The sequence below is a fragment of the Streptomyces sp. NPDC042371 genome, from assembly GCF_056437465.1.
In genome coordinates this window covers 1-112,686 of record NZ_JBWKAP010000021.1, presented here as the reverse complement: position 1 = coordinate 112,686, position 112,686 = coordinate 1, and the positions used below count along the sequence as shown (strand labels likewise).

General features: G+C 69.8%; 87 protein-coding genes and 4 pseudogenes. 44 read left to right on the top strand and 47 right to left on the bottom strand.

All coding sequences use genetic code 11. From position 1 onward, the window contains the following. The 4 genes from AC068B_RS38805 to AC068B_RS38790 all read left to right on the top strand — a co-directional run. A partial coding sequence (locus AC068B_RS38805; protein ID WP_478676170.1) for a PhzA/PhzB family protein occupies window positions 1–299 on the top strand: 299 nt, incomplete at its 5' end. Between the two features lie 70 nt (window positions 300–369). Beyond that, window positions 370–1,395: a methyltransferase gene (locus AC068B_RS38800; protein WP_478676169.1), complete on the top strand. Its 1,026-nt coding sequence runs from the start codon at window positions 370–372 to the stop codon at window positions 1,393–1,395. 70 nt (window positions 1,396–1,465) lie between these two features. Next, entirely contained in the window at window positions 1,466–2,695 is a 1,230-nt protein-coding gene (locus AC068B_RS38795) for a phage tail sheath family protein (protein ID WP_478676168.1), read from the top strand. 47 nt (window positions 2,696–2,742) lie between these two features. Then, window positions 2,743–3,372, top strand: a complete 630-nt coding sequence (locus tag AC068B_RS38790) for a hypothetical protein (protein WP_478676167.1) — start codon at window positions 2,743–2,745, stop codon at window positions 3,370–3,372. 217 nt (window positions 3,373–3,589) lie between these two features. Here AC068B_RS38790 and aroC read toward each other — a convergent pair whose 3' ends face one another. From aroC to AC068B_RS38715, 15 genes are all read right to left on the bottom strand, one after another. Continuing rightward, window positions 3,590–4,774, bottom strand: coding sequence for a chorismate synthase (aroC, locus tag AC068B_RS38785; protein WP_478676166.1), 1,185 nt, complete (start codon window positions 4,772–4,774; stop codon window positions 3,590–3,592). Window positions 4,775–4,803: 29 nt separating this feature from the next. Next, window positions 4,804–6,078, bottom strand: a complete 1,275-nt coding sequence (gene aroA / locus AC068B_RS38780) for a 3-phosphoshikimate 1-carboxyvinyltransferase (RefSeq protein ID WP_478676165.1) — start codon at window positions 6,076–6,078, stop codon at window positions 4,804–4,806. A gap of 132 nt (window positions 6,079–6,210) precedes the next feature. Continuing rightward, entirely contained in the window at window positions 6,211–7,206 is a 996-nt protein-coding gene (locus AC068B_RS38775) for a 3-oxoacyl-ACP synthase III family protein (RefSeq protein ID WP_478676164.1), read from the bottom strand. A 4-nt stretch (window positions 7,207–7,210) separates the two neighbouring features. Beyond that, a complete protein-coding gene (locus tag AC068B_RS38770; RefSeq protein WP_478676163.1) occupies window positions 7,211–8,386 on the bottom strand; it encodes a hydroxymethylglutaryl-CoA synthase in 1,176 nt (391 codons plus the stop codon). Between the two features lie 3 nt (window positions 8,387–8,389). Continuing rightward, a complete protein-coding gene (locus AC068B_RS38765; RefSeq protein WP_468557829.1) occupies window positions 8,390–9,448 on the bottom strand; it encodes a hydroxymethylglutaryl-CoA reductase in 1,059 nt (352 codons plus the stop codon). After that, window positions 9,445–10,536 (bottom strand): type 2 isopentenyl-diphosphate Delta-isomerase, encoded by a 1,092-nt coding sequence (fni, locus tag AC068B_RS38760; protein WP_478676162.1) that lies wholly within the window; start codon window positions 10,534–10,536, stop codon window positions 9,445–9,447. The genes AC068B_RS38765 and fni overlap by 4 nt, the downstream gene beginning before the upstream one ends. Beyond that, the gene (locus AC068B_RS38755) at window positions 10,533–11,648 is read right to left on the bottom strand and encodes a phosphomevalonate kinase (RefSeq protein WP_478676161.1); all 1,116 of its coding nucleotides are present in this window, start codon (window positions 11,646–11,648) and stop codon (window positions 10,533–10,535) included. The genes fni and AC068B_RS38755 overlap by 4 nt, the downstream gene beginning before the upstream one ends. After that, a complete protein-coding gene (gene mvaD, locus AC068B_RS38750) occupies window positions 11,645–12,700 on the bottom strand; it encodes a diphosphomevalonate decarboxylase (protein ID WP_478676160.1) in 1,056 nt (351 codons plus the stop codon). Before mvaD ends, AC068B_RS38755 begins: the two co-directional genes overlap by 4 nt. Then, window positions 12,690–13,727 (bottom strand): mevalonate kinase, encoded by a 1,038-nt coding sequence (gene mvk, locus AC068B_RS38745; RefSeq protein WP_478676159.1) that lies wholly within the window; start codon window positions 13,725–13,727, stop codon window positions 12,690–12,692. Before mvk ends, mvaD begins: the two co-directional genes overlap by 11 nt. Window positions 13,728–13,879: 152 nt before the next feature. Next, a complete protein-coding gene (locus AC068B_RS38740; protein WP_478676158.1) occupies window positions 13,880–14,788 on the bottom strand; it encodes an aromatic prenyltransferase in 909 nt (302 codons plus the stop codon). A gap of 463 nt (window positions 14,789–15,251) precedes the next feature. After that, window positions 15,252–16,643, bottom strand: a complete 1,392-nt coding sequence (gene hydA, locus AC068B_RS38735; RefSeq protein WP_478676157.1) for a dihydropyrimidinase — start codon at window positions 16,641–16,643, stop codon at window positions 15,252–15,254. A 57-nt stretch (window positions 16,644–16,700) separates the two neighbouring features. Next, window positions 16,701–17,984 (bottom strand): aspartate aminotransferase family protein, encoded by a 1,284-nt coding sequence (locus tag AC068B_RS38730; RefSeq protein WP_478676156.1) that lies wholly within the window; start codon window positions 17,982–17,984, stop codon window positions 16,701–16,703. Beyond that, entirely contained in the window at window positions 17,981–18,823 is an 843-nt protein-coding gene (locus tag AC068B_RS38725) for a nitrilase-related carbon-nitrogen hydrolase (protein WP_478676155.1), read from the bottom strand. The genes AC068B_RS38730 and AC068B_RS38725 overlap by 4 nt, the downstream gene beginning before the upstream one ends. 216 nt (window positions 18,824–19,039) lie before the next feature. Next, window positions 19,040–20,320 (bottom strand): hypothetical protein, encoded by a 1,281-nt coding sequence (locus AC068B_RS38720; RefSeq protein ID WP_478676154.1) that lies wholly within the window; start codon window positions 20,318–20,320, stop codon window positions 19,040–19,042. A 233-nt stretch (window positions 20,321–20,553) separates the two neighbouring features. Further along, complete coding sequence (locus AC068B_RS38715; protein ID WP_478676153.1) at window positions 20,554–20,805, bottom strand: helix-turn-helix domain-containing protein; 252 nt, start codon at window positions 20,803–20,805, stop codon at window positions 20,554–20,556. Between the two features lie 62 nt (window positions 20,806–20,867). On the opposite strand from AC068B_RS38715, the gene map reads away from it, so the two are divergent. Then, the gene (gene map, locus AC068B_RS38710) at window positions 20,868–21,635 is read left to right on the top strand and encodes a type I methionyl aminopeptidase (RefSeq protein WP_478676152.1); all 768 of its coding nucleotides are present in this window, start codon (window positions 20,868–20,870) and stop codon (window positions 21,633–21,635) included. Between the two features lie 46 nt (window positions 21,636–21,681). Next, a complete protein-coding gene (locus tag AC068B_RS38705) occupies window positions 21,682–23,556 on the top strand; it encodes a WD40 repeat domain-containing protein (RefSeq protein ID WP_478676151.1) in 1,875 nt (624 codons plus the stop codon). A 56-nt stretch (window positions 23,557–23,612) separates the two neighbouring features. Here the strand turns inward: AC068B_RS38705 and ggt are convergent, their stop codons facing one another. After that, the gene (gene ggt / locus AC068B_RS38700; RefSeq protein ID WP_478676150.1) at window positions 23,613–25,442 is read right to left on the bottom strand and encodes a gamma-glutamyltransferase; all 1,830 of its coding nucleotides are present in this window, start codon (window positions 25,440–25,442) and stop codon (window positions 23,613–23,615) included. A gap of 104 nt (window positions 25,443–25,546) precedes the next feature. Here ggt and AC068B_RS38695 point away from each other — a divergent pair, with 104 nt between their 5' ends. The 3 genes from AC068B_RS38695 (at window position 25,547) to AC068B_RS38685 (ending at window position 29,363) form a co-directional block, all read left to right on the top strand. Next, window positions 25,547–26,302 (top strand): hypothetical protein, encoded by a 756-nt coding sequence (locus AC068B_RS38695; RefSeq protein ID WP_478676149.1) that lies wholly within the window; start codon window positions 25,547–25,549, stop codon window positions 26,300–26,302. A gap of 134 nt (window positions 26,303–26,436) precedes the next feature. Then, window positions 26,437–27,624 carry a L,D-transpeptidase gene (locus AC068B_RS38690; protein WP_478676148.1) on the top strand — a complete coding sequence of 396 codons (1,188 nt, stop codon included), beginning with the start codon at window positions 26,437–26,439 and terminating at the stop codon, window positions 27,622–27,624. 116 nt (window positions 27,625–27,740) lie between these two features. Continuing rightward, window positions 27,741–29,363 carry a CocE/NonD family hydrolase gene (locus AC068B_RS38685; RefSeq protein WP_478676147.1) on the top strand — a complete coding sequence of 541 codons (1,623 nt, stop codon included), beginning with the start codon at window positions 27,741–27,743 and terminating at the stop codon, window positions 29,361–29,363. A gap of 37 nt (window positions 29,364–29,400) precedes the next feature. Here the strand turns inward: AC068B_RS38685 and AC068B_RS38680 are convergent, their stop codons facing one another. The 11 genes from AC068B_RS38680 to AC068B_RS38630 all read right to left on the bottom strand — a co-directional run bounded on the left by AC068B_RS38680 (window position 29,401) and on the right by AC068B_RS38630 (window position 37,945). Continuing rightward, the gene (locus AC068B_RS38680) at window positions 29,401–30,270 is read right to left on the bottom strand and encodes an amino acid ABC transporter permease (protein ID WP_478676146.1); all 870 of its coding nucleotides are present in this window, start codon (window positions 30,268–30,270) and stop codon (window positions 29,401–29,403) included. After that, a complete protein-coding gene (locus tag AC068B_RS38675; RefSeq protein WP_478676145.1) occupies window positions 30,267–30,911 on the bottom strand; it encodes an amino acid ABC transporter permease in 645 nt (214 codons plus the stop codon). The genes AC068B_RS38680 and AC068B_RS38675 overlap by 4 nt, the downstream gene beginning before the upstream one ends. A 9-nt stretch (window positions 30,912–30,920) precedes the next feature. Continuing rightward, complete coding sequence (locus AC068B_RS38670) at window positions 30,921–31,832, bottom strand: glutamate ABC transporter substrate-binding protein (protein ID WP_478676144.1); 912 nt, start codon at window positions 31,830–31,832, stop codon at window positions 30,921–30,923. 15 nt (window positions 31,833–31,847) lie between these two features. Continuing rightward, a complete protein-coding gene (locus tag AC068B_RS38665; protein ID WP_478676143.1) occupies window positions 31,848–32,591 on the bottom strand; it encodes an amino acid ABC transporter ATP-binding protein in 744 nt (247 codons plus the stop codon). A 114-nt stretch (window positions 32,592–32,705) separates the two neighbouring features. After that, window positions 32,706–33,149 carry a DUF6278 family protein gene (locus AC068B_RS38660; RefSeq protein ID WP_478676142.1) on the bottom strand — a complete coding sequence of 148 codons (444 nt, stop codon included), beginning with the start codon at window positions 33,147–33,149 and terminating at the stop codon, window positions 32,706–32,708. A gap of 72 nt (window positions 33,150–33,221) precedes the next feature. After that, the gene (locus AC068B_RS38655) at window positions 33,222–34,508 is read right to left on the bottom strand and encodes a PP2C family protein-serine/threonine phosphatase (protein WP_478676141.1); all 1,287 of its coding nucleotides are present in this window, start codon (window positions 34,506–34,508) and stop codon (window positions 33,222–33,224) included. Beyond that, a complete protein-coding gene (locus AC068B_RS38650) occupies window positions 34,505–35,515 on the bottom strand; it encodes a SpoIIE family protein phosphatase (protein ID WP_478676140.1) in 1,011 nt (336 codons plus the stop codon). The genes AC068B_RS38655 and AC068B_RS38650 overlap by 4 nt, the downstream gene beginning before the upstream one ends. Further along, window positions 35,512–35,991: an anti-sigma regulatory factor gene (locus AC068B_RS38645; protein WP_478676139.1), complete on the bottom strand. Its 480-nt coding sequence runs from the start codon at window positions 35,989–35,991 to the stop codon at window positions 35,512–35,514. Before AC068B_RS38645 ends, AC068B_RS38650 begins: the two co-directional genes overlap by 4 nt. Further along, on the bottom strand, window positions 35,975–36,370 hold the full coding sequence (locus tag AC068B_RS38640) for an STAS domain-containing protein (RefSeq protein WP_466145966.1): 396 nt from the start codon (window positions 36,368–36,370) through the stop codon (window positions 35,975–35,977). Before AC068B_RS38640 ends, AC068B_RS38645 begins: the two co-directional genes overlap by 17 nt. Window positions 36,371–36,378: 8 nt before the next feature. Then, window positions 36,379–37,260, bottom strand: coding sequence for an STAS domain-containing protein (locus AC068B_RS38635; RefSeq protein ID WP_478676138.1), 882 nt, complete (start codon window positions 37,258–37,260; stop codon window positions 36,379–36,381). A 184-nt stretch (window positions 37,261–37,444) separates the two neighbouring features. Next, on the bottom strand, window positions 37,445–37,945 hold the full coding sequence (locus tag AC068B_RS38630) for a MarR family winged helix-turn-helix transcriptional regulator (RefSeq protein WP_478676137.1): 501 nt from the start codon (window positions 37,943–37,945) through the stop codon (window positions 37,445–37,447). A gap of 109 nt (window positions 37,946–38,054) precedes the next feature. Between AC068B_RS38630 and AC068B_RS38625 the strand changes: the two genes are divergently transcribed. From AC068B_RS38625 to AC068B_RS38590, 8 genes are all read left to right on the top strand, one after another. Next, on the top strand, window positions 38,055–39,221 hold the full coding sequence (locus AC068B_RS38625) for a PP2C family protein-serine/threonine phosphatase (protein ID WP_478676136.1): 1,167 nt from the start codon (window positions 38,055–38,057) through the stop codon (window positions 39,219–39,221). A 205-nt stretch (window positions 39,222–39,426) separates the two neighbouring features. After that, window positions 39,427–39,837 carry an ATP-binding protein gene (locus AC068B_RS38620; RefSeq protein WP_478676135.1) on the top strand — a complete coding sequence of 137 codons (411 nt, stop codon included), beginning with the start codon at window positions 39,427–39,429 and terminating at the stop codon, window positions 39,835–39,837. Between the two features lie 111 nt (window positions 39,838–39,948). Then, window positions 39,949–40,095, top strand: a complete 147-nt coding sequence (locus AC068B_RS38615) for a hypothetical protein (protein ID WP_478676134.1) — start codon at window positions 39,949–39,951, stop codon at window positions 40,093–40,095. Then, window positions 40,092–40,703 (top strand): PRC-barrel domain-containing protein, encoded by a 612-nt coding sequence (locus AC068B_RS38610; RefSeq protein WP_478676133.1) that lies wholly within the window; start codon window positions 40,092–40,094, stop codon window positions 40,701–40,703. The genes AC068B_RS38615 and AC068B_RS38610 overlap by 4 nt, the downstream gene beginning before the upstream one ends. Next, window positions 40,700–41,125 (top strand): PRC-barrel domain-containing protein, encoded by a 426-nt coding sequence (locus AC068B_RS38605; protein ID WP_478676132.1) that lies wholly within the window; start codon window positions 40,700–40,702, stop codon window positions 41,123–41,125. The genes AC068B_RS38610 and AC068B_RS38605 overlap by 4 nt, the downstream gene beginning before the upstream one ends. 267 nt (window positions 41,126–41,392) lie before the next feature. Further along, window positions 41,393–42,625: a sensor histidine kinase gene (locus AC068B_RS38600; RefSeq protein ID WP_478676131.1), complete on the top strand. Its 1,233-nt coding sequence runs from the start codon at window positions 41,393–41,395 to the stop codon at window positions 42,623–42,625. Then, window positions 42,622–43,281, top strand: a complete 660-nt coding sequence (locus AC068B_RS38595) for a response regulator transcription factor (RefSeq protein WP_478676130.1) — start codon at window positions 42,622–42,624, stop codon at window positions 43,279–43,281. The genes AC068B_RS38600 and AC068B_RS38595 overlap by 4 nt, the downstream gene beginning before the upstream one ends. A gap of 128 nt (window positions 43,282–43,409) precedes the next feature. Next, the gene (locus tag AC068B_RS38590; protein WP_478676129.1) at window positions 43,410–45,182 is read left to right on the top strand and encodes an SGNH/GDSL hydrolase family protein; all 1,773 of its coding nucleotides are present in this window, start codon (window positions 43,410–43,412) and stop codon (window positions 45,180–45,182) included. 20 nt (window positions 45,183–45,202) lie between these two features. On the opposite strand, the gene AC068B_RS38585 is transcribed toward AC068B_RS38590, so the two are convergent. Genes AC068B_RS38585 through AC068B_RS38570 form a run of 4 tightly spaced genes read right to left on the bottom strand, consistent with a single transcriptional unit; the run spans window position 45,203 to window position 48,351 of the window. Continuing rightward, window positions 45,203–45,982, bottom strand: a complete 780-nt coding sequence (locus AC068B_RS38585; protein WP_478676128.1) for an exodeoxyribonuclease III — start codon at window positions 45,980–45,982, stop codon at window positions 45,203–45,205. A gap of 30 nt (window positions 45,983–46,012) precedes the next feature. After that, window positions 46,013–46,645 carry an MBL fold metallo-hydrolase gene (locus AC068B_RS38580; protein ID WP_478676174.1) on the bottom strand — a complete coding sequence of 211 codons (633 nt, stop codon included), beginning with the start codon at window positions 46,643–46,645 and terminating at the stop codon, window positions 46,013–46,015. Between the two features lie 55 nt (window positions 46,646–46,700). After that, the gene (gene pcaDC, locus AC068B_RS38575; RefSeq protein ID WP_356248676.1) at window positions 46,701–48,008 is read right to left on the bottom strand and encodes a bifunctional 3-oxoadipate enol-lactonase/4-carboxymuconolactone decarboxylase PcaDC; all 1,308 of its coding nucleotides are present in this window, start codon (window positions 48,006–48,008) and stop codon (window positions 46,701–46,703) included. Window positions 48,009–48,024: 16 nt separating this feature from the next. After that, window positions 48,025–48,351, bottom strand: coding sequence for a hypothetical protein (locus AC068B_RS38570; RefSeq protein ID WP_478676173.1), 327 nt, complete (start codon window positions 48,349–48,351; stop codon window positions 48,025–48,027). Here AC068B_RS38570 and AC068B_RS38565 point away from each other — a divergent pair. Then, window positions 48,325–48,567 carry a hypothetical protein gene (locus AC068B_RS38565; protein ID WP_478676175.1) on the top strand — a complete coding sequence of 81 codons (243 nt, stop codon included), beginning with the start codon at window positions 48,325–48,327 and terminating at the stop codon, window positions 48,565–48,567. The two genes, AC068B_RS38570 and AC068B_RS38565, sit on opposite strands and share 27 nt — an antisense overlap. Before the next feature lie 16 nt (window positions 48,568–48,583). Here AC068B_RS38565 and AC068B_RS38560 read toward each other — a convergent pair whose 3' ends face one another. Next, a complete protein-coding gene (locus tag AC068B_RS38560; RefSeq protein ID WP_478676127.1) occupies window positions 48,584–50,287 on the bottom strand; it encodes a lytic transglycosylase domain-containing protein in 1,704 nt (567 codons plus the stop codon). Window positions 50,288–50,463: 176 nt separating this feature from the next. Beyond that, window positions 50,464–53,490, bottom strand: coding sequence for an FG-GAP-like repeat-containing protein (locus AC068B_RS38555; RefSeq protein ID WP_478676126.1), 3,027 nt, complete (start codon window positions 53,488–53,490; stop codon window positions 50,464–50,466). Between the two features lie 884 nt (window positions 53,491–54,374). On the opposite strand from AC068B_RS38555, the gene AC068B_RS38550 reads away from it, so the two are divergent. From AC068B_RS38550 to AC068B_RS38510, 9 genes and pseudogenes are all read left to right on the top strand, one after another. Next, window positions 54,375–60,323, top strand: a complete 5,949-nt coding sequence (locus AC068B_RS38550) for an RHS repeat domain-containing protein (protein WP_478676125.1) — start codon at window positions 54,375–54,377, stop codon at window positions 60,321–60,323. Next, complete coding sequence (locus AC068B_RS38545) at window positions 60,320–60,895, top strand: hypothetical protein (RefSeq protein ID WP_478676124.1); 576 nt, start codon at window positions 60,320–60,322, stop codon at window positions 60,893–60,895. Before AC068B_RS38550 ends, AC068B_RS38545 begins: the two co-directional genes overlap by 4 nt. Before the next feature lie 2,729 nt (window positions 60,896–63,624). Continuing rightward, window positions 63,625–64,173, top strand: coding sequence for an EF-hand domain-containing protein (locus AC068B_RS38540; RefSeq protein WP_478676123.1), 549 nt, complete (start codon window positions 63,625–63,627; stop codon window positions 64,171–64,173). 397 nt (window positions 64,174–64,570) lie between these two features. Continuing rightward, window positions 64,571–68,962, top strand: coding sequence for an amino acid adenylation domain-containing protein (locus tag AC068B_RS38535; protein ID WP_478676122.1), 4,392 nt, complete (start codon window positions 64,571–64,573; stop codon window positions 68,960–68,962). Between the two features lie 78 nt (window positions 68,963–69,040). Continuing rightward, window positions 69,041–69,787: a hypothetical protein gene (locus AC068B_RS38530; RefSeq protein WP_478676121.1), complete on the top strand. Its 747-nt coding sequence runs from the start codon at window positions 69,041–69,043 to the stop codon at window positions 69,785–69,787. 68 nt (window positions 69,788–69,855) lie between these two features. Continuing rightward, window positions 69,856–70,953 (top strand): terpene synthase family protein, encoded by a 1,098-nt coding sequence (locus AC068B_RS38525; protein ID WP_478676120.1) that lies wholly within the window; start codon window positions 69,856–69,858, stop codon window positions 70,951–70,953. A gap of 50 nt (window positions 70,954–71,003) precedes the next feature. Further along, a complete protein-coding gene (locus AC068B_RS38520; protein WP_478676119.1) occupies window positions 71,004–72,374 on the top strand; it encodes a cytochrome P450 in 1,371 nt (456 codons plus the stop codon). A gap of 67 nt (window positions 72,375–72,441) precedes the next feature. Beyond that, on the top strand, window positions 72,442–73,845 hold the full coding sequence (locus tag AC068B_RS38515) for an FAD-dependent oxidoreductase (protein ID WP_478676118.1): 1,404 nt from the start codon (window positions 72,442–72,444) through the stop codon (window positions 73,843–73,845). Beyond that, window positions 73,842–74,387: pseudogene (locus tag AC068B_RS38510) on the top strand (cytochrome P450); the annotation flags it as partial. The gene AC068B_RS38515 and the pseudogene AC068B_RS38510, both read left to right, overlap by 4 nt. A gap of 180 nt (window positions 74,388–74,567) precedes the next feature. On the opposite strand, the gene AC068B_RS38505 reads toward AC068B_RS38510, so the two are convergent. After that, window positions 74,568–75,005: a hypothetical protein gene (locus AC068B_RS38505; protein ID WP_478676172.1), complete on the bottom strand. Its 438-nt coding sequence runs from the start codon at window positions 75,003–75,005 to the stop codon at window positions 74,568–74,570. 264 nt (window positions 75,006–75,269) lie between these two features. Between AC068B_RS38505 and AC068B_RS38500 the strand changes: the two genes are divergently transcribed. Continuing rightward, complete coding sequence (locus AC068B_RS38500; protein ID WP_478676117.1) at window positions 75,270–76,625, top strand: vanadium-dependent haloperoxidase; 1,356 nt, start codon at window positions 75,270–75,272, stop codon at window positions 76,623–76,625. Window positions 76,626–76,725: 100 nt separating this feature from the next. On the opposite strand, the gene AC068B_RS38495 is transcribed toward AC068B_RS38500, so the two are convergent. Both AC068B_RS38495 and AC068B_RS38490 read right to left on the bottom strand, forming a co-directional pair. Then, window positions 76,726–77,640: a hypothetical protein gene (locus AC068B_RS38495; protein WP_478676116.1), complete on the bottom strand. Its 915-nt coding sequence runs from the start codon at window positions 77,638–77,640 to the stop codon at window positions 76,726–76,728. Between the two features lie 105 nt (window positions 77,641–77,745). Continuing rightward, window positions 77,746–78,180 (bottom strand): hypothetical protein, encoded by a 435-nt coding sequence (locus tag AC068B_RS38490; RefSeq protein ID WP_478676115.1) that lies wholly within the window; start codon window positions 78,178–78,180, stop codon window positions 77,746–77,748. A 259-nt stretch (window positions 78,181–78,439) separates the two neighbouring features. On the opposite strand from AC068B_RS38490, the gene AC068B_RS38485 reads away from it, so the two are divergent. After that, a complete protein-coding gene (locus tag AC068B_RS38485) occupies window positions 78,440–82,132 on the top strand; it encodes an nSTAND1 domain-containing NTPase (RefSeq protein ID WP_478676114.1) in 3,693 nt (1,230 codons plus the stop codon). Window positions 82,133–82,374: 242 nt separating this feature from the next. On the opposite strand, the pseudogene AC068B_RS38480 reads toward AC068B_RS38485, so the two are convergent. From AC068B_RS38480 to AC068B_RS38470, 3 genes and pseudogenes are all read right to left on the bottom strand, one after another. Then, window positions 82,375–82,675, bottom strand: a pseudogene (locus AC068B_RS38480) (hypothetical protein); the annotation flags it as partial. Between the two features lie 171 nt (window positions 82,676–82,846). Continuing rightward, window positions 82,847–83,569 (bottom strand): cysteine hydrolase family protein, encoded by a 723-nt coding sequence (locus AC068B_RS38475; RefSeq protein ID WP_478676113.1) that lies wholly within the window; start codon window positions 83,567–83,569, stop codon window positions 82,847–82,849. Continuing rightward, window positions 83,569–84,153 carry an isochorismatase family protein gene (locus AC068B_RS38470; RefSeq protein ID WP_478676112.1) on the bottom strand — a complete coding sequence of 195 codons (585 nt, stop codon included), beginning with the start codon at window positions 84,151–84,153 and terminating at the stop codon, window positions 83,569–83,571. Before AC068B_RS38470 ends, AC068B_RS38475 begins: the two co-directional genes overlap by 1 nt. 122 nt (window positions 84,154–84,275) lie before the next feature. Between AC068B_RS38470 and AC068B_RS38465 the strand changes: the two genes are divergently transcribed. Then, a complete protein-coding gene (locus AC068B_RS38465; RefSeq protein ID WP_478676111.1) occupies window positions 84,276–85,310 on the top strand; it encodes a GlxA family transcriptional regulator in 1,035 nt (344 codons plus the stop codon). 50 nt (window positions 85,311–85,360) lie between these two features. On the opposite strand, the gene AC068B_RS38460 is transcribed toward AC068B_RS38465, so the two are convergent. Further along, window positions 85,361–86,077 carry an MIP family channel protein gene (locus tag AC068B_RS38460; RefSeq protein ID WP_478676110.1) on the bottom strand — a complete coding sequence of 239 codons (717 nt, stop codon included), beginning with the start codon at window positions 86,075–86,077 and terminating at the stop codon, window positions 85,361–85,363. 336 nt (window positions 86,078–86,413) lie between these two features. Between AC068B_RS38460 and AC068B_RS38455 the strand changes: the two genes are divergently transcribed. After that, window positions 86,414–87,661 (top strand): polysaccharide deacetylase family protein, encoded by a 1,248-nt coding sequence (locus tag AC068B_RS38455; protein WP_478676171.1) that lies wholly within the window; start codon window positions 86,414–86,416, stop codon window positions 87,659–87,661. 20 nt (window positions 87,662–87,681) lie between these two features. Here AC068B_RS38455 and AC068B_RS38450 read toward each other — a convergent pair whose 3' ends face one another. After that, window positions 87,682–89,769 (bottom strand): transglycosylase domain-containing protein, encoded by a 2,088-nt coding sequence (locus AC068B_RS38450; RefSeq protein WP_478676109.1) that lies wholly within the window; start codon window positions 89,767–89,769, stop codon window positions 87,682–87,684. Window positions 89,770–89,985: 216 nt separating this feature from the next. Between AC068B_RS38450 and AC068B_RS38445 the strand changes: the two genes are divergently transcribed. The 7 genes from AC068B_RS38445 (at window position 89,986) to AC068B_RS38415 (ending at window position 98,780) form a co-directional block, all read left to right on the top strand. Next, a complete protein-coding gene (locus AC068B_RS38445; protein WP_478676108.1) occupies window positions 89,986–91,143 on the top strand; it encodes an amidase domain-containing protein in 1,158 nt (385 codons plus the stop codon). A gap of 715 nt (window positions 91,144–91,858) precedes the next feature. Then, on the top strand, window positions 91,859–93,418 hold the full coding sequence (locus tag AC068B_RS38440; RefSeq protein ID WP_478676107.1) for an FAD-dependent oxidoreductase: 1,560 nt from the start codon (window positions 91,859–91,861) through the stop codon (window positions 93,416–93,418). A gap of 58 nt (window positions 93,419–93,476) precedes the next feature. After that, complete coding sequence (locus AC068B_RS38435; protein WP_478676106.1) at window positions 93,477–95,936, top strand: molybdopterin oxidoreductase family protein; 2,460 nt, start codon at window positions 93,477–93,479, stop codon at window positions 95,934–95,936. A gap of 178 nt (window positions 95,937–96,114) precedes the next feature. Beyond that, the gene (locus AC068B_RS38430) at window positions 96,115–96,579 is read left to right on the top strand and encodes an SRPBCC family protein (protein ID WP_478676105.1); all 465 of its coding nucleotides are present in this window, start codon (window positions 96,115–96,117) and stop codon (window positions 96,577–96,579) included. A gap of 292 nt (window positions 96,580–96,871) precedes the next feature. Further along, the gene (locus AC068B_RS38425) at window positions 96,872–97,198 is read left to right on the top strand and encodes a plasmid stabilization protein (protein WP_478676104.1); all 327 of its coding nucleotides are present in this window, start codon (window positions 96,872–96,874) and stop codon (window positions 97,196–97,198) included. Window positions 97,199–97,262: 64 nt separating this feature from the next. Continuing rightward, on the top strand, window positions 97,263–97,466 hold the full coding sequence (locus AC068B_RS38420) for a hypothetical protein (protein WP_478676103.1): 204 nt from the start codon (window positions 97,263–97,265) through the stop codon (window positions 97,464–97,466). Between the two features lie 90 nt (window positions 97,467–97,556). Continuing rightward, complete coding sequence (locus tag AC068B_RS38415; RefSeq protein WP_478676102.1) at window positions 97,557–98,780, top strand: cytochrome P450; 1,224 nt, start codon at window positions 97,557–97,559, stop codon at window positions 98,778–98,780. A 165-nt stretch (window positions 98,781–98,945) separates the two neighbouring features. On the opposite strand, the pseudogene AC068B_RS38410 reads toward AC068B_RS38415, so the two are convergent. Beyond that, window positions 98,946–99,233, bottom strand: a pseudogene (locus AC068B_RS38410) (nSTAND1 domain-containing NTPase); the annotation flags it as partial. Window positions 99,234–99,558: 325 nt separating this feature from the next. Between AC068B_RS38410 and AC068B_RS38405 the strand changes: the two are divergent. Both AC068B_RS38405 and AC068B_RS38400 read left to right on the top strand, forming a co-directional pair. Further along, window positions 99,559–99,708, top strand: a complete 150-nt coding sequence (locus tag AC068B_RS38405; RefSeq protein ID WP_478676101.1) for a hypothetical protein — start codon at window positions 99,559–99,561, stop codon at window positions 99,706–99,708. Window positions 99,709–99,778: 70 nt separating this feature from the next. Continuing rightward, window positions 99,779–100,213, top strand: a complete 435-nt coding sequence (locus AC068B_RS38400; protein ID WP_478676100.1) for a peptidoglycan-binding domain-containing protein — start codon at window positions 99,779–99,781, stop codon at window positions 100,211–100,213. A gap of 111 nt (window positions 100,214–100,324) precedes the next feature. Here AC068B_RS38400 and AC068B_RS38395 read toward each other — a convergent pair whose 3' ends face one another. Next, window positions 100,325–101,206: an SDR family oxidoreductase gene (locus AC068B_RS38395; protein WP_478676099.1), complete on the bottom strand. Its 882-nt coding sequence runs from the start codon at window positions 101,204–101,206 to the stop codon at window positions 100,325–100,327. A 256-nt stretch (window positions 101,207–101,462) separates the two neighbouring features. Here AC068B_RS38395 and AC068B_RS38390 point away from each other — a divergent pair, with 256 nt between their 5' ends. Further along, a complete protein-coding gene (locus AC068B_RS38390; RefSeq protein WP_478676098.1) occupies window positions 101,463–101,837 on the top strand; it encodes a VOC family protein in 375 nt (124 codons plus the stop codon). 160 nt (window positions 101,838–101,997) lie between these two features. Continuing rightward, window positions 101,998–103,236 carry a metallophosphoesterase gene (locus AC068B_RS38385; RefSeq protein ID WP_478676097.1) on the top strand — a complete coding sequence of 413 codons (1,239 nt, stop codon included), beginning with the start codon at window positions 101,998–102,000 and terminating at the stop codon, window positions 103,234–103,236. 94 nt (window positions 103,237–103,330) lie between these two features. On the opposite strand, the gene AC068B_RS38380 is transcribed toward AC068B_RS38385, so the two are convergent. The 4 genes and pseudogenes from AC068B_RS38380 to AC068B_RS38365 form a co-directional block, all read right to left on the bottom strand. Then, window positions 103,331–103,543 carry a DUF6243 family protein gene (locus AC068B_RS38380; protein WP_478676096.1) on the bottom strand — a complete coding sequence of 71 codons (213 nt, stop codon included), beginning with the start codon at window positions 103,541–103,543 and terminating at the stop codon, window positions 103,331–103,333. A 266-nt stretch (window positions 103,544–103,809) separates the two neighbouring features. After that, window positions 103,810–104,758: pseudogene (locus AC068B_RS38375) on the bottom strand (beta-ketoacyl-ACP synthase 3). Between the two features lie 7 nt (window positions 104,759–104,765). After that, a complete protein-coding gene (locus AC068B_RS38370; protein ID WP_478676095.1) occupies window positions 104,766–105,743 on the bottom strand; it encodes a GHMP family kinase ATP-binding protein in 978 nt (325 codons plus the stop codon). A gap of 207 nt (window positions 105,744–105,950) precedes the next feature. Then, on the bottom strand, window positions 105,951–106,169 hold the full coding sequence (locus AC068B_RS38365) for an MbtH family protein (protein WP_478676094.1): 219 nt from the start codon (window positions 106,167–106,169) through the stop codon (window positions 105,951–105,953). A gap of 435 nt (window positions 106,170–106,604) precedes the next feature. On the opposite strand from AC068B_RS38365, the gene AC068B_RS38360 reads away from it, so the two are divergent. After that, complete coding sequence (locus AC068B_RS38360) at window positions 106,605–111,296, top strand: amino acid adenylation domain-containing protein (protein ID WP_478676093.1); 4,692 nt, start codon at window positions 106,605–106,607, stop codon at window positions 111,294–111,296. Further along, window positions 111,293–112,686: condensation domain-containing protein (locus AC068B_RS38355; RefSeq protein ID WP_478676092.1), on the top strand; the 1,394-nt coding region annotated here is incomplete at its 3' end. The genes AC068B_RS38360 and AC068B_RS38355, both read left to right, overlap by 4 nt.

Below are 112,686 nucleotides of genomic sequence, written 5' to 3'. Positions count from 1 at the left end.
GCGCCAAGCTGCAAAAACACGGCGAGCTGTCACTCAAGGTGCTGCCCGACTGGGAATGGTCCGACGTCCAGATCTACGAGACCCAGGACCCGGCCGTCATCTGGGTGGAGTGCGACGGCGAGGGCACCATCCGCTTCCCCGGCTATCCCGAGGGCCGCTACCGCAACCACTTCATCCACGGCTTCACCCTGGACGACGGACAGATCGCCGCCAGCCGCGAATACACCAACCCCATCGAGCACATGCGCGCCCTCAGCATCGACACCCCCCACATCCAACGCGACTGGATCCCCTCCTGACCCCGGCACCCCACTCCCCCACTCCCCCACTCCCCCCACTCCCCTACATCAGTCCGAGGAGAGACAGGTCATGAGCACGGAAAGCACCCCCCGACCGGCAGCCCGCGCCACCATCGACCTCATCACCGCCGCCTGGCACACCCAGGCGGTCTACGCGGCGGCCAAACTGGGCCTGCCCGATCTCATAGCGGCCGGGCACACCGGCCCGGCCGAGCTCGCCGAGGCCGCGGGCGCGAACCAGGACGCCGTCCGGCGGCTGCTGCGCCTGCTGCTGCGTCTCGGCGTGGTGGACGGCGACGAGAACGACGGCTACCGCAACACCGACATCGGCGACCTGCTGCGCGACAGGCCGGGCTCGCTGCGCGATGTGTCCCTGCTCTACGGCGAGGAGTTCTACCAGGCCTGGGGGGACTCGATCGAGACCTTCCGCACGGGCGGGACCGGCTTCGAGAAGGCGTACGGCCGCTCCCTCCTCGGCTATCTGGGCGAGGACCCCGATGCCGCGGAGCGCTTCCAGCGGGCCATGCAGGCCCAGGCGAAGAACTTCTCCTTCGACGCCGTCCCCCAGCACATCGACTTCAGTGCCGACCGGCACATCGTCGACATCGCGGGCGGCAGCGGCCAGTTGCTGGCCACCGTCCTCGGCGCCGCGCCCGAGGCCCGCGGCACCCTGATCGACCTGGAACACAACATCCCCATCGCCCACGCGCACCTGGAAAGGACCGTGGGAACCGACCGCGCCGAGCTCGTCGCCGGGGACATGTTCACCACCCCGGTCCCGCAGAAGGCCGACACGTACCTCCTGTCCCGGGTGCTCGGCGACTGGCAGGAGGACGACTGCGTACGCCTCCTGCGGTCCATACGCGAGGCCATGGCCCCGAACTCCCGGCTCCTGGTCATCGAAATGGTCGTCCAGGACGGCAAGGACGGCCTGCTGGCCCCGCTGTGGGACCTCCATCTGATGGTCGTCAACGGCGGTCATCAGCGTTCCATCGGCGAGTACCGCAATCTGACGGCACGCTCCGGTCTGTCCATCGAGCGATGTGTCCAACTGCCCATGGAAACCTCCGCCTTGGTGCTCACTCCGGCAGGCTGAAGTCCGGCCGCACCGTCCGCGCGCCGGCCCGGTCGCGGATCTGCCTTCCCGTCGTGACCGAGGAGTCTGCATGGCCCGACAGCAGCCGAATCAACCGCGCACAGCAAGCACGTCCGGGGCGCTCGGCCCGGACATCGACCTCCGGGACCCCCTCAGGGATCTCCGGGAACCGGACATCGTGCGGGGTGCGGGCCACGGCGCACCCTTCATCCACGGCGTGCACACCTCGGTGGCGGCGTTCATCGGGGACGCCCCCGGCCTGCCGGGCAAGCCCGCCTTCGTCCGGCACCCGCTGGAGTTCATCGAGGCGTTCTCGCCACGCACGGCCGACGGGGAGGCGCCGTCCTTCGTCCACGACGCCGTGCTCGGCCACTTCCGCAACGGCGGTGGCGGGGCGTGGATCCTCGGAACTGGGGACGGAGGGGCGCGCGGCGCCGGGGACGTGGACCGCGTCGCCGCCTATCGGGCCGCTCTCGCCAGGCTGGAACGCCTGCCGGAGATCAGTCTCGTGGTGGCTCCGGATCTGTGGCGGGTGGCGGAGGAGGCCGACGGCATCGCGCAGGCGATCGCCGGGCACTGTGCCCGCGTGGGGCACCGGGTCGCGCTGCTGCACACCCGGCAGGGCCTCGCCCCCGCCGACGTGTGCAGCAGGCCGTTCGGGCTGGCGGAGCCGGACGCCCAGTTCGTCGCCGTCCACTATCCGTGGATCACCGTGACCGAGGTCGGCGGGCACGAACGTCTGGTGCCGCCTTCGGGACATGTGTCGGGGATGTGCTGCCGCGCTGACACGGAGCAGGGCGTCCATACGACGCCGGTGGGTTCGCTGGTGGGAGTGGTGAAGCAGGAGCGTGAACTCACCGATGTGGAGCGGGAGTCGGTCACGGGCCTGGGGGTGAACTGCCTGCGGTTCGTGCAGGGACAGGGCGTCCGGGCGCTGAGCGCGCAGACGCTGTCGACCGAGGCCGACTGGTCGGACCTCGGCGTGCGCCGCCTGGTGAACTACACCCGCGCCTCGCTCGAACAGGGCACCCGCTGGGCGGCATTCGACACGAACACGGCTCAACTGCGGGCACTGATACGTCAGTCCACGACGACGTTCCTGAAGGGGTTGTGGCGGCACGGGGCGCTGCCCGGCGGGTCGGCGGCCGAGGCGTTCGAGGTCATCTGCGACGACACCAACAACACCGCCGAGGACGTGGCGCGGGGCCGGGTGAACCTCGACGTCGGCCTTGCCGCCGTACGACCGGCCGAGTTCGTCACGTTCCGCGTTCAGCACGACATCGGCAACAGAACCATCTGACCGGGGCGGTCCAGCCGGGCCGTCCAGCCACAACAAGGAGACACTTTATGGAGATTCACTCATGCTCGCGGGACCACGGGCCGGAGGTGCGTGACGCCACGGAATCACTGCTCTGCGACGCCTGCGTCGGAAAGCTGGCGCGTCAGCTGCGCGCGCTCCCCGGCCTCCATCAGGAGGGCCTTCACCACGTCATGGCCACGTCCCGGCGGCGCAATCCGACCAAGGTGTCAGGGAGCCGCAGGCGGGACCATCTGAACGTCTCCGCGCTCGACGCCCGGAGCAACATCGTCGCGATTCTGGAATCGTGGGCGGGCTATGTCGCGGATGAACTCGAGACCACGGTCCCGAGCCGCTCCGTCCCCCACCTGGCCTGCTTCCTCCTGGCCCATCTGGAGTGGCTCACGGCCCAGCCTCCGGCCGAGGATTTCGCGGCCGAGATCGAGGGACTCCACGTCGAGCTGCTCCGTCTCATCGACCCCGACCGGGGCGACCGTAATCCGCTCACCAGACGGTGTGTGGTGGACAGTTGCCCCGGCACGATCAACGCGTCACCGCAGAGTTCCGGTGCCGCGGCCAAGAACAGCAGCATCCGCTGCTCGTCGGGGCATTCGTGGGAGATACGGGAGTGGCTCGTCCTGCGCCACCTCATGGACCGGCAGCGCAAGGAAGCCGCCTGAGCCCGGACAGCGCCGTCCGGCGGCGGTAGTGGAAATGGCTTCGCGGGACGCTCGGCCTGCTCAGCGGGAGAGAGCAGGGTAGGGCGCGACGGAGCCACTGGTGGAGGTGTTCACCGCACGCGGGGTACTCACGCGTGCGGTGACCGCCTCCACCTGCCGTTTCCGGTGACGGCCGAGGCGGCACCGGTCTGCCGCCCGGTCTGCCGCCTCGTCGTTGTCACCGGATCTGCAGGTTGTCGAGGTAGGACTGCACATTGCGGCGCGTCTCGGGAACACTGTCCCCACCGAACTTCTCCGCCACCGCATCCGCCAGCACCAACGCCACCATCGCCTCCGCGACGATCCCCGCCGCCGGAACCGCACACACATCGGAGCGCTGGTGATGCGCCTTGGTCGCCTCACCCGTGACCACGTCAACCGTGGCCAACGCCCGCGGCACCGTCGCGATCGGCTTCATCGCCGCCCGCACCCGCAGCAGCTCACCCGTACTCAGCCCACCCTCCGTACCACCCGAACGGCCAGAAGTGCGCCGGATACCCTCATCGGTGGTCACGATCTCATCGTGCGCCTGCGACCCCGGCACCCGCGCCAGATCAAAACCGTCGCCGACCTCGACCCCCTTGATCGCCTGAATACCCATCAACGCCGCCGCCAGCCGCGCATCCAACCGCCGGTCCCAGTGCACATGCGAGCCCAACCCCACCGGCACCCCATACGCCAACACCTCGACCACACCACCCAGCGTGTCGCCGTCCTTGTGCGCCTGATCGATCTCCGCGACCATCGCCTTCGAGGCATCCGCATCCAGACACCGCACCGGATCCGCATCCAGCTTCTCGACATCCGCGGGCGTCGGGTACACCCCATACGGAGCCTTGGCCGCCGCCAGCTCAGTCACATGGGAGACGATCTCGATCCCGGCCGTCTCCTTCAAAAACGACCGGGCCACCGCACCCAGCGCCACCCGCGCCGCGGTCTCCCGCGCAGAGGCCCGCTCCAGCACCGGCCGCGCCTCGTCGAACCCGTACTTCTGCATCCCCGCCAGATCCGCATGACCCGGCCGCGGCCGCGTCAGCGGAGCATTACGGGCCAGATCGGCAAGCACCTGCGGATCCACCGGATCCGCCGCCATCACCTGCTCCCACTTGGGCCACTCCGTATTGCCCACCATCACCGCAATCGGCGAACCCATGCTCAGCCCGTGCCGGACCCCGCCCAAAAACGTGACCTCATCACGCTCGAACTTCATCCGCGCCCCACGGCCATACCCCAACCGCCGCCGCGCCAGATGATCCGCCACCATCTCCGTCGTGATCGGCACGCCGGCGGGAAGACCCTCCAACGTCGCGACAAGCGCGGGTCCGTGCGACTCCCCCGCGGTCAGCCAACGCAACCTGCTCAACGGTGCTCCTCTGTCTGCCTGTTCGGTGCTCAACGGAGTGCGTGGCCGGTGAACAGGCGCCGCATCTCGTCGTGGAACTCTGGGAACGTCTTGGCCACGCACTCCGGGTCGTCGAGCGAGATCGTGTCCGGTACGGCGAGGCCGAGGACCGAGAACGACATCGCGATCCGGTGGTCGCGGTGGCATGCGATGCGGGTGGGGCGCGGCACCCCGGGGTGGACGGTGATCCGGTCCGGGCCCTCGGCGATCTCGATGCCGCAGGCGCGCAGGTTCTCCGCCATGGCGGAGACGCGGTCGGACTCCTTGAGCCGTGCGTGCGCGACACCGGTGATGGTGATGGGCTCGTCGGCGAGCGGCGCGATGGCCGCGAGGGTCATGAAGGTGTCCGAGATCTCGCCCATGTCGACGGTGAAGCCGCCCCGCAGCGGGCCGTTGCCCGTCACGGTGGTGGCGGTCGGGCCGACGTGCACGTCGGCGCCCGTGTGCCGGAGGACCTCGACGAAGCACAGGTCGCCCTGGAGGCTGTCGGTGCCCAGGCCGGGCACGGTGACGGTGCGTCCGGTGACGGCCGCTGCCGCGAAGACGTACGAGGCGGAGGACGCGTCGGGTTCGACCACGATGTCCGTGGCGTCGTACGGCCGCGGTTCGACGTCGAGGGTGCCGTCGGCGCCCTCGTCGACGCGGGCTCCGAAGCGTCGCATCAACGCCAGGGTCATGTCGATGTAGGGGCGGCTGACCAGGCTTCCGGTCCGGATCCGCAGGCCGCGGCGCATCAGCGGGGCCGCCATCAGGAGGCCGCTGAGGTACTGGCTGCTCAGGGAGGAGTCCACCGTGAGTTCGCCGCCCTCGATGCCCTGGGCGCGGATCAGCAGGGGAAGTCCGTTGCCGGGGCCCGGCTCCAGGTCGACGCCGAGGGCGCGGAGCGCGTCGAGCAGGGGGCCCTGCGGGCGGGCGCGCAGTTGGGACGAGCCGTCGAAGAGGAAGCTGCCGTGCCCGGTGGCGGCGAACGGGGGCAGGAAGCGGGCCGCGGTTCCGGCGTCCGCACACCACGGGCGGGCGGAGCCCGCCGGGCCGCGCCCGGTGCCCGTCACTTCCCAGAACGCGTCTCCCGGGCCGGTCTTCACGGGGATGCCGCACACGTCGAGCGCCTCGCGGAACGCGACCGTGTCATCGCTCACGAGCGGAGCGCGGACCGTGCTCGTGCCGTCGGCAGCGGCGGCCAGCAGCAGCAGCCGGTTGGTCAGACTCTTGGATCCCGGTATGCGGGCGGCCAGGCCGGTGCCTGGCTCCTTCTCCGTGATCACGCGGGGTGCCTCCTGCGGCGCGGGGACGGTAAGTGCGGGGGTTCAGGCCGGGGAGCTCCCTTGGGGGAAGTGGGCTCCCCGGCCCGGTTGGGGGTGACGGCCGGGTGGGCGGCCGTCAGAAGCGGGGGCCGCTCACCATTCGAGCAGGGCGAGTCCCGCGGCCATGCCGCCGCCGAAGCCCGCCATCAGGATCAGGTCGCCGGGGCTGAAGGCGCCCTCGCGGGCCGCCGCGTCCAGCGTGATCGGGATGGATGCCGCCCCGGTGTTGCCGTACTGCTCCAGCGTCAGGTGCGTCGTGGCGCGCGACAGCGAGAGATCCTCGATCACCGTGTCGAGCATGACGCCGTTGGCCTGGTGCGGCACGAAGTGCGCGATGTCGTCGGGCGCCACTCCCGCCTCGTGCAGGAACTGCTTGGTCAGCTGCGGCAGTTGCTCCACCACGAACCGGCGCACCTCGCGCCCGTCCATCGCGAAGTACTGCAGCCCCGCGTCGAGGACGGCCTGGTCGGGCGGGGTCCTGCTGCCGCCCGCGGGCACCTGGATGAGGTCCGCGAGCTCGCCGAAGGTGTGCAGCGCGACATGCCGCACCCGCGCCCCGGAGCCGCCGGTTCCGGCGCCGAGGACCATCGCCCCTGCCCCGTCGCCGAACAGCACGACCGTCTTGCGGTCGGCCGGGTTCAGGATCCGCGAGTACACGTCCGCGCCGATCACCAGAGCGTGTCCGCCCCGCCGTGCCAGCATGCCCTCGACCACCGAGAGGGCGTACATGCTGCCCGAGCAGACCGCGTTCACGTCGAACGCGGCCGCGCCCAGCGCGCCGAGCTTCTGCTGCACGTACACCGCGGTCGGCGGCTGCGGCCGGTCCGGGGTGGACGTGGCCACCACGATCACCGACAGCTGACCGGCGGTGATGCCCGCCGACTCCAGGGCGGACCGCGCGGCCTCGACGGCGAGGTCCGAGGTGGCCTGGCCCGGCGCGGCCCAGCGACGTTCCCGGATCGCGGTCTTGCGGACGATCCACTCGCCCTCGACGCCCGCCGGAGCCCCGACCTCGTCGTTGGAGACGATGCGGTCCGGCACGTAGTGACCGGTACCGAGAACTGCGATATCGGTAGCGATGTCCGTCATTCGCCTACCGCCGTTCGTAGATCCGCTTGTGGCCGCGCAGGGCGGCGAGACGGAACTGCCCGCCGGTCTGCACCGGTGTGGGGTAGTCCCCGCCGTCGGTCGGGAAGGACCGCTCGTGCAGCTCCTTGTAGCCCGCGTAGTCGAGCTCCGTGCGGCGCGCGATGGCCTCCCGGTGCTCGGCGGTGCGCAGCTGGTCGCGGTAGCCGGGGACGACCTGGCCCGCGAAGAACTCCGCGACGCTGCCCGAGCCGTAGCTCAGGAAGCCGATCGAGCGGCCGGTGAGGTCCTCGGCCTGGTCGAGCAGCGCGGCCAGGCCCAGGTAGACCGACGCCGTGTAGCTGTTGCCGATGACCCGGTTGTACGCCGTGGTCTGGCCGAGCCCCTGCTCGATGACGTCCTTGTCGGTGTCGTATCCGCAGTAGTTCAGCAGGTGGCGGTGGGCCTTGTAGGCCATCTTGGTGAAGGGCTGGTGGTAGCAGAACGCGGCGAACTCGTCGAGCGAGTGCCCGCCCTGCTCCGTGTAGTCCTTCCAGCAGCCCTCGACGGCCTGGAGGTAGGCGGAGATGGACTCCTGCCCGTCGACCAGCGCGGCGTCCCGGTAGTTGGGCCGCCAGAAGTCCATCACGTCCGCGGTGAACAGTCCGGACGGGCCGTCGAGCCTGATGAGCGCGGGGTCCGCGCCGACCAGCATCGCGACCGCGGCCGCGCCCTGCGTGGCCTCGCCGGGGCTGTCCAGTTCGTACTTGGACACGTCGCTGGCGATCACGAGGACCTGCTGCGAGGGGTCCCTCGCGACCAGGCCCAGTGCGAACTGGAGGCCCGCGGTCGCCCCGTAACAGGCCTGCTTCAGCTCGACCACACGCGCCGCGGAGGGCAGCCCGAGCAGCGAATGAACGTACACACCACCGGACTTGGCCTGGTCGATGGAGGACTCGGTGGCGAAGACGACGGTGCGGATCCGCTCGCTGCCGTGCCGCTCGACGATGGGCGCGGCCGCGGCGGCGGCCAGCGTCACGATGTCCTCGTCGGCCGCCGGAACGCTCATCGACTCCTGGCCGATGCCGATGTGGTACTTGCCGATCTCCGTGCCGTTGTACTCGGCGAGCGCCGTGTGCGGCAGCACGAACTCGGTGGTCGCGAACGACAGATCGTGGATACCTATGCCTGAGTCACTGGACATGCCCTACACACCGACCTTTTCCTGGTTGCCGCGCTCCAACTGGACATGTGCACGCATCAGTTCGCCGGGGTTCGTCTGTGCCGCGAGGAGCGAGAGCTCTCCGCACAGGACCGTCGCCGCACCGATCACCGCGAGGCGGCGGGCGTTCTCGCCGGGCTCGCGGTCGACCCGGCAGCCGAGCCGGGCGAGGTTGGTCTCGACGAACTCGAGGCCCTTGCCGTTGCCCACCGTGCCGACGATCAGGTTCGGCAGGGTGCAGGCGAAGTAGAGGTCGCCGTCGCGGTCCTCGGCCATGGTGACGCCCTGCGAGCCCTCGACGATGTTGGCCGCGTCCTGGCCGGTCGCGAGGTAGAAGCCGAGCAGCATGTTGGCGTAGTGGGCGTTCGCCGAGCGGATGCCGCCCGCGAGCAGGGTGCCGAGCATGTTCTTGCGGATGTTCAGCTGGACGACCTTCGCGGCCGTCGTGTGCAGGACATCGGTGACGATGTCCCGCGGGATCAGCAGCTCCGTGACCACGTTCTTGCCGCGGCCGAGGATGCCGTTGATCGCGGTGGCCTTCTTGTCCGTGCAGTAGTTGCCCGAGATCGACCCGTAGGAGATGCCGGGGATCGTCTCCAGCAGGTGCTTCAGGAGCGCGTCGGACGCGAGCGTCGCCATGTTGTGGCCGGAGGCGTCGCCGGTGGTGAACTCGAACCGGATGAAGAGCAGGTTGGCGTTGATCTCGTGCCGGATGTTGATCAGCTGGGCGAACCGGCTGCAGCCACGCACCACGTCGCGCAGCTCGTCGATCCGCGCGTCGATGGCCCGCGCGGCGACGTAGGCGGTCTGCGCGTCCGTCGCCTCGACCAGCACCGAGCGGGTCATCCGCTCGTCGACGAGCGTGGCGACGATGCCTTCCTCGACCAGCCGGGAGACCTTCGCGCCGCGGCCCACGGAGGGCCACAGCGGCGTCTCGTAGGTGGCGAGCGGGACCTGGGTCTCGGTGGTGGCGACGTTGCCGGAGATGCGCAGGGGGCCCACCCACCGCATCGGGACGCCGGCTATTGCGTGTGTCTCGGTCATCGGGTGCTTCCCGTCAGCTGGTGGGCGGCCTCGACGGAACGGGAGCGCTGCGCGAACGTCCCGGTCTCGATGCCTCGGTCGGCGCAGAAGTCACGGAGTTCACCGTGGATCAGCAGGTCGCAGCGCGTCAGTTCGGCGGGGGTGCGCGCGCCGAGCATGGTCTGCAGGGCGGCGAGCTGGTCGAGCCACGTCGAGATCTGCGCGATCAGCGCGGAGACGCCCTCGTCCTTCAGGGTGCGGAGGAATCCGCCGGAGGCTCCGACGCCGGACGCGCCGAGCGCCAGCGCGCGGGCCACGTCGAGCGCGTTGCGCACGCCGCCGGAGGCGAGGACGGGGATGCCGACGTCCTGCGCGTCCAGGAGACAGGCCGCGGTGGACTGTCCCCAGCCGTGCATGAACGCGTACTCGCCGAGCTCGCGCCGCCCGTTCTCGATGCGGGCGAAGTCCGTGCCGCCGCGGCCGCCGAGGTCGGCGACCTGGACGCCGAGGCTCTCGATGAGCAGGACGGTCTCACGGCTGAGGCCGTTGCCGACCTCCTTGACGATCACGGGCACCTCGACGGCCGCCGCGATCTTCTCGATCTGCGGGACCCAGGCGGAGAACGACCGGTCGCCCTCGGGCATCGGCGTTTCCTGCGCGGTGTTGATGTGGATCTGCAGGGCGTTGGCCTGCACCAGGTCGATGGCGCGCTGCACCTTGTCGACCGAGGCCGTCGCGTTGACGTTGGCAAGCACGAACCCGTCCGGGTTCTCCTTGCGCAGCACGCTGAACGTGTCGGCGCACGACGGGTCCTTGAAGTACGCGCTCATGGAGCCGGAGGCGACGGCCACGCCGGTCTCGCGGGCGGCGATGGCCAGGTCGCGGTTGATGATGCCGGTGCTGACGCTGCCGCCGGTCATCGCGTTGATGTAGAGGGGCACCGGCCAGGAGATCCCGGCGAAGTTCGTGGCCAGGGACACGTCCGGCCGGTCGATGCCGGCCAGGGCGTGGTGGACGAACGACACCTCGTCGAACTGGTTGTGTCCGCTGTGCTGACGCGCGTGCTCGACAGCGAGCCGGACGTGGTCGTCCTTGCGTTGAGAGATCATTCTGCGTTCCCTTCCATGGCGGGACGGATCGGCAGGGGCCGCACGCCCGCCGTGGTCCACCGTTTCCGTACTTGAGCGATGTCCAGTGCCGCTTCGGCGTCGAGCAGTGCGATGCCGCAGTCGCCGCCGCCCGCCCCTGAGGGCTTGGCCGCGCCGCCGACTGCTTCGGCGGCCTCGCACAGCGCGGTCAGCCGCTGCGTGAAGATTCCGAGCCCCACCTCTTCGTCGAGGCGGGACAGTTCCTGCCGGGCGCGCCGGATCTGCCGCAGCAGGCCCTCGCGGTCGCCGCCCTCCAGTGCGTCGACCGAGGCACGCACGAAGTCGTTGCTCGTCTCCACGAACCTCCGGTGGGAGGCGCTGCCCCGCCAGGTCCGCCGGTCGAGGCCGGAGACCAGGGACGAGGTGGAGGCGGGCGTTCCGGTCCAGCCGACCTCCAGTGAGAGGCCCTCGGGCCCGGGCAGTGCGCGTACTTCGTGGCCCGGCCAGGGCACGCGCAGGGCCTCATCGACGCCCGTTCTTCGGGCCAGGTCCAGGACGGCGGCCCGGTCGGGTGCCCGATAGGTGAGCCAGCCGCCCCAGGTGCCTGCGGCGAGGTCGCCGCCGGACGCCTTGGGTTCGAGGCCCGCCGTGGCGAGCATCGCGAGGCGGTAGCAGGCGTCGCGCGTCAGGTCGAGGCCGCAGTGGGCCGCCATGGCGGCGACGGTCGCCACGACGACCGCGCCGCTTGACCCGAACCCGAACTTGGTGCCGTTGTCGTGCAGTTCGCTGCTGACCGATACATCCAGCGCGGGCGCGGGAAGGCCCCGTTCGGCGAGCAGGCGGCCGACGATCTCGATGGCCGCCGCCACATGGGCGAAGCTCTCCCGGAGCAGTTCCTCGTCCCGCGGTCCCGATCCGGCGAGCCGCCCGTCCCGCCACCGGCAGTGCGCCGTGCGCGCGGCGAGGTCGGAGGAGAGTACGACGCCGGGTTCGCCGGGGTCGGACACGGTGACGGTGACATACCGGTCGACGGCGATCAGGATCGCCGGGTTGCCCGGCTCCACCACCGCGTACTCACCGGCGACGTACAGCTTGCCCGGCGCGCGCCGGACGACCGTCGGCCGACCGGTCACCGCCCGTCCCCGGACAGCAACCGGGCGCCCGGTCCCGGGCGGGCGATGTGGATGGCGCCGCCCTGCGCGGCACTGCGCACGACACCCGCCACCCGGTCGGCGTCCGCGTTGCGGCAGAGCACCTTCACGTTGGGCCCGGCGTCCATGGTCGCGTAGGCGGGCACGCCGTCGCGCCTGAGCTGCAGCACGCTGTCGAGCACGGTGAGCGAGGCGGGCGACATGTAGCGCACCGCGGGGCGGGCCGCCAGCATCGTGGCGTGCATGCCGAGCGCGTTGCGTTCCGCGATCTCGCCGACCGCTTCGAGGTCGCCCCGGCCGAGGGCCTTGCGCATGTCGACCAGGTCGTCCTTGCTGGATTCGGCCCACGGCTCGAAGAGCGGCGAGGTGTCGACGGTGCGTCGCATGGCCGCCCTGCTGGACACGTCCTTGGGTCCGGCGTTGACGACGGCGACGACCAGTGCGGGGTCGAGCGGCCCGGCGGGCACCGGCTCGGCGTACGAGCTGAGGTCCGCCTCCTCTTCCGTGCCGGTGTCGCGCCCCGCGTGCCAGACCACGAAGTCCCCGAAGAGGGAGCGGGAGGCCGACCCGGATCCGCGGCGGGCCAGGCGGGACAGCGCGGTGGCGTCGAGGTCGAGGCCGTAGGCGGCGGCCGCGGCGACGGCCAGGGCGGCGAATCCGCTGGCGGAGGAGGCGAGGCCCGCCCCGGTGGGGACGGTGTTCTCGGTCTCCACAACGGCGCGGTCGGCGACTCCGGCGCGCTCGCGCACCAGGTCGAGGAAGGTGACGATGCGCCGCTGGGCCTCGCCCTGCGCGGGAGCGCCGCCGAGCGTCACGTCGTCGTGATCCGCTCCGGGGGCCAGTCGCACGCGGGTGGTGGTCGGGAAGATGTCCAGGGTCATCGAGAGGCTGTCGGTGCGCGGCAGGATGAGCCGCTCGTCGCGCTTGCCCCAGTACTTGATCAGTGCGATGTTCGGGTGCGCCACGGCGGTCGCGTTGCCCGCCGTGGCCGCCGGGGCGGTGCGCACCGCCGTGGCCTGTTGTTCAGCGACCATGTCCGGCAAACCCCCTCAGCGGTACGACCCATGTCTGTTCGGCACCGGCTTCGTGCAGCTGCCGGGTCACCGCGCTCGCCCGCTCGGGCTGGGTCAGCGCGAGCACGCAGCCGCCCATGCCACCGCCGGTGATCTTGGCGCCGAGGCTGCCCGCGGAGAGCGCCCCTTCGACCAGTGCGTCGATCCGGTCGGTGCTCAATCCGGCGGCGCGCAGCAGTTCGTGATACTCCGTCATGCGCGTGCCGAGCTCCTCGGGCTTGCCGTCCGCGAGCGCGTGCCGGGCCTCGTCGGTGAGGTCCGTCGCGCGGCGTACGAAGTGTTCCTGCGCTCCGGCGTGCCGCTCGAAGCCGTCGCGGAGCATGCTGACCGCGTCCTTGGTCCTGCCCACCTCGCCGCTGTCGGCGATGATGAACAACTCCTCGCAGCCGACGGGCAGTTCCTCGGAGCGGCCCTGCTGGAACAGCAGGGGTCCCGGCGCGCCCACGGCGGTGGCGTCGACGCCGCTGGCGCGGCCGTGGGCCACGTTCTCGGCGGTCTGCACCAGGTCGAAGGCGGTCTGCGGGGTGACCTCGCGGTCGAAGAGGTCGGCCAGCGCGAAGACCACGGCGCGCGCGCAGGCGGCGCTGGAGCCGAGGCCGCGGCCGGGCGGGATGGCGCAGTCCAGGATGACGTCGAGGTGCACGTCGTCGGCCACGTTCATGGTCGTCCGGAACTCGGCACTGAGTCGCCGGAGCCAGTCGGAGGCCTGCGTCGCCACCGGGCGGGAGGCAGATCCGGTCATTGTCAGAGACACATCGCCGGCGTCACCCGGCGACTGGGCGGACCATCCGGCGCTCGCCGTGACCGCCAGCTGGGGCACCGGGAGCGCAAGGGCGGGAGCGCCGTAAACGACCGCGTGCTCCCCCAGCAAAATGGCCTTCGCGTGGGCGCGGCCGATTCCGACGGAGCGAGCGCGACGGATTTCTGACACCCCTTCCGCTGAGCTCGGTGACGTCAACGCACTCAGCTCCCTTTCTCTTTTCTGCATGGAGATCGCATCATCCAGAGTTCTAGGAATGAATGAGGCTGGCCGGACGCCGTCAGAACCCCGGCCGTTCCAGAGAAAAGGGCTTGCGGAGAGGGGTGGAATTTCCCTCTCCGCAAGCCCTTGTACTACCGGCCCCGACGGGCGCGGTGTCGTCAGGAGTCGGAGCGCAGCAGGTTCTCGACGCGCTTCTGCCACTGGTAGTACGACGCGATCTTGTGGTATTCACCCTTGGGCGTCGACGCGATGCCGTAGATGTAGTTGCGGCCCGAGGTGTCGTACGGAGCTTCCTTGATGAGGCGCTCGAAGGTCGGGGCGAACGTGATCGGCAGGCCCAGCGGCTCCGGCGTCATGACGGAGTAGGTGAACCTGTTGATCTCCGGGGAGTCCCAGCTCAGCGTCACGTAGATGACGAACGAGCGCTCGCAGAACCGCAGCAGCTCCTCGCTCGGCTCGGAGAGACCGAGCTCGCCGAGGATCGCCCTGACACCCTTCTCCTCGAAGACCTCGGCCGGGACGCGGTCGCCCACGCCGCCGCCGAAGTACAGGTTCATCGTGCGCTTCGAGTAGTCGATGCCCACGGTGCTGACCATGTCGGCCAGGCCCCACTTCTCGAAGAAGTCGCGGTTGGCGGCGACACCGGCCGGGATCGACGGCAGCTCGGCGAGGTCGGAGATCTTCACGAGGTTCTCGGCACTCGGGAAGGACCAGGTCTTCGTGAAGCCCCCCGCGACTCCGAAGTCGACGCCGCAGCTGGTGATGGGGAGGTTCGTGTGAACCTCCTTCAGCAGGCTGCCGACGGCGTGGTCCGTCTTCGGCGTGAGGCCGTGCTCCAGGGCGCGGGCGTACGGGTCGAAGTCCTTCGGGAGCATCGTGAAGCGGGCGTCGAGGTCGTCGGCGCTGCTGCCGGTCGACGCACGGAACGAGATGACGGACTGCCCGACCACGTCCTTGTAGGCATTGAGGATGGGCCAGACCTTGTCACGCGATGCGGTGACGTCCACCAGCTGAGCCGTCTTGTCGACGATCGAGTACAGCTCTTCCAAATCGGTGAACTCTGACATTTTTCCTCCACTTATCGATCTTGGCGTCTCTTTGAACGCGAGCACATCATCGGCAGCACACCAGAAGCTGATTTCGGCAAGCAGTTCGGCTTAGGATCGTCAATCCCCTGCGCCCCGTCTCAAGGCAGACTCAGGGCACACTCAGGGCATGCCTCACGACGAGCAAGATGAGAGGCATGCATGGAATGCGAAGGGGTATCGGTACTGCACCGAGCAGAGGCTCGGTCTCGCCTGTACCTACCGGCGGCTACGGCACTCAACCCACGGCCTCACGGCGGTTTTTGGGCAGAGTCGGCGTGCAGAAATAGTGACACGGGTGGCGCCTTCGAGCCAAGTGCCACCCGAAGTGACCCGGGTCACATCGAATGAAGTCGCCCCAAGGTCACGGACGTTGTAAAGGGCGAGGCCCGCACACCGCGGTCCTCGCCCCTGAACTCCTGCCGTTCGGCAGGAACATCGCAGCTCACACGTACTGGCAGATCCCCCGCCGCAGGAACGACCCGTGGCCCGCACGCCCTGCGTACACGCGGTTGTCGACCACCGGGACACCGCGGGACAGCACCGTCTCCACGCGCCCCGTCACCCGCTTTCCTTCGTAGGCCGAGTAGTCCACGTTCATGTGGTGCGTCTGCGCCGACATGATCTGCTCGGCGTGCGGGTCGTAGATGACGATGTCGGCGTCGGCCCCAGGCGCGATCGTGCCCTTCCTCGGATACAGGCCGAACATCCGGGCCGGTGTCGCGCAGGCGACCTCGATCCAGCGGCGACGGCTGATGTGCCCGTCGACGACGGCCTGGTGGAGCAGGTCCATGCGGTTCTCGACGCCCGGCATGCCGTTCGGGATCTTCGAGAAGTCCTCGCGGCCCATCTCCTTCTGCCCCTTGAAGCAGAACGGGCAGTGGTCCGTGGAGACCACCTGGAGGTCGTTCGTGCGCAGCCCGCGCCACAGCACCGCCTGGTGCTCCTTCGGGCGCAGCGGGGTCGAGCAGACGTACTTCGCGCCCTCGAAGTCCGGCTCCGCCAGGTTGTCGGTCGACAGGAAGAGGTACTGCGGACACGTCTCGCCGAAGACCGGGAGGCCGTCGTCCCGCGCCCGGGTCAGTTCGGCGACGGCCTCCTGGGCCGACACGTGCACCACGTACAGCGGGGCGCCCGCCACCTGGCTGAGCCGGATCACCCGGTGCGTCGCCTCCGCCTCAAGGAGCGCCTTGCGGACCTCGCCGTGGTAGCGCGGATCCCGCTCGCCGCGCGCCAGCGCCTGCTCCACCAGGACGTCGATGGCGAGGCCGTTCTCCGCGTGCGCCATCACCAGGCCGCCGTTGGAGCCCGCGCGCTGCATCGCCCTCAGGATCTGCCCGTCGTCGGAGAAGAAGACGCCGGGGTAGGCGGTGAACAGCTTGAACGAGGTGATCCCGGACGCGACGAGCGTGTCCATCTCCTTGAGCGAGGACTCGTTCACATCGGACATGATCATGTGGAAGCCGTAGTCGACCGCGCACTTCCCGGCCGCCTTCTCGTGCCACGTGTCGAGCCCCTGCGCGAGCGTGCCGCCCTTGGGCTGGATCGCGAAGTCGATGATGGTGGTCGTGCCGCCCCAGGCCGCGGCGCGGGTGCCGGTCTCGAAGGTGTCCGCGGCGAGGGTGCCGCCGAAGGGCATCTCCATGTGCGTGTGTGCGTCGACGCCGCCCGGGATCACGTACTTCCCGGACGCGTCGATCACGTGGTCGGCCGTCCAGCCGTGGCTTTCACGGGTGGCCAGCGCCGCGACGCGGCCGTCCTCCACCAGTACGTCGACGGGCAGTTCGTCGGAGGCCGTGATGACCAGGCCGCCGGTGATCAGAGTGCGGTTGCTCATGTGGTGCGCTCCCTTTCCTGCGATCCTGCGCGGGCCGTGCGTACGGGGAGGAGGGCCCTAGGCGCTCTGCAGGGCCCGTCCGAGGATCGCGGCGCCCTCCTCCGCCTCCGCGACGGTCAGCGAGAGCGGTGGGGCCACGCGCAGCACGCTGGTGTCGTGCCCGCCGCCCTTGCCGATGAGCAGTCCGCCCTCGCGGGCCGCTTCGAGCACGGCCGCGGCCGCCTGTGGGTTCGGCCTGCCGGTGCCGGGCTCGACCAGTTCGATGCCGATCATCAGGCCGCGGCCGCGCACCTCGCGCACGACGGGCAGTTGGGCGCAGAGCGCGCGCAGCCGCTCGATGAGGAGCCCGCCGACGCGCCGCGCGTTGCCCTGGAGGTCGTGCTCCAGGAGGTACGTGAGGTTGGCGAGGCCTGCCGCCATGGTGACCGGGGAGCCGCCGAAGGTCGAGATGGAGTTGGCGTCGAGGGAGTTCATGACCTCGGCGCGGGCCACGACGCCGCCGATCGACATGCCGTTGCCGATGCCCTTGGCGAAGGTCAGGATGTCCGGCGAGCCGTTCTCCGCGTGGGCCTGCCAGCCCCAGAAGTGTTCGCCGGTGCGGCCCCAGCCGGTCTGCACCTCGTCGGCGATCCACAGGATGCCGTGCTCGTCCAGGACCTCCTTGAAGGCCGCGTACAGACCGTCGGGCGGCGAGGTGAAGCCGCCGACGCCCTGGATCGGCTCGGCGATCAGCGCGGCCACTCCCCCGCGGCCCTGCCCGAGCATGTCCCGCAGGTCGGCGACGCAGGCCGCGGTGAACTCGGCGTCGCTCAGCTCCGCGTACGGTCCGCGGCTGCGGCCGCCCCCGTGGACGTACAGCGTCTGGAGCGGCGAGAGGCTGGTCGGCGACCACGACTGGTTGCCGGTGATGCCGACGGTCGTGAAGGACCTGCCGTGGTAGCTGTTGCGCATCGCCAGGATCTGGTTCGAGCGGCGGTGGGCGGTGGCGAGCAGCAGGGCCGCGTCGTTGGCCTCGGTGCCCGATGTGGTGAAGAAGACGCGGGCGTCGGGGATTCCCGACAGCGCCGCGATCCGCTCGGCGAGTTCGACCATCGGGCGGTTGAGGTAGAGCGTCGAGGAGTGGATGATCCGGCCCGCCTGCTCGCTCACCGCCTTGGTGACCTCGGGCAGGGCGTGGGCCGTCATGGTGGTGAGGATGCCGCCGAAGAAGTCGAGGTACTTCGTGCCGTCGGCGCCCCAGACGTGACGGCCCTCCCCGTGCGTGAGCTCCATGGGCCGCTCGTAGTAGAGCGCGAGCCAGTCGGGCAGCACGGCCCGGTGGCGGTCGTACAGATCGGTCACGGCTGCACCAGCCCTTCGTAGGCGTCGGGACGGCGGTCGCGGTAGAACGCCCACTGCTGGCGTACTTCCTCGATGAGGCCGAAGTCGAGGTCCCTGACGATGAGTTCTTCGGCCTTGTCGCTCGCGGGCTCGCCGACGAACTGGCCGCGCGGATCGACGAAGTACGAGGTTCCGTAGAAGTCGTTGTCGCCGTACTCCTCCTGGCCGACGCGGTTGATCGCGGCGATGAAGTATTCGTTGGCGACGGCGGCCGCGGGCTGTTCGAGCTGCCAGAGGTAGGCGGAGAGGCCGCGCGAGGTGGCGGATGGGTTGTAGACGATCTGGGCGCCGTTCAGGCCCAACTGCCGCCAGCCCTCGGGGAAGTGGCGGTCGTAGCAGATGTAGACGCCGACCTTGCCGACCGCGGTGTCGAAGACGGGCCAGCCCAGGTTCCCCGGCTTGAAGTAGTACTTCTCCCAGAAGCCCTTGACCTGGGGGATGTGGTGTTTGCGGTACTTGCCGAGGTAGCTGCCGTCGGCGTCGATGACGGCGGCGGTGTTGAAGTAGAAGCCGGACTGCTCGACCTCGAAGACGGGGACGACGATCACCATGCCGGTCTCGCGCGCGAGTTCCTGCATCCGGGTGACGGTGGGCCCGTCCGGCACGGGCTCGGCCCACCGGTAGTGCTCGGTCTCCTGGACCTGGCAGAAGTAGGGGGCGTTGAAGACTTCCTGGAAGCCGATCACCTTCGCGCCCTGTCGGGCCGCCTCGCGGGCGTGTTCCTCATGCTTGGCGATCATGGATTCGGTGTCGCCTGTCCAGGTCGCCTGGACCAGTGCGGCGCGTACGACGTTGGCCATGAGCTGCTCCTTCGTATGCCCTTGAGAGGACGTCAGAGAGCCTCTACGCACGTAGATCTGCTGCGTGGATTAGGAGAACGTAAGCCTCCTCCGAGGGGCGGAGCAAGACCATCGTCGTCAACCGGCGGAGTCGATCATGTTTCGCACCCGAGCGGGCGAGAAACGGGCGCAAAGCGGCAGCGGCCGGGCCGTGGAGCCGATGCGGGGCGGTCCGGGTCAGGCGCTGAATCCGGCGACGCGCAGGGCGTGCACCAGATCCCAGTGGTGCTCCTCGGAGACTCCGCGTGCCGTCTCCAGGAGCAGGGGTATGAGCCGACGGGGGTCGGTGTGTGCGCAGCGGGCCACGTCCTCGGGGGTGCGGACGCGGAGATAGGAGTCGAGGAGGGCGCGGGCCTCGCGCTCCCGGCCCGCGTCGATCAGCGCGATGATCGCCTCGGCGATCTCCGGCGCGGGGCGCGCGACACCCTGCCGCAGCAGCTTCCTGCAGTCGTCGGCGCGGCCGGACCCGGCCAGCGAGTCCGCGAGCGCGACGAGCCGGTCCGGCGGCAGCGACGCGGCCTCCCACAGCAGGGTCGCCCAGTCCGCGGCGAGACCCGCGCGGTGCAGCTCGGCGGCGAACCCCGGCAGCCGGTCCGCGGGCCAGCCCGCGGCCTCCACGAGCACCCCGTGCGCCTCGCCGCTGCGGCCCTCGCCGCGCAGCCGGACGAGCTCCCGCACGGCGTCGGACGTGGTGGGGGCCGCGGGCTCGTCGGCGGGGCCCCGGGGAGCTTCCGGTACGGGGTCGGGGGCGGGCTCGTAGCCTCCCTGCCCGAATGCGCCTCCCCCACCGAATGCGCCAGCCCCGCCGAACCCGTCGCCGTCGAACCTGTCGCGCAGGGCCTCCGCGGCGGGCGCCGCGTCCTGTCGGGGTACGCGCAGTTCGTCGTCCAGCGCCGGAAACGGGGCGGGGGCCGGATCCGGGGCGGCGGAGTCACCAGGGAACACCCCGAAGCCGTCGCCCGAAGCCGCCGTGCCGAGGTCGACCCACGACGGGCGGTCCGCCTCGACGAGGCGGTCCATCCGCTCCTGGATCTCGACGCAGCGGGCCGTCGCGCGGTCGTGGTCGTCGCGCACCCAGGCGAGATCGAGATTGATGCGGTCCACGTCCTCGGCGTCGACCGCCGCGCTCAGCTGGCGCGTGAGATCGGCCTGCCGCTCCAGGGCGATCCGCTGCTCCGTGAGCATCATGTCGAGCCGGTCACTGAGGAGACCGTGGCCGCCGGGCCTGGCGTCGTACGCGGCGATCGAGGCCCGGTGCAGCGCGCGTGCCGTGTCCGTCTCGCGCTCGGCCTCCGGGATGCCGCGGTCCGCCGCGAGGTCGTGGAGCAGCGCCTGCACGACGTCCCAGGGCGGCACCTCTGCGCCGTCCAGGCAGGCCCGCATGCCGTCCGGATCCCGCTGCCAGAACACGCCGCACCAGCCTGCCGCCTGGTCGAGCCGACCCAGCAGATCCCTCAAGTATCTCGCGAACTCCCTGACCTGATCCGGGAGTTGTCCCACTGCCATCTGACCAGCACCGTCCCGTGAAGCCTGGAGTCTTCCGGTCGGGAAGATAACACCAGACGTGTTACGGGACGACTACATGCAGTTTTCGGCGGGCATTACGGGCCGATTCGGACCACTCGGACGACTCGGCATCCGGCCGGTTCGAGCCACCGCCCAGGTGTCAACAACGCTCGTGATCAATACACCTAGACCACGACCAGCTCGCACCGGACCACCAGCTCGTCCAGCGAGAGCCCCAGCACGGACGCCAGCGCCGCCACCGTGAACAGCGCGGGCGTCGGCGCGCGCCCCGTCTCGATCTTCCGCAGCGTCTCCGCCGACAGGCCCGCCTCCGCGGCGACCGAGACCATGCTCCGATCCGCTCGGGCCTCCCGGAGGAGCACTCCGAGACGTTCGCCGCGCTCACGCTCTTCTGGGGTCAAAGGAGTCCGCACCATGCGCCCATCCTAACCGATCCCCATTAGAATACCGGCATTGAAATACCGGTATAGTAATTGGCATGGTGGAACTCAAGACAGCACAATCGATCGACGCGATGCGTGAAGCGGGCCGCATCGTGGCGCAGGCCCTCACCGCCGCCCGCGAGGCCGCGGCCGTCGGCGTCTCCCTGCTCGACCTGGACGGGGTGGCGCACGACGTCCTCCGCGAGGCGGGCGCCTCCTCCCCCTTCCTCGGTTACCGCCCGCACTTCGCCCCCGTCCCCTTCCCCGCCGTCCTCTGCGCCTCGGTCAACGAGGCGATCGTCCACGGCATCCCGACCGCCTACCGCCTGCGCGACGGCGACCTCGTCTCCCTGGACTTCGGCGCCGAGCTCGCGGGCTGGGTCGGCGACTCGGCGATCAGCTTCACCGTCGGCACCGCGCGCCCCGAGGACACCCGCCTGATCGGGACGGCGGAGCGCGCCCTCGATGCGGGCATCGCGGCGGCGGTCGTCGGCAACCGCATCGGCGACATCGCCCACGCCATCGGCACCGTCTGCCGCGCGGCGGGGTACGGCATCCCGGAGGGGTTCGGCGGCCACGGCATCGGCCGCAGCATGCACGAGGATCCCGGCGTCCCGAACGAGGGCCGCCCCGGCCGCGGCATGCCCCTGCGCCCCGGCATGGCCATCGCCATCGAGCCGATGGTGATCGCGGGCGGCGGCGACGGATACCACCCCGCCCCGGACGGCTGGACGCTGCGCACGAACGACGGCAGCCGCGCCGCGCACGCCGAGCACACCGTCGCGATCACCGAGGACGGTCCCAGGATCCTCACGGCACTGTGACCTCGCGGGGACACTCCCCGACGTAGATCATCCGTACGATTCTCCGGTGACACGAGAGATCATTGACTACGGACAGTTCGCGGAACGGCTGCGGGTGCAGCAACAGGGCCGCCCCCGCTGGGAGTTGCTCCACGCGGTGCAGCAGGAGTGGGGTTACGAGGACCCGGGCGGCGAGCCCGGGCACTCCCGGTGGGGCGGCGAGAACCGCACCGACGGCATCGACTGGACGCTGCCCGTCCCGCAGGCCCTGAACGAGTGGTGGGACTCCCCGCTCAACTCGTTCGCCTTCAAGCCGCGCCTGTACTGGGTCCACACCCAGTGGCCGCCGACGATCTCGGACCTCGAACTGCCCCCGGACAGCACCCTCGTGGCTCCGGGCGACGACCGACGCGTCTGCGTCTTCATGTCGGAGTACCACTACAGCCACGCGTGGGGCTATCTCGCCGCCGAGGCCGAACTGCCCGACCCGCGCGTCGTCGTGAGCATCGGCGGCGAGTGGGTCGTGCAGAGCAGGTCGCTCTCGGAGTTCCTGATGCAGCTGGCCTTCGAGCGGATGCCCGCGCACTACGGCTGGACCCTGCGGGTGCCCAGGACGGTCGTCGACGCCGACCCGGAGATCGTCCGGCGCCTGACCGCCTCGTACCGTGAACTCGGCCTGCTGCCCTGGCAGGAGATGGGGACCGACGCACTGTCGTACGGCGCCCCCGACGCGGTCGTGCGGCACGGGCGCGGGCCGGGCGCCGACTTCGCGATCGTCATCAACGCCCGTACGCGCGAGGCGCTCGTCGCCGTCGCCGAGACCCTCGGCGTCGACTGGTCCGGCGACAAGGCGATCAGCCCGCCCTCCGAGGTGCCCGCGCCCCTGGAGGACCTCGGACCTGTCACCCTGGCGGCGGGCGAAGCCGATCCCCGGGGACGCTGGACCGTCCTGATGCGCGGCCACATCGCAGCGCCCGCGGTGCCCGGCGCCGCCGCCGCGCTCGTCCCCGCGCCGGGCGCCCTGCGGTCGGTCGCCTCCAACCGGAGCGGCACGACCCTCGTGGCGGGTGACGTGGACGGCTCCGTGCACGTCCTGGAGACCGACGACGAGTCCCCCGAGACGATCACCCTGACGCTGCACCGCGCCCCGGTCACCGCGCTCGCCTGCCTCGAACTGGCCAACGGCAAGCGCCTCGTGCTGAGCGGCGACGAGCACGGCGTGATCCGCTACTGGAACACCCGCCGCAAGCCGATGCGCATCCCCTTCGACCGCCGCGCCACGCCCGTCCGCTCCCTCGCCGTCGCCCAGTTGGAGACCGGCCCGGCGCTCGCCGCCGCGTGGGCCGACGGCCTGGTCCGCATCTGGGACCTGGGCTCCGACGCGGTGGCCGGTCTGCGCCTTGGCACCGGCATCAGGTTCCTCGGGCTCGACGCGGACGGCACCCTGCGCGTCACCGACGGGGAGGGCACCTCCACGCTCGCCCTGGACCTGGCGAAGCTGTGGCCGCACCGCGACCTCCAGCTGCGCCTGGACGGCGTCGACTGGGGGTCCCTGTGGACCGCCCGCGGGCCCGGCCACATGATCCCGGAGCTGATCGGCAAGGTCTCCTCGGACGACAAGAAGACGGCCATGGACGCGGTCCACGACCTCTACCGGCTCCTGGTCTCCAAGGAGGCCGCCTCGACGGCCGCGGTCCCCGCCATCCCGTTCCTGGTCGACCTGATGACGGACCCGGACAACAAGTCCCGCAACACCCTGCTGCTGCTCATCGCGGACCTCGCCGACGTGCGCCAGGCCCGCGGCGGCCGGGGCGACGCCCAGCTGGCCGCCGTCCGCGCGGCGCTGCCCGCCCTGCGGCATCTGCACGACGACCCGGATTCGCCGATCCGCTGGGCCGCGAACGAGCTGGAACAGAACTGCGCGGCGTCGCCCGCCTCATAGTTCCGGCTTCGCTGCCGGGGGCCGCATCCACACATGGTGCGGCCCCCGGCCCGTCCTCACTTCTCGGGGCTCACCACCATGGCCGAGCCGCCGCCCCGGCGGACCTTCTCCGCCGCCGCGAGCCACTTGCCGCCCGGCAGCCGCTGCACGCCCGTCGCCGCGCCGATCTCCGGGTTCTGCTTGAAGGAGTGCCCGATCGACTCCAGCGAACCCTTCAACGGGCTGTTCCAGAGCTCCGGTTCGAGCTCGGTCTGCGCGGCGTTGCGCTGGCTCGCGCGCGGCGCCGCGATCGCGTCGACCAGCGGAAGGCCGCGGTCGACGAAGCCCGTCAGGGTCTGCAGGACGGTCGTGATGATGGTCGCGCCGCCCGGCGAGCCGAGGGCCACCACCGGCTTGCCGTGCTTCAGCACGATCGTCGGGGCGATCGAGGAGCGCGGCCGCTTGCCGGGCCCCGGCAGGTTCGGGTCGTGCACCGCCGGATCGGCGGGGGCGAAGGAGAAGTCGGTGAGCTCGTTGTTGAGCAGGAAGCCGCGGCCCGGGACCGTGATGCCGCTGCCGCCCGTCGACTCGATGGTGAGGGTGTACGCCACGACGTTGCCCCACTTGTCGGCGGCCGTGAGGTGCGTGGTGTTCTCGCCCTCGTACGTCGTCGGGGCCGCCTCGTCGCCCTCGCCGCACTTCTCGGGGTGGCGCGGGTCACCGGGCGCGAGGGGGCTCTTGAGGACGGCCGTGTCCTTGATCAGGCACTCCCGCGAGTCGGCGAACCGCTGCGAGAGGAGTTCCTTCGTCGGTACGTCCTCGAAGGCGGGGTCGCCCACCCAGCGCCCGCGGTCGGCGAACGCGATGCGGCTGGCCTCGATGTAGCGGTGCAGGTACTTCGCCTTCGACGCCTTGGAGAGGTCGGTGCGCTCCAGGATGTTGAGCGCCTCGCCGACGGTCGTGCCGCCGGAGGAGGAGGGCGCCATGGAGTACACGTCGAGCCCGCGGTAGGAGGCCTTGGTGGGGGCCTGGCGCTTGACCGCGTACGCCCTGAGGTCCTTGAGGGAGAGATCGCCAGGCCGCACCTTCCGGTCCGCCGCCGGGTCGACCGGCGGCTTGTTCACCGTCCGCACGAACTCCTCGGCGAGGTCTCCCCGGTACAGCTCCTCGACGCCCTTGCGGCCCAGCTCCTGGTAGGTGCGCGCCAGGTCCGGGTTCTTGAACGTCGAGCCGACCTCCGGCAGCTTGCCGCCGGGCAGGAACAGCTTCGCGCTGGCGGGGAAGTCCTTGAACCGCTTCTCGTTCGACTCGGTCTGCGAGCGGAAGGTCGGGTCGACCGTGAATCCGTCGCGCGCGAGGCGCTCGGCGGGCTTCAGCAGGCTGCGCAGGCTCTTGCTGCCCCAGGTGTCCAGCGCCGACTGCCAGGTGGCGGGCGTGCCGGGGGTGCCGACGCCGAGGCCGCTGGTGACCGCGTCGGCGAAGGGGATCGGCTTGCCGTTCTCCAGGAAGAGCCCGGAGTCGGCGGTGCGCGGGGCCGTCTCACGGCCGTCGATGGTGCTGACCTTGTGGGTCTTCGCGTTGTAGTGCACGAAGTAGCCGCCACCGCCGACACCGGCCGAGTACGGCTCGGTGACGCCGAGTGCGGCGGCGGTGGCGACGGCCGCGTCCACCGCGTTGCCGCCCTTCTTGAGGACCTCGATACCGGCCGCCGAGGCGTCCGGGTCGACGCTGGCGACGGCGCCGCCGTGGCCGACGGCGACCGGCACCTTGTCGGGGGTCCTGCCCGCCGGGTGGGCGGACGCCGGTTCCGCTGAGCGCGTAGGCGAAGGGGGCGCGGCCGCACCGACCGACACCAATACCCCTCCGACCGCCAATAGCGTCAGATTCCGTACGACAGCGCGACGCATTCGTACCTCCAGTCAACAACCGTCTGCGCAGCGTAACTTCGAGTCGCCCACCGCGTCAGGACCTCTTCGAACACGGGTCCGGCGGCCCGCTAGCATGCGCCCCCATGACTGAAGACGTGCGCAACCTCGTCCTCGGCCTGATCGCGGTCGGCATCAGTGCCGTCCTTGGCTGGCTCGCCCGCAGCTACGTGTGGAAGCGCAGGCTCCGCCGCAAGCAGGCCTTCTTCGGGCTGCCCGAGAACTCCGAGTCGCTGCTGGTGGTGAACCGCGACGCGGGCGGCCCCGAGCTGACCGTGGTGCGCCAGGACGTGTTCGCGCTCATCGAGCTGGCCGCGGTGATCAAGGAGTGCGGGGCGCACGCCCAGGTCGTCGCGCACGATGCGGCCCAGCAGGGCTTCGGCGAGCGCACCGAATTCTGCGTGGGCAGCCCGGTGGCCAATCGCCGCATGGCCGCGCACATGCACTCCCTGCTGCCCGGCGTCCGGGTGAACACGGAACCGGAGCCGATCCCCGACCGCGGCGCCTTCCAGATCGGCAGCGAGCGCTACCGCCTGGAGGCCGGTCTCACGGAGTACGTGCTCCTCGCCCGCCTCACCGCCGACCAGGGCCAGGAGGCGAGACCCGTCTTCCTCTTCTGCGGCCAGCGCGCGGTCACCAGCCAGGCGGCCACCCGCTATCTCGCCCGCCACCACGAGAAGCTCGCCCGCAAGCACGGCAACAACTCCTTCGTCCTGCTCCTGAAGGTCGTCAATTCACAGGCGTACGGACCCGATGTCGTCGAGCTCGTCGCGGATGTGACGCGCGCCGCCCAGACCCCGATCCCCACCCCGTCGGCCCGGAACTCCCATCGCGCCAAGTGACACCGCGCTCACCGTGCGCCGACACCTACGGGGCTCTTCTGTGACCTAGCAGGCAATTTCCGCACATCGGGCAACCTGAAGGCGCCTTCAGGACTCTCTCCGTGCAGTTCCACATTCGCACGGAGGTACGTTCCTTGACCCCCCAGAGCTCCACGAGCCGCCGACGCCCCCTTCGCACCCGCCACGCGGCGACCGCGGGCCTTGCGGTGCTCGCCGCCGCCCTGACCGCCTGCTCGGGCGGCGGCAGCGGCTCGTCCGCCGCCGAGGCCGCCGAGAAGCCGGAGATCAAGGTGAACCTCTCCGGACAGCAGGCCGCGGCGGGCAAGCCCGTCAAGGTCAGCCTGGCCGACGGCAAGCTGAAGAAGGTCACGGTCGCCGACGACAAGGGCACCGCGCTGCCCGGCAAGGTGTCGGCCAACGGCACCACCTGGACCTCGGAGCGCAAGGCGGCGCCCGGCACCGCCTACAAGGTCGAGGCGACCACCGCCGAGGGTGGCAGCGCGAAGTCGTCCTTCAAGACGGCCGCGCCCGACAAGGTCAACAAGGTGACCCTCGCCCCGGGCAAGAACACCACGGTCGGTGTCGCCCAGCCCCTGTCGATCACCTTCGACAACCCGGTCCGCAACAAGGCCGAGGTCGAGAAGCACCTGAAGGTGAGCACCTCGAACAACACCGAGGGCTCCTGGGGCTGGATCAAGAACTACGACGGCAAGGACCGCGTCGACTGGCGGCCCAAGGAGTACTGGAAGTCCGGCACGAAGGTGAAGCTGGACGCCCAGCTCAACGGCATCGACTCGGGCGGCGACGACTGGTTCGTGCGCGACTACGCGACCGACTTCACCGTGGGCAGGAACCAGGTCGTCAAGGTGAACCTGGACAGCAAGACCGCGACGCTCACGCGCGACGGCAAGACCCTGAAGTCGCTGCCGATGTCGGCGGGCACCCCGGGCGGCGACAAGGCGTCCTGGGGCGGCACCTCGGTCCTGATGTCGAAGGAGGGCACGATCAACATGCGCTCCGAGACCGTCGGCCTCGGCGACGCCTACGACAAGATGGTCGACTACTCGATGCGGCTCACCTGGTCGGGCATGTACGCGCACGCGGCCCCCTGGAACGCCTCGTACTTCGGCAACACCAACCACAGCTCCGGCTGCGTGGGCATGAGCGACGGCGACGCGGGCTGGCTCTACCACCAGGCCCAGATAGGCGACCCCTTCGAGGTCACCGGCAGTGGCTCGAAGGGCAACCCGGACCCGGGCAACGGCTACGGCGAGTGGAACATCTCCTGGTCGGACTGGCAGGAGAAGAGCGCACTGAAGTAACCGTGCACGCTTCAACGATCGTTACCGGGGCGTAACTTACCGACGGGTTACCCCCGGTAAAGGTTCGCGGTTACCGTCGGGTCACTTTGCACTTTCAACGAGTGAGGAAGTGACCCGTGAGCCACTCGCACCCGCACCGCGTCCTGCGCACGACCACCGTGGGCGCCGTCTCGGCCACCCTCGTCGCCGGGGCCGCCTTCGGTCTGGCCCCGGCGGCGCAGGCGGCACCCGCCGCCGGGCCGCGGGCCGCGAGCACCACCGACGCACGCTCCACCGACGTGCGCTTCGTCGACATCCCCGGGGACGGCGGCACGGTCCTCAAGGCCAACGTCTTCACCCCGAAGGGCGCGAAGCCCGGCACCGCCACGACGTATCCCGCCATCGTGCTGCCCACCAGCTGGGCCATGCCCCAGATCGAGTACGTCGCCCAGGCCCAGAAGCTCGCCGACTCCGGCTACGTCGTGGTCAGTTACAACTCGCGCGGCTTCTGGCAGTCCGGCGGCAAGATCGAGACCGCGGGCCCCGAGGACATCGCGGACGCCTCCAAGGTCATCGACTGGACCCTGGAGAACACCCCCGCCGACCCGGAGAAGGTCGGCATGGCGGGCGTCTCCTACGGCGCGGGCATCAGCCTGCTGGCCGCCGGGCACGACAAGCGGATCAAGGCCGTCGCCGCGATGAGCGGCTGGGGCGACCTGATCGACTCGATCTACAGCGGCCGCACCCAGCACTTCCAGGCCGCCGCCCTGCTCGGCGGCGCGGGCGCGCTCACGGGCCGCCCGAGCGCCGAGCTCCAGCAGACCCTCAAGGACTTCCTCGGGTCCAACCTGGACAAGGAGGACGAGATGATCGCGTGGGGCAAGAAGCGCTCCCCCGCGACCTACCTCGACCGGATCAACGAGAACGGCGCGGCCATCATGCTCGGCAACGCCTGGGGCGACACGCTCTTCCCGCCCAACCAGTACGCGAAGTTCTACGAGCGCCTGACCGGCCCCAAGCGCCTTGAGTTCCGTCCTGGCGACCACGCGACGGCGGAGGCGACGGGCCTGCTCGGCCTGCCCAACGACACCTGGACCTCCACCCAGCGCTGGTTCGACCGCTATCTCAAGGGCCAGGACAACGGCATCGACAAGGAGCAGCCGGTCCAGCTCAAGTCCCGATCGACGGGCGGCTACGAGGGCTACCCGGACTGGAAGTCGGTCGGCCCCACCCGCAAGAAGATCGCCATGGCGGGCTCCACCACGATCCGCACGAACGTCGACTCGGGCGCCAACGGCGGCATCGCCATCCTGTCGAACGCCCTGGACCAGTTCTTCAAGCTCCCGCCGATGGCCTCGATGCCGCTGCTGCCGCGGCGTTACGCGGGCGTCTGGCAGTCCGAGCGGTACGACGCACCGCAGCAGGTGCGCGGGACGGCGAAGCTGCACACCACGCTCTCCAGCACCAAGGAGAGCGGCACCCTCGTCGCGTACCTCTACGACGTGGGCCCGCTCGGCCTCGGCAAGCTGGTCAGCAACGCGCCGTACACCTTCCACGGCAAGACACCCGGCAAGCCGTTCGGCGTGGACCTGGAGTTGTTCTCCACGGCCTACGACGTACCGGCAGGGCACAGGCTCGCCCTGGTCGTCGACACGGTCGACCCGCTCTACATCGAGCACAACCCGTCCGGCGCGCAGCTGACCTTCTCCTCGCCGGAGACGGACCCGTCATACGTGTCCGTTCCCCTGCGCAAGCAGTGATCACCGGCTGCTGCCGGGTGGGCATGGGCCCTGCGAGCTACTGCGTACCCGGCAGCAGCGTCCCTGGTTCGGCCGGGGCCACATCCGCGGCCTCGGTCTTGGGGTTGCGCCGCTGCCGTTTCGACACCCACTGGGCGAACCACGACAGCAACATGCACATCCCGATGTAGATCGGTGAGATCACCATGACAACGGGGATGAAGGGCAAATCGTAGTCGAGGTTCGACGCGATGAGCTTCCCGGCGTGGAGGAACTCCTCGTAGGTGATCAGATATCCGAGCGAGGTGTCCTTCAGGGCCACCACCAACTGGCTGATGATGGCGGGCAACATGGCCCGCACGGCCTGCGGTACGAGGACGTGTCCCATGACCTGTGTCTTGCGCATTCCGAGCGCGTAGGCCGCCTCCCGCTGCCCCCTCTCGACGGAGTTGACGCCGGATCGGAAGACCTCGGCGAGTACGGAGCCGTTGTAGAGCGTGAGTCCGGCCACCAGCGCGGGCAGCGGCTGCACCTTCAGCGCCACGAAGACGAAGAAGATCATCACGAGCACCGGCATCGCCCGGAAGAACTCCACGACGAGCGTGGCGAGCCAGCGCACGGGCCGGTGGTCGGAGAGCCGCCCCATCGCGAGCAGTCCGCCGAGCGCGAGCGCGAGGACCGCGGAGATCGCGAAGGCCTTGAGCGTGTTGCCGAGGCCGCGCAGGAGGAGCTCCTGGATGCCCTTGTACTCGAAGGGCGTCCACTTGGTGGACGTGAACTGGTCGGTGTCGAACAGCAGGTACAGGATCCACCCGATGAGTGCGAGCACGATGAGGGTGGAGATCAGCCCGTACAGCTTGTGCCGACGCACGGTCTTGGGGCCGGGGATGTCGTAGAGGGCGGTCGAATCGTGGGAGAGGGCTTTCATCGGGCGACTCCCCAGCGCTTCTCGAGGACATTGAAGATCGCGCTGATGGCGAGGGTGATGACGAGGTAGCCGAGGGCGATCCAGACGAACGTCCAGATGATGTTGTAGCCCAGCTCGCTGAGCGTCTTGTACGTGCCGAGCAGCTCGGTGACGCTGAACGCGCCCGCGATCGCCGAGTTCTTGGCGAGCGCGATGAGGTTGGAGCCGACCGGCGCGATGACGGACCGGAAGGCCTGCGGCAGCACGACCATCGACAGGGTCTGGCCGAAGCTCATGCCGAGGCTCCTGGCCGCCTCGCCCTGCCCCTTGGGCACGGTGTTGATGCCCGACCTGAGCGCCTCGCAGATGAAGGCGGAGGTGTAGCAGCCGAGGGCGAGCACCGCGAACACCTTGAAGGGCAGCACGAGCCCGAAGCGCGGCAGCCCGAGCAGCACCGCGAAGAAGAGCAGCGTCAGCGGGGTGTTGCGCAGGACCGTGACCCACACCGTGCCGAACGCCCGGAAGGAGCCGACGGGCGCCACGCGGAACGACGCCATGACGAAGCCGAGGACGAGGGCCAGGAGCGAGGCGTAGACGGTGAGTTCGACGGTGCCGAGGAAGCCCTTGCCAAACGTGGAGAAGTTGTCTGTCAGTACGTCCACGACGCCTCCTCAGCTCGTCGGGTAGCGGTCGATGGCGGGTGGCTTCGGCGCCGGGACCCCGGAGAGGCCGAGAGTGGCGTCGTAGGCCTTCTTCCAGTCGCCGTTCTTCTCCCGGGCGGCGAGTGCGTCGTCGACGGCGAACCTGAGGGCGTTGTCGCCCCGGGGCACGCCGATGCCGTACGGCTCCTCGGAGAACGGCTTGCCGACCACCTTGAGTTCGTCGGGCACCTTGGCCGCGTAGCCGATCAGGATCGCGTCGTCGGTGGTGACGGCGTCGACCTGATAGGTCAGCAGGTTGTCGACGCAGATCGAGTAGGTGTCGTAGGCGACGAGGGTGGCCTTCGAGTAGTCCTGCTGGATCCGCTGGTACGGGGTGGATCCGGCGGCCGAGCAGACGCGTTTGCCCGCCAGGTCCTGCGGGCCCTTGATGTCCTCCTCGTCGGAGCGCACCAGCAGGCCCTGTCCCGCCATGTAGTAGGGGCCGCCGAAGCCGACGAGCTTCTTGCGGTTGTCGTTGATGGTGTAGGTGCCGACGTAGTAGTCGATCTGCCCGTTCTGCAGGGCGGTTTCGCGGTTGGCCGACGCGATGGTCTTGTACTCGATCTTCTTGGGGTCAAGGCCGAGCGAGGCCGAGACCATCTTGGCGATCTCGATGTCGAAGCCCGAGTAGGCGCCGCTCGCCGGGTCCTTCTCGCCCAGATAGGGCTGGTCCTCCTTGGCGCCGACCACGAAGCGGCCGCGGTTCTTCGCCTTCTTCCAGGTCCCCGAATCGGGCAGTTGGAAGTCGGCCGCCACCTGGTACTTCGGCAGCTCCTCGGCCGAGGGGCCCTTGGTGGGCGGGCTGCCTTCCTTGCCGCACGCGGCGGCGGCGCAGGCCGCGAGCGCAAGCGCGGCGAGCAGGCGTGTGGTGTGTCGCTTCACGAGCACGTCCCCCCGTCAGTGCTTGAGGATCTTGGAGAGGAAGTCCTTGGCGCGCTCGCTCTCCGGGCGGGTGAAGAAGTCCTCGGGGGTGCGGTCCTCGACGATGCGGCCGTCGGCCATGAAGACCACGCGGTTGGCGGCGGAGCGGGCGAAGCCCATCTCGTGGGTGACGACGACCATGGTCATGCCCTCCCGCGCGAGCTGCTGCATGACTTCGAGGACCTCGTTGATCATCTCGGGGTCGAGGGCCGAGGTCGGCTCGTCGAAGAGGAGCGCCTTGGGGTCCATGGCGAGCGCACGGGCGATGGCCACGCGCTGCTGCTGGCCGCCGGAGAGCTGCGCCGGGTACTTCTCGGCGTGCGCGGACAGGCCCACGCGCTCCAGGAGTTCACGGGAGCGCTTCTCCGCCTCGTCCTTCTTGCGGCCCCGCACCTTCATCTGCGCCAGGGCGACGTTCTGGAGAACGGTCTTGTGCGCGAAGAGATTGAAGGACTGGAAGACCATGCCGACTTCGGCGCGGAGCCCGGCGAGCGCCTTCCCCTCATCCGGCAGCGGCCGCCCGTCGAGTCTGATCTCTCCCGACTGGATGGTCTCGAGCCGGTTGATCGTCCGGCACAGTGTTGATTTGCCCGACCCCGAAGGGCCGATGACCACGACCACCTCCCCCTTGCCGACGGTGAGGTTGACGTCCTGGAGGACGTGCAGCTCTCCGTAGTACTTGTTCACATCACGCAGCTCGATCAAAGGATCGACGGCCATGGCAAGACCTGCCCACTCTCAGCTGTGTTCGTCCGGGCAAACTATCCACGTGGAAACGGGACTTACTGGACGACACGCACTTATGGGCATTAACCGTATTTGAGGCAATTCGGGTTACGTCTCGGATGCCTCGGCATGGACCTGCGAAAGCTCGGGCGCTCCGTGCACCGCCCAGTCGAGTCCCGCCTCGACGACCTGGATGTCCCGCCCGGTCTTCAGCCGCACGACCGGACTGCCGCCGGGCCACACGTGCCAGGTCGCGCCCGGCACCGTCCGCACCACGACGGTGCCCAGATAGAGACCCGCGTCGTTGCCGAGCCACGGCAGCAGTTCGGGATCGTCGCGCCAGCGGGGCAGGAGCTGGTCGAGGGCCGCCAACGACGCGGGGGAATCGTCGAGTTCGAGCCCCGCGGCACTCGCCTGGGAGCGCAGCAGCTCACACTCGGAGAACAGAGCGGCGACGCCTTCCGGATCCTGCTCGAACACGGCCGCGAGCCCCTTGGCCCGGTCCGTCGCGGAGTGCCGCCTGCGCCAGTTGTCGAGGAACGGGATGTTCATGATCGGCCTCTCCGTGTCCCTTTTCCAAGAATGTATCTTGCATCAGTTGATCACGGAATCAGGCGAATCACCCTACTTCGGAGACTCCGGAGGCTGTCGGGGCCGCGGGTCCGGTCCCGTGCGCCGCACGGCGATCGCCAGGGTGTCGTCCCGGTGGAGCACCTCGCTCACCAGTTCCTCGGCGACCAGGCCGGGAATGCGCTCGGTCGGCTGTGCGCGGTGGCGGCACAGGGCGTCCTTGAGCCGGGCCTCACCCTCGCACGGGTCCCTGCGGCTCTCGGTGAGGCCGTCGGTGTAGAGCAGCAGCACGTCGTCGGGCTCCAGCCGTGTGGACAGGACGCGTTCGCTGCCGGGCAGGGGGAAACCGACGCCGCGCCCGCGCACCTCCAGATAGGTCGCGGTGCCGTCGCCGTGGGCGAGGAGGGCCGGCGGGTGACTGCCGTTGGCCAGGTCGAGCCGACCGTCCGCCGGGTTCAGCCGGGCCAGCAGCAGGGTGGCCATGACGCTCTGGTCGAAGGGCGTCAGGATGCCGTCGGTGCGGGCCACGATGCTCTCCAGCGGGTGGCCTTCGAGGGCGAGGGTGCGCACCGCGTGGGTGACGGTCAGCGCGGTGCGCGTACTGGCGATGCCGTGCCCGAGCGCGTCGACGACGGTGACGTGGACGGTGCCGTCCGGGAGGGTGAACCAGTCGTACAGGTCTCCGCCGGTCGGCGCCTCGTCGCTGGCCGGGGCGTAGTGCACCGCGAGCTCCACACCGGCGACGTGCAGCGGCCTGGGGCGCAGCGCGTCCTCAAGGGCGCGCAGGGTGCGTCCGTGCGCCGTGCGCAGTTGTTCGTCGCGCTCTTCGAGCTGTACGTACAGGGCAAGGACCCCGCTGTTGGTCTCGGCCAACTCGTCCTTGAGCCTGCGGTGCTCGTCGGCGAGGGCGTCGGCGCGGGCCAGCGCCGCGCGAAGCTCTTCCTCAAGCAGCGCGACGTCGGCGTCGCCGTTCCACGTCGCCGCGGCGGGCGTGGCCTGCGGACGGCTCGCGGGCTGCCCCGCGGGCAGGGGCAGGTGCCACACGACGGTGCCGTCGGACCGGGTCTGTGCGCGCAGCGGCAGGCGGTCCGTCGCCACCGCAGCGCCGGAGCCCTGGCGCGGCAGGCGCAGCGCGAGCGTCAGCAGGCGCACGCCGTCCTCGTCGGTGCCGCGCCCGCTCAGCAGGGTGACGGAACGGCCGCCGCCGAGGACCGGGGCGGCCACTTCGGTCAGTGACTGGACCAGCCGGGCCCGTTCGTCGGCGGGCAGCCGGTGTCCGAGGGCGATGCTTCGTACGGTGTGCCGCAGGGCCGCGAGCGTGCGGACGGTTTCGCGGGTCATCTCATTCCCAGGTGGGGGCCAAGAGCGAGGACGGTGGCATCGTCGCGGCGGCGCCGGTGCGTGTGGACCAGTGAGGCCGCGAGGAGCGCCGGGGGCAGGGCGAGGCGCGCGGCCGTGGGGGCGTAGGCCCACCGGTGGTCGATGCCGTCGGTGTGCAGGACGACGCTGGTGTGCTGAGGCAGGTCCACGAAGCGGCTCCTCGGCGTGGGCAGGGTGTATCCGACGATCCCCGCCTGCCCCGTGAGCTGGTGGTTGACGCCTTCGGATGACAGCGTCACTGCCCGGACGTTGCCGATTCCGCAGTACTCGGCGCGTCCGGCGGCGACGCGGAGGACGGCGACGGCGGCGCCGCGCGTGTGCCTCAGCGCCTTGTGCAGCGCGGTCAGGATGTCGGCCAGCGGGGCGTGGGGGTGGGCCAGGAAGGTGCGCTCGGCCCGCTGGGTCGCCGCGGCCGCCTCGGGTCCGTGGCCGAGGCCGTCGACGACCAACGCGGTGCGTACGCCGTCCTGTTCGGCGACGGCGTATCCGTCGCCGCTGGTCTGCTCCCCGTCGGCGGGCAGGCACAGTGCGCCCGTGGCGGCCGGGGAGCGTGGGGCCTCCGGCGGGGCCAGGCGGGCGTGGGCGAGCGTGCCGAGGCTCGCGTCGGAGCGGATGGCGAAGTCCGTGGCGATCCGGCGTGCGGCGCCGAGGCCCGCGCCCATCGTTCTGGTGGTGCTGTACCCGTCCCTGAGGCTCAGTCCGATGTCGGGCATGCCGGGTCCGCTGTCGACGGCGATGACGTCCATGCCGCCGACGAGGGGCGAACGCTGGACGAACAGGGCGCCGTTGCGGGCATGCTTGATGATGTTGCTGGCCAGCTCGCTCGCGAGGACGGCCGCCTGGTCGGGCAGCGCCCCTGGCATCTCACAGGCGGTCGCGAGGGAGCGGGCGTGGTCGGCGGCGCTCTGCACAGCGCTCGGGTGGTCTATGTCGATGTGCAGAGTCCGTGCCGTCGAGCCGGTGTTCACCGCCGTTCGTTCCAGCGCAGGGCCGTGATGGTGGTGCCGAGGCCCGGCGATGTCTGCACCTGGAACTCGTGCATGAGACGGCGGGCGCCGCCCAGGCCGTGTCCCAGTCCGGCACCGGTGGTGTATCCGTCGGCGAATGCCTGGTCGACGTCGGCGATGCCCGGTCCTTGGTCGCTCACCGCGAGGCGCAGCCCTTGCCGGTCGCCCTGCCGGACGGTCTCCAGGGACAGGGTGCCGCCCCCGCCGTGCACGTAGGCGTTGCGGGCCAGTTCGCTGGCGGCGGTGACGATGCGCGTCTGGTCCACGAGCCCGAAGCCCGCCCGCTGCGTCGCGTCCCGCACCGCGTGCCGCACCGTGAGCAGGTCCTCCTCCGAGCGGATGGCGTGGACGGCACGGACATCGCTTTCCGGGGCGCTTCCTGAACGCGTGGGGGCGGGCAGGGTGGTCGCCTTGTCGAGGTCACCGTAGAGGGACAACAGGGGCCCCCTTTGGGGGTTGAGGAGCCGGCTGCCAGCCCAACGCGATCATTCCCTGCTCCGCGTTGAGGGTGGTCTCCACACCGGACAGCTGAAGGCCCAGTTCCACCAGGGTGATGGCGACGGCCGGACGCATGCCGGCCACGATCACCCGGGCGCCGAGCAGCCGGGCCGTGGTGGTCAGTTCCATCAGCGTGCGGGCCACGAACGAGTCGATGATCTCGAGCCGTGAGATGTCGATGAGGATCGCCCGCGCACGGTCGGCGACGATGCGCTCGGTCAGCTCCTCGGTGAAGGCGATGGCCGCCTTGTCGTCGAGTTCGTTGAGCAGGCCCGTGACCAGGACGTCACCGAGGCGCAGGATCGGAACACCGCTCAAGCCGCCGTTCACCGCGCATCCGCGAGCGAGGCACGCTGAGTCGTGTGATCCGAGAGCAGCGGGATGGCGGCGGCGAGTGCGTCCGCCAGCGTCGCGCGCGTCAGGATGGCCGACAGGTCGATGCCGAGCTGCGCGATGATCTGGGCGATCGGCGGGCGGATGCCGCTGATCACACAGTCGGCGCCCATCAGCCGCACGGCGTTGACCGTCTGCATCAGGTGGTGTGCCACCGCGGTGTCCACCGTCGGCACACCGGTGATGTCGATGATCGCGACCTGCGCCTCGTCCCGCTCGATGGCCTCCAGCAGGTTCTCCATCACCACCTGTGTGCGGGTCGTGTCGAGCGTCCCGATCAGCGGCACGGCGAGCACGCGGTCCCACAGGCGCACCACCGGGGTGGACACTTCGAGGAGCTGGCGGCTCTGCCGCCGGATGATCTCCTCGCGCCCGTCCACGTAGATGTCGAAGGACAGGGCGCCCGCCGTGTCGAGCAGCCGGTTGATGAACAGCGCGGCGTGATAGAGCGCGGCCACGTCCCGCGTCTCCTGCTGGACCGCCTCCAACAGCGCTTCCTTGAGCGTCAGCACGGCCTGCGAGGTCGCCGTGGGGGTCGCGCCGCCTCTGGCCCGGCGCAGCGACAGATCCGTGACGCACTGGCGCAGCCCGGGGTGCTTGGCAACCACGTCCTGCACCGGGAGATCGGTTTCAAGACCGGCGAGCAGCGCGTCGACCAAGGAGTCGGCTTCTTCGTTCAGCTCGGCCTCGGTGACACCGGTCTCCAGGACCGCCTGTTCCGTCTGGAGCGCCACCCAACGGTCGGCCACCTTCTCCCCCTGCTCGCGCAGGGCGGCGCCGACGCGCAACCGGGCTTCGGACTCACTGGAGTTCATTCCATCCACCTTAGCAATTGTTGTCGCACGACAAATGTTAGCCGAGGCGTGCGATCTTCGAAGGCGGACGGCCAGGCTGTGTCGACTGCTGGACGTATGCGAGTACCTGGATGTGTCGGGAGTAAACCCACGCGCAGGGACGAACCGTCACCACACGCACCGCGCGGCCCGACCGGGCCGCGCTTCAAGCGGACTCGGCTGAGCCGTCGCGCGTCTGGGAACCCCCGGGAACGGTTTCCTCCACGGCCCGGTGAAAGCCGCTCAGCCCCTTCACCAGGGCGGTACGCTCCGCGGGCCGCATCGCCGAAATGGCGTCCAGCAACGCACTCTCCCGGCGGGCTCTCAGTTCGTTGAGGTAATTTTCTCCCCGACTCGACAAGCGCAGCTCGAGCTCGCGGCGGCTGGCTGAACTGAGGGATCGCTCAATGAAGCCCAGGGCATGAAGGCGGTCACACATACGACTCACCGAAGACGGCGCCGATCCCAGGGACTCACCCAGCGTCCGCAGATTGATGCCCTGAGCGCCGTCCAGGACGTAAAGCACCCGCAGCTGTGACGACGACACGGGTGCCGTCGGGGCGATGTCCCTGCCCCTGCTCCACAGCACCTCGAGCAATTCGATGACTTCCCGGGCAGCATGCGCGGCCGCATCCTGATCGACCCTGACGGAAGTTTCGGAGTTCATGCCCTCAACTGTGACACTTCGCAATGGCCCTGTCAGTCGCTGAGGCATGGCGGACGCTCGGCCCCTTCCCGCACTCCCGACCCGAACCGGAACAGGTGGTACCCAACAGGTGGACAGATTCACGGCTGTGGAACGCGCCCTGCGCAAATCCGCACCGCACGCTCTTCTCGAAACAGTGCGGGACGCGCTCGTCGGGCAGTACACAGCCTGCTCGGTCGACCTGCTCATGGCCGACTACGCGATGACCATACTCCAACCGGTCAACGCGCTCCCGCACACGGCAGCACCCGTGGCGGTCCACACCAGCCCGGCCGGACGCGCCTTCGGCGCACAGGAACCGCACATCGAGCCCGGCCCCCACGGCGCTCCGGTCACCGTCCACCTCCCGGTGAGCGTGCGCGGCGACCGCATCGGCATCCTCAGCGTCCGCCTCCCCGCGGATGCCTGCGACACCGCGGTCGTACGCGACCTCGGCGACGTCGCAGAGGTCCTCGGTCACGAGATCGTCGTGGCCGAGCGGGACACCGACCTCTACCTCCAGGCGCGCCGCGCAGACCGGCTCACCCTCGCCGCCGAGATGCAGTGGCAGCTGCTGCCCGGCCGGTCCTGCTCCCGTCCCGAGTACGACATCGGCGCCCAGCTCGAACCGGCGTACGCGATCCACGGCGACAACTTCGACTGGTCGACCTCCGCCGACCAGCTCACCCTCACCGTCACCAACGGCATGGGCGAGGGCATCGAGGCCGCGCTCCTCACCAACCTGGCCGTCAACGCGCTGCGCAACGCCCGCCGGGCCGGACTGTCGCTCAGCGACCAGGCCTGCCTGGCCGACCAGGCCGTCTACGGCCACTACCAAGGCGCCGTGCACCTCTCCACGCTGCTCCTGTGCTTCGACCTCGCCACGGGAGAAACGGAGATCATCGACGCGGGCTCCCCGCGGATGTGGCGCGTGCGCGGCGGCAAGGCCGAGCCCATAGAGCTGGACGGGCAACTGCCGCTCGGCATGTCCGAGGACACGCCCTACACCGTGGAGCGCTTCCGCGTCGAGCCCGGCGACCGGCTGCTGTTCGTCAGTGACGGTGTCTACGACGTGGCGTCGCCGACGGGCGAGCGCTACAGCGAGCGCGCCCTCACCCGGGCGATGACGAGCACCCGCCTCCTGCCGCCCTCGCAGGTTCCGCGCGCGGTGCTCCATGAGCTCTCCGGCCACCGCGGCCCCATCGACGCCGACGACGACGCCATGATCCTGTGCATGGACTGGCGGGGACGCCCCTGAGGGCCTGTGTCCTCGCCCTGGCCGGATCAGTGGGCGTCGTCCGGTGCGTGGGAGTGCGTGCCGGACGACGCCCACCCGGCCGGGGTCATGACACAGGCTCTGAGGCGGGCGTGACGCATACCGGCCAGGAATGAGGGAGTTGAATCCGCCATTGTTCGGGCAGGCGTTCCTTTCGGGACGGCCGTCCCGAGCAAGGAGGAGCCTCATGCGGACGCAGCGCGCACCGCTCACCCGACCGCCGGAAACGGCCACGTTCGACAAGAGACCCGAAGCGGTCGCCGACGCACGGGACCTCACCCGTGCCTTCGTCGCCGGGCTCCATCCGGCGGTCGACGACCAGAACGCGTCGAGCATCGAGCTCGTCGTCTCCGAACTCGTCACCAACGTGGTCCGGCACGCCCGCGGCACCCTCTGTTCCCTGCGCCTGCAGGCCCGCAGGGACGTGATCACGGTCGCGGTCTCCGACGCCGACCCACGGCTCCCGCAGGCCCGCGAGCCCGATCTCGCGGGCGGTACGGGCGGGTTCGGCTGGCCGATGGTCCAGCACCTGGCGCGGGTGGTGACCGTCAGCCTCGACGCGACCAGCAAGACCATCCGGGCGGAGCTCGCGCGGTAGCGGGCCGGCGTCGCGCGGCAGGCGGGCCGCCCCAGGACGCAGGTGACTGTGGACCGGCACGGGGTATCCGGTCCCCATGGCTTCGTTCCTGGTCACTCCGGGAGGTGGACGATGGTCTGGTGGGCGTATGTGATCGCCGCGGTCGTCGTGGTGGGTCTGTTGGTCGCCACGGTGGTCGGCGTGCAGGCCCGGCGGCGCGGCGGGGGCGTGATCGTGGTGCGGCGCGGTCGGCGTCCAGGACGAGGGAGGGTCCGGTGACGGCCTCCGTCCCGGCGGCGTTGCTGCAGGCCGGTGACCTCACCAAGCGTCCGGTGGTCACGTTGGGCGGCGAGGCGGTGGCCCAGGTCAAGGATGTCGTGCTCGACGGCGCGGGCGGCCGGATCGCCGGGTTCACGCTGGCCGGGCGGGGGCTGCTGTCCGGTCCGCTGCGCAAGAGCCTGCCGTGGTCCGCGGTGCACGCCCTGGGTGTGGACGCCGTGATGATCGCCTCGGCCGAGGCGCTGGAGGGCAGGTCCGCCGTCGCCTCCTGGGAGGAGGCCTCCGGCGGCCTGGTCCGCGGGGCGCGCGTGCTGACGGACCGTGGGGTGCAGGTGGGCACCGTGCTGGACGTGGTGGTCGAGGCGGGCCCCGAGGGGCGGGTGGTCGGCGTCGCGATGACCTCGACGGAGGCGCTGGGCAGGCAAGGGCGCAAGGTGTTCCTGCCGCTCGGCGGCCGCCCCGCCCTGACCGGCGACACGTTGCTGGTCCCCGCGCAGGACACCGAGCACGTCGTGGAGGAACTCGGCCAACTGGCCACGGCCTTGTGGCGCAAGCGGCTCACCGGTCCGGGCGGACCCCGCGTCACGGGTGAGGAGCGGACCTCATGATGCTGCTCAGCCAGGCCGTGGGCCGCCCGGTCGTCAGCTCGGCGGACGCCGCTCAGGTCGGCACGGTGGCCGGTCTGGTCCTCGCGCCGGAAGAGGCCCTGATCACCGCTGTCCGGCTGGACGGGGTCAAGGGCGGCGCCGACGTCGTCGCCTGGGCGGACGTGCACGCGGTGGGGCCGGACGCGGTGGTCATCGGGGCGGCCTCGGCGGCCCGGTTCGCCTCCACGGACTCCTCCGAGAGCCAGGACCTGCTCGGCAAGCGCCTGTTGACGGAACTGGGCGACGCCGTCGGGACCCTCGCCGACGTCGCCTTCGACCCGGATTCCGGCCGCATCGACACCCTCCACAGCTCGCGCGGCGAACGCATCCCCGGCCACCGGCTGCTCGGCGTCGGCTCGTACGCCGTGGTGGTCCGCGTCTGACCCTTCCGATCGGATGCCGGAGCAGGTCGCTCAGACGACGGCGCCGCCCTCGACGAGCCGCAGCCACGCCTCGTACGGCATCGTGTGGTCGAGGACCGCCGCCGCCGTGCCTCAGGAGCGCGCCGAGCGCCATTCCGGCCAGCGCGGACACCGGTGCGAGCAGCGCGGACGCGATGACGAGCCGCCACGCGCCGGGGCCGCTGTCGACCGTGGTTGTACAACCGTGGATCGATTCCCTGAACGAGTCCCCCTGGCTACGATCGGCGCATGTCAGCCGCCCCGCCGTTCTCCCTGCTCAAGCACGCGCCGCCCGGCCTGTGGGTGGCCGTGTCCTGGTGTCTCGGCATGGCCTTCGGCGCGCGTGACGACTTCGGGATCTCGTGGCTGCCGACGAGCTCGGAGCCGGAGCCCGGGCCGTGGGAGTGGCTGCTCGTGGCCGCGGCCGTCGGGACGGCGCTGTCCGCGGGACGGCTGCTGAGCCGCCGCCCCCTGGTCTGTCTGGGGCTGCTGATCGTCGCCTCGTTCGCCGCGACCCTCGCGATCGGCGAGACGAACATCGGGTTCCTGCAGTACGCGGCGGTCGACATCGCCATGGGCTACGTCGTGGCGACCGGCACGCGCCGGGACCACATCGCCGCCGTCGCCCTCGCCCTCTGCGTCCTGCCGGGCTACGCGTTCCTGCGCCAGGCGCTCGGACTCCCCCTGCGCCTCGAACACACCATCACCTCCAGCTGGTCGGACTGGCAGATCTTTGCACTGACGGCCGCCGTCGCCTGGCTGGTCGGCAACTCCGTGAGCAGGACCCGCGCCTACACGGAGCGGCTCGGCGCGCAGGCCGCCGCGCAGGCCGTCACCGCCGAACGGCTGCGCATCGCCCGGGAGATGCACGACACCGTGGCCCACAGCATCGGCATCATCGCCCTCCAGGCGGGCGCGGCCGCCCGGGTCGTCGAGACCCAGCCCGCCGGTGCGCGCGAGGCGATGACCGCCGTGGAGAAGGCGGGCCGGGACACACTGGCCGGGCTGCGGCGGATGCTGGTCGCCCTGCGCGAGACCGAGCCCGGCCAGGGCCCGGACCGGGAGCCGGTGCCGCGCGGACCGGCCGAGGGGCTCGCGGACGTGGACAGGCTGGCCGCGTCGACGACGGCCGCCGGGGTGCGCGTGGACGTGGTGTGGCAGGGCGAACGGCGGCCGCTGCCCGCGGACATCGACCTGTCGGCGTTCCGCATCGTCCAGGAATCCGTCACCAATGTGGTGCGGCACGCGGGCGTCGCGTCCTGCACCGTGTCCGTGGACTACCGCGAAGAGGAGCTCACCATCGAGATCGAGGACAGCGGACGGGGCGGCGCCGCGCCCGCCCACGGCACCGGATTCGGCCTGGTCGGCATGGGCGAGCGAGTCGCCCTGCTGCACGGCGAGTTCAGCGCCGCTCCGCGCCCCGGCGGCGGCTTCCTGGTGAGTGCCCGGCTGCCGGTACCGGCCACGGCGGGTGCCCGGTGACGATCCGCGTCCTGCTGGTCGACGACCAGCCCCTCGTCCGCACCGCCCTGAGCATGGTCATCACCGAGGCCCCGGATATCGAGGTCGCGGGCGAGGCCGCCTCGGGCGACGAGGCGGTCCAGCGCTGCGCCGAACTGCGCCCGGACGTCGTGGTGATGGACATCCGGATGCCGGGCATGGACGGCATCGAGGCGACCCGGCAGATCACGTCGGGCGCCGCGCCCGCGCACGTCGTCATCCTGACCACGTTCGACGACGACGATTACGTGTACGGGGCGCTGCGCGCGGGCGCCGCCGGATTCCTCGTCAAGGACATGGCCCTGGACGACATCCTGGCGGCGGTGCGCACCGTCGCGACCGGCGACGGACTGATCGCGCCGAGCGTCACGCGCCGCCTCATCAAGGAGTTCGCGGCACGCCCCGAGTCCGCGCCGCCGCGCGGGGCTGCGATCTCCGGCATCACGGACCGCGAGCGCGAAGTGCTCACCCTGGTGGGCCGCGGCCTCTCGAACACCGAGATAGCCGCGGAGCTCTGTCTGAGCGTCGCCACCGCGAAGACGTATCTGACCCGGCTCCTGGCGAAGCTCGACGCCAGGGACCGGGTGCAGCTGGTGATCATCGCGTACGAGAAAGGGCTCGTGTCGGCGGATCGCTGAAAGACAGGCTCTGACGGCCCCCTCTTCCCTTCCGGTGAGTTCGCGTCGTGTTCACGCGTCCCTCATTGACTCGCCTCCCGCGCCTCCTTAGCTTCATGGCGCAGCTGCCAACGCGGGAGGGGACTGTCGTGCGCCGACGTATCTGGGGGGCGGCCGCCGCGCTCACCCTGTTCACGTGCCTGGTACCGGTGACCTCGGCGCAGGCCGCGGCACCGCACAGACCCGGGCCGCTCCCCCTGGAGCGGCTCTTCGACAACCGCGCGGTCAGCGACGACACCCGTCCCGCCGACGCGGACTTCGACGGATCGGGCGGCTCCCTGTCCGCACGGGACCTCGACGCCGCGGGCTGGACCCCCGGGCGGTCCCTTGCCGTTGACGGGGCCCGCCTCAGCTGGCCGCGCACCGCGCCGGGCACGCCGGACAACGTGCGCGCCGACGGGCAGCCGGTGCGGGTGCGCGGCCGCGGCGACGCCCTCGCCTTCCTGGTCGCAGGCACGGGCGGCGACGCGAGCGGCACGGGAACGGTCCGGTACCGGGACGGCTCACGCGGCAGCTACCGGCTCACCGCGCCGGACTGGCGCTCCGGCCCGCTCGCCACGAAGTCCGTCGCCCTGCCGCACATCAACACGCCCGGCGGCCAACTCGCCGATAAGGCACGGCTGTACGTGGTGACGGTGCCGCTGGCCCGCGGGCGCGAGGTCGCATCGGTGCACCTGCCGCGCGACCCGGGCGCCGCGGATCTGCACGTGTTCGCCCTGTCGGTGCGGGCCGGGACGAAGGGCTGGACGGGCACCTGGTCGGCGTCGACCGCGGGGTACACGGCGGTGGGGCCCTGGGCCGACCGGACGGTGCGGCTCGTCGTGCACACGAGCACGGGCGGGCCGCGGGTGCGCATCCGGCTCGACAACACCTTCGCGGCGGCCCCGGTGCGGATCGGCGGCGCGACGGTGGCGGTGCAGGAGTCCGGGGCGGGAGCCCGGGGCGAGCCGCGGCGGCTGTCCTTCGGCGGCGCCGCGGGCACGGAGCTCCCCGCAGGTGTCCAGGCGTTCAGCGATCCCCTCGACTTCGACGTGCCCGCCGACGCGAACCTCCTGGTCAGCTTCCACCTGCCCGGTCCCGTTGCGGCGGCGCCCGTGCACAGCCAGGCCATCCAGCAGTCGTACGTCAGCGGCCCCGGCGACCACGCGGCGGACGGCTCCCCGGCGGCGTACACCTCGACGATCACGACATGGCCGCTGCTCACGGGCGTCGACGTCAGCGGCGGGCCCGGGTCCGTGGTGCTGCTCGGCGACTCGATCACCGACGGCGTGAAGTCGACACAGGACGCCAACCGGCGCTGGCCCAACGTCCTTGCGACGCGGCTCCTGAACCAGTCGGAAGTCCCTCGGTACGGCGTGCTCAACCAGGGCATCTCCGCGAACCGCGTGGTCGCCGACCGCTACCCCGGGGACGGCGTCTCCACCGACACGGGCGGCGTGAGCGCCCTGCACCGGCTGGACCGCGACGTCCTCGCCCAGACGTCGGCGCGCACCGTCGTCGTCTTCGAGGGCATCAACGACGTGCGCTGGGGCGCCTCGGCGGACCAGGTGATCGCCGGGCTCCGGGAGGTCGCGGACCGCGCGCGGGCACGCGGGCTGCGGACCGTGGCGGCGACGATCGCGCCGTGCGAGGGCGAGTCCCTGTGCACGGCGGCCGCGAATCAGCAGCGGGAGGCCGTCAATGCCTATCTGCGGGGCGGTGACGCCTTCGACGCCGTGCTCGACTTCGACGCGGTGCTGCGGGATCCCGCACACCCGGCGCGGATCCTCCCCGCCTACGACAGCGGGGACCATCTGCATCCGGGCGACACGGGCCTGGCCGCACTGGCGGACTCCGTGGACCTGCGCCTCCTCGTGCCCTGAGGCCTCAGGACCGCCCCGCCTCAGACGTCGAGGTCGACCACGACGGGGGCGTGGTCGGAGGCACCCTTGCCCTTGCGCTCCTCACGGTCCACGTACGCATCGGAGACCGCCTTCGCGAACGGCTCGTTCCCATAGACGAGGTCGATGCGCATGCCCCTGTTCTTCGGGAAGCCGAGCTGGCGGTAGTCCCAGTACGTGAACGGGTGGGCGTACTTCAAGGGGCGGGGCATGACGTCCGTCAGGCCCGTCTCGCGCAGCGCCGTCAGGGCGGCGCGCTCGGGCTCGGAGACGTGGGTGGCGCCGACGAAGAGGGCCGGGTCCCAGACGTCGTCGTCGGTCGGTGCCACGTTGAAGTCGCCGAGGACCGCGAAGGGGCGGGGGCCCGCCGCGTCCGTGGCGATCGCCGCCTTCAGGGCCTCGAACCACTGCAGCTTGTAGGCATAGTGGGCGTGGTCCACCTCGCGGCCGTTCGGCACGTACACCGACCAGAGGCGGAGGGGGCCGCAGGTCGCGGAGACCGCGCGGGGCTCCTCCGCCCCGTCGTACTCCGGGCCGCCCGGGAGGCCCTTGACCACGTCTTCGAGGCCGACCTTGGAGACCAGTGCGACGCCGTTCCACCGCCCTGTCGCGTTCACCGCCGATTCGTAACCCAGCTCGCGGAGCTCGTCGGCGGGGAACTGCTCGGCCGTCGTCTTGGTCTCCTGGATGCACAGCACGTCCGTGCCGGTGGCCTCCAGCCAGGCCAGGAGCCTCGGCAGCCGAGCGGTGATCGAGTTCACGTTCCAGGTCGCAATGCGCATGCCTCACAACCTACCGGGCGGCACTGACAGTCACAGTTCCGCCGACTGCCCGGGTGTCAGACGCAGGTGCTCGGCCCCGCCGAGACCGCCGATCTGGTTGTCGTAGATCGGCCGGGCGAGGTCGGTGAGGAGCGCGTCGTGGATGTCGTAGGCGCGCTGCGGCTTGACCTCGCGTACGTAGTCGATCACCTCGGAGATCTTGTTCCAGGGGGCCATGACGGGCAGCATCAGCGTCTCGACGGGCTGGTCGGGGACGGTGAGCGCGTCGCCCGGGTGGAAGACCGAGCCGTCGACCAGATATCCGACGTTGGTGATCCGCGGGATGTCGGGGTGGATGACCGCGTGCAGTTCGCCGTGCGCCTGGACGTCGAATCCGGCGGCCGTGAACGTGTCGCCGTGCCCGACGGTGTGCACGCGTCCGGGGAAGGCGGCCGAGATCTGGTCCGCGACGGACCTGAGGGTCCAGATCTCGGTTCCGGGGCGGGCCTCCATGGCGGCCCGCAGCCGGTCCTCGTTGAAGTGGTCCGGGTGCTCGTGCGTGACGAGGATGGCGTCGGCGCCGAGCGCGGCGTCCTCCTCGCTGAAGCCGCCGGGGTCGACGACGAGCGTGTGCCCGTCCTTTTCGAGGCGCACGCACGCGTGGGACTTCTTCGTGAACGTCATGCGCGGTGCGCGCCCGGCCCTGCTCTGGGGAGATGTCGTCATGTCTCCCATCCTGCTACTCCTGCGGCGTGGTTTCCTCACGGATCACTGCCTGCGCGACCTTGAACGCGGAGTTGGCCGCGGGGACGCCGCAGTAGACGGCGGCCTGGAGCAGCACCTCCTTGATCTCGGCCGGGGTGAGGCCGTTGCGCAGCGCCGCCTTGGTGTGGAAGGCGAGCTCGTCCAGGTGGCCGCCCGCGACGAGCGCGGTGAGCGTGACGCAGCTGCGGGAGCGGCGGTCCAGGCCGGGCCGGTTCCAGATCTCGCCCCAGGCGTAGCGCGTGACGAGTTCCTGGAAGTCCCCGGAGAAGTCGTCGGCCGCGGCGAGCACCCGGTCGACGTGCGCGTCGCCGAGGACGTCGCGGCGCACCTTCATCCCCGCGTCGTACAGATTCGCTCCCACGCTGCCCGGCACGGCCTCGGGCTGCTCCGCGGGGCCGATCTCGGCGACGGGCGCGACGGGCACGGGCGGCGGGGCGAGTACGGGCTTGAGGGGCGGCGCGGAGATGGCCGACTGGCCGCCGGAGGTCGCATCGGGGGCGGGCTGCCAGGCCGAGGAGAAGTGCCGGACCAGGAGGTCGGTGACGGCGCCGGGCTGCTCGACGGGCGCGAGGTGAGAGGCGCCCGGCACGACGGCGAGCCGCGCGTCGGGGATCCCCGCGACGAGCGTGCGGGCCTCGCCCTGGCCGGTGACCTGGTCCTCCGACCCGACGAGCACGAGGGTGGGGACGCCTATCCTGCCGAGCTCGGCGCGCACGTCGAAGGCGGCGAGGGCCTCGCAGGCGGCGATGTAGCAGCCGGGGTCGGTGGTGCGCACCATCTGCACGGCCCAGTCGGTGATCGCGGGCTGGGCGGCGGCGAAACCGGGCGTGAACCACCGGTCGGGGGCGGCACGGGCGATGGGGTCGAGCCCGTTGCTGCGCACGATGACGCCGCGCTGACGGAACTCGTCGGCGGTGCCGAACCGCGGGGAGGCGGCGATGAGGCCGAGCGAGGCGACGCGGTGCGGGTGGCGCAGGGCGAGCTCCGCGCCGATGGCGCCCCCGAAGGCGCAGCCCGCGTAGCCGAAGCGGTGCACGCCGAGCTCGTCGAGCGTGGCGAGCAGCCGGTCGGCGAGCTCTCCGACGGAGCCGCACGGGTGCGCGGGCGCGCCGCCGTGTCCGGGCATGTCGAAGCGGAACACCCGCCAGTGCCGGATCAGGTCGGGGATCTGCCGGTCCCACATGTGCCATGTGGTACCGAGAGAGGCACCCAGGATCAGGACTGGGGCGTCCTCCGGCCCGTCGAAGCGGTACTGCAGGGTGTTCTTCGGTGTCTCGCTCACCCGCCCGACCCTCTCATCAGTCACGACAGCCCCTATAACAGGGGGTCGGTAGAGACCGACTTGACCAGGTTGAAGACCTCTCGGGCGGCATATCGCTTGAGGCATCGGATGATCTCACGCCGGGTCTTGCCCTCCTGGGTGCGGCGTTCGTAGTACACCTGGGTGCGCGGGTCGTGGCGCAGCCGGGTGAAGACGATGCGATGCAGGTCGGCGTTCGCCTGCCGGTCCCCGCCGTGGTTAAGCCGGCGCGTGCACCGGCGGCCGAGGAGTACTCGACGGGGCTGACTCCGCACAGGGCGGCGAAGGACGCCTCGGTGTGCACCCGCTCGGGATTGTCTCCCATGGTGATCAAGAGCGTGACGGCGCTGTCCGGGCCGATGCCCACCGGTGTGAGCAGTTGTGGGGCGTGGTGTTCGAGGATCCGGGTCAGGCGCTGATTCAGTTCATCGATCTGCGCCGTGAGTTGCTCGATGCGCTGGGCGAGCATGCTCAGGGTGATCCGGGGACCTCGGAAGGTGGCGCGGACGGGGTGGTTGGTATGAGGAGCGGGGTGTTGTGAGGGTCTTCGCGACAAGTCATGGAGCAGTCGCTGCGGGGTGGACGGTGAGGGGGATATCGAGTGCGGCGCCGCCGGGTGCCATCAGCCGCAAGAGGTATCCGCCGGGTGTCAACCCAGCGTGGAGAGCTGGTACCTGGGCTCGGCCGTCGACATCGGTCGCGCTCAGAGTGCGGCTGTGCTGAGCATGCCCTTGCCCGTCGGTGAAGTGCGGCCCAGCAGCGAGGGGGCGGCCCTCTTGAGTCAGCACGGTGGCGGTGAGCACCACGCGAGGAAGTGCCGATTCGTGGCGGGTGGCGCGGATGGTGAGCTCGTCGGCGAGCTCTATGCCTGCCTCTGCTGCGACAGGGGTGTCGCCGAGGAGCGTGAGCTGGTCGGCCTCCCGGGCGGTGACCCTCGCTGTGAACTGGGCCTTGGCTGATGAGTGTTCGATGACAACAGCATGCAGGGTGAAGGTGCCGGGTTGTCCGCCGGCGCTGAGGCGTGGTGTCGTCGCGATGCCGCGTCGGTCGGTGGTGACGGTGACCTGACGGGTGCCGTCAGGGAAATGGGCTTGGGTGGTGCCGGAGATGGTGTACAGGACCTCTACGCCGGCGGCGGGAGTGTTGTCCGTCCGGTGGGCAAGAGTCCTGGCAAGCTCGGGAAAGTCCTCGTCTGCGGTTGCCGTCAGATCGGTCGGCCCGATAACGGACAGGCGGTCCACCGGTGCAGGGCGTGTGGGCGTCGTGGGTTTGGGGTTGGGTTTCGCAGCGTGCTTATGCGGCATCGCGGACTGCGGCTTCCGCAGGCCGGGCGTCGCCGTGGTTCCGCGTGACGTTGGCGCACTGGGCAGGGTGTTGGGGGCAGCGCGGTGACCCCGGGCGCGGTGCTGGCGGCCACTCTCCTTATGCGCCCTCTGCGTGTCGCCGGGGTCGTCGCTCGCTTCGGCGCCCGTGGGGCGATGGGTGTGCTGCTGGTACTGGCGCATCCAGGCCAGGACCGTATTCACATACCGGCGTGAGTTGTTGTAGCTCAGGACTGCCCGGTCCAGCTTCTTCGCGTCGGACAAGTCGCGGTCGCCCGAGCAGAGGTACAGGCCGGCTGCGAGGGCCGCATCGTGGATGTTGTTGGGGTCGCGCCTCCCGTCGGCGTTGCCGTCCGCGCCCCAGGTCTTCCAGGTGGAGGGGATGAACTGCAGCGGCCCCACTGCCCGGTCGAACTCCCCGTCGCCGTCCCACTGACCGCTGTCCGTGTCGTGGATGAGCGCGAAGTCCTTGCCGTCCAAGCGTGGCCCGAGGATGGGGCGCCTCGTGGTGCCGTCGGAGGCGAGGCCATAGCCCTGGGCATGTTCGGATTCGACGCGGCCGATCCCGGCGAGCAGTTCCCAGGGCAGGTGACAGGAGGGCTGGATGGTATCCAGGATCTCGGCTGCGTTCTTGTACGCGTCGAGAGCGACGGCCGGGATTCCGGCCGAGGCATCGTTCCCCGGCCCACTGCTTCCGGATTGTCCGTTGAGCGGGGGCAGTTCAGTGATGTAAGGGCGGCGGGGTTCGGCCTGGTCCGATGCGTCCCCGGCGGGGGTCTCGTCTGCGTCGGCGGTGGGGGCCGTTACGGCGCCGGTGGCTGAGGCGAGGGTGGCGGCCAGGACGAGGGCGCAGGCGGTGGGGCGCCAGGTGCGGGTGAGGCGGTGGCCACCCGGACGGGGGCGGAGGCGACGGTGGCGGGAGTGGGGACGGTGGTGCACGGGGTGAAGTCCTGAGTCGAGGTGGTACTAGGGTGCGCGCGGCAAGATGCGGGATACGAGGGCGTGGCGGCGCGCAGTTCGAGGAGGTGGGGAGGCCCATCGCGGGGCCTCCCCACTCGTCATGCGAGTTGAGCGTCGTACCGCGGACGGCAGAGGCAGACCGTAGTCCGCGGGCGTCAGCCGAGGGCGGTCATCTTGTCCCAGCCGCCCGTGCCGATCGTGGCCGGAGCACCGAGGCCACCGGCCGTCAGGCGTGGGTAGAAGTGCAGCCCCTGGCTGGTGTCGTTCGTGGTGGCCCACAGGTCAGGAACGCCGTCGTTGTCGGCGTCCGTGGCCGAGGTGAGCAGGGGGCGGGCGGCGGGGGTGAAGCCGGTGGCGGTCAGCTTGCGTGCCCCGGAGCCGAACCCTTCGCCGTCCGGGCCGGTGCCTTCGTAGGTGAACAGCTCGCCGGTGCTGCGCTTACGTGCGAGCAGGTCGACGTGGTTGTTCTTGGTGACGTCGCCGGGGGCGGCGAGGTCGTATCCGGACCAGCCGCCGTCGCCGACGAGGACGGGTTCGGCGTATTCGTCGAGGTAGCCCGTGGCATGGCCGAAGTAGAGCCACAGGTGGTTGCCTTCCTTGACCAGCAGGTCGGGGAAGGAGGGCAGGTCCCATTCGTCGATCTTGCCGTTGCCGTCCAGGTCGGTGGGGCCGTCGACGTCGCCGATGGCCAGGATCTGGTCGGCGTTCTTGAAGTGGTCATTGGCCGGGTCGTACAGGCTCAGGTCCCGACGTCCGTCGCCGCACGCGGAGCCGTTCGCCTCCTCGCCGTAACTGGTGCAGGCGTAGCCGAAGCCGTTGTTGGGGTGAACGTGCAGTTGTCGGCTGCCCTTGGCACCAGTGGTGGTGATGAGGTCTTCGTAGCCGTCCTCGGTCCAGTCGCCGCGTCGGGTGATCAGGGAGCCGGTGAAGTTCTGGGTGCTGGCGTCGCTGGTGGTGCCGATGTGGCCATTGCCCTGTCCCGCGTACATGCGCAGCTGTCCGGTGTCGCGCAGGGCGAGCAGGTCGGGGTTGCCGTCGCCGTTGAGGTCGCCGGGCTCATCGGTCTTGCCGGTGGGGTTGGCGTAGAAGAGGTAGGTGCGGGTGTCGGACTTGTTGTTCGCCCTGTCCAGGGAGCGGGCGAAGATGCGCTGGGGGCCGGTCGAGGGCGGGGTGAGCTTGACCTTCGTACTGCCGCCTGCGGAAGGCGTGTTAACGGAGCGGACCTTGGGATCCCAGTCGGTCCAGTACTCGTACTTGACGACGTCCTTGATGCCTGCGGAGGACAGCGTGAAGGTGCCCTCGGTGCGGGCGGGGGAGGTGTTCTCGGGCCAGCCGTCCTGTCCGTCGGGGAACTGGGTGGAGGTGATACTGGGCGGGTTGCTGGGCCGGTTCGGGTCGAAAGCGAAGCGGCAGCCGGGCGCACCCTGGGTGGGGTTCCAGGCGGAGTTGGCCTTGCCGTCACGGGCCTGCACCTTCCACGAGTAGCTGCCTTTCGCAGCGCCGAGGTGCTGGGTGAGCAGGGCTTTGGAGACGGTAGTGCGGGCGACGTTGCCGGAGGTGACCTTCACGTCGCGGTTGACGACGATGCCAGGGCTGGTGTCGTGCTTGCCGGTGGGCCACAGATGGAAGCGTGCGGTCACGCTGCCGCCGTCGGGGTCGGAGACCTTCGCGGTCAGCTGTACGTCGGTGTTGCCGACGGTGACATAGGTGCCCTTGTCACCGCAGGTGTTGTTGACTCGGGTGCTGGGCACCGTGTCCAGGTTCGAGGGCTTGTTCGGCACCGAGTTGTACTCGGTGGACAGCACGGCGGTGGAGGCGTCGAACTTCTTCCACGCGTGCACGTCGCTCTCGCTGGCGCGCAGCCCGAAGGAGATCTTCTTCCACTTCTTGGCCGCGGCGTCCGTGGTGGCGCCCTTGACGTTGAACTCCAGGTTCCCGGCCGGGCACGAGGACGACCAGCCCTTGGCGTCGGTGACCGTGGCGTACTTCTTCCACCAACTGGGCTGCTTGTTCCACGTCGTGGCCGAGGAGATCTCCCCGGTCAGCCATGCCTCGACGGGCTTCTTGGTGCAGGACCAGGAGTGCGTGTTCTTGATGCGCAGGGTGGACTTGGTGATCTGCTTGCCGTGCAGCTTGCGCGGGTCGAACTGGACGAAGGAGCGCCAGGTGCCGCTGGTCTCCGACTCGTGGCCGACCCGGGCGACCTTGGAGGAGTGGTTCCAGTACGAGGTGCTGGGGTGCTTCTTGCTGACCGCGGTCCAGCCCAGGCGGGGGCTGGATACGGTCGGGTCGATGTAGACGGGGAAGACGGTGTCCGGGTCGGACAGCACCTTCTGATCCGGCGTCACTACCAGTTCATCGCTGCCCGCTTTGAGGGGCATACGGGTGGTGGTGGCGCCGTAGCGGGGCTCGAAGACGTCCTCGCTGCGCGTGGCGGGCTTGTCCGCCTGCTCGTTCAGCAGGGCGGCGACGTCCTTGGTCATGGCGGCCTTGGTCTTGGCCGTGGACAGCTGTGTGTCGGGGACACCGGCCGAGTCCCACATCTCGGGCGCCGGGGCGGTGAAAACCTCCTGCCCGGCGGGGTTGACCGCGGTGAGGTTGCCAGCCTGATCGGTGCTGACGCTCACCCCGTCGGCATCGAGACCGTAGCGGACCTGCTTGAGCAGGGGGTTGTCGGCGGCCTCGCGGGTCTTGACCACGAGCAGTTGCTGATAGCCGTCCACGCCCGCCTGCATGCGCAGGTCGATGCCCGGCGCCACCTCCGGGTAGACGGCGGTGTCACCCTCCAGGCGAGGGGTGGGCAGCTGGCCCGGCCAATCGACTGTCAGGGAACGATCGTTGCGGGTGATCGTCACCAACGGCGCGTCGCCGCCGGAGGAGAACTCCAGGCCGACGTCGACTGCCTTCGGACGGACCGCGCCGTCCCGCGGACGCAGGGTGGTGTCGACGTCGACCAGAGAGTTGTCCTGCTTCACGCGGACCGGCGCCGCCGCCGTCTCCTCCGTGAAGGTGCCATCGGGGTTGGCGTAGACCGTGTCGAACTGGGTGCGGTGGGCGAGCACTTCGACCCGTTCGCCTGTCTGTGCGGCCTTGTGCGATGCGGCCGTCTCCGGTTCCGCGCCGGTTGCCTGCCTCGCCTGCTCCTGGCTGGTTGGCCCGGGCTCCGCGGAAGCTTGCGACACGGCCAGAACCGGAATGGCGAGGGCCGTGGCCAGAGCGCAGGCCAACGATATACGAGGCAACGTACGCCGGGAGTTTCGGGGTTGACGGCCTGTTCTCAACAGGGGTCCCTTCACAGAAATTCGACCAGGGCGTGATGCCTGGGATCAGCACAGCGGAACGTACCCCACACCCGTACACCCGTCACATCCAATTCCCCGCATCGTGGTTCGGATGCTAAAAGTGACTTTGGTCCTTAACTTTCAGGACTTTGGTAACTTCCTGGCAGGCGATAGTCCTCACAGGTAAGAACTCTCTTAGAATCGGTCAAGCACCTAGGTAAAGCTTGTGTAATGTCGGCGCGGTTTATCTGATTACGCCTTGGGGAGAGGTCTGCGCCGTGTCACGTACTGCTGTCCGCGGGGAAGTCGACGAGCCACCAGGCGCGTCCTCGACAGTCAAGCCCTCAAGACGGGCATGGTGGCGTCGGGGCGCGGTACGAACGGTCACGTCGTTCACCGCAGCAACTCTCCTGGTGGGGCTGGTTTCTGCTGAAGCCCTGGCCTTCTCTCCGCTGGCGCTGCCGGATCTGCAGAAGACTCCGCCGGTGCCGGTGACAAAGGTGGGCGACACAGCGAAGGCGGCGGCGTCAGGGGTCGCCAAGGATGAGACGGCGGGCAAGGAATGGAAGTCCATCCCTGACGCAGCCTGGCCCAAGCCTGGCAATGCCAAGGCAAACATGACTGACAAGCGTGAAGTCAGCCTGAAGGCCGGTGCGCTTCCGGTCCGCGTATCGAAGACCCCCACCCCACGCAGCGCCGAGAATGCGAATCCCGTGGCAGGCGAGGTCGGCGTCGAGGTCTTGGATCGAAATGCCGCCGAACGGGCCGGAATCGACGGACTGGTTATGGCCGTCGATTCCACAGGCGGCCACGCCCAATTGTCCATCGATTACAGCGAGTTCCGCAATGCCATGGGCGGTGATTGGGCCTCCCGCCTGACGCTCGTGGAGCTGCCCGAGTGCGCCCTGTCCAAGACCAGCAAAGACAAGGACAAGGACAAGGACGGGAGCAAGGGCAAGGGCAACGGTGACTGCACACCAACCCCGCTCAAGGCAGTCGACAACGACGACGACAAGTCCCAGCTGACGGCCCGGGTAGCCCTTGAGGGCGACTCTGCCTCGGAGATGGACAAGGAGCCGGGCAAGGCAGAGCCGCCGCAGAAGCAGTCGGCGTCCGAACCGCCGACACCCGAACAGTCGGCGTCCGAACAGTCGGCGTCCAAGCCCCTCAAGGCCCGGTCCCTCTTCGCCGTGACCTCGAAGCCGGCGGGCTCCAGCGGCGACTATAAAGCGACCTCGCTGTCGCCCTCAGGCAACTGGCAGGCCGGCGATTCCTCGGGCGCCTTCACCTGGTCCTACGACCTCGAAACCCCCAACGCTGCAGGCGACTTGGGCCCAGAGCTGTCACTGGCCTACAACTCGTCCGCCGTGGATGGACGCACCGCGGCCACCAACAACCAGGCCAACAACGTCGGTGACGGCTTCACCCTGGAGCCCGGCTTCATCGAGCGCCGCTACAAGGCATGCAGCGCCGACATGACGGGCGGCACGAACAAGGCCAAGAACGGCGACCTCTGCTGGGCCGGAGACAACGCCGTTCTCTCACTGGGCGGCTCCACCAACGAACTGGTGAAGGACGACAAGACCAGCGCCTGGAAGCTCAAGCAGGACGACGGCAGCAAGGTCGAACACCTCAAGGACGCCTCCCTCGGCAATGGCGACAATGACGGCGAGTACTGGAAGGTCACCGACACCGCCGGTGTGCAGTACTTCTTCGGCCGCCACAAGCTGCCCGGCCACGCCGACGGCAAGGAGACGACCGGTTCGACCTGGACGGTGCCGGTGTTCGGCAACCACTCCGGCGAGCCCTGCCACAAGGCCGACTTCGCCTCCGCGTGGTGCCAGCAGGCGTGGCGCTGGAACCTGGACTACGTGGTGAACCCGCACGGCGACGCCATGGCCTACTACTGGTCCAAGGAACAGAACCACTACGGCCGCCACGTCCAGCTCTCCACCGGCAAGTCGACGGCGACCCCGTACACGCGCGGCGGCTACCTCAAGCGCATCGAGTACGGGCTGCGCTCCAACAACCTCTACACCGGCGCTCCCGCGGCGAAGGTCACCTTCAGGGCGGCGGAGCGGTGTGTGAAGTCCGGCTCGTTCGACTGCGCGGCCGACAAGTTCACCGCCGCCAACGCCAAGCACTGGCCGGACGTGCCGTTCGACCAGTACTGCGCGCCCGGTATCGAGTGCAAGAACCGCTACAGCCCTTCGTTCTGGTCGCGTAAGCGCATCGCGTCCATCACCAGTGAGGTCCGCGTCGGGAACACGTACCAGAAAGTCGACACCTGGGCCTTCGGCCACAGCTTCCCCTCCACAGGGGATGGTTCGTCGCCTGCCCTGTGGCTGAAGTCGATCAAGCGAACCGGCTACACCGGTGGCACGGCCACAGCGCTGCCGCCGATCACGTTCATCGGCAAGCAGCTCGCCAACCGGGTGGATGCGACCGGCGACGGTATTCCTCCGCTGATCCGCTACCGGGTACAGGCGATCCACAACGAGATGGGCGGCACCATCGCCGCCACCTACAGCGACCCCGAGTGCACGCGCGGCAGCCTGCCGTCCGAGCAGGGCAACACCAAGCGCTGCTACCCGGTGTACTGGTCCTCACCGGACTCCCCCGGCGCCGACTACAAGCCGGTCAAGGACTGGTTCCACACCTACGCCGTCACCCAGGTCCGCGAGGAGGACAAGGTCGGCGGAGCCATCGCGAAGCAGACCGACTACACCTACACCGGTGGCGTGGCCTGGGCCAAGAGCGACGACGCCTTCACCGAGGCCAAGTACCGCACCCACTCCGGCTTCCGCGGCTATGCCCGGGTGAAGACCTCGGTCGGCAACGGCAGCGACGGAGCCAAGCAGGTCAGCGAGGCCCGCTACTTCCGCGGCATCCCCGGCGCGAAGGTCGCCGACAGCGAGGGTAACGAGGTCGACGATCACCCCGCCTTCGCCGGGATGACCCGGGACGAGGCCACGCTCAACGACAGCAAGATCATCGAAGCGTCCGCCTCCACCCCGTGGAAGTCGGCCGCGACGGCCACCCACAAGCGCGGCGACGGCCTGCCGGACCTTGAGGCGTTCCACGTCCAGGAGGCCCGGATCGAGGCCGGGCGCACCCAAGTCGGCACGGACTGGCAGCGCACCAAGGTCGAGCGGACCTTCGACTCCTACGGCATGCTCTCTCGCGAGTCCGACCTGGGCGACACCGCCAAGTCCGGTGACGAGACCTGCACGTTCACCAACTACGCCCGCAACACGGCCAAGAACATGCTGGAGTTCAGCTCCGCGGCCAAGACCGTGGCCAAGGCGTGCGGCATCGACCCCAAACTCCCCGACGACCTGATCTCCGACACGCGCACCTACTTCGACGACAAGGCCCTGGGGGCCGCCCCGGACAAGGGTGACGTCACCCGGGTCGACGAACAGAACGCCGCCGGAACCGGATTCGTCACGGTGGAGCGGAACAAGGTGGACCAGCACGGTCGCGTCACCGAGACCCTCGACGCCGCCGATCAGAAGACCACCACCGCGTACACTCCCTCGACCCTGTATGCGGCGACCAAGAAGGTGACCACCAACCCGCTCGGCCACACCGAGACCGCGCAGAACGACCCGGGCCGCGGTGCGCTGGTGGCGTCGGTCGACGCGAACGGCAAGCGCACCGACGCCGTCCTGGACGGTCTCGGCCGCACCGCGAAGGTGTGGGAGCCGGGCTGGCCCAAGAAGGACCACGCCGACGCCCCGAGCCGGCAGTTCGCCTACACAGTGACCAAGACCGGCCCGAACGTAACCGAGACCAAGGCGCTGCAGCGCAACGGAAGTTACCGGGCCGACTACGCCTTCGCCGACGGTCTGGGCCGCGAACGTGAGGTTCAGACACCCGCGGCGACCGGCCAGGGCCGGATCATCGCCGAGAAGCTCTACGACTCCCGCGGCCTGGCGTGGAAGTCCTACGACGGCTACTACGCCAACGGGGACCCGTCCGGCGAACTGGTGACGGGCGACGACACCAAGACCCCGAAGGCGACCCGCACGACCTACGACGGCGCGGGCCGGCCCACGGCGCAGATCAAGGAGAAGTACGGGGACGAGGTCTCGCGCACGACGACCCAGTACGGCGGCGACCGCGTGACGGTGATCCCGCCCAAGGGAGACACCGCCACCACTACCGTGACCGACGTACGCGACCAGACCGCGGAGCTGATCCAGTACACGAACGCGGAGCGCACCAAGTCCCAGTCGACGAAGTACACGTACACGCCGTCGGGCAAGCAGAAGACGGTCACCGACCCGACCGGCGCGAAGTGGACGTATCACTACGACCACCGTGACCGCGCGGTCAAGGTCGACGACCCGGACAAGGGCACCTACACCACCGCCTACGACAGCCTCGACCGCCCCACGACCGTCACCGACGCCGCCGGCAAGGTCCTGACGACGGGCTACGACGCACTGGGCCGCAAGACGACCCTCAAGCAGGGCGACACGACCCGGGCCACCTGGACCTACGACACCCTGGCGAAGGGCCAGTTGACGAAGTCGGTCCGCCACGAGGGTGGCCAGGACTACACCAACGAGATCACCGCACTCAACGACCGCTACCAGCCGACCGGCACCAAGGTCACCGTCCCCGCCCGCGAGGGCACCCTGGCCGGCACGTACGCCTTCACCTCCGGGTACAACGCGCAGACCGGCCTGCAGGACTGGAACCGCCAACCCGCCCTGCCCGGCCAGATATCCGAGAACCTCACCTACCGTTACGGCCCCCAGGACCAGCTGGTAGGCGCAGGCACGACCGCCTCGGTCCTCATCAACAACCGCACCTACGACCCGTATGGCCACGTCCTGCGCACCGAGTACGGGCGCAAGGGCCAGAAGGTGTGGCAGACGAACGAGTACGACGAGCACACGGGCAACGTGGCCCGCACCACCACCGACCGCGAGACCGGGCCGTCGCGCATCGACGACATCCACTACACCTTCGACCTCGCTGGCAACATCACCCGCCTCAACACCACCTCCGGCCAGGACGAAGAACGCTCGACCGACACCCAGTGCTTCAGCACCGACGCACTGCGCCGCATCACCAACGCCTGGACCGCGACAGACAGTTGCAAAGCCAGGCCAGACGCAGACGGCGGTGCGGGCGGCGAGAAGCCCAAGGTCGGCGGTCCCGACGCCTACTGGCACTCCTACACCTACGACGCCATCGGCAACCGTCAGACCGAAGCCCAGCACAAGGTCGAAGGCAGCGTCCTGGCGGCCAACGACATGACCCGCACCTACCACTACGGCCAGAACGGCGCGACCAAGCGCCAGCTGACCGGGATCGACACGGAGGAAGCGGGCAAGAAGACCTCGACCAAGACCACTGACTCCTACGCGTACGACAAGACCGGCAACACGACCAAGCGCACCGTCGGCGGCACCGCCCAGGACATGACCTGGGACGAGGAAGGCCACCTGGAGACGGCGACCAAGGCGGGCCAGAAGACGGGCTACGTCTACGACGCGGACGGCAACCGCCTGCTGGCCAAAACACCGGCACGCAACACGCTCTACCTGCCGGGCGGCAACGAACTGACCGCCGAGGCCAACGGCACGAAGTCATCGACCCGCTACTACGCGGCGGGCGACGAAACGGTCGCAGTCAAGGCGAGCAACCAGACCAGCATCCTCCTCAACGACCACACCGGCACCGCCACGGCAGCTGTCCTCCTCGCCGCGGGCCAGGCGGTGACCCGCCGCAAGATGGACATCTTCGGCAACCCCCGCGGCCTGCAGAACGTCAACTGGCCCGGCAACCGCGGCTTCGTCGGCGGCACGATCGACAACACCGGCCTCACCCACCTCGGGGCCCGCGAATACGACCCCACACTCGGCAGGTTCATCTCGGTCGACCCCATCATCGACACGGCTGATCCGCAGCAGATGCACGGCTACACGTATGGCAACAACAACCCGGTCATCCACGCCGATCCTGACGGCAAGTTCTTCTTCGGCCTGATGAAGATGGTGAAAGCCGTCAAGTACGTGGTGAAGACGGTGCGCCGGTACATCGCCTGGACCCGAACCCCCTTCGGACGGGCATACAGCAAGCACTCACGTGCGGAACGCAGCCGCTCAAGCTTCTCCTACTCCGCCTATAACAAATCCAGCAGCCGAGCCTACGAAGCCCAGAAGGCCAGGGCACGCGCCGATGCCGCCGCACGTGCCGCCCACAAGCGCGCGGACGAACAACGGCGCAAGGCGGACCAGGTCAAGAAGGCGTCCCAGCCCTGGTACAAGAAGGCGTGGAACAAGACCGGCGGAAAGGTTGTCAGTCACGTCCGCGAGCACTGGCGCGGATACGCACAGGGAGCAGCGTTTGGCGTCTGTGTAGCGGCTAGCGCGGGGTGGTGTGCGGTGGCCGGCGGCGTCCTCATCGCGGCGGATAATGGCGCCGACTACGCCAACAATAAGTTCAGCTGGCGCAAACTCGGTACACAGTCGCTCTGGCTCGGTGCTGGTGCGGGTGCAGGTAGATACCTCGCAGGTAGCTGGCGAGGAAGCGTCTTCACGCGCGGTCCTTCCGGTCCGCGGGCCCCACTGTGGCGTGGAACGACGAGGCCGTCTGCACCTAAGGGCGCACTGGACTGGGGCCAAACAGGCCGCAACATGGGCCTCAATGGAGGCATGGGCTGGGCCGGTTGCGGCGCAGGCGGATTCAGCGGTGGGCAAGGAGCCTGTGGATGATCGGCAACTGGAAACCTGCTCGTCGGCCGTCGGGAACCCCTCTGACCACGCTGCGTCGCAAGAGCGGCCCCATCGGTGGAATGATCGTGATCACCGCGACATTGCTCGGCGGCGGCTGGGCGATTGCCTTGGGCTGGGACAAGAACAACCCGGGTGATCTACCTGCCTTCGCTGCGCTCCTCGTGGCAGTACTACGGCTCATGTGGCGAGCCGTAGTACGTCCTCACGTCACCGTGTATTCAGACGCTCTCTTGGTCATCGGCTTCTGGGACCGTTGCGTGGTTCCCGGCGCAGCCGTCAAGCGCATCAATCTTGACGATGGAATGAGGATCGAGACCATCCACGGGGACGACATCCCGGTGTTCGCGTTCTCTCGGTCCTTGCTGGACAGAGGACAGGCGGCATCAGCCGCCAGTAAGATGCGCAGAGCGAAATCTGCTCGCCCTGGAACATCGGCCGAGACGCCACAGGTAATCCGAACGCCTGACTTCACCTGGGCAGACCTTCTGTTTCTTCCGCTGCCTGTTCTGATGCTTCTAGCAGCGACGGGCATCTACGGAACATGGAGTTGAAAAACGGTTACATGGTGTACCTCGCGTATGCGATGGATAATCCACCGCTTCCTTGAGGACCTATTCGTGGGGGTCTGGCCGGGGGCTTGATGGGCCTCCTTGCTTGGCGCGCGATGGTAGCTCCGTGTGTTGTCGTCTCGGCCGACCGGATCACGATCCTCAACCCCTTGTCTCGGGCAGACGTCGCACTGCGAGACATCGCGCGTGCCGAGGGGAACAGTGGACTGGTCATTCACCTCAAGGGAGGGCGGCGAGAACACCCTTGGGCCTTCAGCTCGTCGATGCTGGACAGGGGGAGCAGCCGACAGGCAGCGGATGAGATCAACGCTGCAATGAAGGGATCGCACGCTAGCGAGAGCTATCGGGGGACGTCGCGATCGCCTCGCCTTGCCCTGGTGACATAGGGGAGGCGGGTCAGCGCGAAGGAGATGAAGGTGCAGCAAGAAGGGGAATGTAGACGTCGGCGACCGTGAGTCAAAGCGGCGCCGGGCACCTGGTTGCCCAGCGCCGCTATCGCTCTCCGCATCGCGAGCGCGGGCCCATCGCGCCGCGACAGGCGAGGTGTGGTCGTGCTGCTCGGCAGGGGCGAGACGCATGAGGGCCCGGAGCCATCCGTCACACCATCGGTCGAATCCGTACTGGTAGTCATAGCGGGCCGGGCCCGATGAGATGTCCTTCAGCTCTTGTGCGGCCAGGGCTTCCTCGCAGATCTCCTCCCACATCTCCTGCCAGGGGAGCCGGAACTTCCCAGGCCGACGGCGACGGAAGTCGGAGTCGAGGAGCGCGGCCGTTCCGATCAGCAGTAGCTCCTCCCTGGACTCCCCGTCTTGGTACGCGTCAACATGGCGTTCCGCCAACCGCTCCCGGGCGGCGTCCAGTGCCAGGAGCGGCTTGCGCAGCAGACGGTGGGCGTCCTTGGAGTCGCTGCCTCCCGGGCCGTGCATGCAGAATACGAGAACGTCGCAGTATGTCTCCAGGTCATGTCCGGAGTCGAGCCGATCGGCCAGCGCGCGCAGCGCTTCCATACGTGAGATCAGACGGCGGGCCTGCGTGTAGTAGTCAGGGAACGGGCTGGGACAACGCCGACAGCCGCCGGGCTCCGGAACGTCGGCCATGCTGCCGCGGTCCGGTACACGCAGGCTGACACCAGCCCGCTGCGCAGAGACTCGGAACGCCCCGCACTCCGCCGACAGGTGGAGCACTGAGCCGGTCGCTGCCTGCCACAGCGGTACGTCCATGCCTGCCAGGGGACGAGTGGAACATCGCGTGCCGTTGGAAGAGGAACCTCGTCATCTGCTGCAACGCTCGGGGACATGCTCGTGAGCTCCTGGCTAGGGATGCCGGATGTGTGCCGCACCAGCCTGTCGTATGCCCGGAGGTCAAGGTATGGCTTTCGCCGATCGGATGGAGGATCACGTGTCACGTTCGTGTCACCAATACCGTCGACGCACCTGGACCACAAAGGCTCCACCTGCGTGAACGGCACCCGATCTAGACCACGTAGACGCCAGAAGACGCTTCTGCCCACCTGTGCCATGTGGTACCGAGAGAGGCACCCAGGATCAGGACTGGGGCGTCCTCCGGCCCGTCGAAGCGGTACTGCAGGGTGTTCTTCGGTGTCTCGCTCACCCGCCCGACCCTCTCATCAGTCACGACCGCCCCTATGAGCGGGGTCCTGACGGTAGCTGTTTGACCAGGTGGAAGTCCTTTCGGGTCACCTCGCGGATCAACACTTCGTGGCTCACTTCGCGGATCGCGGAAAGCCGCTGACCGCGGCGGGAAAGCGTCGGCGGCAAGCACAGTCCATCGTGGAGGACACCCAGCGACATCGGTACCCCGGGCCCACCAGCCCCCTCCATGACGACGACGGGCCTATGGAGCAGGCGACGTACTCGACATGATCGATGTGCATCTACAACCTGGAAATGCCGGTTCCCCCTTCCGGTCCGATGGCGCATCGCGTTGCCGGTACCGGGCCGCGGCAGGTGGTCAGAATCGTGAAGACGCCATAACAACCGGCAGGCCCCTATCCGGACACACCCCGCCAGCCCGGCACCGGCACCGGCAACACACCATCCCCGGCCAGCAGTCGACACTGTGGGGGGGGCAGACACTCAGGCCAGCCGGATCGTGAGTTCGCCTCACACTTCACATGGTGCGTCATCGCAAAGCATGTGCAACAAAAACGTGCGGAAGGAAACCGCAGGCCAGCAAAGCACTCAGAGTGGCTCGGGCCCGCGGTCGATGTGCGTTGCGTGCGCCATGGTCGCTACGCAAGGTCTCTTGGCGCACTCCCCAGACCAGCACGAGGAGCCTTCAGGATCCGGCCATCGTCCCGCCACCACGACGTCACTCGGGCGTCGATTTCACGGACGGTGTCGGCCGCTGAGCTGTGCTGAGCCAGGCCGCCGGTCCCGGCTGATCTGCTGGTGATCGTTCACCACGAGATCTGCGAGGCCGTCAGTGTCTTCTTCACTCGCACTCGGCCGGCATTCGCTCCCCGCGCTCCAATTCCCACCCGCCGCGCCCGCCACCGGCCCGCATTGGCGGGCGGTGATGATAACCGGTGACGCGGCCACCACCGCCCAGACCATGCAGATTCGCGCACCTCTACCCATTTGGCGCACGCCTTGTCCCCCTTTTGAGGCAAAGGCAGCGAGACCATCACTAGGACCATGCCGAACTGCGCAGGGTTCCGGTCGTCCCGCTACACGCAAAGGAGTACCACCATGACCACAGCCCTGATCGAGCGGAAGTACGACCTCATCTTCGACCGGCTCGATGCCGACGGAAACGGGGTCCTGGAGTATGCCGACTTCGAGCGCATGGGCCAGGATCTGATCCGCGCGGGGTACGTGACCGAGGGATCCACCAAGGCCGACGCCCTGTTCACCGCCTACCGGGAGGCGTGGGACCAGCTCGTGGCGGTGGCCGACGCCGATGGGGACGGTGCGATCACGCGCGAGGAGTTCAAGGCCGCCATGTCCGACACTCTGGGCCGACGGGAGCGGATCGTCTCGGGTTGCCGGGCGGTGCTGGACGCGGAGTTCGCCACCATCGACGAGGACGACGACGGCTTCGTACCAGCGGCCGACTTCCAGCGTTATCTGGAGGCCCTGGGCTCAAGCGCCGAGGAGTCCCGGGCGACGTGCGACAGCCTCGACACCAACCATGACGGCCAGATTTCCCGGGAGGAGTTCCACGAAGGCTGGGCCCAGTACCTGCTCAGCGACGACCCGACCGAGGCGGGCAGCAACTTCCTCGGACGCCTGAGCTGACCTGACCCGGCCGGCCCACGCGGCCGGGTGCCGCCCCACCCGCACCGGCCCCAGCAGACGGTGCGCCGGAGGCCGGTGGGTGTTCTCACTCCGTCCGTACCGAGAGCACCCGCCGGCACCCCACGGAGCCGGAATTCCGGCAATCCAAAGATTGCACATGACGCAACTCGCGCTCCTTCCGAATGAGCGAAAGCTCTTCGCGATCACGTGTTTGACACACACGTCGACTGGGGCAGGTTCTCGCCGCGAACGGGGACGAGAAAAACCCTCTGCGCCTGCGCGGCAACCCTTCAGGGCCTCATCGGAACATTGAATATCCGTCGAATTCAGCGCGCCCAAATCGACCCACCCACCCTTCATTTAGCGATCCACAAATTTCCGCTTGCCAGGAGGAAATGTGACGGAAATTGCCGACGTGCACGACGGCCCGGTGCGTGCGGGCGCTCCGACCGGTGCCACCTTGTGGGACCTGCTGTGCGCTCGGGCGGCGCAGCAGTCGGGGGTGACGGCGGTGTCCGACCCTGCGGAGAGCCTGAGTTACGGGCAGCTGGTCGACGAAGCCCGCGGCTGGGCCCGGTATCTGCGAGCGAGCGGTGTCGGCCCGGGCGATCGGGTGGCATGTGCGGCTCCGCGAGGGGTGAGGGCGGTGGTGGCGCAGCTGGCGGTGTTCGCGGCGGGAGCGGTGCACGTACCCGTATGCGCCGATGACCCGCCGGGCAGGCTCCGGGATCTGATCGCCGCGGTGGGCGCGCGGTGGGTGCTCGGGCTGTCCGGGCAGCGTCTGCCCGACGGCGTCAGCAGGATCGATCTGGACGACCGGGAGGTCCGGCAGAGCATCGAGGGGTCTTGGGACGGCCCGGAGCTGCCCGGTCCCTCGCCGGAGGCGGTCGCGTACATCATCCATACCTCCGGCACATCGGGCAGGCCCAAGCCGGTCGCCGTCGGGCACCGCGCGATCGCGCACACGATGCGGGCCTATGCCGAGGTGTTTCCCGAACCGGTCCGGTGCATGGCGGCCGTCTCGCCGATGACCACGGACGCGTCCCTGCTGGGAATCTGGTGGACGCTGCTGGCGGGCGGGCACGTTCTGCTGACTTCCTCCGACCCGCAACACGCCCTCCAGGAACTCGCCACGCACCTGTCGCAGGGACCGGCCAGCCACACCATGCTCACTCCCTCCCTGTACAGCGCACTGCTGCCCCACCTGGACGGTCCCTCACCGGAGCTGCGGCAGGTGCTGGTCGGGGGAGAGCCCTGCCCCAGTGAGCTGGCCGCCGAGCACCACCGCAGGATGCCGGGCGTGGAGCTCGTCAATGCCTACGGGCCCACCGAGGCGGCCGTGTGGTGCACCGCTGCCTTGTTGCGCCCCGGGGACCCGGTAACGGTCGGCACGGCCCTGCCGGGCACACCCGTGCTCGTGGTCGGTGCGGACGGACAGCCCGTGCCGGACGGTGAGAGGGGCGAGGTGTGCGTGACGGGCGCCGGTCTGGCTGAGGGTTACCACGGGGACCCGGAGCTGACCGCGGCCCGGTTCGTCGCGCACCCGCTGGACCCGCGGGAGCGGATGTACCGCACCGGTGACCTCGGCCGCGTCGACGAGCACGGCAGGCTGGAGCTGCTGGGCCGAAGCGATGCCCAGGTGAAGGTACGCGGGTTCCGGGTGGAGCCGGACGGTGTCGCCCGTGTGCTGCGGGAGGTGCGGGGGGTCCGGGATGTGGCGGTGAGCGCCCATCAGGGCCGTCTGGTCGCCCATGTGGTCCCGCAGTGGGACGAGCGCGGCGCCGCCCAGCAGCTGCACGACAACTGGGACCGGCTCTTCGGCGCATTGGATTTCCGCGACGAGCGCAGCGGCTGGACCAGCAGCTACACCGGCAAGCCGCTGCCGGACGCGGAGATGGACGAATGGATCGCGGCCACGGTGCGCCTGGCCACCGAGCAAGGTCTGCCCGACACCCTGCTGGACCTGGGCTGCGGTACGGGCATGATCCTGACGCGGCTCGCGGGGACCGCGTCGCGCGCCGTGGGCGTGGACGCCTTCGCCGAGTCCCTGGCCGCACTGCGCGAGCGGCTGGCCGACAGCGGGCTGCACCATGTCGAACTCCGGCAGGGGGACGCGACCAGCGCCGCCGAGCACACTGGTATGGACCTCGTCCTGTGCAACTCCGTCGTGCCCTACCTGCACAGTGCCGATCACCTGGCCCGTACCGTGGCCGCATCGCTGGCCGCGTGCGCGCCCGGCGGCCGGGCCGTCTTCGGGGACGTGAAGGACCGCACCCTTCAGGACGCCTTCCACGCCTCCGTGGTCCTGGGGGCCGCCGACGACGACCTGGGCGTCGACGTCCTGCGCGAACAGTGGCGGCGCCGTGTCGCACTCGACCCCTACCTGCTGGTCGATCCCCGCTGGTTCACCCGCTGCGGGGCGGCCCATGCCGAGATCAGGCCGCGCTCGGGCCGCGCCCGCAACGAGATGAACGACTTCCGCTTCGACGCGGTCCTCACCTCCCACGAGCCCGGAGCCCTCGTCGAGGTGGCTGAGTGGCGGCCCTGGCCCGGCACTCTGGACACGCTCCGCGGCCTGCTGGCGGCCGAACCGGGCCCGCTGGGTCTGCTGCGTGTGCCCAACCGCCGCACCGTCGGCGCCTGTTCGGTACGCGACGCCTTCGCCGCCGACGACAGTGGCACGCTCACCGCCGCCGACCTGCGCAGGCTGTCCGCCCGCGCGGAGGCCGACGCCGTGCACCCCAGCGACCTGGAAGACCTGGCAGCCGAGCTGGGACGGCCGCTACGCTTGTCGCGCGCGGCCGGATACCGCGACGGCTCCTACGACGTGGTGTTCCTCCCCGCAGGCCCCCCTCCCCCGGACACCGGCACCCGCACGCCCGCCGCCGTCCGGTGGCCCCAGCCCTCCTGCGACGGCGAACTGCTCTCCACCCCACTGCACCGCCACGTCCTCGCCGAGGCCACCGACACTCTTCTCCCCGCACTACGCCGTCAGGCCGACGCGCACCTGCCTGAGCCCGAACGTCCCAGCCGTTACGTGTTCCTGGCCGCGCTGCCCACGGGCGCCAACGGGAAGCTCGACCGGGCGGCGCTGCCCGCGCCCTCCACCCGCCGCCCCCGCCTGGCCACCCCCTACCGGGCGCCGGTGCTGCCCGTGGAGGAGACCGTCGCCGCGATCCTGGCGTCCCTCCTGGAACTTGACCAGGTGGGCCTGGACGACGACTTCGTGGAGCTGGGCGGAGACTCGCTGACGGCGGTACGGGCCGCAGCTCAGATCGGCGACGCACTGGGCCTGCACCTGCCCTCCCGTACCGTGCTTGAGCACTCCACCACAGCCCGCCTGACCGCCCACCTCGCCACGGTCACGGCTTCCGGGCCTGCCGTACTGCCCGGCCCGCGAGCCGGATCGCGCGAGGGCCTCACGGATCCCGGCCCGGCCGGAGTGCGGCTGGCCGCGGGCCCCACCCACCAGTTCCTGCGGGTCAACGACGACCGCGCGGGAGGACACCTGCCCAGCCACGGACCGCGCTTCGCCCTGGAATGCCACTACCGCATCCGCGGCCCCCTCGACACCCGCGCACTGTCAGCAGCCGTCGACCACCTGGTGCACCAGCAGCCCGCACTGCGCACCGAAGTGCACCTGACCGGCGACCTCGGCCAACTGCACCAGCTCGTCCGCCCCGCACGCACCGGCGCCCTGCGCCACCACACCATCGATCCGGCCTCGCCGGGCAGCCCCGAAGAACACCTGGCCGCCCTGCACGCCGCCGACCCCCTCGACCCGGCGACCGGCCACGTCTTCACCGCCACCCTCGTCGCCGCGGGACCGCACGACCATGTGCTCGGCCTGCGCATGCACCACCTGACCTCCGACGGCTGCTCCCTCAACATCGTCGAACAGCAGCTGTCCGCCCTGTACGACGGCGCCCGCACAGGGCGCGCTCCCCAGGTACCCGACGCCGACTACCGTGCGCTCAGCGCACCGGAACAGCCCCGTCCGCAGGACCTCGCCTTCTGGGACGACCGGCTCACTGGCGCCCGCCCCACCCTCCTCGTCCCACCCGCCGATCCGGCCGCCGGCAACGTCCCCCACGACTCACTACTGCGCACCCGCCGGGTCGCCCCCGCTGCCACCGCGGCCCTGCGCGCCCTGGCCCGTGCCGAGCGACTCACCCTGGCCAGCGTCCTGTACGCGCTCTTCACCGCTGTCGTGGCCGCCGACACCGCCCAGGACGAAACCCTGCTGATCGCCGTCAGCGCCGCCCGCCCCGAAGGCACCGCCCACACCGCGGGCCTGTACGCCCAGGCCGTCCCCGTACGCCACCGCGTCCCCGACTCCCCCGGCCTGACGGCACGCCAGGCGCTGCACGCCGCCGATCACGACCTGCACCAGGCCCTGCGCCACGACAGCGCCTCCCTGCTCACCCTGGCAGCGGCCCACCCCCACATCGGGGAACTCTTCGCCGCCTCCCAGTTCGTCTTCTACGACTTCCTGCCTCCCGTCCACGGGCTGCGCCTTTCCGGCTGCGCCATCGAGCGCACCGACCAACTCGACACCGACTTCACAGGACAGCTCTTCCAACTGCCCTGCGACCTGGGCCTGCTGGCCCGGGAGAACGACGACGCCCTGGACCTGGCCGTCATCTTCGACCCGGCCTACGCCCCACCCGGCTACGCCGAGAACCTGCTGCGGCGCATGGACGACGCGATCACGGCCCTGGCCACGTCGGGCGATCGCCCCTGGAGGGGCCTGGTCCCCGCCGATTCCTGGCTGACCAGTCGGCGCTGACCCAGCCCCGCCCCGCCCCTCTTCCCTGTCGCTCCCCCGCCCGGGCGCGGCCCCACGCCCCAACGGAAAGGCACACCCATGCCCACTCTCGACGACGAACGCCGCGAGGCGCGGACGGCCGGCTGGATCGGCATCGCCATGGTGGCGCTCTTCCTGGTCCCCCTGCCCTTCGTCCGCAACCCACTGAGCCGCCCCTTCCCCTACTGGAGCGACTCCTCGGACTCCATCGGCACCTGGTTCGCCGAGAACCCCTCCATCTCCGGCTACACGATCGACATCGCCTTCGGCCTGCTGTTCATCTGGTTCGCCGCCGGACTCAAGCGCTGGCTCACCGGCACCGCCCGCGCACCGCTGCACGCCGAACTCCTCATCCCCTCCGCACTGTCCGTGGGCATCTGCTGGATGATGTCCAATGCCGCCTTCCTCCTCGGCCCCGTCGCGGCGGAGCGCCCGGCAGCCGTCAACAGCGCCTATCTGCACCTGAGTTATGACCTGTGCGTCACCTTCGGGTACGCCGGGTCGCTGCCCCTGGCGCTGTTCTCCTTCGCCGCGGGCAGCCTGATCCTGAAGAACACCACGCTGCCCCGCTGGACCGGCTGGAGCTCCCACGTCCTGGCCGTGGCGCACTTCGCGTACTTCTTCAACGTCCTGACCACGGACGACACCCCGTTCACCCCGTGGGGCTGGGGCAGCTTCGGGTCCTACGTCGGATTCGCCCTGTGGTCGCTGACCCTGTGCGTGATGATGATCCGCTCCCCGCGTCCCGCCCCGACGGGCACACGCGTCCCCAGCCCGTCCCCCGAACAGACCCTCACCACGCACTGAACGAACCGGCCGGGGCGGGCACGTACGGCCCGCCCCGCCGTACACCTGCCCGACGTCAAGGAGTGCCGATGACCACCACCGTCCACATCCCGCTCCCGGTCCCAGCGCTGTACTGCCCCTTCCCTGCCCGCCGTTCCCCGCACGCCGAGGCCGTCGACGCCGAGAGCCTCGCGTGGATGCAGCGGTTCGGCCTCTTCAAGGACGCGTCCCACCGGGAGTACACCCGCCGGGCCCGGGTCGGGGACTTCGTCGGCCTCGGCATCCCCGACGGCCGCGCCGACACCCTCCAGGCCGCCACCAACTACTGCAACTGGCTCTTCGCCTTCGACGACGCCCTGTGCGACGAGACCCTCGGCGGCACCACGCCCGACACCCTCGCCCCGTACCTCGCCCGCATGAGCCGTATGCTCCACACCCCCCAAGCCCCGCTGATGCGCGAGGACAAGTGGGCGAGGTCCCTGCTGGACATCCGGCACGACCTCGCCCGGCAGGGCACCCCCTCCCAGGTGTACCGGTGGACCGACCAAGTCGACGCGTACTTCTCCGGCCTGGTCTGGGAAGCCGCCATCCGGCAACAGCCCCAGTCCGCGAGCCTGGACGACTACCTCATGATGTGGCAGAGCAGCAGCGCCGCCCTGTCCGCACTGGCTTTCATCGAAATCGCCCAGGACTACGTCCTGACCGCCGAGGAGTACCACGACCCGCGGGTCCACGCCCTGCACGACCTGAGTGTCGCCCTCATCGCCTGGCACAACGACATCACTTCCTACAACAAGGAAGCGTTCCGCGAGCAGCACTTCGGCTTCCCCGAGGCGATGAACCTGGTGCCCGTCCTCGCCCGGCACCACGCCTGCTCCCCCCAACAGGCGCTGCGCGCCGCCGCGTCGATGCACGACCGCGCCATGCACCGCATGCAACACCTGGCAGAGCGCACCGCCGCCGACAGCTCCCCCCGGCTCGCCCGGTACGTGCGCGCCCTGACGGACTGGGTGGCAGGGAGCCTGCTCTGGCACCTCACCAGTGGCCGGTACAACGACCCCAACGACCCCGGCCAGGCCATCGCCCCCCACGTCACCATGCCCACCGCCATCACCAGGCCCACCGGTCTCGCCCACCTCGACGAGCCGCTCACCACCCCGGTGGCCGCCTGGTGGTGGCGGATCTGAAGCACGCGCGCCGCTCACCGTCTCCCCACACCAGCCCACCCAGGAGAACCGTGTCCCACACCCACACGCCCGACGCGGCCCGGTCCCACCGCGCCCGCTCCGCCCCGCCCCTGCTGCCCGGCGCACTGCCCCTGGTCGGGCACGCCCTGCGCCTGCTGAACAACCCGGCCGACTTCCTCACCCGGGCACCCGCCCACGGCCCGGTGGCCCGCCTCCGCCTCGGCCCCCTGACCGCGACCCTCGTCAGCGACCCGGCCCTGACCCGGCAGGTCCTCCTCGACGACGCGCTCTTCGACAAGGGCGGCCCGCTCTACGACCGCATCCGCGACGTCATGGGCAACGGTCTGCTCAGCTGCCCCCACACCGACCACCGACAGCAGCGCCGGCTGCTCCAGCCCGCCTTCCACAAAGACCGCCTGCCCGCCCACCTCGACCTCATGGCCCACGAGATCACCGAAAGCATCGAGCTCTGGCAGGACGACCAGGTCATCGACATGGCCGCCCAGGCACAGGCCCTCACCGCCCGCGCCATCGTCGCCACCCTCTTCGACGGCACCCTGGCCGCCGCCACCGTCGCCACCATGGTGGAGGACATGGCCGCCATCACCGCCGGCATCAACTCACACGCCCTGCTGCCCACCGCGTACACCCGCCTGCCCCTGCCCGCCCACCGCCGCTACACCCGCGCCCAGCGACGCCTGCGCGCCACCCTGGGCCGGATCATCGCCGAACACCGCTCCCACACCACCGACCACGGCGACTTCCTGACCCTCCTCACCCAGGCGGGTACACAGGGCCAAGCCCTGTCCGACAGGGAGATCAGCGACCAGGTCATCACCTTCTTCATCGCCGGCATGGAGACCACCGGCAACGCACTCGCCTGGTCCGCACACCACCTCGCCCAGGACCCCGCGCTCCAACGCCGCGTCCACACCGAAGCGGCCACCCTGCCTCCCGGCCCCCTGTCGCACACCAGCCTGCCCCGCCTGGAACTCACCGGTCACGTCGTCACCGAGGCCCTGCGCCACTACCCGCCCGTCTGGTTCCTGACCCGTACCGTCACCCGCGACACCGAACTGGGCGGCCACCCCCTGCGCGCCGGGGACACCGTCATCATCAGCGCCCACCTCGTCCAGCACCTGCCCTCCGCGCACCCCCGCCCCCAGACGTTCGATCCCAGCCGCTGGGTGAGCCCGCACACCGCACACTCCGTACCCGGCTCCTTCATCCCCTTCGGCCTGGGCGCCCGCAAATGCATCGGCGACGCGCTCGGCATGGGCGAACTCACGCTGGCCCTGGCCTCCCTCGCCCGCCGCTGGCACTTGGCCCCCGTCACCACTGCGCCGGTCCGATTCGCGAAGGACATCGTCATCCGCCCCCGCGATCTGCGCCTGCACATCCACGCTCCCCATGACGCCTGACGGACCCGGCAAGACCGCCGGGGCCGCCGCAGCGTCGCTGCACACGAACCAGACCGGGAGCACACACATGCCAAAGCGCCGTCAGGCGAGGTTCAGCGGAACGGCAGCAGTCATCGGCGCGGGCATCGCGGGACTGGTTGCCGCCCGCGTACTCGCCGACCACTTCGCGAACGTCGTCGTGCTGGAAGCCGAGGCCCTGCCGCCCACGGCCACGCCGCGCCGAGGCGTCCCGCAGGCCCGGCACCAGCACGGTCTGCTGGTCAGCGGAGCCGAAGGGCTGCAACGGCTCTTCCCCGGGCTGCAGGAAGAACTGTCCGCGGCCGGGGCGCCCCTGTTCGACTACGGGCTGCGGACATCGGTGACCCTGGGCGGGTGCCGACTCCCGCGTACGCCGATGAACGTGCCCGTACAAGCCTTCTCACGGGACCTCCTGGAATGGACGTTGCGCCGCCGGGTGCAGGCGGACACACCGGTGCGCGTAAGGGACCGGTGCCGGGTCGAGGGGCTGCGCTGGAACCACGATGCGTCGCGGGTGACCGGCGTCCGCCTGGAAGGTGGGCGCACCATTGATACGGCTCTGGTCGTGGACGCGTCCGGGCGCTTCTCCCCACTCCCCAACTGGCTGGAGCACGCGGGCCATCCACGGCCGGTACAGAAGGTCACCGACGCGGACCTGGTCTACGCGACCACGACCGTGGAGGCGCCCTCGCAGGACTTCGACGCGCTGCTCCAGCCGTACCACGCCCCGAAGCAACCGCGCGGTGGCTTCGCCGCACGTCTGGAACACGGCCACTGGCTCGTCACTCTCTTCGGCGCAGGCGGCGACCACCCGCCCAACGACCGCGACGGCTGGCGGCAGTTCGCCACGAGCTTGCGAAATCCCGACCTCGACCTGCTGCTCGCCTCAGCCACCCCCGTACCCGGTAGCAAGATCCACACCTTCAGGCGCACCGAGAACCGTCTCACCCGGTACACAGGGCTACGCCGATGGCCCGAAGGGCTCGTCGCCATCGGTGACTCCGTCGCAGCCTTCAACCCGGCCTTCGGGCAGGGCATGGCCATCGCCGTGCTCGAAGCCCGGTTGCTGGGAGAACACTTGGCCAGAGCGGGGCAGTCGCGGCCGCACACCGCCGACAGCATCGCGCGCCCGTTCCAGCGGCACATCGCCCGCATCGTCCGAACACAATGGCTGACGACCGCCAGCGACGATCTCATCTGGCAGCACCACAGACGCAGGACACTGCCCCTCTGTCTGAGACCGGTCCTCTGGTACAAGGAACGCCTGCTCCGGCTCGTGGTGAGCGACCAGAGGATTCATGGGCTGTTCGTCAGCGTCTTCCACATGCTGCGCCCCTTGACGACACTGATCAGCCCCAAGATCATCGCAAAGGTCCTTCTCCTCTCGGCTCCTCAGACTGCCAGCGAGGCCGAGAAGGGCCGCCCGCCACGTGACGCGGCCACGAGGCCATGACAGTCGGTGGACATCAACCCACGAACTGCCCTCTGAAAGCGGCCTGGAGTACTCGCGGACACCGGTGGGCACCTTCCCAGAAGCCCGCCACGGCAGCACCGACTTCATCGAGCGCGTGGCCCGCGCCCTGCCCATCGCCGTCCATCGCCGTGATGAGCGAGATCCTCGGCCTGCCCGCCGACGAACAGGCACAGACCGCGCGCTACAGCGCCGCGACCGGCCCCCTGGTCGAACCTTTCGCGACCAGGGCGCAACGGGACACCGTCGCCGAGGCCGCGACCGCCTTCCACACACGCATCCCGGCGCTGCTGCTCCTGGAACGCCACCCCGAGCAGGCCGCCTGGCTCCGCGCCCACCCGGGCTCCCTGCCCCGCGCGATCGAAGAGATCGTCCGGTTCGACTCGTCCGTACAGGTCGCCGTACGCGTCGCAGCCCACGACACCGAACTCGCCCAAGTCCCGTTCGCCGCCGACACCCTCGTCTACGCCTTCACGGCCGCCGCAGGCCGCGACCCCGCCCACTTCCGCGACCCGCACCTCCTCGGCCTGTCCCGCCCGCCCCCAGCCCCTACGCGCACCGGGCATGAGCCTGCGCACCTTCCACACCTTGCCCGTCACCCGCACCTGAACCCCGCCCGGGCTGCCCTGACGCAGCCCAATCACACCCCTTCAATCCTCATTGGTTCGAGTGGCGTGAAGGCGCCTGAGCGGCAACTACCAGGACTACGAGCCAATGCCCAACCGGGCGGCATCCTGCGTACCGAACAGGTCGTCAAAGCGGCGGGCTCCCCGGGTGGAGATCAGAAAGTACGGGGCGCCCGATCCCGCAATGCTGTGTGGCCCTTTCTGCCCCGCGACGAGTACGTCGTACGGCGACCATGTGCCGAGGCCGTCGAACACGTAGTAGATCGGGAGCTGTGTCCAGGCAACGAGCTGCAAATGCGCCGTCACCGCGGACCGTTCGACGGCATGGCGGCCTGTTCGCCTGCTGGTCATGCCGCCCTTGCAGTCGATGTAGTCCTGCGTGCGCGGGTCGCCCCGTAGGCGGGTGAAGACGATGCGGTGCAGTGCGGCGAACGACGCCTCGCTGTCCCGGCGTTCCGGGTTGTCGCCCACCGCGATGAGCAACGCGACCGCCGTGTTGGGACCGATCCCGACCACCTGAAGCAACTGCGGAGATGGCACACCACGAGCCGCGCCATCCGGCGTGGATCCTTGGGGTACGAGGTCAGTCGCCGACCATCTCGCGGAACTCCTCCGTCATCTCCCCGACGAGGGGTGCTGGGAGTTCGTCGCCTTGCTCAGGAACACGGAGCGCGGGCCCCGTACGCGATAACCGGCCAAGCCCTCAGGTGCTGTTGACAGTTCCGGCGCCACGCCGCCAGCATCCGTCTGATCCGCAGCAGCCATAGAGGGGGTACTCCTGTGTCCAGATCCCTTGTCGGCAGACCGGGCGGCGCCACGCCGCGCCGCCGCTCAGTCCTCCTCGGCCTCACCGCCGGGGTCGCCACCGCGCTGACGGCAGGCGTTCCCCGGGCCCGCGCCGCCGACGCTCCCTACGAGCCGGTCCTGTACTGGGGCAAGATTCTGGAGGGCGCCGTCAAGGACACCGGCGGGGCACCCGGGCCGGCAGCGAGGGCGGCGGCGATCATGCATCTGGCGATGTACGACGCAGCGAACTCGGTCGTACCCATCGGCCGCCCGTACCTGGCCAAGCAGCCGGTCCTCGGCACCGCCTCGATGAACGCCGCCATCGCCACCGCCGCGTACACCGCGCTGCGCGCGCTCTACCCCTCCGGCTCCTTCGACGGGAACTACGGCTTCGCCCTGTCGCAGGACACGAGTACCCCGACGGAGAAGGACAAGGGTGCCGCCGTCGGCCGGGGCGCGGCGCAGGCGCTGGTGCAGGCCCGGGCCGACGACGGGTCGACGGCCACGGTGGCCTACACCCCCGACGGCGTCCCCGGGGCCTGGCGCGAGACCGGCTCGGGCCCCGCCGTGACGCCGCACTGGGGCCGGGTGACCCCGTTCGGTACGTCGACGCCCGGCCAGTTCCAGCCCGGCCCTCCGGGCGGCTTCACCACCTACCAGGACCTCCTGCGCAGCAGCCAGTACGCCGAACAGGTCCATGAGGTGCGGGTGTTCGGGGGACACTCCAGTACGGCGGCGACGACGGTGGTGCGGACTGCCGAGCAGAGCGACATCGGCAGGTTCTGGGCCAATGACCTCGACGGCACCTACAAGCCCACCTCGCAGCTCTACCAGCACGCGCGCATCGTCGCCCGCAAGAAGACGTTGACGCCCCCGCAGAACGCGCAGCTCTTCGCCGTGCTCTCGATCGCCCTCGCGGACGCGGCGGTCGCCGCCTGGGACGCCAAGTACAACACGCCGCTCGACCTGTGGCGGCCGGTGTCCGCGATCACCCTCGCCGACAACGACGGGAACCCGGCCACGACGCCCGACCCGGCGTGGCGGCCGCTGTCCTCCTACTCGGACGGGTCCAGCTTCACACCCGCCTTCCCCTCCTACATCTCGGGGCACGCCACGTTCGCCGGTGCCTGGGCGGGCGTTTTGAAGACCTACTTCGCGACCGACGCGATCGCGTTCAGCGCGACCACCGACGGGGGCACGGCCACCCGGCGCTTCAATACCCTGTCGGCCGCCTCCTACGAGAACGCCCTCAGCCGCCTCTACCTCGGCGTCCACTACCGCTGGGACGCCGAACAGGGGCTGGCCACCGGCGAGGCCGTCGCCCGGCACGTCACCGACACCTACCTCTGAGAATCCGTCCTCACCCTGCCGAAGTCGACGAGCGTCGCCTCACCGCTGTCCTGGAGCATGATGTTGGACGGTTCTTCCGGGCGGCTGCCCGCCCGAAACGTCACCCGGCCTTCAGCACCTTGGCAGCAGCCTCGCCCTCTCGCTGGCGCAGGGAGCGCCATTCGGCCGCCGACTGGGGGTGGGCGTCGAGCCAGCGCTGTTGCAGCGCGGCGAGCCTGGCGTATGCGCGCTCCAGGTAGCCGGTGGCGTGCTTGCAGGTCACGTCGGCGCGGGCTGCGGATTGTTCGGCGAGGGGAGTGTCCGGGTGTAGCGCCTGGGCGAGCAGCTGTGGGTCTTTCGCGGTGGTGAATCCTGCCTGCCGCATGCAGGAACGCCAGCGTGCCGTCGCTCCGCGGAACGCGGAATCCCTTCCCAGCGTGCGTAGTGCGTCCCGCTCTCCCTGGTCGAGCCGCAGTTGCAAAACGAGAGCGCGTCGCGGACCACCTGCGCCCAGGAGCCGTCGCTCGGCCTCCGCCACGCAGCCCGTGGCGGGCCGACTCACGCGAATCTCCTTGTTGCGGGCGGAGATCCTGCGTTGAGGGTCTCCGTAGAGTGCTCGGCCGAACGCCTTTCCACGGGGTCGTTCTGCGGGCTGCGTGCCGGGCCGGTCGGCGAAGTCTGGCGGGTTGAGGGTCTCGATGCCGAACTGCGCCGGGCCTGAGCCGACGTCCCCCGAGGCCGGGGCATCGACGGGAGGCGCCTCGTAGCGGAAGCCGCGCTTGGTCATGCAGCGGCCAATCAGGCGTTGTTGGGCCTCGTGCACGCGGCGTGAGGTCGCGGTCGGTGCGTGCAGCAGGGGATGAAGGGGGAGCCGGGAACGCAGCACGGCAGGCGCAGGGCTGGACTGCTGTGCGGACTGTCGGGCGGGCGGCGGCCTGCTGTCGTGCAACGCCCAGACAATGGTCCCGGTGAGGGCGAGGAGGGCGAGCGCCAGAGCGGTGATACCCACCCCGCGGCCCACTTTCAGCGGGGGCATGGCAGATCTTCTCTCCGTGGTCCGGGGTCGGGGGCGATGAGAGATGGTGCCGGGGGCAGCGGTGTGTAGCACGCCGCCACCCCCGGCATCTGCGGGGGCGTTCGCTCAGTAGCAGTTCCCGCTGTTCTTCAGCAACCGGAGCGAGCTGGCCCTGTTCCGCAAGTCCGGGTGGACGGAGTTGACTTCGGAGCCGGGTTCGACGCAGAGCAGGTGCCCGCCCCAGTCGCCGCCGATCCCAGTGTAGTAATGGCTCTCGTAACCGCTGGTGCTCGAGTTACTGAAGGACCAGGTGTTGTTGTGCACGGTCTGGCCGCCGCCCACACGGCCGGTGAGCTCGTTGAAGGTGTCATTGCGGAAGTCGGTGTCGTTGTTGAAGTACGAGTGGCGGGCCGAGTCGTAGAGACCCGCGTAGAACACGCAGTGATAGCCGGACGAGCAGTTGGTGTCGGCCGAGGCCGGGGACGTTCCGAGCAGCAGTCCGGCTGAAGCTGCCATCGTGGCCAGAGCGGTGATTGCCGCCCATCGTTTGCCTGTACGCATGCGTCTCCTCGTTTGCATTCAGGGACCCCGTCCAGGGATTCCGTAAGGCTTGGGGGCTCTGCCCGGGGGCGTGCCGGGGGCGGCCCGGCACTGATTTCACTCACCGCGGCGTTTTTCATCACCCAGGTCAGCGCAGGTGAACAATCCGGTCCCGGAGGGATGAGGGCCGCCGGGGATGGCCGACGGGCAACTTGTCCGGCTTCTACCGGGCCCGTAGCGTGACGTTGCAGTGATCATCCGGAGCTCGGGGGAATTCAGGGTGGGGCGCAGGGAGAAGCCGGTCGATCCGGCGGCGGGGCCCGTGGCGCGGTTCGCGGTCGAGTTGCGGAAACTGCGCGACGAGGCAGGCGGCATTGCCTATCGGTCACTGGCCGCGCGCACCGGCTACTCGATCACCGCGCTGTCCCAGGCTGCTGCGGGGGACAAGCTCCCCTCTCTGGCCCTGACGCTCGCCTACGTCAAGGCCTGTGGAGGTGACGAACAGGGCTGGGAGCGGCGCTGGCATGACGCTGCCCGTGAGGAGAGCGAGACCGCGGCCGCCGGCGAGGACCCCGCCGAGGCGCCCTACCGGGGCCTGGCCCGCTTCGAGCCCGGCGACGCGCATCTGTTCTTCGGCCGGGACCAGTTGACCGACCACCTGACGCAGTTGGCCCAGCAGCACCCGGTCACCGTGGTCTTCGGCCCGTCCGGCAGCGGCAAGTCCTCCCTCCTGCGGGCCGGGCTCATCCCCCGTATGCGCCACATCAAGGACACCGGGTCACGCCCGGCGGCGATCCGCATCCTCACCCCCGGCGCCCATCCCTTGCGCACCCACGCCGATGCCCTGACTCCCGCAGCGGCACAGGGGGACACGTGGCTGGTCGTTGACCAGTTCGAGGAGGCATTCACCCTCTGCCACGACCCCACCGAACGAGGCGAGTTCATCACCCGTCTGCTGGCCGCCCGCCGCCCTGGGAGCCGGGTGCGCGTGGTGCTGGGCGTACGCGCCGACTTCTACACCCGCTGCCTCGAACACCCCGAACTCGCCAGGACCATCGGGGAGTCGAGCCTGCCCGTCGGTCCGATGACCCGGGGTGAGCTGCGCGAGGCCGTCGTGAAACCCGCCGCCGCGGCCGGACTGACCGTGGAACGCACACTGGCCGCACACCTGGTCGACGAGGCCGCCACCGAACCCGGCAGCCTCCCGCTGCTCTCCCACGCCCTGCTGGAAACCTGGCGCCACCGCCGCGGCCGCACCCTCACCCACGAGGCCTACGACACCGCCGGAGGCCTGCACGGAGCCATCGTCCGCACAGCTGAGGACGTCCACACCCGGCTCTCCGAGGCTCAGGCCGCCACGGCCCGACGCATCCTGCTGCGCCTGATCACTCCTGGCGAGGGCACGCCGGACACCCGCCGCCCCATCAACGTGAGTGAACTGGAAGAGAGCCGGTGCACCGATACGCACACCGTGCTCGACCTGCTGGCCCGCGCCCGCTTGATCGTCCTTCAGGACGCCACCGTCGACCTCGCCCACGAGGCGCTGATCACCGCCTGGCCCCGGCTGAGCGCCTGGATCGAGGAGGACCGCGAGCGACTGCGCGCCCACCGGCGCCTGACGGAGGCCACCACAGCGTGGGCCGAACTCGACCGGGATCCAGGAGCACTGTTCCGGGGCACCCGCCTGGCGAGCGCCGAAGAACACTTCCCCCACGCCCATTACCATCCCGAGCTCACCGAGCCGGAACGCGCCTTTCTCGCCGCAAGCGCCACCGCACGCGACCAAGAGCAGCAAGCGACTGTCCGCACCACCCGCCGCCTGCGCCGGTTCTCCATCGCCGTGTCGGTGCTGCTCGCCCTGGCCCTGACCGCCGGGCTGCTTGCCTGGCAGCAGAGCCGCGCCAGCGGCCAGCAGCGTGCACGCGCGGTGGCCGAGCGGCAAACCGCCATCTCCCGCCAACTCGCCGCACAATCCTCCGCGCTGCTGGCCAACGACCCCGACCGGGCCTCGCTGCTGGCCGTTCGCGCCTACCGCACCGCCCCGACCGACGAGGCAACCACCAGCCTGTACGCCGCCGCAGAACTCGCCCACCAGTACCAGTTGCCCGCCCGCGCCACCCCCGCGAGCGTGGCGGCGTTCAGTCCGGACGGGCATACCTTGGCCACTGCTGACAAGAAGGCAGTGCGACTGTGGAACGCGGCAACGGGCAAACCCCGCCGTACGCTCGCCAATTCCGCCTCCACCCATGCACTCGTGTTCAGTCCGGACGGGCGGACCATGGCCACCGTTGACGAAAGAGCAGTGGTGCGACTGCGGGACACCGCGACGGGCGAGGTGCGCCGCACTCTTCCCCGACACGGTGACTCCGTGTCCGCGATGGTCTTCAGCCCGAGTGAGCACACCCTCGCCGTTGGCGACCAGGCAGGACAGGTGCGGCTGTGGGACACGACCGCAGGCACCCTCCGCCGCACTCTGAGCGACCACACAAAGACTCTGCTCGCGGTGGCGTTCAGCCCCGACGGCCGCACTCTGATCACTGTCGGCGCCAACGATGACAACGGCGCATACAGCGGCGGCGAAGAGGTGATCCGGCGGTGGAACATGGCTGGCGAGAAGACGGACAGCGTCACCTTGGCCCGCTTCGAGGGCTATACCGATGTGGAGTTCAGCAAGGACGGGCGCACCCTGGTCCACGTCGGTGACGACGAGGTGAAGCTTTGGGACAGCGCGACTGGTAGAACTCGTAGCATCTTCACCGGCCACGAAACGCTTGTGGAAACGGTGGTCCTCAGCCCCGACGGGAACACTCTGGCCGTCGTCGACCAGAAGGAAGTGCGGCTGTGGGACGTAGCCAGCGGGGCACCCCTGCGCACCTTGGACATCACCAACGTGCTTACGGCGGCGTTCAGCCAGGGCGGGACCACCCTGACGGCCGTCGCCGACACGGGGGCCGTACGGACGTGGGACATCACGGCGGGTGCACCTCGCCGTATTCTTGCAGGGCACACTGGGAAGGTGTCTGCGGTGGCCTTCAGCCCCGACGGGCACACCTTGGCCACCGTTGATGACGATGCGGTACGCCTGTGGGACGCAGTCCGCGGCAAGCTCCGGCGCACCCTGCGCGCTCCCGGCGCTGACACGCCTGGAGGTGCGGTGGCGTTCAGTCCGGGCGGAGACACACTGGCCGTCAGCGAGGGCGACACCGTGCGTTTGTGGGATACCACGAGCGGCATGACCCGGCGCGCCCTCACCGGCCACACCGGAGTTGTGGACGCGGTGGTATTCAGCCCCAAGGGGAACGTTCTGGCTACCGTGGACAGGAACGTGGTGCGGTTGTGGGACGTGACCAACGGGACGCTCCGGCGCAAGTTTCGCTTCCCCAACGACGCCATGGTCACGATGGTGTTCAACCCGGGCGAGAACACTCTGACGGCCGTCGCCGACACAGGGACCCTGGGGGCGTGGGACACCACGACAGGTAAAGCCCGTCGCACCAGCCACATCGGGCCCGTGTCCGCAATGGCGCTCAGCCCGGACAGCCACACCCTGGCCACCAGCGGCAGCGGGTACAACGACCCCAGGACAGTTCGGCTCTGGGAAGCGTCCAGTGGAAAGCTCCGACGCACCCTCACTGACCTCCTGAGCCCTGTTCAAGCAATGGCACTCAGCAGCGATGGACGCACTCTGGCCACCGGTGACGACGCAGGAACACTGCGGCTGTGGGACACCACGACGGGCAAGACCCGCCGTACCCTGACCAGCCGCACCGGGTCCCTGAACGCGGTGGCACTCAGCCCGGACGGCCACATCCAGGCCGCCGGCGGTTACGGGACGGCACAACTGTGGGAAGGCGAACTGCCCACCCCTGCCCAGGCCATCCGCAAAATCTGCCGGACCGTACACGGGGGCTTCACCCCGCAGGAACGCGCGCTGCATCCAGACCTACCGGCCCGCCCTCTGTGCCTGCCATGACCTCCGAGCTCGCCGTGCCGGGCCCATGCCGGCGATCTTGGCGTGGAACGAGACCCCCCTTGCCCTTGGCCGGGTTCGTGACCGCGATCTTGCCGTTCTTGACGGTGACCTTCTTCCAGGTCGGCCGTAGACGGCAGCGTCGAAGCGGATCGAGGACGCGGGCAAGCACCTGTCTACCGCGGGCGGGGCGAAGGCTGAAACCTCGGCATCTACCGCGAGGGCAACGGCATTTACGGCTCGGGCGCAAAGGTGCTCGTACTGCCGGGCAGCTCGCCCCAGGCGTAGATCACGCCCTTCTTGCCGCTCGACGAGGCGCCCAGACCGGTCTTCACCGTGGCCAGTTCACTCGCCTTGTAGTGCTTGGTGCAACCGGTGGCGGGCTGCTTGACCTTGCCGCCCACGAGGGTGTCGTACTCCACGGAAGTTGTCGTACGGGTCCAGCACGGTGATGTCCACCGGCTTGGTGGTCCGCGCATCCACCGTGATCGTGGCCTTCTTGGTGATGCTCAGCTCCGGCTGCGCCACCCAGTCGAAGCCTGAGGATGTAACCGCCCTTGGGAACGCGGACGATGTTGACCGTGAGGTCGGCGGAGGCCGAGCCGCCCGGTGCGGCCTGGGCCTCGCCATTGCTCGCGACCTGGCCCACCGCCACAAAGGCACCCTCACGCTCACCCGGACCCGCGGAGCATGCTTCCACCACCCCGGCCGTGGAGGCTACTTGAGGTCGCGCTGCTCGGGGACCACGACGCCGAAGCGGTCCTGGATCGTGGCGAGGGCGGACTCGTGCACCTGCTGGGCGGGGATGCCGCGGGGGTTGCCGTTGACCGGGAGCGGGCGGGTGGCCGAGGCGTCGCCGATCACGGTCGGGTGGTAGCCGTTGTAGACGGCGCCCTCGGTGGTGAAGAGGGTGCACATGTGGGTCATGAAGCCGGAGATGATGACGTTCTTGCGGCCGGTCTTCTTGAGTTCGGCGTCGAGATCGGTGTCGTGGAAGCCGTTGGGGACGGCCTTTTCGACGACGGTCTCCCCCTTGGCCGGTTTGAGGGCCGGGATGATCTGGCCCGCCTTCGACTTGAGGTCGTAGCCCTTTTCCACGATGTGGATGACGGGCGTGTGCGCCTTGCGGGCCCGCTCCAGGAGGGTCTTGGTGTTCTTGACCGCCTCGCGCCAGCCGGTGAGCTCCATCGTGCCGCCGGTGTAGACGTTCTGGTAGTCGACGAGGACCAGCGTCGCGTCGGACAGCTTCGCGGGCGTCTCGTCCAGCTTCATCAGCCGGCGCAGCGTCGTGGTGTCCTTGGCGTGGTCCTTCTCGTGGCGCTGGTCGCGGCCGTCGGCGCGCGTGGCGGCCTCGGAGCTTGTGCCGCAGGCGGTCATGGTCGTGGCGAGCACGGCGGCGGCGCCCAGCGCGGCGGCCGAACGGAGCAGCGTGGTCTTCATCAGACGATCTCCTTCTGGGTGGGAACCACGACCCCGTACAGGTCGGCGATGGTGGCCAGCGCGCTGTAGTGCACCTGGGAGGCGTCGATGTCGGTGCCCGCGACCGGGAGCGAGCGGGTCGCGGTGGCCTCGGCGACGACGGTGGGGCGGTTGCCGTTGAGGAAGGCGCCCTGCGCGGTGAACGCCACGCACATGTGGGTCATCCAGCCCGCGATGACGACGTCCTGGCCCTCGGTGAGGTGGGTGGCCAGGTCGGTGCCCACGAAGGCGTTCGGGACCTGCTTGACGACGACCGGCTCGCCCTCCAGGGGTGCGACCTCGGGGTGGATGCTGCCGATCTCGGCGCGGATGTCGTACGAGGTGCCCTCGCCGCCGTCGTTGATGACATGCACGATGCGGGTGCCGGCCTCGCGGGCCCGCGCCAGCAGCTGCGCGGCGGCGTCCAGGGACTTCTCCCAGCCGTCGAGCTCCATGACGCCCTGGGTGTAGGTGTTCTGGAAGTCGATCAGGATCAGCGTCGAGCCGGCCAGCTTCGCGGGCTCCTGGTCGAAGCCGTTGAGCTCGCGCAGGGTCGTTCTGGACATGGGTGTACCGCCTTCGGTGATGCGTGGGAGAGGTGCAGTTCGCGGTGGTCCGCCGAGCCGCGTCCCTAACGCTAGGACCGGGTCGGGACGTCGGCAATGACATGTAACCTGCAGATCCAGACATGCCCGCCGCTCAGCTGACCGGGGAGAGTTCCGTGCCGGACGCCGCCGCCCGACGGCTCATCGTCATCGTGCTCTTCGAGGGCGTCGACCTGCTCGACGTCACCGGGCCGCCCGAGGTGTTCTCCCTCGCCCTGCGCGAGACCGACGAGGCGGCGGGCTACCAGGTCGTGCTCGCCGCCGCGAGCATGGACCCGGTGACCACGGGGGCGGGCGTACGCATCCTGCCCGACCTCACCTTCGAGGAGGCCGCACGCCGCAGCATCGACACCCTGCTGGTCCCCGGCGCCGTGGAAGTGGACGAGGAGCGCCGCGTACACCCGCTCGTCGATCCCCGGCTCGTCGAGTGGGTGAAGGTCCTCGCCGGGCGCTCGCACCGGATCACCTCCGTGTGCGTGGGCGCGCATCTGCTCGCCGCGGCGGGCCTGTTGGACGGCAAGCGGGCGACCACGCACTGGTCGACCGCGCAGCAGTTGGCCGCCGATCACCCGGAGGTTCGGGTCGACGCCGACCCGATCTTCATCCGCGAGGACAACGTGTGGACCGGGGCCGGTATCAGCGCCTGCCTCGACCTCTCCCTGGCGCTGATCGCCGACGATCTCGGCGAGGCGGTCGCGCTGCGGGTGGCCCGCCAGCTGGTGATGTACCTCAAACGCCCCAGCGGGCAGAGCCAGTTCAGCGTCCCACTGACCCAGGTGTCCACGACGCGTCGCATCGAGGACCTGCGCCACCACATCCTGCGCCACATCGCCGGACCATTGACCGTCACCGAACTCGCCGAGTACGCGCATGTCAGCGACCGGCACCTGACGCGCCTGTTCAAGACCGAACTGGGCGTCACCCCGCATGCGTACATCGAGTCGGTGCGCGTGGAGAAGGCACGCCACGACCTGGAGTCCTCGGACGCCACGCTCGAACGGATCGCATCCGACTGCGGTTTCGGCACGGTGGACACGCTGGTACGGGCGTTCCGGCGCCGCCTGAACACGACGCCCGGTGAATACCGGCGCAGGTTCCGGGTGCCGCAGCTGCCCTGACTCCCCTGCCGGCCGCTGGGGCCGGGGTCAGTGGGGCGGGCGGCTCCGGGTCACGCGGCGGACGCCTTGTCGGCGATGACCCGCTCCTCGCCCACGGGGTGGGTCACGTGGTGCACGAGCGCCGCGATGGCGCCGCCCACCAGGGGGGCCACGATGAACAGCCACAGTTGGGACAGCGCGGCTCCCCCGGCGAACAGGGCGGGGCCCAGGCTCCGGGCGGGGTTGACCGAGGTGCCGGTCAGCGGGATGCCGACCAGGTGGATGACGGCCAGCGCGATGCCGATCGGCAGCCCGTCGAAGCCGGTCACCGCCACCCGGTGCGTCACGCCGAGGACGACGAAGACAAGGAGGAAGGTCAGGACCACTTCCGCGAGGAAGGCGCCGCCCAGGTTGATGCCGACCTCGGAGCGGTCGTCGTAGCCGTTGCTGCCGAATGCCTCGCTCGTCTTCAGGCCCGGCACCTGCCTGGCGAGCAGGAAGAGCAGGGCCGCGCCTGCGATGCCGCCGAGGAACTGCGCGATCCAGTAGGTGACGGCGGTGCGGCCGTCGATGCGACGCGCGACGAGCATGCCGAGCGTCACTGCCGGATTGACGTGACAGCCGGAGATCGGGCCGAGGGTATAGGCGAGGGCCAGCAGCGTGAAGCCGAACGCCAGCGCGATGCCGAGCGTGCCGATGAACTCCGCGCCGAGCACCGCCGACCCCACGGCGAAGAAGACAAGGAGCAACGTTCCGAGGAACTCCGATACCACCGCTCTGATCTGCACAGCGACCACCTCGCAGGCTTGCCGGACCCCCTCGCCATCCTCCGCCCGCCCGCCTCTTCCCACCTGTTCAGCCGGGGCCGCAGCCCGTTACGTACGCCCATTCGAGTGACGGACCGGCTCCGCAGCCCCTGTCGGCGCCGGTGAGGCCTTACAAGCGCCCCGGGGTGCGGGCTGTCACGCCACCGGCCCTATATTCATACAAACAATTCACGCGTGGTCCTGCCGCGCTGGACACGGGGTGGGACCGCAGTGATCGAACCCGACGGCACTGGACCCGCCCGGGCCGGGGCCCGTACTGCCCGCAAGGCGCTTACGAAGGCCCGGCGGCGCAAGCAGATGGCCGTGATCGCGGCTGTGATCGGGCTGGGCGGGGTGGCCACCACGGGGGTCATCGCTCTGGCGGACTCCTCCGGGGACGGGGGCGGCTCCGGGCGCACCGCGTCCGCTTCTTCGGGCAGTGCGGCGCAGAAGGCGCGCGCGGCCAAGCGGGCGATGAAGGGGCAGGAGAAGTGGGACGGCAAGGTGCGGGTGCTGGGGGACGGCTCCACCTCGTACACCGGGCCGCAGCACGGGCAGCTCAAGCCCAAGAAGCTGAAGCCCGGCGAGAAGCCGCCGCAGTTCGTGGTCTTCTCCTGGGACGGCGCGCTGGAGGGCGATGACCGCCGCTTCTCCCACTTCCGCCAAGTGGCGCGGGAGAGCGGGGCTCACATGACGTTCTTCCTCACCGGGATCTACCTCCTGCCGGAGAGCAGGAAGTCGCTCTACCGTCCGCCGCAGCACAACCCGGGGGCGGCCGCCATCTCGTATCCGACCGTCCCGCACATCCAGACCACGCTGGAGCAGCTGCGCGGTGCCTGGAAGGACGGGCACGAGATCGGTTCGCACTTCAACGGGCACTTCTGCGGTGCCAAGGGCGGCGGTGACTGGAGCGCCGGGGAGTGGAAGAGCGAGATCGAGCAGACGTACGCGTTCATGAAGGAGTGGAAGACCAACACCGGGTTCACCAAGGAGAGGCCCCTGCCCTTCGATCCGGACCGGGAAGTGGTCGGCGGCCGTGCGCCCTGTCTGGAGGGGCAGAAGAACCTCCTGGAGGCGGCCAAGCCGTTCGGCTGGCGCTACGACGCGAGTTCGTCGGGCGACTTCCAGATATGGCCGTCCAAGGCCGGGGGCCTGTGGAACTTCCCTCTGCAGCTCCTGCCCCTGGAGGGCAAAGAGGTGCAGGTCCTCTCCATGGACTTCAACTTCCTCTACCACCAGTCAGGTGACAGCACCCAGGGCGACCCGGCGAGGTTCCCGGCGTGGCAGGAGCAGGTTTCCACGTCGTACATGAACGGGTTCAACCGCGTCTACAACGGCAGCCGGGCGCCGATGTTCATCGGCAACCACTTCGAGGACTGGAACGGCGGCATCTACATGAACGCCGTCGAGGACGTGATGCGCAAGGTGTGTCCGCGCAAGGGGGTGCGCTGCGTGTCGTTCCGCGAGTTGGCCGACTGGCTCGATGTCCAGGACCCGAAGGTCCTGGACCGGCTGCGACTGCTCGACCCGGCGCAGGCACCGAAGTGGAAGTCGCTCATCAAGTAGCGGGGCTTCCGACACGGGCCCTAGGTGAGCGCCTCGATGTAGTGGGTCCACAGATCCACCGCTCGCCGGCTGGCGGGTGCGGTGGGAGCGTCGCCGCCCAGCCCCTTGAGCGGCAGGGGCACCAGGTCCTTGAGCGACATGCGGTAGACGACCACGGCCGTGGTCTCGTCGTGGGTGCCTCCCACGAACCAGCCCGCCGTGTTCGCGGTGGTCGTCCCGGTCTTGCCGACGGCGGCGGGGTGTGCCGCACCCGCCGCCTTGGCCGACCCTTCGGTCATGGTGGCCCGCAGGGCGTCCGTGACCGCCTGGGCGGTCTTCTTCGACATCGCCCGGGCGGGCCGCGGCACGGAGAGCGGCACGGCGTCCCCGGCCCGGGTCACCGAGCTCACCGAGTAGGGGTCGGTGTGCATGCCCTGGGCGGCGAAGGTCTGGTAGGCGCCCGCCATCCGGATGGCGCTGGGCGTCGAGTTCTCCCCGAGTGCGAACACGGGGATCCGTTCCCCCAGGCTGGAGGGGAGCAGTCCCGCCCGCAGGGCGTACTTCTCCACCCGGTCCAGACCGGCGTCGAGGCCGAGTTGGAGCAGGGGCGTGTTCACGGAGTCGGCGACAGCCTGGCGCAAGGTCACCTCGCCCCAGTCGCGGCCGCCTTCGTTGCGGCCCTTGACCACCTTGCCGCTGCGGTCCCAGTAGGGCCCCTCCGGCGTCCGTACGGCGATCTTGTCGTCGCCGTCGTAGACGCTGGCCGGGGAGACGGGGGTGCGGCCCCCCTCCCGGGTGCGCTGGACGCCGTCCTCGAGCGCGGCGGCATAGACGAAGGGGGTGAACGCCGAACCGGCCGGAATGGTCGTCGCGTTGGACTGGTTGAAGCCCTGTTTCAGGAAGTCGCGGCCGCCATACACGGCGAGCAGCCTGCCGTCCGGGGCCACGCTCGCCGCGCCGATCCTGGCGTGCTGGTCGGTGTCGGGCCGCCGCTCGGCGTCGAAGTCCTTCTCGGCCCGGTGGACGGCGGCGGTCAGGGCCTTGGTGCGCTTGCGGTCGAAGGTCGTGCGGATCTGGTAGCCGCCCAGGTCGTAGTCGGCGGCGGTGATGTGCCCGGATTTGATCGCTTGCCGCTTGGCCAGCTCCACCAGGTAGCCGGTCCGCGCGCCGGGGATGTCGCCCGAGCCCGACTTCGTGGGTTCGGGGAACTTCTTGTAGGTGGCCCGCTCGGCCTGGGTGAGGTGGCCGGTCTCCACCATGCGGTCCAGGATCCAGTTCCAGCGTTCGACGGCCCGCTCGTGGTTCTCCTTGCCGAGGGCCGGGTCGTAGAGTCCGGCGCCTTTGAGGAGAGCGGCCAAGAAGGCGCCTTCGCTGGGGTTGAGGCGCGAGACGTCCTTGCCGTAGTAGGCGTGCGAGGCGCGCTGGATGCCGTAGGTGCCCCGCCCGAACCAGCTCGTGTTCAGGTAGTTCTGGAAGATCTTGTCCTTGCTCGTGTGGTTGTCCAGCTTCACGGCGAGCAGGGCTTCGGTGAACTTCCGGGACAGGGTGCGGTCCTGGCTGAGGTAGACGTTCTTCACGTACTGCTGGGTGATGGTCGACCCGCCCTGGGTCTCTCCTCCGGTGAGCGCGGCGGTCGCCGCGCGCAGGGCACCGGTCGGTGAGACGCCGGCATCCGAGTAGAAGCTCGCGTTCTCGGCCGCGAGGACGGCGCCCCGGACTTTCGGCGGCACCTTCTTCAGCGGTATCTCCTGCCTGATGACCCAGCCGGTGCGGGCCATGACGCTGCCGTCGGACCAGTAGTACACGTTGTCCTGTTGTGTGGCGAACGAGTTGAGGTCATCCGGTATGTCCGTGGTGGCGTACGCGATCGTGACGAAGCCGGTCAGACCGAGGGCCAGGTACAGGAAAGCGCCCAGCCACTGGCGCCACGAAGGCAGCCACCGGCGCCAACCGCTGCGGCCCGGCCGGGGATAGGCCGGACGCAGCCGACGCAGCTGTCCGCGCACCCCGGCGAGGGCGCCGGGTATGCCACCCGTGGTCCGCTGCCTGGACTTCCTGCGCCGACCCGTCGCCGCGCGGCGCTCCCCCGGTGCCGCCCGCCGTCTCCCGCTCCCCTGGCCTGCGGCCATCTTGCCCCCACCCACCCCGTATGCCTCCTCTGTTGCGCTCTGGCGCTCAGATTAGAGGCAGTTGGCTGCGTGCGGCCCGGCAGGCGGGGCCCTGGCTGCCTGGTCCGGGAGCCTTCGGGTTCCACAAAAGGGGCGCAACGGCTGGGGAAGGGCCCGCAGTTGTGTCAAGATTCCGTGCCCCTGTCGGGGTGATCGTGCAACGGAAGAGGAACCGCAGTGACATCCATAGCGATACCCAAGAGATACAGACCCGCCGCCCTCGTCGGTTTGGCCGCGGCCGTGGCGTCCGGCTGCCTGCTCGCGCCCTCCGCGCACGCGGACGCCGGTGACGTGCCCCGCAAGGCCGACCACCGGACACTCACCGCCTTCGCCCGCATCGCCGATGATGTCCTCTCCCGGCGCACCCAGGCCCTGGTGGAGGACCGCGCGGGGCGCGGCGGCCCGGACGCCGACGCGGCGACGCCGCGCATGTCCGGCCGACTGCGGACGGCCGAGGACGCCGCGCTGCGGTCGCTGCGCGCCCGCAAGTCGCGCCTTGCCCGGCTCGGCGAGGCCTACACGAAGGCGGACACCCGCGTCGTGGTGGACCACGCCACGCTCACCGGCAGCACGGCGACCGTCCAGGTCACCGCGTCGTCGACACTCACGTACAAGAAGGTGCGCGGGGGCGGGCCGCAGACCACCTCGTCCTCGACGCGGCAGGAGCTGAAGCTCACCGGCACGAAGGACGGCGGCTGGCAGCTGACCGCGATCACCTCGCGCGACCAGGGCCCTGTCGCGGTCGACGAGCCCTCGGCGGCCCGGACGAACACCGTCGACGACGACGGCAACCAGTACCCGGACGGCACACCGGCCTCGACCAAGTACCCCACCACGCCGATGCCCTCGGGCAAGACGACCGGCGCCTACGGCTACTCCGCCATGGCCCAGTACGCGGAGAAGTACTGGCGCAGCTACAACCCGGCCTACCGCAAGTTCAACGGAGCAGGCGGCGACTGCACCAACTTCGTCAGCCAGGCGCTGAAGGCGGGCGGCTGGAAGCCCGTCCCCGGCTCCGCCTACGACTACCGGAACTGGTGGTACGAGGGCGCGGGCCAGAGCACCTCCTGGGTCGGGGTGAACGAATGGGCATGGTTCACGCTGTCCAACCGGCGGGCCCCGAACCTGGCGAGCGCCTACCAGATGGACGTCGGCGACGTCCTGCAGGTGGACTTCGACAAGGACGGGTCCAAGGACCACACCATGCTGGTGACGTACCGCGACAGGCAGGGCATGCCGTACCTGACCTACCACGACACCGACACCTACCGCAGGTCGCTCGCGAGCCTGGTCGCGTCCTACCCCGACGCGCGCTACTTCGCGTACCGCACCTGAGAGGGACCGGTGACCGCGCGGAGCGGCGCGGGCGGCTTCGGGGCGCCCCGCCGCGGCGAGCGAGCGCGTCCGCATCGGTGAGATGACCGACGTGGTGGGGCTGGGCATGCCGACAGGGCCCTGATAGTCCTGGGGAGATCGTTTCGCGAGCGGTCGTGGTGTGCCCGGTCCCGCCCGGTTCCAGGAAGGACCCGGCCGGAAAGGACTCGTCAGTGGCGCTACCGGCCTGGATCCACTGGTCCATGACCGAGAAGGAACTCCTGGAGCAACTGGCCGCCGAGGAGGGCGCCGAGCCGCGGCACGGTCTGGTCACCCCGTCCTGTCCGACACCGTTCCCGCGGGGAACCGGGTCGGGCTGACCACCGACGCAACCCCCTGTCCGCTCAACACGAACCGCCGCAGAACACCCACTGGGGCCGTCCGGCAGGTGCAGCCGGATGAAAACGCCTTCTCCGGACTCACGGCACGCTCCCGGTTCCGCACGGAACTCCCCCCCGGCTGCCTACTGTCCCAGCTAGCAGCGGACCGCGTCGTTCTCGCCGGTCAGGTCACCGAACAGTCCGTGCTGTGTCCCGCTACGCCGCCCACATCCGCAACGACCCTGCCGAGGCTGCCCTGGCCATCGTGGAGCGCGGGCGCACCACGTGCACGCCCGTGTGGTCCCTGGGCCCGCGCTTGTCGGCATCTTCCCCACGGACCGAGGAACACGCACTGCATGAATGCACACCGCAACTCCTCCGCGCAATCGCTTCCGGGCCGCGACGAGTCGTACTGGATGGCCACGAGCCCGCCGACATCCCTGCCCCCGCTCGGCGCGGACACGGAGACGGACGTGGTGGTCGTGGGAGGCGGCATCGCCGGGCTCAGCACCGCCTGGGAGCTCGTCCGCACCGGACTCCGCGTCGTCGTTCTGGAGGCCGACCGCATCGCCGCCGGCGTCACCGGCCACACCACCGCCAAGGTGTCCGCTCTGCACGGCCTGGTCTACGACAGGCTCCTGCGTACCCGTGGGCTCGACGCCGCCCGCATGTACGCCCGCTCCCAGCAAGGTGCCGTAGAACGGATCTCCGCCATCCGCGACGAGCTGGACATCGACTGCGCGTGGGAGCGACGCCCGGCCTTCACCTACACCACTCGGCCCGAGAGCCGGGCCGCACTGCGGGCAGAGGCAGCCGCGGCCCAGGACGCAGGGCTGGACGCCCGGTACGTCGAGCAGACCGGGCTCCCCTTCGACGTGGCGGGAGCGGTGCAGGTCGAGGGACAGGCCCAGTTCCACCCCCGGACCTATCTCCTCGCCCTGGCCGATGACTTCCGGGCGCGCGGCGGGGTGATCCACGAGCGCAGCCGGGTGACGGGCCTGCACGAGGGGGTCCCGTGCCGGGTCACCACCGAGGCCGGGCACACGGTGACTGCCCGGGACGTCGTCGTGGCCACCCATTACCCGGTCTTCGACCGGGCCCTGTTGTTCGCCCGCCTGTCCCCGCGCCGGGAACTCGTCGTCGCCGCACCCCTGGCCGCCGACCAGGATCCGGCCGGCATGTACCTCACCCAGGACGACGGCAAGCGGTCCGTGCGCACCGCCCCCTACGGCGACGAAGGCCAACGGCTGCTGATCGTGACCGGTGAGAGCTTCACCCCGGGCGAGGGCGACCCGGCCGCCGGGTTCGCGCGCCTCGACGCGTGGATGCACACCCACTTCCCCGTGGGCGACACCGCCTACCGCTGGGCGGCCCAGGACAACGACGCCAGCGACACCGTGCCGATGATCGGCCGCTACCACCCCGGCGCCCGGCACACCTACGTCGCCACCGGCTTCGGCGGCTGGGGCATGAGTGGCGGGGCGCTGGCCGGACAGCTCCTCACCCGGCTCATCCACGGAGAGGAGCCGCCGTGGACGGGGCTGTACGACCCGCGAAGGCTCTGGAGCGCGGTGCGCGAGGCCCCCGCTCTGCTGCAGCAACAGGCCGACGTGGCCCGTCACTTCGTGGGCGACCGCCTTGCCACCACCCACGTCGACTCGGTCGCCGACATCGCCCCGGGCACGGGAGCGGTGGTACGGATCGACGGCAGCCGTTGCGCCGTCTACCGCGACGAGTCCGGCACCGCGCACGCCGTCTCGGCCCGCTGCACCCACCTCGGCTGCCTGGTCGCCTTCAACCCGGCCGAAACGGCCTGGGAGTGCCCGTGCCACGGCTCCCGGTTCGCCACGGACGGATCAATCCTCCAGGGCCCCGCCACCAAACCACTCGCGCCCCGCAAACCGACGGAGAGGTAGAGGGGTGAGCAGAACCAATCAGGTCCGACGACGGTGACGGTGGAAGGGTGTGATCGGTATGAGGCGAGTGGACCGGATCGCTGAACCTTGGGGGGACCGGACTCCCTACGGCCGCGGACAGGAGTGGCCGGTGCGGGTGGACACCCGCCTCGCCGATGGCGTGCGGATCGAAGACGTCGAGCGGTGGGTGTCGACGGCGTCGATCCTGCACTCCAACGGTGACGCCATGGACATCGCGGTGCGGGACGGGCGCATGGTCGGCGTCCGCGGCAGGGCAGGGGACCGGGTCAACCGCGGGAGGCTCGGCGTGACGGACCTGTTCGCGTGGCAGGCCAACTCCTCGCCCGACCGGCTGGCTCGGCCCCTGATCCGCGTCGACGGGCGCCTGGTGGAATGTGACTGGGACACCGCCATGGACCGGATCACCGCCCGTACAAGGCAGTTGCTGGACGAGCGGGGGCCCAGCGCGATCGGCTTCTACACCAGCGGTCAGCTCTTCGCGGAGGAGTACTACACCCTCGGTGTCATCGCGCACGGCGGCATCGGTACCAATCATGTCGACGGCAACACCCGTCTGTGCACTGCCACCGCGGCAGAGGCCCTGAAGGAGTCGTTTGGCTGCGATGGTCAGCCCGGCTCGTACACCGACATCGATCACGCTGACGTCATCGCCCTGTTCGGGCACAACATGGCCGAGACCCAGAACGTGTTGTGGAGCCGCGTCCTTGACCGGCTCGCCGGGCCCAATCCGCCCGCGCTGATCTGTGTCGACCCCCGCCTGACACCGGTCGCCAAGGCCGCCACCGTGCACCTGGCGGCAAAGCCCGGCACCAACGTGGCGCTCATGAACGGACTGCTGCACGAGATCATCAAGGGCGGCTGGATCGACCAGGACTACATCGACGACCACGTCGTCGGCTTCGAGGGGCTGCGTGAGCGGGTCGACGAGTACCCGCCCGAGCGGGCGGCAGAGATCTGCGACGTGCCCGCGCAACAGATCCGGGACGCGGCGCGCGTGCTGGGAGGCGCGCGCCGTCTGCTGTCCACGGTGCTGCAGGGGTTCTACCAGTCCCACCAGGCCACAGCTGCCGCGGTGCAGGTCAACAATCTGCACCTGGTGCGCGGCATGCTCGGCCGACCCGGCTGCGGCGTCCTGCAGATGAACGGGCAGCCCACCGCGCAGAACACCCGTGAATGCGGAGCCGACGGCGACCTGCCCGGTTTCCGCAACTGGGCCAACGACGACCACGTGGCAGACCTCGCCCGTGTCTGGAACGTCGACCCGATGCGGATCCCGCACCACGCCCCGCCGACGCACGCCATGCAGATGATCCGGTACGTCGAAGACGGATCCATTCGCCTGCTGTGGGTCAGCGGCACCAACCCGGCCGTCTCCCTGCCCGAACTGCGCCGCGTCCGATCCGTTCTCTCACAAGAACGGCTCTTCCTCGTGGTGCAGGACATCTTCCTCACCGAGACCGCTCAACTGGCGGACGTCGTACTGCCTGCCGCCACCTGGGGCGAGAAGACCGGGACGTTCACCAACGCCGACCGCACCGTCCACCTGTCGGAGAAGGCCGTCGAGCCGCCCGGCCAGGCCCGTCCCGACCTGGACATCTTCCTCGACTACGCGCGCAGGCTCGACCTGCGCGACAAAGACGGTGCCCCATTGGTGAAGTGGCACGATGCGGAGAGCGCCTTCGAAGCGTGGAAGGAGTGCAGCCGGGGTCGCCTGTGCGACTACACGGGCCTGACCTACGCCAAGCTGCGCGAACACGGCGGGATCCAATGGCCGTGCAACGAGGCCAACCCTGAGGGCACCGAACGTCTCTACGCGGGCGGTGACTTCTGGAGCGACCCTCAGCGCTGCGAAAGCTACGGCCGCGACCTCATCACCGGTGCCCCCGTGGAGCCGACCGATTACAAGACGATGAACCCCTCGGGCAAGGCCGTCATCAAAGCCGCCGGATACCAGCCGCCCCGCGAACAGACCAGCACCGACTTCCCCTACGCTCTGATCACCGGACGCACGATCTACCACTTCCACACCCGGACCAAGACCGCGCGCACACCCCAACTCCAGGCTGCCGCACCGGAGATCTGGGTGGAATGCTCGGTCGGCGACGCCTCGGCCCAGGGATTCCGGGAGGGCGACCTGATGGAGGTCACCACCCCGCGGGGGAAGGTGCGAGCCAGGCTCCGCGTCAGCGCCGTCCGTGACGGGGTGCTCTTCCTGCCCTTCCACTACGGCTATTGGGACACCCGACGAAGCCCGGAGGAGGAAGGGCGGGCCGCCAACGAACTCACCCTCACCGACTGGGACCCCGCCTCCAAGCAACCACTCTTCAAGACCGCAGCCGCCGCCCTGCGCCGCATCGAACACGGGTCGGCATCGGCGCCCGCTCCGACGACCGCCGCATCCGCGCCCGTCTCCGAAACCATGCCCGCAACTGTCGGCGGTCCCGCAGCGCTGTCCCTCGAAACCCTCAACGCCTCGGGAGCCGGAGCCGCCGGGTGAAAGCTCGTGCGCGAACTCCTCATGGGCGGTCCGGGCGCCCCCCGTCGGTGGATTCCGCGGTGTTCTTGCGGGAGAGGTGGGAGCGGGGTGTGCACCGGCGCAGGCGGACACTCGGCATCTGCGCGACGATCAACAGAGTTCCGCCATCAGATGACCGGCCACGTCACCGGGAGAAGCCATGGCAGTACGGCACCAGCTCATCCGCCGCCCGCCGCACGCCCTGTGGGCGGTGCTCGGCGATGAGTCACGCTTCCACGAATGGGTGGTGGGCACGCACTCCTCGTATCCGGGGGAAGGCGACTGGCCGAAGACGGGCTCCACCCTGAACTACATCGTCCGGCTGGGGCCCAAGGAGCTCGAAGGGTTCACCGTCGTGCGCCGACACGAACCTCCGCGCGCCCTGGAGCTGGAGGCGCACAGCGGACCGCTCGGCACCGCCCGGATCGCCTTCGACATCCGTCCCTGGGGCGAGCACACATTGGTCATCCTGGACGAGCATCCGCTGCGCGGCGTGGGCGGCGCCCTGCACAACAGCGCACTCGACGCCCTGCTGCAGTTGCGGCACCGCCGCATGCTGGGACGCCTGGCCCGCGTCGTCGAAGAGTCGACGCCGGACAGGGGCGGGCAGGCCGTCGAAGTCTGACGCAGTGGTGATCGGCAGCGGGCCCGACGGACCGGTCGCCGCGAACCTGCTGGCCGGCGCCGGATGGGGCGTGACCGTCCTGGCGGAACAGCGCACCCGCTGTTGGACGGACGGTGCGCCGTGCTCATCCGTTCGGTCGCGGTCTGCTGGCACACCTCCCAGGGCTCCACGTCAGATGGGAGGAGTCTGCCGTGCGCGTCCGAGTCCTGGGTGAGAAGCCCACGGGAGGGTACGCGGAAGGCCGTCGGGCAGCCCGCCCGGTGGACCCCGTCCGGTCTGGAAGGAGTACGTCGTGCCGCAGGGTTCCAGCAAGAAGCGTGAACGCCAGTACGAGCACATCAAGGAAAGCGCGGAGAAGCGCGGCACCTCCGAGGGCCGTGCCAAGGAGATCGCGGCACGCACCGTCAACAAGGAACGCGCCCGTTCAGGCGAGTCGAAGACCGCCAGCAAGACATCCACCCGGGACAAGAAGTCCGCCTCCCAGCGCGGCGGCGAGCGCTCCCACAGCGGCTCCCGGGGACCGACGAAGGACCAGCTGTACGCGGAGGCCAAGAAGCGCAACATCGACGGCCGGTCGTCCATGAACAAACAGCAACTGGCCAAGGCCCTCGGCCACTGACCGACGACCGCAGCGCCCGCTGTCCCCGTCCCGGTCGGCGGGCGCCACGTGACCAAGGAGACCCATGAGCACCCACCATCCCGAGCACCAGTCCGCACCGGGCGAGGAGCACCCCGCCACGGCCGCCGACGAGGTTCTGCACGAGGCGGAAGAGGCCGAGACGAGCGTGGTGGACGACGGGGAACGGCGCGGCAAGGACGGCGAGGCGGCCGACGCACTGTCCCCGAACGAAGACGCGCAGGAAGACGCCCACCATCGCCACGCCTGAGCCCCATCCGCAGTCCACGGGCGTTCCCCTACGCGCGCATACATGCCAGCACCCGGTGCACGGCAAGTTCACAGCAGACGGAGGCTCTACGTGTTCGACAGCACCTTGGCGTTGATGTCCCAGGGATACGCGTGGTTGCCCGACCGCCGTCGACACAGCGGTGGCAAGCCGGTGCGCTGCCGCCTCATGGGCAAGAACGCCGTGGCCCTCCACGGCCCCGAAGCGGTGCGCTTCTTCTACGACGAGAGCCACATCGAGCGCCACGCCGCACTGCCGGGCCCCGTTCTCGACACCCTCTTCGGACGCGGGGCCGTACACACCCTCGACGGCCAGGAACACCAGGTCCGCAAGGACCTGTTCATGTCCCTGCTCAAGGACCGTGACGGCCTCGGCTCCCTTGCGGACCGCCTCGGGGCAGAGTGGGACCTCGCCCGTCAGCGGTGGGCCGACCGCGAGCAGGTAGTGCTCTTCGACGAGTCCAGCCTGCTGCTCACGCGCGCGGTCTGCGCGTGGTCCGGCCTGCCCCTCAACGACGTCGACGTCGAAGAGACGGCCCGCGATCTGGTGGCCATGGTCGACGGCTTCGCCGCGCCGGGACCCCGTCACCTGCGGGCCCGCAGCGCCCGCAGCCGTCAGGAGAAACGGATCGCCCGGCTTGTCGAAGCGGTACGCAACGGGACGGAAGATGCTCCTACGGATTCGGTCCTTGCGGCCGTGGCCGCACACCGTGACGCCGAGGGGCAGCCGTTGGACGCGCATACCGCGGCGGTCGAGGTCCTGAACGTGCTGCGCCCGACGGTCGCCGTCAGCTGGTTCCTGACCTTCGCCGGGCATGCCCTGCACCGCTGGCCCGGACACCGCAAGCTCCTCGCCGCCGGTGACGCGGCCTACGCGCGCGCCTTCGCTCACGAGGTTCGGCGGTTCTACCCCTTCGCGCCCTTCGTCGGCGGTCTCGCCGCGGCCGATCTGCTCTGGGACGGGCAGGACATTCCCGTCGGCAGCATGGTCCTGCTCGACCTGTACGGGCAGAACCACGACCCGGAACTCTGGCCGAAGCCCTACGTCTTCGACCCCGGCCGTTTCGTGGGCCGCGAGCCCGACCGCGACGAGCTGGTGCCCCAGGGCGGCGGCGACCCCGCCACCAACCACCGCTGCCCCGGGGAGGACGTCACGCTGACCGTCCTCGAAACCCTCGCCCCCCTGCTGGCCGCACTGCCCTACGAAGTGCCCGACCAGGATCTCAGCATCCCGCTGCGCCGCATCCCCACCAAACCCCGAAGCGGCCTCGTCATGACGCCCCTCCCTCAGGCGTAGCCCTCCCGTAGGGCGAATTACGGTGCACTCGCCTGCCACGGCGCCGATCACGGCGCGCCGGTTCCGCTGTCCGCGGGCCCGGGCCGCGGTTCCGGCGCGGAGGCAGTCACGCTCCCACGCCGTGAGCTCCGAGCCCTTCAGAAGAGAGCCGCTGCTGTGGCCGCGGTCCTGCCGGTTGCATGCCGCTTGAGTGAGGCGTCGGAGGTGGCGCGGGCGTTCGCGGGTGTTCTCGATCCACTGGTGCAGCCGGGGCCAGGCGGTGATCAGGGCTTCGCGGGCCAGATCGACGGTGGTCCCGTCCAAGGTGCTCAGCCGGGCGCCGCCCAGAGCGGCCAGCGCGGCCTGTGTATCGCCGTCGGCGGGGCCTGAGGAGTCCAGCTCGGCCGTCTGGGCGATGGCTCCGTGGACGGCGCCGACGGCTTCGTAGGCGTCGCTCGGTCCGCTAGTGCTCACGTACTCCAACGCCACGGTCAGGGAGGGCAGCTTCCCCCCCCCGTTGATCGACGCGTTCACCACACGGCGTGATCCGCCCGTGAAAGCCGCCAGCGAGCTATTCCACGCATCACCGGCAGGAGCGAGAACTCTTTTGTTCAGCAGCACGTCAACGGGGTGCTGAACAACGTGGAAGCCGGTGAGCTGGATCTCGGAAGCCAGCAGGGCGACCGGCGGTCGGCGTGAACACACCCCGCGTTCGGCCGTGTCGAGCACGAGATGGTGCAGCCCGCGTCGGGCCGCACCGTGACGCCCCTCGCAAGGGCGTCAGGCCTGAGAGGACCACATGACCGTCAAGATGAAGATCGCGACCATCGTGTCGGCAGGAATGTTCGCAGCTGCGCTGAGCGGGATGGCTACGGCGGCCCAGGCGGCTCCTGCGGTCACCGCTGGGGGCACGGCCCCCGCCTGCATCGACCGCACCGTTGTCTGCTGATGACCGTGGCCTCTGCTCGGTCCGCAGCGCTTCCTTCCCATCAGCCACTCCACCACGCACGGAGGCACACATGTCCATCTCTGTAGGCATCCGGCGCTTCGCCGCAGCCGGTGTCGGCTCGGCTCTTCTCACGTCAGGGCTCCTGGGTCTGACCGCCGGCCCGGCTCACGCCGCTACCCCGATCTGCAGCAAGACGGTGACGAAGTCGTCCCAAGGGTTCTCGGGGCCGGTGGCCGCGGCGTCCAACGGCTCCCTGAACTGTCAGCTGGGCCCGGGCAACAGCAGCTCTGCGGTGAAGGCGCTTCAGAACTCCCTCAAGCGCTGCCATTTCGTGAACCCTGGCACCGTCGACGGAATCTACGGCTCCAACACCAAGGCAGCCGTCGCCAAGGTCCAGCGAGCCAACGGGGTTTCACCCGCTGACGGGCTCTACGGCCCCAAGACGCGAAAGATCTTCCAGTGGATCCTTACGGGGCCCAACGGGGCCGCCTGCGACACCTTCTGATCGCAGAACCGCACCGTTGATCCGAAGGGGCCCGGGCGCCGACCGCCCGGGCCCCTTCGCCGCACGATCCTGTGGGGGGCGCTGACCACCGCGCACGTATGCCGCGCCGGATCACGGGAGCGGCGTGCCTCCGGTGGCGTTCATGATCTCCGCGGTGATGAAGCTGGCGTGCTCCGAGGCCAGGAACACATACGCGGGCGCCATCTCGGCGGGCTGGGCAGGGCGGCCCATCGGGGCCTGCTTGCCGAACTCCTTGGTGTCCGGCAGCGTCGCCGGGATCAGAGGCGTCCACACCGGTCCCGGAGCCACTGCGTTGACCCGGATACCGTCCTCGACCAGCATCTGCGCCAGGCCCTGGGTGAACGTGACGATGGCCCCCTTGGTCATCGCGTAGTCGAGCAGGTGCGGACTCGGCTTGTAAGCCTGTACCGAGGTGGTGTTGATGATGGATCCACCTGAGGGAATGTGCGGCACGGCCATCTTGCACAGCCAGAACATGCCGTACAGATTCGTGCGCACCACCCGGTCGAACTGTTCCGTGGAGATGTCCCCGATGCCCTCGGGCTGGGACATCTGATACGCCGCGTTGTTCACCAGTACATCGATGCGCCCGAACTCGGCCACGGCCCGCTCGACGAGGCGACGGCACTGCTCCTCTTCGCGGATGTCGCACGGCACGGCCAGACCCCGACGGCCCGCCTCCTCGACGAGGCGGGCCGTCTCCTTGGCATCCTCCGCCTCCTCGGGCAGGTAGGTGAACAGGACGTCCGCGCCCTCGCGTGCGAAGGCCAGAGCGACGGCCCGCCCGATGCCGGAGTCCCCGCCGGTCACGAGCGCCGCCCGGTTCCGCAGCAGTCCGCTCCCCCGGTAGGAGTCCTCGCCGTGGTCAGGGGGCGGGTCCATCGGACCGGTCCAGCCCGGCGGCTCCTGGTCCTGCTGAGCGAACTCCGGCTGCGGGTGCTTGGCTGTCGGGTCCTGCGGGGTTGTGCCCATCAGAGCTGTTCCTTCCTCGGATCCACTGTTTCCAGCTTGCGCCGCGCCCAACGGTGGCGCGAACGCCCACCGCTCGCGATGATCGAACTGCGTGGACGCAGGCCGTCGCAGCATCGGGTGTCCCGTGATGCGCCGCCCCACACGCGCGGGCGAGGTATTCCACCGCGCCGACCGTGCTTGGCCGCCGGGCCAGCGGGGCATCAGCCCACTCGTGTGGGATGTCGCAGAAGCGGCCGACGAGAGAGGAGTGGCGGAAGTGATTCGAAAGCTGCAGGCCGTCGCGCTGGACTGCGCCGACCCGGTACAGCTCGCACGGTTCTACGCGGAGCTCCTCGGTGGCCGGGTGGTCGCAGACCCGGGGGACGCGGACTGGATCGAGGTGCACGGATTCGAGGGGACACCACTGGCCTGCCAGCGGGTGGACAGCTACCGACCGCCGGAATGGCCCGGCCAGGAGCGCCCGCAACAGCTCCATCTGGACTTCGACGTGGACGACCTCGAAGGGGAGGAGAAGCGGGCGCTCGCCCTCGGCGCGACCGTGCTGGAGCGGACGGACCAACTCCACCCAGAGGCCAATTGGCGGATCTACGCGGACCCGGCCGGTCATCCCTTCTGTCTCTGCCTCCACTGACAGCCCATGGGGCCCGTCACACGCCCTGTCAGGAAGCGAGTACGGAGTCACCTTCGACGCGAGCCGCGGAAATCCGGTGCCGGGCGAATCCCCCGCCCAGGCCCCCGGGGCGACCGGGTACAGTGCGCGCCTGCAACCCGGTTGGCCGAGGAGGGGACGCATGACCGACACCAGCGAGGCCCGATCCGCGGACGACGCGGCTGACGCGGCCCGTGCGGCCGAGCAGAGTCGGCTGCGCCGCCTGATGCGCTACCTCCCTCTGGTCGCCCCCGTCCTGCTGTGGACCGTGCCCTGCTGGGTACTGCTGCACGCAGGACAGCACTGGCCGCTCCCCGTGGCGCTGGACGGCACCGCCCTGTGCGTCGTCGGTCTGGTCACCATGCCGGTCGCGATGATGCGCGGCCACGGGCGGCGGCAGCAGGACCGGGCGGCGATCGTCGGCGCCACCCTCCTCGGGACCAGCTGGGTGTTCTTCACCTGGTCCGTCCTGCTCGGCGTCCTGCTGCGGCTCGCCCTGACCGTGGCTGACGCAGGCGACGGGCGGACCCGGGCCCGGATCGTCACCTGGGCGGTCCTCGGCGTCGCCGCCGCGCTGCTCGCCTGGGGGTACGCCGAGGCCCGCCGGGTGCCACGGGTGCGGCGGCTCGACGTACAACTCCCGCGCCTGGGGGCCGGGTTGGACGGCACCCGCGTCGCCCTCATCACCGACACCCACTACGGCCCGCTCGACCGCGCCCGCTGGTCGGCGCGGGTCTGCGAGACGGTCAACACCCTGGACGCCGACCTGGTCTGCCACACCGGCGACATCGCGGACGGCACGGCCGAACGCCGCCGCGCCCAGGCCGCACCGCTCGGCACCGTGCGCGCCGCCAGGGCCAAGGTCTACGTCACCGGAAACCACGAGTACTACAGCGAGGCCCAGGGCTGGGTCGACCTGATGGGCGAGCTGGGCTGGGAGCCGTTGCGCAACCGTCATCTGCTGCTCGAACGCGGCGGCGACACCCTCGTGGTCGCCGGTGTGGACGACGTCACCGCCGAGTCGTCCGGCCTGGCCGGTCACCGGGCCCACCTCGCCGGGGCCCTGGACGGCGCCGACCCCGACCTGCCCGTCCTGCTCCTGGCCCACCAGCCCAAGTTCGTCGACCGGGCCGCGGCCGCCGGAATCGACCTCCAGCTCTCCGGCCACACGCACGGCGGCCAGATCTGGCCCTTCCACCACCTCGTCGGCATCGACCAGCCCGCCCTCGCGGGCCTCAGCCGCCACGGCGCCCGCACCCTGCTCTACACCAGCCGCGGCACCGGCTTCTGGGGCCCGCCGTTCCGCATCTTCGCCCCGAGCGAGATCACCCTGCTCGTCCTCCGCTCCTGCGGCGGACCTTCCGAGCCGCGCAGCAGCTGAGGCAGAGTGCGCGGACCGACGCGCAACAGGGCCCGGACCGCGCGTCGCGGTCCGGGCCCTGTCCCATGCGGTGCCGCCCCTCGGCGGCGGTGCGTCAGCTCTGGGCGGTGTCGTCGCCCGTCTGCTCGGCGCTCTCGGCTGCGCCGCCCACCTTCTCGCGCATCTTGCGCACCAGCTCCGCCTTCTGGTCGGCGGCACCCTGACGGTCGAGGTTGCGGTGCGGGCCGTTGTTCTGCCGCTCGGCGCGGGACAGCCTCTTGCGCTTGCCGCCGCCCATGCCGACAGGGTTGTTGATGTTCTTGCTCACGGGTTCTCCCGAAGTGATGTGAAGTGAACTACGGATTCATCGGTGGGGGACGGGCGCGGCGACGTCGAAGGACGTCAGCAGGGGCCCGTCACGCTCTCACTCGTAAATCAACGTCTGGAAGAACATGCCCATGACGTTACCCGCTTCCGCCGCCCCCGCCCACCAAGTTCCTGACTCCAGCCGATCGCGTGGTCGTCCTCGCCCCCACCAGATCCCGTCGCATCGGAACAACGCGCGCGAGGGAGGTCGAGCGCCGATGCGTCAGTTCATGGGCAGACGATGACTTGGGCCGCGTAGCTGAGTCCGGCGCCGAAGCCCATCAGGAGGATTGGGTCTCCGGAACGGATTTCACCGCGGTCGATGAGACGTGAGAGTGCCAGTGGGCCGGAGGCGGCCGAGGTGTTGCCCGCCTCCATGGCATCTCGGGCCACGGCGGCATCGGTGGCGCCGAGCACGGATGCCAGCCGCTCGATCATCCGCAGGTTTGCCTAGTGCGTGACGCAGCCCTTGAGGTCGCTCGGCGCGATGCCCGCAGCCTCGCAGGCGCGGGCCGCGACGTGCGCGAGTTCGGTGGTGACCCAACGGTAGACCGCCTGCCCCCGCATCACGATGTGGCCGAAGCGGTCAGGGATGGCGACGAGGGATGCATGGTCACCCTCGCCGCCCCAGACCACGGGGTGGATTCCCGCCTCGTCACCGGCGGTGACGACCGCCGCGCCCGCTCCGTCGGCGAAGATCGTGGCGTTATCGACGTCGGTCGGGTCCACCCAGTCGGTCATCCGCTCCCCGCCAATGACCAGGACACAGCGGCTGGTCCCCGCCCTGACCAGGCCATCGGCGACGCCCAGGGCGTAACAGAAACCCGCGCAGGCCGCGTTGAGGTCGAACGCTCCGACCCAATCGGGCGGCGACGGTGCCCGCGGCGTTGGGCATCGGGGAGGGCATGGAGCAGGTGGCGAGGACGACGAGATCGACGTCGGTGGCGGTCAGTCCGGCCGCGGCGAGTGCCTTCGCACCGGCAGTCGCCGCCATGGCCGTCACGGATTCCTCAGGACCGGCGAACCGTCGCTCGCGCACACCGAGACGACGCTCGATCCACGGTGCGGATACACCCAGCGGGGCACCCAACTCCGCGTTGGTGACGATCCGTTCCGGCCGGTACGCGGCAACCGCTCTGATGCGGGATCCGATGACAGGGATGTGAAACGGCGGCATCGAACGATCACCTCTGGGGAGGGGGGCCTTGGCGGCGGGAGGAGTGCCCGTAGGCGGGGCGGACTTCGAAGCGCCAGGACTCCGCGATGCCCAGTTCACCGAGCCGTTGCACGGACTGCCCCAGCTTCTGCGGCAACGTGGGATCCGCCGGATCGAACAAGAGACCGCCGATGCTCCCGCTGTGGGCGACCTGGAGGCCTGCCGCCCCTATGTCCTTGGCTATGTCGAGCATCCGGGAGAACCCGGGGACCGGCAGGAAACGCTGATTGATCAGTGCACTGTGTGTGGCGACTTCACCCAGCAGCTGTACGTCCCCGAGGCGCACTCCTCTGCGCAGCAGGCACCAGAGTTCACTGAAATCCTCGATCTCGCTCTCGGTGTATCGGGCGGGCGGAAACTCAAGCGTGTCGACTGGCCCGATCCCCAAGGGGAAGCCCAGTACGGACAGCGCGCAGGTCGGCTTCTGGAAATCCTCGATGACTCTGCCCTCACGATGGGCGAAGAGAACCATCTCGTCGAACATCAGGGGGTCGGCGGCGGTTTCCGATTGCACGGCGATTTCGGCGATACGCTGTGCCGATATTTCCACGTCGAGCGCGTCAAGAACGGCTCTTATGGCGGCCATGACATCACTCGTCGACGAACCGAATCCACGGCCCACTTGAATATCGCTGCGCACCACGAGCTCCCCGCCCAGGTGTGGGAATCCTGCCACCCCCAATGCCCCGAGGGCCGCATTCAACGCTTTGCTTTTCCAGGGTGGAGTAACAGCGAGCCGCGGCGCGTGTTCACTGAGCCGGGCCTCGGCTTCCGAAGCCGCCAAAGGACAGGGAAGGGTTACGAGTCCACGATGAAGCCTTCCCCCTTGCTCAAATACGCCTTGCAGCAGTTCGCCGTGGTGGCCGTGGGCCGAACCGTGCCCCACCCAGGTCGGCGAAGACTGCGAAATCCCTTCACGAAGGTCGCTGGCTTCAGGTTGGCACACGTGGGCTCCCCCGCAACTGGCCATAAGACGACATTCCCCTGGAGCACTCATTTCCGGATCAAGACGTTGCACTCGGGGATGTGATGTGGTAACAGATCCGGCCATCCGTCACTGACCTGGGGTTTCCTGACCCCTTGGCGCCACGGAGCGGCGCACGCGATGTCGCCCGGTCACCCGCGGAACACCGCCACTTGCCGAGATCTGACGTCAGGACCGCTCCTCGGCCATGGCCGAGACCAGGCTGCCGGGGCGCAGCTCCGTCCAGTTCTCGGTGACATAGTCCAGGCAGCTCTGGCGCGGTGCGGGCCCGTGGACGCTGCGCCATCCGGCCGGAACCTCGCCGAATGTCGGCCAAAGGGAGTGCTGTCCTTCGTCGTTGACCACGACAAGGTAGGAGGCCTGCTCATCTTCGAACGGATTACTCATGCTCGTCCACCCCGTTGGGAATTTGAGATCACACGGAATCGCCTACCGATACGCACTCAGAATCGAGCCATCGGGATACTTCTGGCCGCTGGCCACTGCGAGCATCGGCTGAACTGGTCAACTTCCTACCAGGGTTTCGGACACGATGTCCAATCTCGAAAATTTCCAACTCCGATTCTTGGAGTGGCAAACACAGGCTGCCCTGAATCGCGAGCCGCGATGTCTCCACTGTGACTCCCTTCACAGGCAATCCAACTTTTTGAGTGGTAGCGTCCGGCGAAGTTGCTTTCGGGGGACCACTGATGACGACTCCTTCGTAGTCCTTACTCCGAAACGCCGTCTGTAGACGGCGAACATGCACTGTAGTGTCCGGGGCGGGACCATTACTGGCTGCTGCCCTCATGTCGGTTTGCCAATGCGCTATTGGAGCAAGTCATGGAAACGGTCGAGCGACAGGTGAACCGCGAGGCCGGTCACCCACTCTGGTCGGGGCAGCACGGCATGTGGTTCGCCCAGAATCTCGCCTCCACCAGCCAGGTGTTCAACGTCGCCCAGTACATCGACATTCATGGCCCCATAGATGTCGACGCCTTCCTGAACGCACTGCACCGCGCCGCGACGGAGGCCGAGACATTGCACGTCGGTATTGTTGAAGTGGACGCGCAGATACGGCAGTTCGTCGCTCCTACTGCCAGCTGGAAGCCCCAATTCATCGACGTCTCCGAGGATCCCGCTCCGGAAGCGGCCGCGGCGGCCTGGATGCACGAGGTAGCCACCCGCCCCGTCGACATGACGCAGCCCGGGCTCTATCAGGCCGCCCTGCTCAAGCTCGGTGACCGGCGCTACTACTGGTACCAGCACGCGCACCACACAGTGGCCGACGGCTTCAGCGGACCGCTGCTGGCCAAGCGGGTGGCCGAGATCTACAGCTGCTGGCGCGCCGATGAGCCTTCGCCCTCCAACGAATTCCCTGGTGTGCACGCGTTGTTGGAGGAGGAGCGCAGTTACCGCGCCTCCACACGCTTCGCCAAGGACCGGGACTTCTGGCAGCAGCGCATGGCAGACCGGCCGGAGCCGATTAGCCTGTCACACCAGGTGAATCCGGTGCCGGACTGCGTACTGCGCGACTCGGGGACGATCACCGCCCAGGAGGCGGCCCGGCTCCGCACCGTGTCCCGCGGATTCCGCTCCACCTGGAGCGGTTTGGCCATCGCCGCATCAGCCGCTTATCTGCACCGGATGACCGGTGCGGAGGACGTGGTCCTTGGCATGCCGGTCACCGGGCGTGCGGGACGGGTGCTGCGCAACAGCGTGGCAATGCTGTCCAACATCGTTCCTGTGCGCGTGCGGGTACGGCCGGACATGAGCATCGAACAGCTGGTGCAGGACATCTCCTCCGAGGTACGCCACGCGGTGCTGCACCAGCGTTACCGCTACGAGGACCTGCGACGCGACCTCGGCCTGACCGAGACCGGGCAGCAGCTCTTCAGCCTTGAGGCCAACATCATGGCGTTCAACACCGACTTGGACTTCGCCGGTTCTCCCGGGACCTTCCACAACGTCGTCAACCCTCCGACGGAGGAACTGGCCCTGTCTCTGTACGGCCAGCCCGACACGGGCGGCCTGCAGGTGGACACGGATGGCAACGCCCAGCGCTACGACGCCGAGGATCTGGCCGGGCACCGCCGCCGTTTCACCGACCTCCTCGTGGGTCTCGCCGATGCTCCGGACCAGTCCGTCGCAGAGCTTTCCCTGGTCAGGCAGCCGGAGCGGCAGCTCATCGTCCACGGCTGGAACGACACCCGTCGCGACCTCCCCCGGCGGACCGTCCCGCAACTCTTCGAAGCGCAAGCAGCCCGTACCCCCGACCGCACCGCCGTGCGGTGCGGTGCGCGGACCTGGACGTACGCGGACCTCAACGCACGTGCGAACCGTCTCGCTCACCTACTGATCGACCGCGGCATCGGGCCCGAGACCTTCGTCGTATCGGCCATGCCCCGGACCGCGGAAGCCGTGCTCACCCTGCTGGCCGTGCTCAAGGCGCGCGGGGTCTACGTACCGGTGGACCCCGACCACCCCGACGAGCGGATCTCCGGCGTCCTCGACGCGATTCGCCCCCGGGTGGTTCTGGGCCTGGGCGAGCACGCAGGGAAGATGACGCCGCTGACCGATGTGTGGCTGGCGCTGGACGACCCGGCCGTCGCCGGGGAGCTCGCCGAACGCTCCACGGCCGATCCGCCCGCCGAGGCCGATCCGTTCGCGGCCGTCTCCGGTCTCGCGTACGTCATTTTCACATCGGGTTCCACGGGGCGGCCCAAGGGCGCTATGGTCCACCAACAGGGCATGGTCAACCACCTGTTGGCCAAGGTCGAGGACCTGGACATCGACGCGGACGCACGCGTGGCGCTCAACGCGCCGCTGACCTTCGACGTCTCCGTCTGGCAGATGCTCTCCGCCCTGCTGACCGGCGGCGGCGTCCACGTCGTCGAGAAGGCGGCGGGCCAGGACTCCCTGGCGCTGTTCGACGAGGTGTCCCGGGCAGATGTCACCGTCCTCGAGGTCGTCCCCTCGCAGATGCGTGCCGCGCTGGACGCCTGGGACGCGGGCGTGCCGTCCGTACCGCTGTCGGCGCTGCGCCGGTTCGTCGTCAACGGTGAAGTGCTGCCGCCCGCGCTGTGCCGCAGGTGGTACGACCGCTTCCCCGACGCGGCGATCGTGAACGCGTACGGTCTGACCGAGTGCTCCGACGACAACGCGCACGCCTTCATCACGGCCGCCGAGCTGACGGGCGAGGGGCGGCTGCCGGTCGGCCGGGCCCTGCGCAACAACCAGCTGTACATCCTGGACAGCACGCTGCGGCCGACGCCGATCGGCGTGCCCGGAGAGCTGTTCATCGCGGGAACCGGGGTGGGGCGGGGCTACCACGGCGACCCTGGGCGGACCGCGGAACGGTACGTGCCGAACCCCTTCGGTGACGAGCCGGGTGCCCGCATGTACCGCACCGGTGACCGGGCCCGCTTCCGCCCCGACGGCCAGCTCGACTTCCTCGGCCGCAACGATCATCAGGTCAAGGTCCGGGGAAACCGGATCGAACTCGGCGAGGTGGCGGCCGCGTTGCGCACCGTGGACGGGGTCGTCGACGCCGTCGTCACCGTGCACGGGGACGCGGCCGTGAAGCGGCTCGTCGGATATCTGCTCGGCGATGTCGACCCCGACGCGGTCCGGCAGGCACTCGCCGCGAAGGTTCCGGACTATATGGTTCCCGCCGCCCTGATCCGACTCGACGCCTTCCCTCTCAACACCAACGGAAAGCTCGACCGCAAGGCGCTGCCCGCTCCCGAGTTCGGTGCCGCTTCGAGCGGTGCCGCCCCGCGCACCGGCATCGAGAAGATCCTCTGCGCGGCGTACGCGGACGTGCTGGGCCTTCCCGAAGTCGGCATCGACGACAGCTTCTTCAACCTGGGCGGGGACAGCATCATCTCCATCCAGCTAGTCAGCCGGGCGCGCCAGAGCGAACTGCACTTCAGCGCCCGCGACGTCTTCCAGCACCCGACGGTCCGCGAGCTGGCCACGGTCGCCAGGCGCGAGGCCCGGACGGAACGGGAACCGGCACAAGCGGCGCTCGGCCCGGTGGCGCCGACCCCCATCACCTCGTGGCTGCGTGAACTGGGCGGTCCCATCGACGAGTTCCACCAGTATGTCGTGGTCCGCGTCCCCGCCGACACCGACCCCACGCATCTGTCGTCCGCCATGACAGCGGTCCTGGAGCACCACGACATGCTGCGCGCCCGGCTCGTCGGAGACGGGGAGTGGTCCCTGCACGTCCCCGAAGCGTCCGCGAGCACGGACCGGCCGGTCGTCCTGCGGCGTGCGACGGGGGGACTCGACGACACAGAGTTGGCCGACGCCCTGCGGCACGAGCGCGCGGCGGCAGCGGCGCGTCTGCGCCCGCGCGAGGGCTCGATGGTGCAGGCCGTATGGTTCGACGCCGGACCCGAGCGTTCCGGGCGCCTGCTACTGGTGGTCCATCACCTGGTGGTCGACGGCGTCTCCTGGCGGGTGCTGCTGCCCAACCTGGCAGCCGCCTACGCCGCCTGCGCGTCGGGGCTGGAACCGAAGCTGGATCCCGTGGGGACGTCCTTCCGACGGTGGGCCGATGAGCTGCACGAGCTGGCCGGAGCCGCCGAGTTCACCGCCGAACTGCCGTGGTGGGAGGCGACCGTGGCGGCCGGGGAACCGGTCCTCGGCACCCGCCGGGTGGACCCCGCCCGTGACACCCACGGACGCTCGCGCACCCACACCACCGCCGTCTCCGCGCACGCCACATCGGCAGCGCTGACCTCCGTGCCTGCGGCGTTCCACGCGAGCGTCAACGACATCCTGCTCAGCGCCCTGGCGCTGGCCGTCGCACGGCATCGGGCGCGCAAGGGCGACACCGGCGGCCCGGTTCTGGTCGACCTCGAAGGGCACGGCCGCGAGGAACTGCGGCCCGGCGTCGACCTGTCCCGTACCGTCGGCTGGTTCACCAGCCTGTTCCCCGTACGCCTGGAGCCTTCGGTCGGCGACGACTGGGACGCCGTCTGGCAGGGCTCCGCCGAACTGGGCGATGTCCTCAAGCAGGTCAAGGAACAGCTCGCACGGCTCCCCTCGAACGGCATCGGATACGGGCTGCTGCGTCATCTGCGCCCGGACTCCGCGGCCCAACTGGCCGCGGGCCACTCGCCGCAGATCAGCTTCAACTACCTGGGCCGTACCGCGCTGGCGCACTCGCTCGGCACGTGGGAGCTCGACGCCGAAGGGCCGCTGGGCGCCATGGGCGGTGGCGCGGGCACCGGGATGCGGCTCTCGCACGCCCTCGAAATCGATGTGTACGTCGATGAATCGGGCCCCGGCAAGGATCCCGTGCTCGTCGCCCGGTGGCGATGGGCCGAGGAGGCCCTCTCGCAGGGCGACGTGGAGGACCTCGCCGCCGACTGGCAGCGAGCGCTGGAGGCGTTCGCGGCGCATGTGCGACTGCCGGGGGCGGGTGGACACACCCCGTCGGACATGGAGCTCATCGACCTCGGCCAGGACGAGATCGACGAATTCGAAGCACTGATGGGCCACGACGAGGAGGACGACCGGTGAGCAAGCAGCAGATCGAGGAGATCCTCCCTCTCTCGCCGTTCCAGGAGGGCCTGTACTTCCACGCGCAGTACGACGACAGCGCCGTGGACGTCTACAACGTCCAGTACGTGTTCGACCTGGAAGGCCCGCTGGACGCCGAAGCGCTGCACACCGCGGCGCGGCACGTGGTGCGCCGCCACAGCAGCCTGCGCTCGGTGTTCCGGCAGCGCAAGAACGGTGAACCGGTCCAGATCGTCCTCGCGGACATGCCCGTCGGCTGGGACCTGGTCGACCTCTCCGCACTGCCCGAACCACGCCGGTCCGAAGAGCTGGAACGGTACCTGGAGCGGGAGCGCGCCCGGCGTTTCGATCTGGCCCGGCCTCCGCTGATCCGGTTCGCGCTCGTGCGGCTCGCCGAGGACCGTCACCGCCTGGCCCTGATGAACCATCACATCCTGCTAGACGGCTGGTCGATGCCGCTGCTGGTGCAGGAGTTGTTCACGTACTACGCCCGGCGGGACAGCCACGGCGTCGGGCTGCCTCCGGCCCGGCGGTATCGCGACTACCTCGCGTGGCTGCAGCGCCAGGACCACGAGGCGGCGGGCAGTGCCTGGAAGCGGTGTCTGGAAGGCGTGGCCGAGCCCACCATGGTGGCGCCGGGGAATCCCGCGCCCACCTCCGAGCGCCCGGACCGCGTGACCCTCTCCCTCCACGCCCACCGGGTGCGGGAGATGTCCGAGTGGGCGCGCGGCCTCGGTCTTACGGTGAACACTCTGGTCCAGGGCGTATGGGGGCTGCTGCTCTCGCGCCTGACGGGCCGCCAGGATGTCGTGTTCGGAGCGACGGTCTCCGGGCGTCCGCCCGAGCTGCCCGGCGTCGAAGGCATCGTCGGCCTGTTCATCAACACCGTTCCTGTGCGCGTCCGGCTCGACCCGCAGGAATCAGCCGCCCACCTCCTCAAGCGTCTCCAGGACCAGCAGGCATCCCTGATGGCCCACCACCACCTCAGCCTCGTCGACATCCACCAACTCAGCGGCCACCCCGCCCTCTTCGACACCGTGCTGCTCTTCGAGAACTACCCCTTCGACGCGGAGGACTTCACCAAGCTCGGTACGGGGTTGGCGCTGCGCGACATCCGCGCGTACGACGGGGCGCACTACCCACTGCGGCTCGTGGTCGTCCCCGACGCAGGTCTGCAACTGCATCTCGACTACCGCGGTGACCTCTTCGAGAGGGCGGCGGTGGACGAGCTCGGGGCCTGGCTGCTCCGGATGATCGAGCAGTGCATGGCCGAGCCCGACCGTGCGGTACGGGAGCTCGCGGTGTTGTCGGGTGAGCAGGAGCGTGCGGTGCTGGAGCTCGGCCGCGGTCCCGTCCACGACGGGCTGACCGGGCACACCCTGACCGGCCT

What these genes read in the sequence shown, in the direction of transcription:
- AC068B_RS38800 (WP_478676169.1), top strand. Translation starts at nt 370, where the DNA reads ATGAGCACGGAAAGCACCCCCCGACCGGCAGCCCGCGCCACCATCGAC.
- AC068B_RS38795 (WP_478676168.1), top strand. Translation starts at nt 1,466, where the DNA reads ATGGCCCGACAGCAGCCGAATCAACCGCGCACAGCAAGCACGTCCGGG.
- AC068B_RS38790 (WP_478676167.1), top strand. Translation starts at nt 2,743, where the DNA reads ATGGAGATTCACTCATGCTCGCGGGACCACGGGCCGGAGGTGCGTGAC.
- AC068B_RS38775 (WP_478676164.1), bottom strand. Translation starts at nt 7,206, where the DNA reads ATGACGGACATCGCTACCGATATCGCAGTTCTCGGTACCGGTCACTAC.
- AC068B_RS38770 (WP_478676163.1), bottom strand. Translation starts at nt 8,386, where the DNA reads ATGTCCAGTGACTCAGGCATAGGTATCCACGATCTGTCGTTCGCGACC.
- AC068B_RS38765 (WP_468557829.1), bottom strand. Translation starts at nt 9,448, where the DNA reads ATGACCGAGACACACGCAATAGCCGGCGTCCCGATGCGGTGGGTGGGC.
- fni (WP_478676162.1), bottom strand. Translation starts at nt 10,536, where the DNA reads ATGATCTCTCAACGCAAGGACGACCACGTCCGGCTCGCTGTCGAGCAC.
- mvaD (WP_478676160.1), bottom strand. Translation starts at nt 12,700, where the DNA reads ATGGTCGCTGAACAACAGGCCACGGCGGTGCGCACCGCCCCGGCGGCC.
- mvk (WP_478676159.1), bottom strand. Translation starts at nt 13,727, where the DNA reads ATGCAGAAAAGAGAAAGGGAGCTGAGTGCGTTGACGTCACCGAGCTCA.
- AC068B_RS38740 (WP_478676158.1), bottom strand. Translation starts at nt 14,788, where the DNA reads ATGTCAGAGTTCACCGATTTGGAAGAGCTGTACTCGATCGTCGACAAG.
- hydA (WP_478676157.1), bottom strand. Translation starts at nt 16,643, where the DNA reads ATGAGCAACCGCACTCTGATCACCGGCGGCCTGGTCATCACGGCCTCC.
- AC068B_RS38725 (WP_478676155.1), bottom strand. Translation starts at nt 18,823, where the DNA reads ATGGCCAACGTCGTACGCGCCGCACTGGTCCAGGCGACCTGGACAGGC.
- AC068B_RS38715 (WP_478676153.1), bottom strand. Translation starts at nt 20,805, where the DNA reads ATGGTGCGGACTCCTTTGACCCCAGAAGAGCGTGAGCGCGGCGAACGT.
- map (WP_478676152.1), top strand. Translation starts at nt 20,868, where the DNA reads ATGGTGGAACTCAAGACAGCACAATCGATCGACGCGATGCGTGAAGCG.
- ggt (WP_478676150.1), bottom strand. Translation starts at nt 25,442, where the DNA reads ATGCGTCGCGCTGTCGTACGGAATCTGACGCTATTGGCGGTCGGAGGG.
- AC068B_RS38695 (WP_478676149.1), top strand. Translation starts at nt 25,547, where the DNA reads ATGACTGAAGACGTGCGCAACCTCGTCCTCGGCCTGATCGCGGTCGGC.
- AC068B_RS38680 (WP_478676146.1), bottom strand. Translation starts at nt 30,270, where the DNA reads ATGAAAGCCCTCTCCCACGATTCGACCGCCCTCTACGACATCCCCGGC.
- AC068B_RS38665 (WP_478676143.1), bottom strand. Translation starts at nt 32,591, where the DNA reads ATGGCCGTCGATCCTTTGATCGAGCTGCGTGATGTGAACAAGTACTAC.
- AC068B_RS38660 (WP_478676142.1), bottom strand. Translation starts at nt 33,149, where the DNA reads ATGAACATCCCGTTCCTCGACAACTGGCGCAGGCGGCACTCCGCGACG.
- AC068B_RS38655 (WP_478676141.1), bottom strand. Translation starts at nt 34,508, where the DNA reads ATGACCCGCGAAACCGTCCGCACGCTCGCGGCCCTGCGGCACACCGTA.
- AC068B_RS38635 (WP_478676138.1), bottom strand. Translation starts at nt 37,260, where the DNA reads ATGAACTCCAGTGAGTCCGAAGCCCGGTTGCGCGTCGGCGCCGCCCTG.
- AC068B_RS38630 (WP_478676137.1), bottom strand. Translation starts at nt 37,945, where the DNA reads ATGAACTCCGAAACTTCCGTCAGGGTCGATCAGGATGCGGCCGCGCAT.
- AC068B_RS38620 (WP_478676135.1), top strand. Translation starts at nt 39,427, where the DNA reads ATGCGGACGCAGCGCGCACCGCTCACCCGACCGCCGGAAACGGCCACG.
- AC068B_RS38615 (WP_478676134.1), top strand. Translation starts at nt 39,949, where the DNA reads ATGGTCTGGTGGGCGTATGTGATCGCCGCGGTCGTCGTGGTGGGTCTG.
- AC068B_RS38605 (WP_478676132.1), top strand. Translation starts at nt 40,700, where the DNA reads ATGATGCTGCTCAGCCAGGCCGTGGGCCGCCCGGTCGTCAGCTCGGCG.
- AC068B_RS38600 (WP_478676131.1), top strand. Translation starts at nt 41,393, where the DNA reads ATGTCAGCCGCCCCGCCGTTCTCCCTGCTCAAGCACGCGCCGCCCGGC.
- AC068B_RS38585 (WP_478676128.1), bottom strand. Translation starts at nt 45,982, where the DNA reads ATGCGCATTGCGACCTGGAACGTGAACTCGATCACCGCTCGGCTGCCG.
- AC068B_RS38580 (WP_478676174.1), bottom strand. Translation starts at nt 46,645, where the DNA reads ATGACGTTCACGAAGAAGTCCCACGCGTGCGTGCGCCTCGAAAAGGAC.
- AC068B_RS38570 (WP_478676173.1), bottom strand. Translation starts at nt 48,351, where the DNA reads ATGGGAGACAATCCCGAGCGGGTGCACACCGAGGCGTCCTTCGCCGCC.
- AC068B_RS38550 (WP_478676125.1), top strand. Translation starts at nt 54,375, where the DNA reads ATGGCCGTCGATTCCACAGGCGGCCACGCCCAATTGTCCATCGATTAC.
- AC068B_RS38545 (WP_478676124.1), top strand. Translation starts at nt 60,320, where the DNA reads ATGATCGGCAACTGGAAACCTGCTCGTCGGCCGTCGGGAACCCCTCTG.
- AC068B_RS38540 (WP_478676123.1), top strand. Translation starts at nt 63,625, where the DNA reads ATGACCACAGCCCTGATCGAGCGGAAGTACGACCTCATCTTCGACCGG.
- AC068B_RS38530 (WP_478676121.1), top strand. Translation starts at nt 69,041, where the DNA reads ATGCCCACTCTCGACGACGAACGCCGCGAGGCGCGGACGGCCGGCTGG.
- AC068B_RS38525 (WP_478676120.1), top strand. Translation starts at nt 69,856, where the DNA reads ATGACCACCACCGTCCACATCCCGCTCCCGGTCCCAGCGCTGTACTGC.
- AC068B_RS38515 (WP_478676118.1), top strand. Translation starts at nt 72,442, where the DNA reads ATGCCAAAGCGCCGTCAGGCGAGGTTCAGCGGAACGGCAGCAGTCATC.
- AC068B_RS38495 (WP_478676116.1), bottom strand. Translation starts at nt 77,640, where the DNA reads ATGCCCCCGCTGAAAGTGGGCCGCGGGGTGGGTATCACCGCTCTGGCG.
- AC068B_RS38490 (WP_478676115.1), bottom strand. Translation starts at nt 78,180, where the DNA reads ATGCGTACAGGCAAACGATGGGCGGCAATCACCGCTCTGGCCACGATG.
- AC068B_RS38475 (WP_478676113.1), bottom strand. Translation starts at nt 83,569, where the DNA reads ATGAAGACCACGCTGCTCCGTTCGGCCGCCGCGCTGGGCGCCGCCGCC.
- AC068B_RS38470 (WP_478676112.1), bottom strand. Translation starts at nt 84,153, where the DNA reads ATGTCCAGAACGACCCTGCGCGAGCTCAACGGCTTCGACCAGGAGCCC.
- AC068B_RS38465 (WP_478676111.1), top strand. Translation starts at nt 84,276, where the DNA reads ATGCCCGCCGCTCAGCTGACCGGGGAGAGTTCCGTGCCGGACGCCGCC.
- AC068B_RS38455 (WP_478676171.1), top strand. Translation starts at nt 86,414, where the DNA reads ATGGCCGTGATCGCGGCTGTGATCGGGCTGGGCGGGGTGGCCACCACG.
- AC068B_RS38450 (WP_478676109.1), bottom strand. Translation starts at nt 89,769, where the DNA reads ATGGCCGCAGGCCAGGGGAGCGGGAGACGGCGGGCGGCACCGGGGGAG.
- AC068B_RS38440 (WP_478676107.1), top strand. Translation starts at nt 91,859, where the DNA reads ATGAATGCACACCGCAACTCCTCCGCGCAATCGCTTCCGGGCCGCGAC.
- AC068B_RS38435 (WP_478676106.1), top strand. Translation starts at nt 93,477, where the DNA reads ATGAGGCGAGTGGACCGGATCGCTGAACCTTGGGGGGACCGGACTCCC.
- AC068B_RS38430 (WP_478676105.1), top strand. Translation starts at nt 96,115, where the DNA reads ATGGCAGTACGGCACCAGCTCATCCGCCGCCCGCCGCACGCCCTGTGG.
- AC068B_RS38420 (WP_478676103.1), top strand. Translation starts at nt 97,263, where the DNA reads ATGAGCACCCACCATCCCGAGCACCAGTCCGCACCGGGCGAGGAGCAC.
- AC068B_RS38405 (WP_478676101.1), top strand. Translation starts at nt 99,559, where the DNA reads ATGACCGTCAAGATGAAGATCGCGACCATCGTGTCGGCAGGAATGTTC.
- AC068B_RS38400 (WP_478676100.1), top strand. Translation starts at nt 99,779, where the DNA reads ATGTCCATCTCTGTAGGCATCCGGCGCTTCGCCGCAGCCGGTGTCGGC.
- AC068B_RS38395 (WP_478676099.1), bottom strand. Translation starts at nt 101,206, where the DNA reads ATGGGCACAACCCCGCAGGACCCGACAGCCAAGCACCCGCAGCCGGAG.
- AC068B_RS38385 (WP_478676097.1), top strand. Translation starts at nt 101,998, where the DNA reads ATGACCGACACCAGCGAGGCCCGATCCGCGGACGACGCGGCTGACGCG.
- AC068B_RS38365 (WP_478676094.1), bottom strand. Translation starts at nt 106,169, where the DNA reads ATGAGTAATCCGTTCGAAGATGAGCAGGCCTCCTACCTTGTCGTGGTC.
- AC068B_RS38360 (WP_478676093.1), top strand. Translation starts at nt 106,605, where the DNA reads ATGGAAACGGTCGAGCGACAGGTGAACCGCGAGGCCGGTCACCCACTC.